Origin of the sequence: Arthrobacter sp. AB6, from assembly GCF_031844545.1 — a bacterium.
Lineage (GTDB): Bacteria > Actinomycetota > Actinomycetes > Actinomycetales > Micrococcaceae > Arthrobacter.
Window position 1 is genome coordinate 1 of record NZ_JAUZVL010000017.1, and the last position, 89797, is coordinate 89797.

Sequence of the window (89797 nt, forward strand, 5' to 3'; positions counted from 1 at the left end):
CATGGACGCCAACAGCAGCGACGGACTGGACCTGAACTCCAAGGAGGCCGGCAGCACGAACGCACCCAAGCTCATCCTCACGCTGACGAAGTAGGCGGGCGCCGGCCGACACGGCCGGCGCCGTCCACATCAGCAATATCACCGATCGACACCACTAGACAGGGGACACCATGTACAAGCAGACCAAGACCAACACCAAGGCTCTGCAGTTCGACATCCATGGCCGCGTCACGCTCCGCGTCGATGCAGAGGCGCCGGCAGCGCCGCAGCTCAGGAGCATGTTGGCGTGTTTCGCAACCGAAACCGAACGGCCGGCCGACATCACTGTGGACAACAAACTGGAGCCGATGACGGATGCGGGCCTGCTCGAGCACGAGCTCGCGTACACGGAAAACAGCGTCCGCTTCCAAGCCGAGCGGCTCCAGGTAGTGCGGGACGGAGACCAGTGGCGCATCCACGGGCCGGGCGAGCTGTTGACCTCCGTGGTCCCTGTTCTGGATGCCGCCATGGTGGCTCGAGGTGCGGGCATGATCCACGCGGCAACGATGGCGTACCGGGGGCACGCGATCGCGCTTCCGGCCGCCGGAGGGACCGGTAAGACGAGCACCGCCGCCAAGTTGATGAGGCGCGAGGGTTGGTCGTTCATGGGCGATGACTGGGCTTTCCTCGCCGAGGACGCCACGCTGCTCGGCTACGCGAAGCCGATGTTCATTAAGCCGCACCACCGGAACATCTACCCGCACCTGTTTGAAGGGGTCCGGAAGCCCCTCGTCCCGCCTCAGCTCTCGAAGAGTGTCGGCCGCCTCACCACGGTGGTGCATCCGTACGTCATCCGTTACCCGCGCCTCGCGGACTTCTCCCGGCGTTGGTCGCCGGAGCACCGCATGGTTGATGCCGGGACCGCGTTTCCCGGCCGGGAAGTGACGACAACGGCTCCGCTTGCGGCGGCCATCTACATCGAGCGCTATGAGGGCTCCCGATCCCGGATTATCGAGCGGACAACCGAGTGGATGGTCGACCGCATGCTCGGCAACTTCCACATCGAGATGGCAAGCTTCTCGCAGCATGTCGTGACAGGCCTGGCCGCTACATCCGTCGTCCCCTGGCGCGAGCACTTCGCGGCAAAAGGCCTAGTCCTGAACAAGGCGCTCGACGGACGGCCCTGCCACCTGCTGCAGGTGCCCTCCGCGTACACGGCGGACGAGGCGTCTGACGACATCGTCCGGTATCTCGAAGAGCTGCTGCCGTCGGTCCTGGACGAGCAGATCTGAGGGGGTGGGCACAGTGGGTCCTAGCCCTTCAGAGGTCACCGCGGTCGTTCCGGCCCGCAACGCGGAGCACATGCTCCCACGCTGCCTGGAGGCCCTGCGTCAGTCCGGTGTAGCGGAGATCATTGTGGTGGACGGATGCTCCACCGACCGTACGGTCGACCTCGCTCTCGCGGCAGGTGCCAGGGTCCTGAGTGATGAAGGCCGCGGCTTGCCATGGGCGCGAACGCTCGGTGTGCAGAGCAGCAGGACCCCTTGGGTCCTGCTCGTCGACTCTGACGTCGTGTTCGGGCCACACGGAGTCGCCGACCTGCTCATTGAGCTGGTCGAGGGCGATTACGACGCCCTCCAAGCCGGTTTGGAAAGTGTCGCTGGACCGGGCTACTGGGGGCAGGCGCTGGCACATCACCATCGCACCGGCCGCAGCCGCAACTGGTTCGGGCTCGTCGCGACGATGGTCGACCGAGACCTGATGCTGGGTGTGGGTTTCGACGACTCGTTCAAGTCCGGCGAGGACATCGAGCTGCGTTGGCGGATGCGGGAGTCAGGGCTGCGGACGGCGGTGTCACAGCGGGTAGTCGTCGAACATCGTTTCGCCGCAGACGACTTCAACTTCGCGCTCGACCAGTTCCTGATGGACGGAACGGGACTGGGACGGATGATCCGCAAACACGGCTGGCGGGGTGCGAGGTTGGCGCTGTTGCCCGCCGCCGCGGCCGTCCGGGGCAGCGCCTTGAGCCTCGCCTCGGGCCAGCCCCGGTGGCTGCGCTACTACCTCGCCTTCTGCTGGTACAACTATGCGGGCCTGGCGAAAGGTCTGGCGTCATGACCGCTGAGCTAGGGACCGCGGTCACGGACCCCTCAGCTGTCCGGCACTCCGCCCTGCGCAGTTCGCTCGGCCTCATTGTGGGCAAGGCCGCCCAGATTGGCTGGGGTTTTGCCTTCTGGGTCGTGGCCGCGCGCGCGACGTCAGACCGCGAGGTCGGGCTCACCATGGCCGCTGTCGCGGCAGTGATGATCTGCACGCAGCTCGCGGTTCTGGGTGCCGGGTCCGCCGTAATCGTTGCGGTGGGACGGGGAGAGCCGCCTGCGCGGGTGCTGGATGCGGCGTTCGCCATAGTGGGGGTAGCCGGTACCGTGCTCGCCCTCGGCTACCTCGTGCTGCAGGCGGCTGCGGCGCCGGAGACGGCGTCGGCATCGGTTCTCTTCTGGTTTACGTTCCTTGCGGCTGCCGTCACCGGCACCCTGGTGATCGTGCTGGACCAGGCGCTGGTGGCGTTGGGACGCGGGGCCAGCGCGACCTTGAGGTATGCGTTGGGCGGCGGAGTTTCCCTCGGCGCTGCAGCGCTCGTTTCCTGGCAGGCGCATGGCGCCTCCGCCGACGTGGTAATGGCCTGCTGGACCCTCGGGAATACAGTGGCGTGCGTCGTCGGTGTGATCCAGCTGCGAAAACTGATTGGCTATCGGCCGCGACCATCCTTGCGTTCGACGCGCGGCCGTCCACTGCTGGCGGTGGGTATTCCGTACCAGCTCCTCACCCTCACCGAGCGCGCCCCCGGGCTGGTGCTGCCTCTCCTGCTCGCCCACACGGTGGCGCCGGAGATCGCTGCCTACTGGTATCCCGCATGGATGATGGCCTGGGCCGCCTACTCCGCTCCGATGCTGATGGGCATCGTCCAGTTTTCCGAAGGTGTCCGCGACCCTCACCGCCTGGCGTCTACAACCTGGGCGAGTCTCCGTTGGTCGCTCGCCGTAGGAGGTCTGGCGGCAGTCGTCCTCGTCCTCCTCGCTCACCCGCTGCTTAGTCTGCTGGGGGAGCGATACGCCGACGCATCCGCTGACGCTCTGCGGTGGTTGGCGGCCGGACTGGTCCCGTACGCGGTGCTGCAGGCCTACAACGCCGTGTGCCGGGCTCTCGGCCGGTATACAGAGCCGATCGTGGTCGGCGTGACGCTCGGGGTTGCCCTCTGCGCGTCAGCGCTGTTGGTCGCCGAAGCGGGCCCCGGCGCCATGGCCCTTGCGTGGCTGGTGGTGCTCTCCATTGGGGCTGTCGCTGCCGGCCTCCGGTTAATCGCCGTTCTCCGGCGCGTCACGAAGGAGTCACGATGACCACCGCGATTGATGCGCCCAGCCGCATCCAAGGACGCTGGAAGGCCCGTGACGCGTGGTGCGCACTGGCGGGGGCGGTGGCGCTGGCGCTAGCCATATGGGCCGCTTCCGTGGTCGCCGTTCCCGTGAACAGCGACTTGGGGCTCGTTGCCGTGCTCCCCTACCCGTTCTGGGCGGGGGTTCTGATTCTGAACGTCGCCTTCGTTGTGGCGCTACGAGGGGATGTCTCAGGTCCGGCGGGCCGGGCGGTCATGATGTGGCTGCTGCTGGTGTTGGTGCTCGTGCTCTTCGGGACGGCAGCCTTCGTCACCGACGTACCACGTGGTGAGGTCGCGTTCCGTCATCTCGGCATTGCCGACGCCCTCTCGCGCAGCCAAGGGATCGACCCGGACATTGACGCTTACTTTAACTGGCCGGGTTTCTTCGCCCTTCTGGCGACAGTACTAAAGGCAACCGGCCTCGACCCGGTAGCCCTTGCCCTGTGGGCGCCGGTGGTTAACGTGGGCCTGTGGCTCGCTGCCCTGGGCGTGCTGATGCGGTACCTTACGCAGGATCCGCGACGGCGCTGGCTCGTGCTCTGGCTCTTCTGCTTCGGCAACTGGCAGGACCAGGACTACTTGTCTCCCCAAGCCTTCGGCTTCTTCCTGTACCTCGTCGTGATCGCACTTGTCGTCGGCCCGCTGGCCGCGTGGCCCCCCAAGTTCCGCGGCTTCCGAGATACCGACCTGGCCACCTGGTGGCAAGGGAGGTCCCCGGCTGAGCCCCGGCCAGGGTACCGGGTGAGCGCCCTCGCGGTGACTCTCGTGCTCGTCGCGGTCATTTGTGCGAGCCATCAGCTGACGCCCTTCCTGTTGCTGATCGCCCTAACCGCCCTCACCTTGAGCGGGCATGTCTGGCCCGGCCGGCTGCCCCTGATCACCGCGGTCGTGCTGGCACTCTGGCTCGCATATCCCGCCAGTACATACCTCTCCGGAAACCCACCCCTGGCGGAAGGAGGCGTGCTGGCCGCGATCAATGCCAACGTCGTCGACCGCGTGAGCGGGACCCCCGGGCACGTGCTCGTGGTGCAGGCCCGGGTGGTTCTCACCCTCCTGCTGTGGGGTCTCGCGGTGGCGGGCGCGGTGCGCGACCGGCGCAGGGGACGGCTCGATATCCGGGTGGTCCTCCTTGCCGTCACCCCCCTGCTGCTCTTCCCCGTGCAGTTGTACGGCGGGGAAATGCTCATCCGGGTCTCGCTTTTCGCTCTGCCCTTCATCGCTTTGCAGGCATGCTCGATCCTGCTTCCCACAGAAGGCGGCACACAGCCCTCCCTCCGTGCCGCGGGGGGCCTCGCGCTGACGTTTTGCTTGTTGGGCCTGCTGACGGTGACAGGCCGGTTCGGGAACGCCCAGTTTGACGTCTTCACCGACAGCGAGATCGCTGCCGTCGCCGCCGTACAGCGTCTCGCGCCGCCTGGCTCGACGATCATCTCGGCAGCCCCCCCGACGCCGTGGCGCAGCGAGGCCTACCTTGATCACCCGTATCGGACCATCGACTACATGTGCCGGTCCGACTTGTCTTCGGCGGCCTGCGGCCCAGTCGTTTACGAGCATGCCCGGCAGAACCCTGCCGGTGCCGTCGTGCTGCTCACCCGCTCGTCGGAAGCGAGTCTTGTGCTCCGGGGCGCCACCAGCGCCAGCGGCTTCGCCGAGCTGGAGGGGTGGCTGCGCGAGCAGGCCGGCGTGGAGCTCGTGTTCAGCAATGTCGATGCACGCGCCTACCGGGTGACGCCATGAACCGCCCCATCAGCCGGCCAACCTTGGTCCTCGCTCTCTCGGCCGTCGCCTTGTCACTGGTTGCGCTCGTCGGGCTGCCGACACCGCTGCAGGTGGTTGCTGCGATAGCCGTCCTCATCCTGCTACCAGGGCAGGCACTGGTCCGACTCACGTCGGTTACCGACCTTGCCCTCCGCGGGCTGCTCGTTCTGGCTCTCGGCCTCGCCACGCTAACGGCGGTGTCCACCGCGATGTTCTACCTCGCTGTGTGGTCGTGGCAGGCGTGTGTCGTCTCGATGGGCGTCATCACCATTGGCGCGTGCATGGCACGCGCACGTCAGGAGGTCGTGTCATGATCGATCTGGGGGGACTGCTCGCGATTGCCGCCCTACTCATCACCATTGCCCTGCTCGTTACCCTTGTCGCGCTCGAGATCCGACGTGCGGGACCAGACGCCGAACGGCCCACGAGGCTCCTCGGCCTGACCATGAGCCGTAAGGTGGTCGGTGTCATGTGGGCGATGTACCTCATCCTTTTCCTTCCACGCGTGGTGGGACTGCTCACGTGAACACCGGGTCGCGGTGGTGGCTCCTCAGCGACCTCCACCTGGGCTTATCGGACGACGACCCCCGCCGCCCAAGCGCAGTGCTGCCCGGATTCCTGCGCCGCGAGGTCCTTGCGGTAACCGGTACGCAGCGGCATGTCGCCTTCGTGGGTGACACGTTCGAGCTGGTCGGCTTAGCCGAAGACGAGAGCCTTGCCCGGCTGGAGTCAATCCTCGCCCGGCACGTTGACACGTTCCGGGCGCTGGAAGCGTGTGCGGCCCGCGGCGTGCAGCTGCACTTCGTATGCGGCAACCACGACGTCGAGCTGGCCCGGCCGTCGGTCGCCGCCCGCCTGTCAGCGCTGCTGTCACCCGGCGAACCCACACGGGTGCGGGTGCACCCGTGGTTCTTGCACGTGCCCCGCGTGCTCGTGGCCGAGCACGGACACCAGCACCACGCGCTGCACCGGATTCCTGAGGTGCTCCGCTCGGCGGTCAACGGGACCGACGAGTTGAACCTGCCACCGCTCGCCGCCTGGAACGCCCACCCGTCGAACTCGCGCCTGAGCCGGGCCGGGGCCGTTGCCCGGTCCTGCCTGGCGTCCGAGCTGGCGGAACGTCGCATCCGGGAGCCCGCGTATGACGAGATGTTGCAGTCCGAGTCATTTCGCCTTGCGCTGGACGAGGCGGCCGTTCGGGACCTGGCACGCCTGTCCCGGTTCCGGACGGTGTCGGCGCTCCCCCGCGCCGCCACTCGCATGGTGCTCGCGGCAGCCGGGCGCAGGACCGCGGGCGAGGAGCCTCCCGCAGCAGCGGGTCGGTTCGCACGCACCCTCGAAGAGTATGGTTCCGGGGTGTCCTGGTACGTATCAGGCCACACGCACCGCGCCCTCGAATCGGAGCTGGAGGCGTGCCCAACCCGGTACCTCAACACCGGCACATGGTGTTCGGACGTCCGCGGTCGCGGACCTGACCGGCTGGATCGCCGGGCGTTCCCCTACGCCGTGATAGACGTCGCCCGCGACGGCGCCACGAGCGGCGGCTTGCGGTACTGGCGTCCGGACGGCGGCTTAGCCGTACCGGTGCCAGAGTAGTGACGGGGCGGGGTTCACGCCCCACGTGGCGAGGTCCCGGCTCACTTACCCTGGCGTTGACTCAGCCCTTGCTTCGTGACCCGCTGTCAGTCTGCATTCCGCCGGCAACAGCACGGAATTCCCACGTATAAGAGCCGTCAGCCTTGAGGCTCATCCTTAGGTGACCCCAGGTGTCGCTAAACTTCTGCTGCACATAAGAGGGGTTGCTGTTAAACCGCCGGAGGCCGATTCCACCCGTGGACACCTGGAATTGTTGCATCCCGTCCGCAACGCATTGGTCCACGTTGTTCACTGGGCAGGTCCGCTCATAATTGTGCTGGCTGCCTGAAAGCAGTATCCGGACACGGTTCGCCCAGAACACATCAATCCACGGCTTGGCCTCAGTGAAGCGGGAGTGGCTGGACGTGTCAGAGGTGAAGTATGGGTCATGGTAAACGACGGCCAGATGCCTGCCGGCCGCTTTAGCTGCCTTTAGATCAGCATCCATTTCCGACGTCATCGCCCGCGCACGCGCAGCGTCGTACCGCCAGGTGGCCGTAGGGGCTACAAGGAAGTGCCAGTTGCCCTTATCGAATGAGTACCATTCGAGGGCGTCCACGAACCGGCCAAGGTGGGTGTTGGTTGCGCTTTTCGTGGTGGAAACGCACTCACCGTTCATATATTTGTCCAGCTCATCGTTCCTGCCGGGCTGAACGTCGTGGTTCGGTCCTGCCGTCCAGTACGTTTTGGACTTGGCCGGTCCCCACAGCTGGTCATAGGATCCGAGCGCGGAGCACACCGACTTGTCGTACTGGAAGTCACCCGTGGCGATGAAGTTGTCCAGGCTGCCGTCGTTCAGACTGGCTATGATGGACGCGGCATTCTTGCCACTGGGCGATGCCGTGGACGTGTTCCTGTCCGGGTTCATGTCCCCGGCTGCGGCGAACTCGAAAGAGTCGGTGGACGCGTGCTGGGTGGTTTCTGCGGCTGCGTAAACGCGCACCCAGTCCACCCTCATCTCGCCCCCACCGTCGGGAGAGCTGTCCGGGAACCAGTCAAGCTGCAAAGTCTGGTGCATCGGTCCGGGAGGCATGTGGGCAGGGTCTGTGTCACGGAACCACTCCACACCGTCGATGTACCCGACGATCCCCGACGGGGACCAATCCAGCGCGTAGTTATGGAACTGCGAGACGTCGACTGTCTTGAAAGCCGAGATCAGTTTGTTGTCACAGGAGTAGTGGTGGAAGAACTTGATGACATTCCAGTCACCCATCGTCTCCGCGTAATTGACCTCGCCGTCACAGGGCCAGTTCCGACTGTCCGGCCACAGGAGCGACACCATGTGGTACTCGTTGTCGCCAGACCCGGCTGCCCGGATCTCCCACCGGCCGTACTTCTGGTTTGCAAACTTCGCGCTCAATCCAGCGGTCGTGCCGTCGGGTGTGCCGGTTATGATCATCTTGGAACCGTCTACCGTGACCTGCTGCGGGCTCCGGATACCATTCCCCGAGTGCCCGGCACTGTCATACACGCGCCACTTCGAGGCGTCCGGCGCGCCGGTATAGTTGAACTCGTCGCCAGCGATCGGCGTACCCCAGTTCAGATCTGTCGCGGCGGAGCCCGTCGCGGGCGTGGTTGGGCTCGACGCGGCTGATGCTGGCGCCGTCGCGGTCGCCGTTGCTGGCTGTGGTGGTGAAGGGGCCGAGCAGCCGCCCAGGAAGATTGCCGCCACCCCAAGGGCGACCAATTGTTTACCCATACGTCAGATGATAAGGGCTTCCCCGGCGTGGGCGCCTCCAGTGGTTCCGACCCATTGTCATTGGCCAAAACGGGCCGGAAGTCACGCGTGACCAGGATTCCGCCGACCAGCCAAGCCTGCGGGTGGCAGGGTTTTCCACATCGTCGTACCAGCGCTTTCCAGGCCGTTGCCAGCCGCCTAGCCTTGAGGCAAGGATAAATCGCCTATCCGGCCCATATGCACTAGGATAGTGAAGTCTGTGCTGCGCCCTGCCTCCCTTCCGGCGGCAGGGCATCGCATGGAATCGCAAATGAACCTCCTGTTACGGAAATGCCGTAACCGCTTAGCCCAAAGGAGGTGGGTTCACATATGCGTCCTTACGAATTGATGGTAATCATCGACCCCGAGGTCGAAGAGCGTACCGTTGAGCCGTCGCTTCAGAAGTTCCTGAACGTCATCACCAACGATGGTGGAACCATCGAGAAGGTTGACATTTGGGGCCGTCGCCGCCTGGCTTACGAAATCAAGAAGAAGTCTGAAGGTATCTACGCCGTGGTGAACTTCACCGCCAAGCCGGAAACCGCGAAGGAACTTGACCGCCAGCTGTCTCTTAACGAGACCATCATGCGCACCAAGATCACCCGCCCCGAAGAGCAGAAGGTTGTTGCTGAGTAATTTTCAGCACTGATTTTCATTCTTCACCCGCAGGAACGCACTCTTCACCCAGGATCGAACAAGGAGGCAGTAGATGGCAGGCGAAACCACCATTACGGTCATCGGTAATCTCACCAATGACCCGGAATTGCGGTTCACACCGTCCGGTTCGGCAGTAGCGAACTTCACCATCGCTTCCACCCCGCGTACCTTTGATCGCCAGTCCAACGAGTGGAAGGACGGGGAAACCCTGTTCCTCCGCGCCGCTGTCTGGCGTGAAGCAGCCGAGAACGTCGCGGAGTCCCTCACCAAGGGCATGCGCGTGATTGTTACCGGCCGCCTGAAGAGCCGTTCCTACGAAACCAAAGAAGGCGAAAAGCGCACCGTTATCGAGCTTGAGGTCGATGAAATCGGCCCCAGCCTGCGCTATGCCAACGCCAAGGTCAACCGCACCCAGCGCTCCGGCGCGGGTGGCCAGGGCGGCTTCGGGGGCGGCAACAGCGGCGGCGGCTTCGGAGGCGGCAACTCTGGCGGAAACCAGGGCGGCAACTCCGGTGGAAGCTGGGGCGGCGGCAACCAGCAGGCTGCGCAGGACGATCCCTGGGCCACGCCCGGCGTGTCCAGTGCAGGTGGCTGGGGCAACGGCCCCGATTCCGAACCTCCCTTCTAAACAACCCCATTAAGGCCCGACGCCGGGACCGCCACAGTGCCAACGAGCACCAGGGCGTCTGCCGCCGTCGGACCACCACCATCCCGTGGATCAACATCCACGGGCTCCCTAGAATAGGAGCTCCACGATGGCTAAGGCTGAACTCCGTAAGCCCAAACCAAAGTCCAACCCCTTGAAGGCCGCTGACATCACTGTCATCGACTACAAGGACGTAGCATTGCTGCGCAAGTTCATCTCCGACCGCGGAAAGATCCGCGCCCGTCGCGTCACTGGCGTTACGGTGCAGGAACAGCGCAAGATCGCCCAGGCAATCAAGAACGCCCGCGAAGTTGCTCTGCTGCCTTACTCCGGCGCTGGCCGCGGCTAAGGAAGGGATTAACTAACATGGCAAAGCTCATTCTGACCCACGAAGTAACCGGTCTCGGTGCTGCTGGCGACGTTGTCGAGGTCAAGGACGGTTACGCCCGTAACTACCTGCTGCCCCGCAACTTCGCCCTGACCTGGTCGAAGGGCGGCGAAAAGCAGGTTGAGTCCATCAAGGCTGCCCGCGCTGCCCGCGAGCACGCTTCCCTGGAAGACGCTCAGAAGCAGGCTGCTGCACTGCAGTCCAAGCCGGTCAAGCTCGTCGTCAAGGCCGGCGAAACCGGACGCCTGTTCGGCACCGTCAAGCAGGGCGACGTCGCTGACGCTGTTGAGGCCGCTGGCCTTGGCCGCATCGACAAGCGCAAGGTTGAACTGCCGGTCCACATCAAGTCGGTTGGTTCGTACCAGGCCAACGTCCGTCTGCACGAGGACGTTGCCGCTGTCATCGAACTCGATGTAGTGGCAGGCAAGTAGCCTTTACGGCTCAACAGTTCCGACTGTACAGAGACCCCCGTCGCCGGATCCCGGCAGCGGGGGTCTTTTGCTTTGGACCGTGGACGGGCCAGCCGGGTCAGACGCCCCAGTGAGCCAGGACTGCTTCGCAGAAGTCGTCGTTCGTACCCGTAGAACCGAAGATCAGCTCGTCGCTGATCACGTTGCCCGACGCCTGGTCGATGGTGAGGAGCCTGCGGACCTGGCCGTCGCCCTTGGCGAGGATCTTGCCGTCACTTCCAATCAGCCGATTCTCTCCGGTCAGCAGGACGGTGATGCTGAGCGTCCCGTCCCAGTTGTCGACAATCTTGAGGTCTTTGGCGAGCGTGTTCGGCTGGATGTCGGTCACGGTCATCCCGTTGTACGTGAATGTCTGGACGATCCTGAGCTTCTCGTGAACCCACAGCAGGCTATCCCCGCCGCGGGTCATGGTTGAGCCCGAACCGGTCCGGTCATAGGTGAATGCGACCTGCAGCCCCGAACCGCAGAAGTCGCCGTTTACTCCGCTGCTCGAAAAATCGAGGCTGTAGCGTTCCACGACCTCCGCGTTGGCGGGGGCAGCTCCGGTGACGGCGAGGCCGCCGAGGAGGAGCGCGGTGACGAATGGGCTGAGTTTACTGAGCATGGTGGTGACTTTCGATCGGGCAGACCCTGCGCAAACATACGGAAGGTGTCGCATCGGGATGCTTGGCGGACCGCCAGGCGCAGGCTGCGACGACGACCCAGCCTGCCGTGATTCTACGCCCCGGTCCCGCGTCGCGATACGGCCCCGCGAGGCCTTGAATGCACCCCAGCCGACCCCTGGCATTGTGCTCGAGGCTGGCTGGACAAGGGAATAACCTGGCACGTTCCCCGGTTTTCCCTTTTGGACGCAAACATGCAAATGCATGTAACTTGTACACGAGCTACCGAGCAACAGGAGACCGCCATGGAAACCCGCCGTATTACTGTCCTTTCCGCCGGCTTGGGCGTGCCGTCGTCGAGCCGTCTGCTTGCCGATCAGCTCGCCGCCTCGGCCGAGCGGCAGTTGGGTGCGGCCGGCTACAACGCGGCCGTTGACGTCGTCGAACTCCGCGATCTCGCGGTGGACATCGCCAACAACTTCGTCACCGGCTACGCTCCTCCGCGCCTCGCAGAGGTCATCGCAGGGGTGGAAGCCGCCGACGGGATCATCGCCGTGACGCCTGTGTTCAGCGCGTCCTACAGCGGCCTGTTCAAATCCTTCATCGACGTCCTCGACCCAAAGTCCTTGGACGGCAAGGCCGTCCTGCTCGGCGCCACCGGCGGCACCGACCGCCACCAGATGGTCCTGGACTACGCGCTCCGCCCGCTCTTCAGCTACCTGCGCACCAGGATCGCGGCCACAGGTGTCTTTGCCGGCCCTCTGGACTGGGGCACCGCGGACGACGACGGGTCATCCCTTGCCGCCCGCATCGACCGCGCCGCCGGGGAGTTCACCCGCCTGCTTGAGGGGCGGCAGCCGGGCCGGAAGCATGCTGCCATGGAGTCATTGCCATTCGAGCAGCTGCTGGCGGGCATCTCCGGGAACGCCTGAAGTTCCTCGCCGCGAGCGAAGCCAACTTCCAGTGGGCCCCTCCATGGGTGCAGCCGGGCTTAGTCGTCCAGCAGTTCGATGAACTCCCGGGCCTGCTTCATGGAAATATCGGAGTGCCGCGTCAGGGCCGTGGCAGCCGCCTCCGTATCCCCGTTGCGGGCCAGGGTGCGGATCCTGCCGTAGATCTCGTCGTTGAGCATATTGCTGCTGACCTCGCGGGTTACGTCGCCTTTGCTCGCGATGGCCCGGTAGCGATAGGGGAACCGCTGCGGCTCGTCGTCCTCGTCGTCCTCAGTGGACTGCGGCACTGCTTCGCGGCCCCGGTAGGGCTGGGGGTGGGCGGCCAGCGCACCGACGGCATCGCGTGACGCGCGCAGCCCGTCGCCCGTGACCTCGTAGTAGAGCTTGATGGCTGCCATGGCCTGGCCCTGGGCAATAAGGGCGTATAGCCGCCGGTGTTCGTCCTCGGAAAGTTTTGCGGCCGCCTGGCGGGCGAGGTCGGCGGAACTGACGGCCGGCGCCCCGGATGCCGCGCCGGCGGAAGCCCTTCGCCTGCTGATGGCGCGTGCAGCCAGGCAGACTCCGGCAGCCACGGCCAGGAGGATAAGGACAGGGATCACGAGCGATTCCATTTTCATAGCCGTTCTGTGTACTTCCTGGTGGCAGCCAGATCTGAGTGCATCGCCTGGGCGTTCTGGCTTGGCCGCGTAATGGCCTCAAGGCGGACCCGCGCAGCGGTGGCCGCCTGGACCTGCGCCGCATAGTGCCGGGCTGAGCGTTCGGCGAGGTCACGCTGGTACTTCTCGGCGTCCGAAACGCCCGAATCGCGTGGGCTAAGGGCCGTGGCAAGCCCCCAAATAAGCGCCGCCAAGACGATCGCCGGCAGCAGAACCAGCAGTAGTTCGCCCATATATAGAGCTTATGCCAGTTCCTGTTTATCCACAGCAATATTCACTGTTGTGCATATGTGTTGGCCTGCCGAAGACCAGACGTCCGCACGGGCATATGACGAACGACACGGCCCGTGAACGAACTGGGTCACCGCCCGGTGCCCGGAGACAAACTGTGCCCCGGCGGTGAGACGGGCTGTGGATGAAATTCCCGGAAAGAAATATTTACTCCACATGCCGATGCTAACGTTTCCGCAGGTCAGGGCCCGATTGAACGGCAAAGTTTTTTGCTGTCCACAACCTTTCCCACAGGCTGTGCACAAGCTATGCCCCTTAGTGCACAGGTTGTCCACAGGGCCCGCGCGCCGTTGGCTTTGCAGCAGGAGCGGAGGGGGCTAGCGTAGCGGGGTACCTGTTCTTCAGGGTCCCGCCGGTTCCAACAGCAGCCTGCGGAATCGCCGGATCCGGAAGAAACCGCCCGCTGTGGAAAACCTGTGGATAGTGGGGATAACCCGTGCCTTGCCGTCTGCGGAGGGCATGGCCCGCTTCGTTGTCACACCCCGCGGGTAGACCTGAACGGGTAGCGGTGCGCGGTCTTCGTGCAACGCCACATCAGGATGGATCACCGCCGGGCCCCAGGGTCCCGGCTCATATGGAGGACGGCAAATTTGTCAATCGCGCATCTTGACCCGGTCGAAGCAACCCGCGGATCAGACGCGAGCCGAAAGCCGCCGCAGGACATCCCTGCCGAGCAGTCCGTTTTGGGCGGCATGATGCTGTCCAAGGACGCCATTGCCGACGTCGTGGAGATTCTCCGGGGACAGGACTTTTACCGCCCCGCCCACGAAACCATCTACGAAGCCATCATCGACCTCTACGGCCGCGGCGAACCGGCGGACGCCGTTACCGTCTCGGACGAACTCACCAAGCGTGCCGAGATCAACCGGATCGGCGGCCCCGCCTACCTGCATGAGCTGATCCAGACCGTCCCCACGGCAGCCAACGCCGGCTACTACGCCGAGATCGTTGCCGAGCGTGCCGTCCTCCGGCGCCTGGTAAACGCCGGGACCAAGATCGTCCAGCTGGGCTACGGTTCGGACGGCGAGGTGGAGGACCTGGTCAACCAGGCCCAGGCGGAGGTCTACGCCGTGGCCGAACGGCGCACTGCGGAGGATTATGTGGTCCTCAAGGACGTCATGGAGTCCACCGTGGACGAGATCGAGGCGTCCGGGCACCGCGGCGAGGGGATGACCGGCGTCCCTACGGGATTTTACGAGCTGGATGAGCTCACCCACGGACTGCACCCGGGCCAGATGATCGTCATCGCCGCCCGCCCGGCTGTGGGTAAATCAACCTTCGCCCTGGACTTTGCCCGCTCCGCCGCCATCAAGAACAACCTCTCCACGGTGATGTTCTCCCTCGAAATGGGCCGGAACGAAATCGCCATGCGCCTCCTCTCCGCAGAGGCAACCATCGGACTGCAGGACCTCCGGAAGGGGACCATCAAGGACGAGCAGTGGTCCAAGATCGCCACCACCATGGGCCGGATGAACGACGCCCCGCTGTTCATTGACGACAGCCCCAACATGTCGCTGATGGAGATCCGGGCCAAATGCCGGCGCCTGAAGCAGCAGCACGATCTCAAGCTGGTCATACTGGACTACCTTCAGCTCATGAGCTCCGGCAAGAAGGTGGAGTCCCGCCAGCAGGAAGTATCCGAGTTTTCGCGAGCCCTGAAGCTCCTGGCCAAGGAACTGCAGGTGCCGGTCATCGCACTGTCCCAGCTGAACCGTGGCTCTGAGCAGCGCCAGGACAAGCGGCCCATGGTTTCGGACCTCCGTGAATCAGGATCCATCGAGCAGGACGCGGACATGGTGATCCTGCTCCACCGCGAGGATGTCTATGACAAGGAATCGCCGCGCGCCGGCGAAGCCGACATCCTGGTTGCGAAGCACCGTAACGGTCCCACAAAGGACATCGTGGTGGCCTTCCAGGGCCATTACTCCCGGTTCGCCAACATGGCGGCCGACGCCGGCGGCGGGGGCTTCTAAAAGCCACGCGCAGGCGGCCGGTGGCTTAGCCCTGCGCCAGCAAGTGGTTCGGCAGGCGGTTGCCCGGGGCGGTGCCCCGGATCTCGAGCAGCTCCCGCGCGTGGGCATGCAGCCGCTTGTCCTCCTCGGTGACCGGCACCCAGGAAGGGACAGGCACAGAGTTGCCTTCGGCGTCGCGCGCCACCATCACCGTCAGGCAATAGGTGGTGAGGTTCATGTCGCGGCTCTTGGGATCGCCGGAGCGGACGTGGACTGCGATATGCATGCCCTTCGTCCCCGTGTACACCAAGCGGGCTTCCACCTCCACGACGTGGCCTATCAGCAGCGGCCGGTAGAACCGGACCCCGCCGGAGAACACGGCCACTGTATCCATGCCGCAGTACCGGGAGGCGCAGACGTAGGCTGCCTCGTCGATCCACTTCATGACAATCCCGCCGTGCACTTTTCCGCCCCAGTTCACGTCTGTGGGCGCAGCCATGAAGCGGAGCGTCACGCGTTCGGCCGTGCCCGCATCCGTATATTCCTGGCGGTTCATGGCTTCGACAATCTGTTCCCGCACCTTGATCCGTGCCAGGGCGTGGTCCCGCTGCTGGATCTCCGCCGCGGTGACTGGTTCGTACTGCTGGACCGGGATGGGTTTCCCGTCTTCGCCAACGGCCACGAAGATCACCATGCACTGGCTCCGCATGGTTGCCGGGCCGCCCTTCGGATCTCCGGAGGAGACCACGGTGCGGATGTGCATCGAGGACCGGCCGGTGTAGACGATGGTGGCCTCTACCTCCACCATGTCGCCGCTGTTGACGGGGTCGGCGAAATGGATGTTTCCCACATAGGCAGTCACGCAGTAGGACTTCGCCCACCCCACTGCGGCGGCATAGGCGGCTTTGTCCACCCACTCAAGGACGGTTCCGGCGTCCACCGAGCCGCTGTGTCCCACGTCCATGGGGGCGGCGAGGAAGCGGAGGGTCACGGAGTTGGAGGCAGGCGCACCGGTCATGGTGCGATCATACTGACGCCAGCGGGTTACCCAGCAGTCGGGTCCGCGGGATTAAAAGGCTCGACGGCGGGTGCCCGCCGGAGTGGGCACCCGCCGTCGAGCGGTTCCCGGCTGTGGCCGGAGGTGCGGCTTAGGCCAGGACGGACAACTTGGAATTGCTGCGGCCAAAGAGGGTCCGGTCCACCGAAAGCCGTCCGGCGCCGGTGAGGGCCAGGGCGAAGGCTGCGGCCGCGAGGAGCAGCACCAGCTCGTACCCGCCGTTGGCGGCAAAAACTCCGGCGGCGGCGTGGACCAGGACCAGGGCCCCAGCATGTCCAGGACCAGGAGGGCTGCAACCACGCGGGTGAGGATGCCCAGGACCAGGGCGAGGCCGCCGGCGAACTCCAGGACGGCGATTGCGGGGGCTGCGATTTCCGCTGCCGGAACACCCATCTTGGCGAACGACGCCTGGGTGCCGGCGATGGTCCATTCGTTGAACTTCTGCCAGCCGTGGGCGGCGAAGAGGAAGCCCAGGATGACGCGGAGGGCAGTGATGGCGGTGGTGGTAAGTCGTGACTGGTTCATGCCGTCCAGTCTTCCGGCCAGATGGTTGAAGTGTCAACTAAAATTGTCACAATGTGTTCCTTGTCATGCGCACAGGCCTGATTGCGGCCGGCGGATAGGCTGGCATTGTGCCCCGCTTACCTGCCTCCACCACTGCCGCGCCATCCAGGGGGCAGCACCGGGAGATCCTCCGGCTTGCCGTTCCCGCCTTTGGTGCGCTTGTGGCCGAGCCGCTGTTCCTGCTTGCAGACTCGGCCATTGTGGGCCACTTGGGGGTGGCGCAGCTGGCGGGCGTCGGACTCGCCTCGGCGGTGCTCCACACCGCCGTCGGCCTGATGGTCTTCCTGGCCTACTCCACTACCCCTGCCGTGGCCCGCGCCATCGGCGACGGCCAGCCGGGCAAGGCCCTGGCGGCCGGGCGCGACGGCGTCTGGCTGGCACTGCTGCTGGGCCTGGTCCTGGCCGCGGCCGGGTTCCTGGCAGCGGACCCGCTGGTCGGCCTGCTCGGGGCGGAAGGTGAAGTGCGGGGATTCGCCGTCGATTACCTCCGCTGGTCCATGCCCGGGTTGGTGGCCATGCTCCTGATTTTCGCCGGCACAGGCCTCCTCCGTGGCCTTCAGGACACCCGGACCCCGCTGGTGGTTGCCACGGCGGGCTTTGGCCTCAACATCGTCCTGAACCTGTGGCTGGTCTACGGACTGGGCTGGTCGGTGACCGGCTCCGCGGTGGGAACCAGCGTGGCCCAGTGGGCGATGGCTGGCGTATACCTGTTCATCATCAGGGGGAACGCGGTGAGCAGCGGAATCGGCCTGCTGCCAAGCTGGCGGGGGATCCGCAGTATGACACGGGTTGGATCCTGGCTGATGCTTCGCACGCTCAGTCTTCGGATCGCGATCCTGGCCACGGTGCTGGTGGTCACGGCGCAAGGGGCGGTCAACCTGGCAGCCCACCAGCTGGCAATGACCATTTTTTCCTTCCTGGCCTTCGCCCTCGATGCCCTGGCGATCGCCGCACAGGCCCTGATCGGCAGGGAGCTGGGCGCATCAAACGCCGCGAAGGCGCGCCGCCTGACCCGCACGATGATCCGCTGGGGCCTGGGCTTTGGCGTGGTGACCGGTGTGCTCCTGGCACTGGCGGCTCCCTGGGCCGGTGCCCTTTTCACCTCCGATCCCGGGGTGCAGTCGGTTTTGGCCATTGCCCTCTGGGTCCTCGCTGCCGGCCAGCCCATCGCCGGCTATGTCTTTGTGCTGGATGGAGTGCTGATAGGCGCCGGGGACGCAAAGTACCTTGCCTTGGCCGGGGTGCTGAACCTCGCCGTATACGTGCCGCTGTTGACGGCCGTGGCGCTGCCGGGCATATCGGGTGCAGCAGGCCTGGGCTGGCTGTGGGCCGCCTTCGCCCTCGGCTATATGGCTGCGCGCGCCCTGACCCTCGGCCTGCGTGCCCGGTCCGACCGGTGGATGGTGCTCGGTTCGGGGTAGGAGCGGCGGGAACGGGCCCCAAATTCTGCCCACCCATGGCCGCCACTAAACTGGAGCGGTGACGCAACCAAGGACACCCGCAGGCACCACCCCCGGAACCGCCCCCCGGCCAGGCCTCTGGCAGCCGGTCCTGCTCCGCGCCGCTGCAGCGCTGGTGTTCGGCGCAGTCACTATCTTTTGGGCAACGCCCTCCGTGGAAGTCATGGGCTGGGCCGGGGGACTGTATCTTTTGGCCACCGGCGTGCTCCTCCTCCGGGGTATCCCGGCAACAGGCTTCCAGCGGAATGCTGCTCCGGGCAAGATGCTCTCGGCGGCAGGCGCAGTGCTGGCCGGCGGGGGGATTTCCCTGGTTTTGCTGCACGGAGACCTCTTGTTTGGCGTTGTGGCCGCAGCGGGCCTTGGTGTGGCGGGAGCGTTTGAGCTGCTCTGCGGGTTGACGTTGCGCGGCCGCCACGTGCTCTCCCGGGACTGGATCACCTCCGGAGCCATCGGCCTTGGCACGGCAGCCGTGCTGCCGTTCTTCATCGGCCTGGGTGCCCATGCGCTGCTGGGGGTGGTTGGCGGCGGAGCAATTATTTCCGGCGTGCTGTGGGTACTTTCAGGCCTGACGCTTCGGCACGATGCCGGCCACGCCGCCGGAAAGCCGTAAACTAGGAAAGCGCGGTTCTACTCCTTGTAGAAAATTGGCCGGGCAAACCACCGCAATACTTAAACCAGGCCGGCCGGCGTGCCGCCTGCAGGGAGGAACCACCGTGGCAGACCAGCATCCAGGAAAACCGCGCAGGCTGCGGACCTCGGTGAAGGGGCCCCTCATGTTCTCCGCGTTTTGGGCCGTGATCGCCTTCCTTGCCGTGGTCATCTTTGCCTCGGGCGGAAGTGCACGGACTCCGCGCTTCGACCTGGCCTTCACCGCTGCCGGCATCGCCTTCATTGTCACCCTGGTGGTCGCCGCAATGCTCGCCATGAGCTACAAGGAAAACGCCGAGCACCTGGGTAAGGGGTCCGGCGTGAACCTCAGCTCGGCCCGGAAACCCTCCCACGGCTTCGGCGCCCCGGGCCCACAGGAACCGCCCGCCTCCGCCGACCGCCCCGATCAGCCGGACACCCCGGGCGGCCACTAGCTGGAGGCCGCCTGCCGGGCGCGGTAGGCGGCGACATGCGCGCGGTTGGCGCAATTGCCGGTGTCGCAGTACCTCTTTGACCGGTTCCGGCTGAGATCCAGCACGGCGGCGTCGCAGTCCTCTGCTTCGCAGGTCCGCATCCGGTCCGTCTCCTTGCCGCGGATGACGTCCGCCAGTGCCATCGCGGCCTCCGTGCTCATCCTGTCCACCAGCGGGGCTTCCGGTGTGGTGGCGTGCAGGTGCCAGTCCCAGTCGTCGTGCTTGACCAATTGGGGCAGTGCGCGCGCCTCGCGCAGGAGCCGGTTCACCGTGCGGACAGCCGCGTCTTCATCCGCCGTCCACAACTCCGCGAGCTGCCGGCGCAACTCCCGGACGCTTTCCAGCTCCTGCTCATCCCTGGTGCGCGATCCGGTGAAACCCTCGGCCGCCAGGAAGCGGTCCAGGTCCGCCTGGGTAGCAAGGCCTTCGGCCCCATTCGCCGCTGAATTGACCAGGTTCACCACCGTCCTCAGGGCCACCTCGGTGTCAGGGGCAAAAACCATCTTGACTCCTTACAGCGCCGTCCCGTACTGTCATGACCATAACCCCACTTTACTCCTGACAGGAGGTGCTCAATGTCCGCTGCGAGCAACCGCGCGCCCGGCCGCGTGTCCGCAGGCAAGCTGAACTTCCTCGCCTCCGGCCTGGGCATAGCCCTGTTCTCCTCAGCCGTCTTCGGCCTCTCCGGGTCCTTTGCCAAGGCGCTCCTCGAGACAGGATGGTCCCCGGGAGCTGCCGTCACTGCCCGGCTCACGGGCGCAGCCCTGATTCTCGCAGTGCCCGCGTTTTCCGCCCTTAGGGGACGCTGGCACCAGCTGCGGGACAACTGGGGGACCATCCTCCTCTTCGGGCTCATCGGCGTCGCGGCCTGCCAGCTCTTCTACTTCAACGCAGTGGCCAGGCTCTCCGTGGGCGTGGCACTCCTGCTTGAATACCTGGCGCCGGTCATCATCGTGCTGTGGCTGTGGGCCGCCAGCCGGAGGCGGCCGCGTGTCCTGACGTTTGGCGGTACCCTGCTTTCCCTTGCCGGCCTGGTCCTCGTCCTGGACCTCACCGGTGCCGTGAAAATCGACTTCATTGGTGTTCTCTGGGGTATTGCGGCCGCCGTCTGCCTTGCCATGTACTTCTTCATCACGGCCAAGGAGAACGACTCCCTGCCGCCCATCGTCCTGGCCTCCGGCGGGCTGCTCGTGGGTGCAGCCGCTATGTGGCTCTCCGCCGCCACAGGCCTGCTGCCGATGGCCTTCAGCACTGCCCACACCAGGCTCGGCCCCTGGATCACCCCATGGTGGGTCTCGCTGGCAGGTCTCGTGGTCCTGGCGACGGTCCTCGCGTACGTGTCCGGGATCATGGCCGCGCGGGCGCTCGGATCGAAGGTTGCCTCCTTTGTGTCGCTGACCGAGGTCCTCTTCGCCGTCATCTGGGCATGGCTGCTGTTGGGCGAGCTTCCGGGCGCCATCCAGCTCGTCGGCGGAGCACTGATCGTCGGCGGCGTCATCCTGGTTCGGCTCGACGAACTCCGGGGCCCTGCGTCGGCGGCAGCGGGCGGTAAGGATACGCCCAAGGCGGCGTCCCCGCTGGAACACGCGAACGACGTCGAGCCCGTCCCTTAAAAGCAGGGGGCCCGGACTGGTGTCCGGGCCCCCTGTGCATTAGCTTTCGCAGCCGCGCTGCTAGTTGGAAGCCTGTTCCTGCTGGTCGGCGTTCCGCTTGGCGCGGGTGCTGGCTTCCTTCAGTGCTTCGGCCACCTTGGTCAGCTGGGTGGTGTGGGTTCCGGACCACTCTTCGCGGAACTTGTCCGCGTCCGGTCCCTTCCAGTTGGTGCTGTTCAGCAAGCTGGTGAGATTGGACTTCTGCGTCTCGATCTGTGACGCGCCCTCCTGAAGCTTGCTGCCCAGCTGACGAAGCTGCTGAACGTCTGCACCCCACATGGCCATTGGTTTCTCCTTGTTAGATCGTGGATCCGAACCAGGTCGGCATCCCCCGCGGCCCCCCGGCTCATCCGGAAGATCCATTGCCTAAAACCTACCCCGGCCCGCAAAACAGTGTCGATGGGCACCCCTGCCCATGCCGGACTCCCCCTGGACGGCAGCCCTTGCAAGCCTGCGCAGGGGGTCGATTGGAGGCGCTCCGGAGCCTAGCATGGCTGTATGTGCCGGAATATCCGAACCCTTCACAACTTCGAGCCGCACGCCACGTCCGAGGAGGTCCATGCTGCCGCACTGCAGTATGTGCGGAAGATCAGCGGCAGCACCAAGCCCTCCAGGGCCAACCAGGAAGCCTTCGAGGAGGCGGTCCACGAGATCGCCCACATCACGCAGCATCTCCTTGACTCGCTGGTGTCGCAGGCGCCTCCGAAGGACCGGGAAACCGAGGCGGCCAAAGCCAGGGCCCGCGCCGCAGTCCGGTACGGCGCGGCCTGAACTCCCGGCCTACTTGCCTGGCGACGGTTTTCCGAAGCTCCGCAGCCGCAGCGAGTTGGCCACCACCAGCACAGAACTGGCAGCCATCGCGGCACCGGCGATCATCGGGTTGAGCAGGCCGAGTGCGGCCACGGGGATGCCGACGGCGTTATAGAAGAACGCCCAGAACAGGTTGGTCTTGATGGTGGCCAGGGTCTTCCGGGACAGCTCGATCGCCTGTGCCACCTGGGCAAGGTCGTTGCCCATCACGGTCAGGTCGGCCGCCTCGATGGCCACGTCAGTGCCGGAGCCCATGGCAATTCCGAGGTCCGCCTGGGCCAGGGCGGCTGCATCATTGACGCCGTCGCCGGCCATGGCCACCGTGGCACCGCCGGCCTGCAGCCTGCGCACCGCCTCGACTTTCCCCTCCGGCAGTACCCCGGCGAAAACGTCTTCCTTGCCAATGCCGACGGCGGCGGCCACCTGGGCGGCGACGGCCGCATTGTCGCCCGTGAGCAGGATGGGGCGCAGGCCCAGCACCTTCAAGCGCGCGACGGCGGCCGCGGAGCCTTCCTTGACGGTGTCGCGCAGGCTGATGATGCCGGCGGGAGCGCCGTCCACAACAACCCAAATGGCGGTGGCACCCGTGGCTTCCGCCGCCGACAACGCGGCCTGCTGCTCCTGCGCAAAGGTGACGCCGTCCTGCTGCAGCCAGCCCGCGCGGCCGGCAGCAACCAGCCTGCCCTCGACGGTTCCCGAAACGCCCCCTCCGGGCGCGGACCGGAAGCCCTGCACGGCAGGCAGGGCACCGCCGTCGTCCGCTGCGTAAATGCCCTTGGTGCCCCCGCGGGCGGCGGCCGCGATAGCCCTGGCCACCGGATGCTCGGATGCCCCCTCCACGGCGCCGGCCAGCCGCAGCACATCACCCGCCTCGAACCCCTCGAAGGCCAGCACGCCGTCCACGGCAAGGACGCCAGTGGTTACGGTCCCCGTCTTGTCCAGCAGGATGGTGTCCACGGTCCTGGTGTCCTCCAGGACCTGCGGCCCCTTGATGAGGATGCCCAGTTGGGCGCCGCGCCCGGTCCCGGTCAGCAGCCCAACGGGGGTGGCAAGGCCCAGGGCGCACGGGCAGGCGATCACCAGGACGGCGACGGCGGCGGTAAAGGCCGAGCGCAGGTCGCCACTGCTGAGGTCAGGTCCGGTGAAGAGGAGCCACAGCGCGAACGTCAGCGCGGCGATCCCCAGGACCACGGGAACGAACACGGCGCTGATGCGGTCCGCAAGGCGGGCTATGGGCGCTTTGCCCGTCTGTGCCTGGGATACGAGGCGCGCCATGTGGGCGAGGGTTGTTTCCGAGCCAACACGGGTGGCGCGCACCAGCAGGCGGCCGGACGTGTTGATGGTGGCGCCCGTGACGCGGCTGCCGGGACCTACTTCCACGGGTACCGATTCTCCGGTCACCAGGGAAGCGTCCACGGCCGAATTCCCGTCTGTCACCACGCCGTCGGTGGCAATTTTTTCGCCGGGCCGGACCACCAGGACGTCATCCACCTGAAGCCGGTCGGCCGGGATCCGTTCCTCCTTGCCGTCCCGCAGGACGGTGGCGTCCTTTGCGCCCAGGTTCAGCAGGGCCTGCAGGGCATCGCCGGCTTTCTGCTTGGCATTGGCTTCCAGGTAGCGGCCCAGGAGCAGGAACGTGGTGACGACGGCGGCCACCTCGAAGTAGAGGCCGCCGGCTTCCATGCCTTCCATCCCCGGGTGTTCCGTCATCCGCGGATCTGCCAGCAGCTGCCAGGCGGAGAACAGGTAGGCGGCCGCCACGCCGATGGACACCAGGGTGTCCATGGTGGAAGCCAGGTGGCGCGCATTGATGGCCGCCGCGCGGTGGAACGGCCAGGCCGCCCACGTCACCACCGGCAGTGCCAGGAGCGCGGCCACCCACCCCCAGTGAGGGAACTGGGCCGCCGGGACCATGGACATAACGAAGACCGGGACGGTCAGGACTGCTGCCAGGATCAGCCGGGGGCGGAGCTGCGCGGCGCCGCCGTGGGCCGCGTGGTCGCCGACGGCGGCCCCGCCTGCGGGCAGCACATCGGTTTCTCCGCCGGCAGGGAAAGGCGCTTCCGCTGCCGAAGCCCTGCGAAGCGTGGCCTTGTAACCGGCCGCATTGACGGTGTCTACCAGCTGCTGGTCGGTGACCCCGGCCGGAACGGTCACATGGGCTGATTCGAGGGGGAGGTTCACCGTGGCCTGCACGCCGTCGAGCTTGCCGAGTTTCTTCTCCACCCGGTTGACGCAGGAGGCACAGGTCATGCCCTCAATATCGAGCTCCACCACCCGGGTGCCGGGCTGGTGGAGAAGGTCCTGGCTGCTCATGCGGCTCCCCGTGTCAGTTGTGGTCTCTAGGCTTCGTTGGCGACGACCAGGTAGCCGGCCTCCGCCACTGCCTCGCCGATCTCCGAAGGCGAGAGTTCCTTGCTGGAGGTGATGGTCACCGTGGAAATACCCCCGGCATTCAGTTCGACGTCCACTTCTTCGACGCCCGCCAGGGCTTCCAGTTCTTCGCTGACTGCGGAGACGCAGTGGCCGCAGGTCATTCCGGACACGTTGACGACGGTAGTGGGGGAGGTGGTGCTCATGGCTTGCTCCTTAAGGGGTGGCCGGCGGTGGCCGGCACGTGATCGGGTAATTGGCGGGTCAGCGAAGCAGCCGGCCGATGGCGTCTGCCGCTTCCTTGACCTTGGCGTCGATTGCTTCCGCGCGTGCTGCCGGGTCCGGTTCGGAGGCGGCCCCCACCACGCAGTGGCCGATGTGTTCCTCCATCAGGCCTAGGCTCACCGCGTGCAGGGCCTTGGTAACGGCGGAAACCTGGGTGAGGATGTCGATGCAGTACTTGTCCTCATCCACCATGCGCGCAATGCCGCGGACCTGGCCCTCAATGCGCTTGAGCCTGCGAAGGTATGCGTCCTTATTGCCGGTGTAGCCGTGCGTCGGCGGGTGAGCCGTCCCGGGCCCGGGCGAAACCGCTTCTTCGATGCTGTCCATGGGATCAGGCTATACCCCTCAGGGGTATCGAAACAAGTACCCCCAGGGGGTATCGCCGGAACGGCGTCCACGGCAAAGAGGCACAAAAAAGCTCCGGAGTGCGTTATTGGGGGATACGCACTCCGGAGCAGCTTTTGGGCATGTCCGGCGGCAATCTTGATTGGGACCGGCCTGCTTGATTCAGCTTACTGGCTGGTAGCGCGGACCGCCAGCGCCCCGAATAACTACTTTCGCTTTATTATCCAAGCTTCACCAAGGCCTGATCGGAGCCGGACGACGCCGTTTTTACGGACGGTCTTCGTGGGCGGGCATCCGGTACGGAACCACCAGGACGGGCCTGCTTTGATGGTGGCTGAGCCACGCGCCCACGGATCCATTCAGGGCTTCTGCGAGGCGGTGCGAGAACCCCCGCTCCGAGGTGCCCACGATAATCATCGGCGCATTGATTTCCGCGGCAAGCTGCGAGAGGGCACGTGCGGGATCTCCCGCCAGAGTCCGGAGCGTCCACTTCAGGTTGTCCGCCCCTGCCGGCGCTTTTGCCACCGCAGCTTCTATGACTGCTGTGAGTTCCGAGGTCAGGGACCGGATCTCCTGGTCATCCGCATCCGGATGGAGGGACAGCCGGTGGGCGGAGCGCGCCGGGTCCCACTCCACGAGATAACTGGCCTCGTCCACGTAGGCGCAGACCAGCGGGACGCCCAGCTGCGCGGCGAGGGCTGCAGCGGTCTGGAGGACTTCGGGATGCTGCTTGGGCATGACACCCACCAAGAGGGGGGCCGTGCCGTTAAATCGATCAGACGTCATAGCTCATTGTCCGCCAAGCGAAAGGCCGCTGCACAGGGAGGCGGACGTCCCGCCGCTAAGAAACAGCAGGTGAGGCCGTGATAACGACGTTTTTCCCCCAGGGATCTTCCGTGTAGCAGCTGATGAGGACCAGGCGGTTGGGCACGATCTCCCAGATGGGGCTGTCCTTCAGGCTGGACTTCACGTAAGTGGTGATGTTGTCCACCTGGTACGTGATGGTTCCTGCAGCGGTGTCGACCTCGAACCGGTCGCCCACTGCGGCGGCTGAACTCAAATGGTTGAAAGGTGCTTCCGCGCCGTCCCAGCTATGGCCGATCACGTAGGTGGTGTTGGACGAGCCTTTGCCCGGGGTTCCGAAGGGAGTCAACCAGTAGCCGTCTTTCGTGGTGGGCGGCACGATGGTCTGGGTCGACTCGGCGTCGCTGTCCGGTTCAAGGGGGTGCACGGGAACGTCGAAGCCCGCGGACGGGTACCGGATGCGGCGGGGCTGTGATGCTTCGGGCAGTAGGGGTTCCGGAACAGAATTGGCAGGAGGGTCCGCAGGTGCCACGGTTACTTGTGCGGCAGCGCTTGCGGCGGCTGGCGCCGGCTCGGGGGCCGGAATTCCAGTAGTAGCGGATTCGACGGCACTTCCGCCGACGCCTGAGGCGGGGTGCGACTGGCTGAACAGGGGTGTGCCAAAGGTAATGGACAGGAAAGCCAGGACACCGCACAGGAGAATGGCCAGGTCTCCCCGGTCCCAGCGCCACCGCCGGGGTTTTGCCTCAGCGACGTGCCGGCTGTGGACCTTTTCCATGGTGCTCCCCGATGCTCGAGACGGAACCGGAAGGAAGGCGTCCCGCCGGGCACTGGCGGAACGCCTTCCTTGTCAGGTGGCCGCAATTGCGGCTTTGCCGGCGTCAGCCGTCCAAGGGCAGCGTGCGGGACCTGCGACGGACCGCGACGGCCGCTCCTGCAGCCATCAGGGCACCCAAGCCAGCCAGCCAGGACGGAGCGCTTTCAGCGCCGCCGACGGCTGTCTGGGCGTTGTACCCCTGGTTGGTTCCCCGGCTGACGGCTGCCGGTGCAGCCGGCGCGGCGGCAGCTGCCTGCCGCTGGACGGCAGCCTGCGGTGCTGCGGCCGCGGGCGCCGCCGCTGGCGCCGCCGCTGGCGGAACGACGGCGGGCTGGTTGACCGCCGGCTGTTCGACGACGACGGGCTGTTCGACGACGGGCTGGTTGACGACCGGCTGTTCGACCACGATGGGTGGCACCACGACGATCGGCGGCACCTCCACAGGCGGCGTGACCACTACGGGCGCAACGCAGTCGTTAGCGTGAATGGCGATTCCTGCCGTGTCCCAGTTCCGTTCGCCCATGTTGTCGTTTGGCGGAACGATGTCCTCCAGATGGAGGTCGTGCCCGTCCAAGGCGCTGACGCTGATGGTGACTGCCTTGTAGAAGCCGCCGCCCTCAGCGTGGCAGATGGTGATTTTGTCGGCGGCGGCGGTGGCTGGAGCGGCGACGGTGAACGCCGCCAGCCCCAGCACCCCCAGCGTGGCCATGGTGCGTTTCATGATGATTCTCCCCAGTTCTTTGCCGGAAACGGACCATGCTGAGGAGGAACAGTGCTTGCGCCGAATGCCCCAGCAACACGGTCAGCTTGCTTGAGTTTTCAGGCTAGGCGGCTGCCCCCGGGCCAGTCCTGAGTAGGGGGTACTCGTCTTTTCCCGTCCTTGGTGGTTCTGGTTACTTGCGGGTACCCGCATCACGGGGGACTGCCGGCGCTGGCTACCTGCCTTCCGGGCGGTGTGTCTTGTCGGCGGATGCGGCCGGGCCTAACGTTGAAGCAGACGAAAGGTGCGTGGAGTCATGGAAATCTTCATGTGGTGGCTGGACCTGGACCTGGCAAGCAAGGAATGGCTGCGGGAGAACCTGCGCGCCGAGGAGTTGCCCCTTCCGGTGCTCCAGGGGATTGCGGAAGCCGGCGGCCCGCATCCGGACAATCCCGCAGGAGTACTCACCGCCGCTGACTGGGACTTCATCGAAACCCAGTCGGAGTTCGTGGACTAGCAGCCCGGCAGGCAGGCCCGGCAGCAAGAAAACCGTTGCGGGCTGCGTTTGCCGGTGGTTGCATGGTGGGCATGGCAACCGCAGAGAATTTTGTCCTGGCGATCGGGACCAAGAAGGGCCTGTGGCTTGCCACGAGCCAGGACAGGCACCGGTGGTCCTTCACCGGCCCGCATTTCCTGATGAGTGAGATCCCCAGCATCGGGATAGATACGAGGGAAGGCCGGACCCGGATCATGGTGGGCGTCCGCAGCGAACACTGGGGGCCCACCGTGGCCCACTCGGATGACCTCGGAGCCAGCTGGTCAGAGCCGGAGCAGGGCGCCGTCGCGTTTCCGGAGGACACCGGCGCAGCGCTGGAGCGCATCTGGCAGATTTACCCGGACGCAGCGTCCCGTCCCGGCGTCGTTTGGGCGGGTGCGGAACCCATTTCCGTGTGGAAGTCAACGGATGGCGGCGAACATTTCGAACTGAACCGGGGACTCTGGGACCATCCCCACCGCAGCGAGTGGGGTGCCGGGTATGGGGGAGCCGCCGCGCACTCCATCGTGGTCCATCCGTCGGGTGAGACGGTCCATGTGGCCATGAGTACCGGAGGCGTTTACAGGTCGCTCGACGGCGGCACCTCCTGGGAGCCGCGCAACCGCGGCATTTCCGCCTACTTCATGCCCGACCCCAACCCGGAATTCGGCCAGTGCGTGCACAAGATCGCCGCGGATGCCGTCGTCGACGGCCGCCTGTACGCCCAGAACCACCACGGCGTCTACCGCACGGATGACAACGCGGAGAACTGGAACTCCATTGCGGAGGGGCTGCCCGCCGATTTCGGCTTCGTGATGCTGACCCATCCCCGCCGCGAGGGCACTGCATGGGTGGTTCCCCTGAAGGCCGATGGCGAACGCATCCCGCCGGACGGCGAACTGGCAGTCCACCGCACGGATGACGCCGGCGGCACCTGGAAGAGACTCAGTAATGGCCTGCCCACGCAGGAGTACAACAGCGTGCTGCGTGATGCTGCGTCCGTGGACACCGCGGAGCCGGCAGGGATCTACTTCGGGACCCGCGGCGGAAGCGTCTACGCAAGCGCTGACGAGGGTGAGGTGTTCCAGGAGGTGGTGTCCCACCTTCCGGATGTGCTGTGTGTCCGGGCAGCCGTGATTGCCGGTGGCTGACACTACCGCGCGGCACATCGCTGTAGTGCTCCCCAGTGTGCTGCAGCCGCTGGCCGGCGGGCAGTCGGTCCTGACTGCGCCCGCCGACGGGCCGGTAACGGTGGGAAAGCTGCTGGATGCGGTGACGTCGGACTTCGCAGTGCTCGCCCGGCGACTCCGCGATGAAACGGGCGCGCTGCGGCGTTTCGTCAATGTCTACGTGGGCGGAGAAGACGTACGGCGGCTGCAGGGCCTGGACACAGAGGTGGTTCCGGGCCAGGAGGTGCTGGTCATCCAGTCCGTGGCCGGAGGCTGAGGGGCGGGCAGGGAACGTCCGCTGCGGCGGGCAGCCCTTACTGGCTACACCCGCGGCAACGGCTTCCGGATGGGGTCAGGCCACCCGCCAAACGCTGCATTCGTCCGTATTGATGGCTTTGCGCAGGCCGGTGAGCCGGTCCATGATCCAGACGACGCCGATGCCCGGCGCCGTTTCCTGGACACGGCCGCGGCGGATCACCACGTCGTCGTAGGAGGGCCCGACAGAAAGGCGGGCTTCGATCTCGTCGCCGCGGTGGAGCTGGTCCAGGGCGCGGACTCTGGTCACATGTGGTGTCGCTTTCTGCTTCATGGCGTGGCCTCCTGGCTGGGGCTGGTGCCGGCTCTTGCCTGCAGAATCAAGTGTGCCCAAGCAATGTTGCGCCCGCGTTTCCCCTCGGTTAGGCGCGGGTTAGCTTTTCGCGCCGGAGCTGTTTCCCCTAGGGCAGCTCCAGGCCGGTGCGGTAGGCCGCCAGGAACGTGGAGATCCGCCGCACGGCCTCCCGGATGTCCAGGACGGACGGAAGGATCACAAACCGGAAGTGGTCCGGCGCCGGCCAGTTGAACGCGGAACCGTGGGAGACGAGGATCTTCTGGTCCCGCAGCAGGTCCAGGACAAACTGCTCGTCGCTGCTGATGGGGTAGAGCTCCGGATCCAGCCGGGGGAACAGGTACATGGCTCCAGCCGCGGGCACGCATGTCACGCCGGGAATGTCCGTCAGGAGTTGGTAGGCAAGGTCCCGCTGTTCGCGGAGCCTGCCGCCGGGCCGCACCAGCGCCTCGATGCTTTGGTAGCCGCCAAGGCAGGTCTGGATGGCGTGCTGGGCGGGGACGTTGGCGCACAGGCGCAGGGAGGCGAGCAGTTCCAGTCCTTCCCGATAGGCGGCGGTTGCGGCGAGCGGGCCGGTGACTGCCACCCAGCCGGCCCGGTAGCCCGGCATCCGGTAGGCCTTGGACAGGCCGCTGAACGTCAGGCAGCAGACGTCCTCCGCCACGGCGGCAGTGTGGATGTGCTGCGCATCCTCATACAGCACCTTCTCGTAGATCTCGTCGGAGAACAGGACCAGGTGGTGCTTGCGTGCCAGTTCCGCGAACTGCGCCAGGATGTGGCGCGGGTAGACGGCGCCGGTGGGGTTGTTGGGGTTGATGATCACAATCCCCTTGGTGCGGCTGGTGATCTTGGCTTCCACGTCGGCCATGTCCGGCCACCAGCTCTCCGCCTCGTCGCAGAGGTAGTGCACCGGCTTGCCTCCGGTCAGGGTGATGGCGGCCGTCCAGAGAGGGTAGTCCGGTGCCGGCACCAGGATCTCGTCGCCGTTTTCCATGAACGCCTGCAGGCACATCGAAATGAGCTCGCTGACGCCGTTGCCGATGAAGACGTCCTCCACGCCAATGTGCATCAGGCCGCGGGTCTGGTAGTACTGCGAGATCGCCGTGCGTGCCGTGAAGATGCCCTTCGAGTCGCTGTAGCCCTGGGCCCCGCGAAGGTGGTGGATCATGTCCACCACCACGGACTCCGGCGCCTCCAGCCCGAACGGTGCGGTGTCCCCCAGGTTCATCTTGAGGATCCGGTGCCCCTCCGCCTCCATGGCTTTGGCCGCCTGCAGGATGGGTCCGCGGAGTTCGTACCGCACGTTCCGGAGCTTGCTGGAGTGTTGCATGGGGCGCATGGTTGATTTTTTCACAGACGGACGACGCCGGCGCACGGCTAGGGTGCCGGCCGATCGCCCTTGCGGTGCAGGCGGAACCAGCGGTAACCGTAGCGTCCCAGCTCAACCGTGAACCTGCCGTCGGGATCCAGCGCTGTGTTGTCGCCGTCGAACAGGTCCAGCAGGACAGCGTCCCTGAACGCATTCCGCGGCCCGTCCTCCGCGGCCACCGTGCCCCGGACTTTTACGGGATCTTCCCCGAAATTGTGCAGCAGCACCAGCGTGCCGCCGTCCGAGCTGAGGGTGTGGGCGAAGACGGCCGGTTCCGGCTGGTCGATGACGGCGAACTTGCCCCAGCCCAGCTCCGCCGATTCGCGGTAGCGGCGGATCAGCGTGACCATGAAGTTGAACAACGAACCGGGGTCCCGCTTGGCTTTGGCGGCATTCAGGTTCTCGGGGCCGTACTCACCCCGGACGACGGGCGCCACCAGCTGGGACACGTTGGCGGTGGAGAACCCGCCGTTCTTTTCGTCATTCCACTGCATCGGGGTGCGCACGGCGGCGCGGCTCTTCTGCCGCAGGTCCTCACCCATCCCGATCTCCTCGCCGTAGAACAGCACGGGCGTGCCGGGCAGTGAGAACATCAGCGAGTACACCATCCTCAGGCGTTCCTGGTCGCCGCCGAGCATCGGGGGGAGCCGCCGGCGCAGCCCGCGCCCGTAGATCTGCATGTTCTTCTCGGGCCCGAACGCCGCGAAAACTTCTTCGCGCTCGCTGTCCGTGAGCTTGTCCAGGGTGAGTTCGTCATGGTTGCGGACGAACATGGCCCACTGGTTGTCGGGATGGAGCGGTGGCCGGCTCTTCAGGGTCTCGGCCAGGGGACGGGCGTCCCGGCGGGCCAGCGACAGGTAGATGTGCTGCATGGACATGAAGTCGAACTGCATGTTCAGCTCATTGCCTTCGGGGCCGCCGAAGTACTCCACCTGTTCCTTGTAGGGCAGGTTCACCTCGCCCAGCAGGACCGCGCTCCCGTTCCGGCGGCTGACGAAGCTCCGCAATGCTGCCAGGTATTCATGCGGATCCAGGTTGGCGGCCTCGTCCTTGGGCTGGCCCCGGGTTTCCAGGAAGAAAGGCACGGCATCCAGGCGGAACCCGTCCAGGCCCAGCTCCAGCCACAAGCCCATGGCCTTGGCGATTTCGTTCCGCACGGACCCGTTGGTCACGTTCAGGTCCGGCTGGTGTTTGGCGAACATATGCAGGTACCACTCGCCGGTGGCGTCGTCCTTGGTCCAGAGTGAGTTCTCTTCACCCGGGAACACCACCTCGGAGGAGGTATCCGGGGGCGTGTCGCTCCGCCACACGTAGTAGTCCCGGTACCGGTTGTCCGTGGATTGCCGGGCCTCGACAAACCAGGGGTGCTGGTCCGAGGTGTGGTTCACCACGAAGTCGGCGATGACCCGCATGCCGCGGTCCTTGGCGGCCCGGACGAACTCCACCAGGTCTCCCAGGGTGCCCAGCCGGGGGTCCACGGTGAAGAAATCCGTGACGTCGTAGCCGTCGTCCCGGTCCGGCGAGGGGTAGAACGGCATCAGCCAGATGCAGGTCACTCCCAGGGCGGCCAGGTAGTCCACGCGCTGGGTGAGGCCGGCGAAATCACCGGTGCCGTCGCCGTCGTCATCAAAGAATGTCTCAACGTCCAGGCAGTACACTACTGCGTTCTTCCACCAGAGATCCGAGGTTTCGGCGATCCTCATGCCGGAGCCTCGGCCTTCGCCTGGAGCCGCGAGCCACGCAGCTGCGGGAGGACCTCTGCTGCGAACGCATCAATGAACGGTGCCTGCTCCTGCCCCACGAAGTGCAGGTAGAGCTCGTCGAAGCCCAGCTCGGAGTAGCCGGCCAGCCACTCGGCGTGCTGGTCCAGGCTCGCCGAAACGTTGACGGCCTTGCGGACCTGTTCCTCGCCCACCTGTCCGCTGACGCCGTCGAAATGCCCGGCCGTGGGGAGGTCCCACGGGACCGGCGGGGCAAAGGTGTTGGTCCGCCACTGGTCCAGGGCGATCGCTGCCGCATCCCCTTCACGGTGCGCCCAGGACAGGTGCACCTGCAGTACAGCCTTGCCGCGGCCCCCGTTGTCCCGGTAGGCGGCCAGCATCTCTTGGAGCTTGCCTGCCGGTTGGTTGACCGTGACCAGGCCGTCCGCCCAGGCGGCGGCGCGGCGGGCAGTGTCCACACTGATGGCAGGAGCGATCATGGGTGGCGGGGTGTCCGGAACGTCCCAGATCCGCGCCTGTTCCACGGTGACCAGGCCGTGGTGCGTAACGTCCTCGCCCCGGTGGAGCCGCCGGATCACCTCAACGCATTCCTCCAGCCGGCGCTGCCGCGTTTCCTTGGGCGGCCACGCGTCGCCGGTAATGTGCTCATTCATGTTCTCCCCGCTGCCCGGGGCCATCCAGAACCGGCCAGGGAACATGCCGGCAAGGGTGGCGGAGGCGTGGGCGATGATGGCCGGGTGGTACCGCTGGCCAGGCGCCGTCACCACTCCAAACCGGAGGCCGGTGGTGGCCAGCGCGGCCCCCAGCCAGGACCAGGCAAACCCGGAATGCCCCTGCCGGGCGGACCACGGCTCGATATGGTCCGAGCACATCGCGGCATCGAATCCTGCCCGTTCCGCGTGCTGGACGTCCTTGAGGAGTTGCCCGGGACTGATCTGTTCGTGGGAGGCGTGGAAGCCGACAGTAACCATCGTTAACCTCTACCGTCCGGGGAGGTGTTGTGTCGAGGGGTTGTGGGTCTTCCTGCGTCAGGGTATGGCGACTGTCCGGCTGCCCACGACTTGTCGGATAAGTTGGTAACTTGTAGTACTGTCCTGCCTCGGACTCGCGCGCAGGTGGCGGAAACGGAAGGAAGTACCCCTGTGGGCGGTGTGCTGATCGGCCTGGCGGTGATCGGCGTCGTCATTGCGGTGGGATACATCGCCGCACGGTGCGGCCTGGGCGGTGAGCCCACGGTCTCCGCCCTCACCCGCACCGCCTTCTTCATCACCAATCCCGTCCTGCTGTTTACCGTGGTGTTGGAATCGGACCTCACGGTGGTGTTTTCGGCCTACGTGCCGCTGGCGCTGATCACGGCAGCCGCGACCGCACTGCTGTACGTTCTCGCCAGCCGGCTGTGGTTCCGGCGGCCCCTGGCGGAAACCGCCGTGGGGGCAATGGCCAGTTCCTACGTCAACGCGAACAACATCGGAATCCCCGTCACGCTGTATGCCCTGGGCGACGCCACCCCCGTGGCACCGGTGCTGCTGGTCCAGCTGCTTCTGTTCGCCCCGCTGGTCCTCACCCTGCTGGACCTTTCCGCGGCCGGCCGGGTCTCGCCGCGCCTGCTGCTCACCCAGCCCTTCCGGAACCCCATGATCATTGCATCCCTGCTGGGGGTGGTCCTCGCGGCGTTCCACGTGGAACTTCCCGAACCCGTAATGGCACCGCTGGCACTCCTGGGCGGAGCCGCCGTTCCCGTGGTGCTGCTGGCCTTCGGCATGTCCCTGCACGGGACCAGGATGCTCCAAGGCGGCGGCCACACCGCGGAAATCCTTACTGCCACCGCGCTGAAGTCCGCGGTGATGCCCATGGTTGCCTTCGTCGTCGGCCGCTTTCTCTTCAACCTGGACCAGCACATGCTCCTGGGCGTGGTGCTGATGGCGGCGCTGCCCTCTGCCCAAAACGTGTTCCTGTTCGCCGGAAAGTACGGGCGCGGCGTTGCGGTGGCCCGGGAAACCGTCCTGCTGTCGACGGCGGCGGCGGCCCCTGCGCTGATCCTCATTGTGTGGCTGCTCGCCGGCTGAGCGCCGGTCTTCCGGAAGCGGCTGCCGCCCGGCAAGATGGGGCACATGGAACTTCCCGTGATGCCGCCCGTCCCGCCGATGCTCGCCAAGGCCGTCAGCGGCATCCCGGAGGGGGAGCTCAGTTATGAACCCAAGTGGGACGGGTTCCGGTCCATCATCTTCCGCGACGGCGATGAGCTGGAGATCGGCAGCCGCAACGAAAAGCCCATGACCCGCTACTTCCCGGAACTTGTCGAGGCGCTGAAGGAGAACCTGCCGCCACGCTGCGTGGTGGACGGCGAGATCATCCTGATCGGTTCCTCCGGCGACCGGCTGGATTTCGACACCCTCCAGCAGCGCATCCACCCCGCCGCCAGCCGGGTCAAGCTGCTTGCGGCGCAGACGCCGGCCTCCTTCGTGGCCTTCGACCTGCTGGCCCTGGGTGACGACGACTATACGGGCCGGCCATTCACGGAACGGCGGGCTGCGCTTGAGAAGGCGCTCGCCGCCAGCAAGGCCCCGGTCCACCTCACCGCCGCCACCACGGACAAGGACACGGCGGAGCAGTGGTTCCGGCAGTTTGAGGGTGCCGGGCTGGACGGCGTGGTGGCCAAGCGCCTGGACGGCAGGTATGAGCCGGACAAGCGGGTGATGTTCAAGACCAAGCACGAGCGCACCGCCGACTGCGTGGTGGCCGGTTACCGGCTGCACAAGAGCGGGCCGGACGCCATCGGATCCCTGCTGCTGGGCTTGTACAAGGACGACGGCGGCCTGGCCAGTGTGGGGGTGATCGGCGCCTTCCCCATGAAGCGGCGGCAGGAATTGTTTGAACAGCTCCAGCCACTGGTCACCGATTTTGACCACCACCCGTGGGCGTGGGCGAGGCAGGAGGAGGGCGAACGGACCCCGCGGAACGCCGAAGGCAGCCGGTGGAGCGCCGGCAAGGACCTGTCTTTCGTGCCGCTGCGCCCGGAACTGGTGGTGGAGGTCCGCTACGACCACATGGAGGGCGACAGGTTCCGCCACACGGCCCAGTTCAACCGCTGGCGGCCGGACCGGGACCCGGAATCCTGCACCTACGCGCAGCTGGAGGAGCCGGTCAGCTTTGACTTGGCGTCGGTGCTGGAGACCGGACGGCCGTAGTTGCTGCCGGGTTGCTGCCGGAACAGCGCATTTTTAACCAGTAAAGGCCCGCCATTCCGGGGAATGGCGGGCCGTCCGGTCCTAAAACCGGGCTGGTGCGTTACTTCAGGCCAAGCTGCTTGGTGGGGGTCCTGAAGGATTCCTTGGCCGTGAGGGCGGAGATGGCAGCGATGGAGCAGATGACTGCGGTGAAGATGCTGATCTGGACCCACCCGCCGGGCTTGATGCCGCCCATGGCCGCGACGATGGCCGGGGCGAAGCCTGCCATCAGGAAACCCAGCTGGGTGCCGATGGCCAGGCCGGAGAAGCGCACCCTGGTGCTGAACATCTCGGCGTAGAAGGACGGCCAGACGGCGTTGGAGGCTGCGTAGCCGCAGGAGAAGAAGCCGATTGCTGCCAGGAACATGAGCGGCACGCTGCCGGATTCCAGGCTGAGCAGGAACACGGGCGTCAGCGCCGCGCTGGCCACGGCGCCGTAAATGAACACCGGCTTGCGGCCGATCTTGTCAGCGAGCATGCCGAAGAGCGGCTGGGTGCCCAGTGCCACCAGGTTGGCGCCGACCACGAGCCACAGCGTGGTGGTGCCGTCCACGCCGGCAACCGTCTTGGCGTAGCTGATGGCGAGGGTGCCGAACACCGTGGAGACGGCAGCGATGAAAGCGCAGCAGATGACGCGGAGGACGTCGCGCCAGTGGCCCTTGAGGAGGTCAGCGACGGGGAGCTTGGAGATCTGCGCGGACTTCTGGGCTTCCTCGAAGGCCGGCGGCTCGTGCAGGGTGCGGCGGATGAAGAAGGCAACCACCACGACGACGGCGCTCAGCCAGAAGGGGACGCGCCAGCCGATGCCGTACTTGATCTCGTCCGGAAGTGCGAGCACCGGGATGAAGACGAGGGCGGCGAGGATCTGGCCGCCCTGGGTACCGGTGAGGGTCCAGGAGGTGAAGAAGGAGCGGCGGTTGTCCGGGGCGTGCTCCAGCGTCATGGAGGAGGCGCCGGCCTGCTCGCCGGCAGCCGAAAGGCCCTGGCAAAGCCGGGCCAGGACCAGCAGGGCGGGAGCCCACCAGCCAACCGTGTTGAAGTCCGGGAGGCAGCCGATCAGGAAGGTTGAGGCACCCATCAGCAGGAGGGTGAACATCAGGACCTTCCGGCGGCCCACCCTGTCACCGAAGTGGCCCAGGATGACGGCGCCAACCGGCCGCGCCACATAGGCGAAACCGAAGGTGGCGAAGGACATGATGGCCGCGTTCGCGTCAGCATTGGGGAAGAAGACCGTGGGGAAGATCAGCGCTGCGGCGGAACCGAAGATGAAGAAGTCGTAGTATTCGACGGCGCTGCCCAGGAAGCTGGCGAGGGCTGCCTTCTTCGGCGTCCCGGCCGGGGCAGCGGTGCCTGGCTCAGTGGACGGAAGTAACTGGCTCATGGAGTTCCTTAGATGTGACGACTTTGTCGCGGATGGATCAGGGCTCGCAGCCGGCACGGCCTGGGGTAGGGGCTTGGCTGGCACGGCTGGAAAGTTGGGAAAACCCGAACAGTAGCCACATGGTGGGAGCTACTTGTGCGATACAGCAATGATGGCTGTGAGTGGAGTCACTTGTCAAGAAAATAATCACCATCTAGAAATAGCTCTCACTATGTGGCAACATCGAGGTATGAGTGTGAATCAAACCACAGCGGACGATGACGTAGCTGCCGAGATCAAAGCGGACGCCAAGGCGGCCAAACCGGACCGTACCGACATGGTGGGCAAGGCCCTCGGCCTCCTGGTCCTCCTGGGCGATGAGCCGCGCGGTGCGAGTGCCGCGGAAATCTCCCGCCGTGCGGACCTGCCCTTCAGCACCACCTACCGCCTGCTGGGCTCGCTGACGCGGGACGGTTTCGTTGATTATGAACCGGACGGGCGCCGGTACCACCTGGGCCTGCGGATCTTCCAATTGGGCCAGCGGGTCTCCAACCACCACGGCTTCGCAGGAACGGCCATGCCGGTTTTGCGCCGGGTGACCGAGCAGACGGGTGAGGCAACCATCCTGAGCGTCCGGGACGGCCACCACCACCTGACGGTGAACAAGGTGGACGGCCCGCAGATGTTCCGGGTGACCAGCGACCCCGGACACCTGGGCTCCCTCTCCACCACCGCCGTCGGAAAGGCACTGGTGGCCTTCGCCGAGGATTCCGAGCGGGAAAAGCTGTTGGCGGAGCTTCCGCTGGAGCGGCTAACGGAAAAGTCCATCACCGACCGCGACGCCTTCCGCGCCGAAATCGGGAAGGTCCGGGCCGAGGGGTATGCGGTGATGGATGAGGAGAATGAGGCCGGGATGCGCGCCGTCGCGGTCCCTTTGCTCAATTCCCAGGGTCACGCGTTCGCCTCGCTGGCTACGGCCGTTCCTGTTTTCCGCCTGAGCCTTGAAGGCTTGGTGGCGCACGTTCCGCTGCTGCAGGAGGCCGCGGCGGAACTGGCTGCACGTCTTCCGCAGCGGTGAGCGTGCCCAATCGCCCGAATTACGCAAATTCAGGACCTTTTGTTCGTATCTAGAACAAAAGTGCGAGAAGTGAACATTTGTTATATCGTTATTCCAGTCACCTGCTGGCAGCGCACGCCCAACGGCAACGCCGGCCGCCCGGTGCCGTATCAAAGGAGCTGCACGGATGAGTAATCGAACTGAGTCCTACCTCGTGGGACTGGTCGGCGACGGCGTGATGCCGTCACTCACCCCGCCCATGCATGAACGCGAGGGTGATGTGCTGGGACTGCGCTACCTTTACCGGCCCATCGACCTCCTGGAACTGGGCCTTTCCGGGGAATCCGTGGGAGAGCTCCTCAAGAGTGCCCGGAACCTCGGCTTCAATGGCCTGAACATCACCCACCCGTGCAAGCAGCTGGTCCTCCGGCACCTGGATGAAATTTCTCCGGATGCCCGACGGCTGGGGGCCGTCAACACCGTGGTGATCGAGGACGGCCGGTTCGTTGGCCACAACACCGACTTTTCCGGCTTTGCCGCCGCGCTGGCTTCAGGCCTCCCCGCCGCAAAGCTGGACCGCGTAGTCCAGTTGGGCGCCGGCGGGGCAGGTTCCGCCGTCGCCTACGCCCTCCTCACCGCCGGGGTCCGCCACCTGGACCTCGTGGACATGGACGCCGCGCGCGGCGCCGCCCGTGCGGCCGAGCTGGCCGGCTTTTTCCCGGACAGTACCGTGATTGCACGGACGACGACGGAGCTGCCGCAGCTGATGCCCCTGGCCGACGGCCTGGTGCACTGCACCCCCGTGGGCATGGCCGCCCACCCCGGCGTTCCACTGGACCTGGACCTTTTGGAGTCCCGGCACTGGGTGGCGGACATTGTCTACCGCCCCATCGACACCGAACTCGTCCGGGGCGCCCGCGCCAAAGGCTGCGAGGTCCTGGACGGCGGCCGGATGGCCGTGGGCCAGGCCGCCGACGCGTTCCGCATCTTCACCGGCCTGGAGCCGGACCCGGACCGTATGCGCTCGCACTTCCTGGAGCTCGTGGCCGCCGAGGAGGTGGCCGCCTGATGCGCACCGGAATCGCCACGGTCTGCCTCTCCGGCACACTGAAGGAAAAAATGCAGGCTTGCGCCATCGCGGGCTTCGACGGCATCGAGATTTTCGAACAGGACCTGGTCACCTCGCCGCTGAGCCCCGAGGACGTCCGCAGGATGGCCGCCGACCTCGGCCTCGGGCTGGACCTCTACCAGCCGTTCCGGGATTTCGACGGCGTCACGCCGGACCTGCTGAAGGCCAACCTTCGGCGGGCTGAAGCGAAGTTCACGCTGATGTCCCGGCTGGGCATGGACACCATCCTGGTCTGCTCGAACGTGGCCACGGCCACCATCGACGACGACGAACTCCGCGCCTCCCAGCTCTCCGAACTCGCGGAGCTGGCAGGGGACCACGGCATCAGGGTCGCCTACGAGGCCCTGGCCTGGGGCAAGCACGTCAACGACTACGAGCACGCCTACCGCCTGGCGGAGATGGTGGACCACCCCAACTTCGGTACCTGCCTGGACTCCTTCCACATCCTCTCGCGCGACTGGGACACCGCCCCGATCGAGACGATCAACGCGGAGAAGATCTTCTTCGTCCAGGTGGCCGACGCCCCCAAGCTCTCCATGGACGTCCTGTCCTGGAGCCGCCACTACCGCGTGTTCCCCGGCGAGGGCCAGTTCGAGCTCGCCAAGTTCATGGGCCACGTGGTCCGCGCCGGCTACACGGGGCCCGTGTCACTGGAAGTCTTCAACGACGTCTTCCGCCAGTCCGACGTCGAACGCACCGCCGTGGACGCCATGCGCTCACTGATCTGGCTGGAGGAGCAGAGCGCCAAGTGGCTCGCAAGCACCGCGCCGGAAGCCGAAGGGGGCACTGTTGCCGCGTCCCGCCGTCGTTATCCCATGGAACTCGCCACCCTGCCCAAGGTGAACGAGCCCGCCGGCTTCAACTTCGCCGAGGTCAAGGCCGACGACACCGCGCAGCTCGAGAAGCTCCTCAGCCAGCTCGGCTTCGGGTTCGAGGGCCGGCACCGCACCAAGGACGTCCAGCTGTGGACCATGGGCCAGGCCCGCGTGATCATCAACGAGCAGGCGGCGTCGCACGCGGAACCTGCCATCGCTGCGCTGGGGTTCGACGTCGATTCCCCCGTGATTGCCTCGGCCCGCGCGCAGCAGTTGAAGGCGCCCGTGGTGGCCCGGAAGGTCCAGGCGGACGAGGAGGTGTTCCAGGGCATCTGCGCACCGGACTCCACGGAAATCTTCCTGTGCCAAGGTAGTCCCGACGGTACGGCGGCCTGGACGCGTGAGTTTGGCGAGGGGCTGGAACACCCGCGGCAGCCGCAGAACGCGGTCATTGACCACGTGAACCTGGCCCAGCCGTGGCAGCACTTCGACGAAGCTGTCCTCTTCTACACCAGCGCCCTGGCCCTGGAGCCGCAGCCGTTCGCCGAGGTGCCCAGCCCCAGCGGGCTGGTCCGCTCGCAGGTCATGCAGACGTCCGACGGCGCCGTGCGGCTGGTGCTCAATCTCGCCCCGGCGCAACAGGCCTCCGGGCACAAGACCTACCAGGAGCACATCGCCTTCGCGGTGGAGGACCTCGTGTCCGCGGCCCGGGCAGCCCGCGGCCGGGGACTGGAGTTCCTGCAGATCCCGGCCAACTACTACGAGGACCTGGATGCCCGGTTCGACCTCGACCCCGCGTTCCTTGCCACACTGCAGGAACTGAACCTCCTGTATGACTGCGACGCCGACGGCGAATTCCTCCATTTCTACACCGCCACCATTGGCAGCGTGTTCTTCGAAATGGTGGAACGCCGCGGCAACTACGACGGTTACGGGGCGCCCAACGCCCCCGTCCGCCACGCCGTGCAGTACGACTCGCTGCACCGCATCTGACCAGCACCACGTAACCGACCGATCCAAACGAAAACCAGAAAGGAGCCAGCCGTGCCGGAAGAAGCCGCCACCCTGCGTGAAACGGACGAGTCTGTCCCGCCCGCCGAGCCAAAGGCCGCGCATGTGCCGCTGGACCGCTCCATTGAAACCCAGGCTGACCTCAGCGCGGAGATCAACGGCCTGGCCGATGCCTACGCCCGTGCACTGAAGGACGGCGCCCCGGCGGAAACCCAGCCCCGGCTGGACTACCCGCCTTACCGCTCCAGCATCCTGCGGCACCCCACCAAGAGCCTGCACCACGCGGACCCGGAGACCATCGAGCTGTACTCCCCGGCGTTCGGGCACCAGGACGTGCACGCGCTGGAGTCGGACCTGACCATCCAGCACAACGGCGAACCCCAGGGCGAGCGGATCATTGTGGCCGGCCGGGTCCTGGACGGCGACGGCCGCCCGGTGGCCGGGCAGCTGGTGGAGATCTGGCAGGCCAACGCGTCCGGCCGCTACATCCACAAGCGCGACCAGCACCCGGCCCCGATCGACCCCAACTTCACGGGCATTGGCCGCTGCATCACCGGCCCGGACGGCTCCTACCGGTTCACCACCATCAAGCCCGGAGCCTACCCGTGGAAGAACCACCTGAACGCCTGGCGCCCGGCGCACATCCACTTCTCCCTGTTCGGCACCGAGTTCACCCAGCGCATCATCACCCAGATGTACTTCCCGGGGGACCAGCTCTTCCCGCTGGACCCGATCTACCAGACCATCGTGGACCAGGACGCCCGCGACCGGCTCGTGGCCAGCTACGACCACAGCCTCACCGAACCCGAGTGGGCCCTGGGCTACAACTGGGACATCGTCCTCACCGGGCCCAAGCGGACCTGGACCGAAAACGAGGCGTTCGGTACGGCAGGCGACAGCAACGAAGAGGCAGGGGAATAGGAACATGAGCAACCAGAGCACCCAGCTTGTGCCCACCCCCGGCCAGACCGTTGGCCCGTTTTACGGCTATGCGCTGCCCTTCGAGAAGGACAACGAGCTCGTGGCCCCGGGTTCACCGGGCTCCATCCGCCTGCAGGGCACGGTGTATGACGGCGCAGGACACACCATCCCCGACGCCATCCTGGAAATCTGGCAGCCGGACGCCCAGGGCAACGTGGTCCAGCGCACGGGCTCCCTGGTCCGCGACGGCTACACCTTCACCGGATGGGGCCGCGGCGCCGTGGGGAACTCCGGCGTCTTCACCTTCACCACGGTGAACCCCGGGCCCACCAGGCCCGGTGCTGCGGCCTTCATATCGGTTGCCATCTTCGCCCGGGGCCTGACCAACCGGCTGTTCACCCGCATCTACCTGCCGGAAGACACCGAGGCTCTCGCCAACGATCCGCTCCTGAGCTCCCTGGAGCCGGAGCGCCGCAAGACACTCATCGCCCGCCGCGACGCCGACGGCGGCCTGACCTTTGACATCCGCCTGCAGGGTGAGGGCGAGACCGTCTTCCTGGACTTCCAGTGAACGACGCCGGCCTGCTCAGCCCCGTCTCGGCGTCGCCCCTCGTGGCGGCGCTCACGGGTGACGACGCCGTGCTGGCGGCGATCCTCGCCGTCGAGTCCGGCTGGGCCGCGGTGCTGGAAAGGGCGGGCCTGGCACCTGCCGGCTCCGCCGCCGTCGTCGCATCCGCTGCCGAGGCCGGCCGCTATGACCCCGCCGACATCGCACGCCGTGCCCAGGGCGGCGGCAACCCGGTGATCCCGCTGCTGGCGGACCTCCGCCGGCACGTGGCAGCGCTGGACACCTCGCAGGTGGGGGCGGGGAAAGCGGTGCACACGTCGCTGACCAGCCAGGACGTCCTGGATAGCGCGCTGATGCTGCTGGCCCGCAACACCGTGGAGGCGCTGCTGGGTGACCTGAAACGCACCACGGCGGCGCTCGCGGCCCTGGCGGAACAGCACGCGGACACGCTGTGCGTGGGCAGGAGCCTGACGCAGCATTCCCTCCCCTTCACGTTCGGCCTGCGGGCTGCGCAGTGGTTCCAGGGCTTGGCCGCGGCGGGCCGGCAGCTGGAGGACCAAGAGTTTCCGGTCCAGTTCGGCGGCGCGGCGGGCACCCTCGCGGCTGCCACTGTACTGACCCGCGGTTCAGCTGCCACCCCCTTCGGGCTCGCCGATGCCCTGGCCTCCCAGCTGGGCCTTGCCGCGGCCCCCGCGCCGTGGCACACCAACCGGCTGGCCGTGACGTCGCTGGGACATGCGCTCGCCTCGGTACTGGATGCCTTCGGCAAAATCGCCGCGGACGTCCTGTTCCTGAGCCGGCCCGAGGTCGGCGAGCTGGCTGAGCCGCGGGCCGCCGGGCGCGGGGTTTCATCCGCCATGCCGCAGAAGCAGAACCCCGTGTTGTCCGTGCTGGTCCGCAGCGCCGCGCTGCAGGCCCCGGCCCTGGCCGCCCAGCTGCACCTGGCCGCCGCCAACTTCAACGACGAACGCCCGGACGCCGCGTGGCACGCCGAGTGGCCCGCGCTTCGGCAGCTCCTGGCGCTGGCCCTCGGGGCTGCCGGGCATGTCCGCGAACTGGCGGAGGGCCTTCAGGTCTTCCCGGACGCCATGCGCCGGAATCTGGATCTCGCCGGTCCGCTGCTTTTAGCTGAAGGCGTGGGTGCAGCTGTCGCCCCGCTGCTTCCGGACAAGGGCGGGATGAGCGGAAAGCAGCAGCTCCAGGCCGTGGTGGACCAGACACTCCAGGCCCCGCCCGCGGAGCAGGCCGCCACGTACCGCAAGCTGCTCCGCGAGGCGGTCCCTGCCGGGGTCCTGAGCGACCTCCGGCTGGAGGAACTCCTCAACCCCGCCGGCTACCTCGGCGAGGCCCCGGAAATTTCCCGGCGGATCCTGGCCGCGTATCCGGACTTCGCCGCCAATCCACCTGCAGACACCGAACAGAATGGAGCTTCCCGTGGCTAAGCCAGCACTGAAGGCAGCACTGCTGTCGCCTCAACGCCCCCTCGGCGAGCACCCGCTGCTGGTGGTGGGGCCGTCCCTGGGCACCTCCACCATCCTGTGGAACCGCGCTGCGTCCCTGCTCGGCCACGACTACGACGTGGTGGCCTGGGACCTGCCCGGCCACGGCGTCTCACCTGCGGCCTCCGAATCGTTCGACGTCGGCGCACTGGCTGACGCCGTGGTGGACCTCGCCGATTCCATCGCCCCCGGCGCGTCTTTTCACTACGCCGGCGTCTCCCTGGGCGGCGCCACCGGCCTCCAGCTGGGCATCAAGCACGGGGAACGCCTCAAGAGCCTGTCAGTGCAGTGCAGCGGCGCGAAGCTGGGCACGCCGGAGGGGTGGCTTGAGCGCGCCGAAACCGTCCGCAGCCAGGGCACGCCGGTGATGATCCAGGGCTCGGCCGAGCGCTGGTTCGCGCCGGGCTTTATGGAGCGCGAGCCTGAACTCAGCAGCCGGCTCCTGCACGCCCTGCGCGACGCCGACCGCTTCAGCTATGCATTCTGCTGCGAGGCGCTCGCGGCTTTTGACGTGCGTGACGAACTGGGCAGCATCCGGGTGCCAACCCAGGTCATAGCCGGCGCGCTGGACGGGGTGGCCCCGCCGTCGTTCGCGGAGGAAGTGGCCGCAGGCATCACAGCCGGCGGCGGCACCGCAACCGCCGTCACGCTCGAGGGCGTGGCGCACCTGGCCCCCGCCGAGGCGCCTGCCCACGTGGCAGACCTGATGCGCAGCCTCATCACCTGGGCCGAATCGAAGGGAACAGACTCATGAGCACGAATGACCCGAGCCACGGCGTGGTCCAGCCCGATGCCACCAGCCAGGACATTTACGACGGCGGCATGATTGTCCGCCGCGAAGTCCTGGGCGACGCGCACGTGGACCGGGCCAACGCCAACAAGGACGAGTTCACCGAGGACTTCCAGGACATGATCACGCGGATCGCGTGGGGCGGCATCTGGACCCGGCCCGGCCTTTCCCGCCAGATGCGCTCCGCCGTCACTATCACCGCGATGGTGGCGCACGGGCACTGGGAAGAGCTGGCCATGCACATCCGTGCCGCGGTCCGGAACGGCCTGAGCCGGGACGAGATCAAGGAAATCCTGCTGCAGACGGCCATCTACTGCGGCGTCCCCTCGGCGAACACGGCCTTTAAGACAGCCCAAGAGGTCTTCCATGCAATGGACAACACTGCACTGGACAACACCCACACCGACGAACCCCAGCCCAACTAGGTAGCGCTAAGTGTCGTTTTGACCCCCGAAAAACGACACTTAGCGCTACCTAGTTGGGAAACCCAGACGCAAACCAGAGGAACGAGTTATGAACCAGGCTTTTGTGTACGACGCCGTGCGCACCCCGTTCGGCAAATTCGGGTCCGGCCTTGCCGCCGTCCGCCCGGATGACCTCGCCGCGCACGTCATTAAGGAATCCGTGAAGCGGGCCCCCGACCTCGATCCTGGGCGGATTGACGAGGTGGTGTTCGGCAACGCGAACGGCGCGGGTGAGGAAAACCGGAATATCGCCCGGATGGGCACCCTGCTCGCCGGCCTTCCGGTATCGATCCCGGGCACCACGGTGAACCGGCTCTGCGGGTCCTCGCTGGATGCTGCGATCATCGCCTCCCGCCAGGTCAACGCCGGCGACGCCGACCTGGTGCTGGTGGGCGGGGCGGAGTCGATGTCCCGGGCGCCGTGGGTGCTGCCCAAGACGGCGAAGCCTTACCCGGCCGGTGACATGACCCTGGCCTCCACCACCCTGGGCTGGCGGCTGGTGAACAAGGCCATGCCGAAGGAGTGGACCATATCCCTGGGCGAGGCCACTGAGCGGCTGCGCGAGAAGTACGGGGTGACCCGGGAGGCGCAGGACGAGTTCGCCGCTGCCTCGCATAACCTTTCCGCCGCTGCGTGGGACGAGGGGTTCTATGACAACCTGGTGGCGCCGGTGCCGGGCACGGACCTGGTGCGTGATGAGGGCATCCGCCCCGGTTCCTCGGCGGAGAAGCTGGCCGGTTTGAAGACGGTGTTCCGGACCGAGGACGGCACGGTCACTGCGGGGAATGCTTCGCCGTTGTCCGACGGCGCCTCCGCGGCCTGGGTGGGGAGCGAGGCTGCCGCCGGGCTGCTGGGGCTGGACCCTTTGGCCCGGATCGCCGGCCGCGGCGCGCACGCGAACGATCCCCAGTACTTCGGGTACGCCCCGGTGGAGGCGGCGAACAAGGCCCTCGCGAAGGCGGGGATCGGCTGGGACCAGGTGGGCGCCGTCGAACTTAACGAAGCGTTCGCCGCGCAGTCGCTGGCGTGCATCAACGCCTGGGGGATCGACCACGAAATTGTGAACCGGCACGGCGGCGCGATCGCGATGGGCCACCCGCTGGGTGCGTCCGGAACCCGCATCCTGGGCACCCTCGCCCGGAGCCTGCAGGCCTCCGGTGAACGGTGGGGCGTGGCAGCGATCTGCATCGGTGTGGGCCAGGGCCTGGCCGTGGTCCTCGAAAACGTGACCGCCGCCGGAACCAACACTGGAAAGGACCAGTAATGCTGAACTTCGTAGATTCTGTCCGGGAGGCCGTGTCCGGTGTTAAGGACGGTTCCACCGTGATGATTGGCGGGTTCGGCAATGCCGGGCAGCCGTTCGAACTCATTGACGCGCTGCTGGACTGCGGCGCCACGGACCTGACCGTGGTGAACAACAACGCGGGCCAGGGCGATCAGGGCCTGGCGCTGCTGATCAAGGAGGGCCGGGTGCGGAAGATGATCTGTTCCTTCCCGCGGCAGTCCGATTCCTGGCACTTTGACGCCAAGTACAAGGCCGGCGAGATCGAACTCGAACTCGTGCCGCAGGGCAACCTGGCCGAGCGGATCCGGGCCGCCGGGGCCGGGATCGGTGGGTTCTTCACGCCCACCGGTTACGGGACCATGCTGGCCGAGGGCAAGGAAACCCGCATCATCGACGGCCGCGGCCAGGTCTTCGAAACACCTATCCACGCCGACGTCGCCCTGATCAAGGCACTGAAGGCCGACGGCAAGGGCAACCTTGTGTACCGCAAGACGGCCCGGAACTTCGGCCCGATCATGGCCGCCGCGGCCAGGCAGACCATCGTCCAGGTTTCCGAGATCGTCCCCGTCGGGGGACTGGACCCGGAAAACGTGGTGACCCCAGGCATTTACGTCAACACTGTGGTCCGCGTGCCCGCGGCCAGTACCGCTTCCCCTGCAGGAAAGGTCGCTTGAGATGAGCACCGCAACAACCCTCCAGACCTCCGTCACACCCCTGGGCCGGGACGACCTCGCCCGCCTGGTGGCCAGGGACATCGCCCCGGGATCGTTCGTGAACCTGGGCATCGGCCAGCCCACCCTGGTGTCCAACTACCTCACCCAGGAACAGAACATCACGCTCCACACGGAGAACGGGATGCTCGGCATGGGGCCGGAAGCCAAGGGCGACGAGATCGACGAGGACCTCATCAACGCCGGCAAGATCCCGGTCACCGAACTCCCGGGCGCCTCGTACTTCCACCACGCGGACTCGTTCGCGATCATGCGCGGCGGGCACCTGGACATCTGCGTCCTGGGCGCTTTCCAGGTGTCCGCCTCCGGTGACCTGGCGAACTGGCACACCGGGGCACCCGGGGCGATCCCCGCCGTCGGCGGTGCCATGGACCTCGCCACCGGCGCCAAAGACGTGTTCGTCATGATGACCCTGCTCACCCGCGAAGGTGCCTCCAAGATCGTGGAGTCCTGCACCTACCCGCTCACCGGCGTCGGCTGCGTCACCCGCGTCTACACAGACAAGGCCGTCTTCCTCACCGGCCCCGACGGGGTCACCGTCCGGGAAACCTTCGGCTGCACCCTCGAAGAGCTCCAGGAACTCGTACCGGTCCCGCTCGAGGCGGCAGCCGCGCCATAGCAGGCGGCCCTAGGATTGGTAATCATGACCGACGCCGTCAGTACAGAAAACCAGCCCGCCCCGCAGGCCAGTGACCAATATGTCCAGTCCCTGGCCCGCGGGCTCGCGGTGATCCGCGCGTTTGATACAGAGCATCCGGTCATGACCCTCACCGCGGTTGCTGCCCGCACCGGCCTCACCCGAGCCACTGCGCGGCGGTTCCTGCACACCCTGGTGGAGCTGGGCTATGTCAGGACCGACGGCAAGACCTTCGCGCTCACGGCCAAGGTGCTCCAGCTCGGGTACGCATACCTGTCCGGGCTGTCGCTGCCGCAGCTGGCCCAGCCGCACCTTGAGGAACTGTCGCTGAAGCTGGGGGAGTCCACCTCCGCCGCTGTGCTTGACGGCACCGACATCGCGTACGTCGCCCGCGTGACCACCCGCCGCATCATGACCATAGGCATTACCGTGGGCACCCGTTTCCCCGCCTATGCCACCTCCATGGGGAGGGTGCTGCTGGCCGGGCTGCCTCCTGCTGACCTCAAGGCGTACCTTGCTGCCGCCGACATCAAGCCGCTGACCCCACGCGCATTGGGGAGCGTCAAGGAACTTCTGGCAGTCCTGGACACCGTCCGAGCCCAAGGCTGGTGCTTGCTGGACCAGGAACTCGAACTTGGCCTGATGTCCGTGGCCGCCCCCGTGTACGACGGGCCAAAGGTGGTGGCGGCAGTGAACGTGTCCCTGCAGGCCCAGTCCGTGGCTGCCAAGCCGGACCCTGACGCCTACCTTTCATCGGTTGCCCAGGAAATCGTCGCCACCGCAAAGCTGATCTCGGCCGACCTCACGGCCCGGGGCTGACCAGCCCCATCCGTGTCCTCAAACTGGAAGGGGCCGACGGCGGGTGCTTCCCGCCGTCGGCCCCTTGCTGTCCGCTGTGGTCCGGCCAGCTTCAGTTGACCGCGTTGCCGAGCTGGCGAAGGGGGGTCTTGCTGGTTTCGCGCGCCCAGAGGGCGCCGGCGACGGCCAGTACGGATGAGCCTGCGACGATCCATGCGGCCGGTCCCCAGTTGGCTTTGTCTGCTCCCACCAGGGCCGTGCCCAGGAGCGGGGTGAAGCCGGCGCAGAGGATGCCGATCTGCAGGCCGATGGCCATGCCGGAGTATCGGACCTTCACGTTGAACAGCTCGGAGAACCACGCAGGGTAGATCGCGTTGGACATGGCGTAGGTGCCGGCGGTGATCAGCGTGCTGGTCAGGAAGATCATGGGGATGTTTCCAGTGGAGATCACCGAGAAGTACACGAAGATCATGGCTCCGGAGCCGAGCACGCCGGTGATGAACACCGGACGCCGGCCGAACCGGTCCGAGAAATGGGCCATGAGCGGCTGCGTGCCGATAGCCAGGACGTTTCCGAGGATGCTGACCCAGAGCATGGTTGAAGCCGGAACTCCCACGGTGACAGCGTAGGCAAGGCCGAAGGACTGCATGAAGGTGTTCGTGACGGTTTCGAAGGACATCAGGGCCACCTGGAAGAACTGGGCCGGATGGGTCTTGAACATCTTCGCGAAGGGGAGCTTCACCAGTTCGCCGTGGTCGTGCTTTTCTTCGAAGACTTCCGGCTCCTCCAACGACCGCCGCACCAGGTAGGCAACGATCAGCACCAGGATGGATCCCCAGAAGGGGATTCGCCAGCCCCACGCCAGCCGGTCGGCCTCGCTCATGGCGGCCACGGGAAGGAAGGCCAGTGACGCCAGGACGATACCGGCGGAGATGCCGCTCATAGCGAAGCTGGCGAAGAATCCGCGACGGCCTTCGGGAGCTTCCTCGGTGGAAAGGGCAGATGCGCCGGCGGTTTCCGCTCCTGCGGAGAGGCCCTGCATCAGCCGGAGCAGTACCAGGAGGGCAGGCGCCCAGTAGCCGGCGCTATTGAAGTCCGGCAGGATCCCAATGAGGAACGTGGCAGCGCCCATGAGGACGAGGGTCAGGACCAGTGTGTTCTTGCGGCCGATTTTGTCGCCCAGGTGGCCGAACACGACAGCACCGAAGGGCCGGGCGACGTAGGCGACGCCGAAGGTGGCGAAGGAGGCGATCAACGCGACGGTGGGATCGCCTGCGGGAAAGAAGATCTTGGAGAAGATCAGCGACGCTGCGGTCGCGTAGATAAAGAAGTCGTAGTACTCAAGTGCGCCTCCGAGGAAGGCGGCCAAGGCGGCTTTCTTGGCGCGCTTGAGCTGGCGTTCCGCCTGGGCAGCCGTCGCGGCCTCTGTCCCCGCTGCGATGTTCGTCATTTTCAGTTCCTTCCACGCTGAAGGCGGTGGGTTGATGTACGTATAGCGAACAAGTGTGCGAAATGCGTTTAGAACGAGCATACTAGGTGGTGAGGCGTATCACAACGCCGTTTCCCCAGGGCACTCAGCGAGAGCGGTCCGTCCTTTCCGAAAGGCAGAATATGGCAGACCCTGCAGCAGCTTCCCGCCTGTTCCTGATCGGCTCCGCGGCCTCCAAGGCGATGTCCCCTGCACTCTGGAATCCTGTGCTGGACCAGCTCGGCAGCCCCTGGACCTATGACGCTTGGGACGTGGGGCAGGATGCGGACATGGCTGCCGTCCGCGCCCGGCTCCTCATGCCGGACGTGGTCGCGGCCAACGTGACCATGCCCCACAAGCAGTGGGCGGCCCGCGCGGCCGACACGGCAACAGAAGCGGTCCGGCTGGGTGGAGCCTGCAACCTGCTGGTCAGGCAGGGCAGCACGCTGTCCGGTCATAACACGGACATTATCGCCGCGGGCGCGCTGCTCGGCGATGGATACCAGCGCCATGCCCTGATGATGGGGGCGGGCGGTGCGGCCAGGGCGGCCCTGATCGCCCTCAAGGGGCAGGTGGGCCGGGTCACTATTGCGGACAGGGACGCCCGTGCCGCCGCAGACCTGCTGGACCTTGCCCGGGGCCTCGGTATCGCCGCCGAGAGTGTGGCCTGGCAGGAAGCACAGGACCTGGCTGCCGGGGCCACTTTGGTTGTCAATGCAACTCCCATCGGAAAGAGCCCCGCCGACGAAGCGGTCTGGGGTAACGGGCCGCTGGCCCGGGACGCCCTGGTTTACGACTTTGTGTACGCGAGCCATGCCACCGCCAGCATTGTCCGGGCTGAAGAGCTCGGGGCTTCGTGCATCGACGGCTGGGACCATCTTCGTGAGCAGGCCGTCGCCATGGTGTCCATCCTGGGGCTGCAGGCACAGGCCCCAGACCTGTTGCAGGAAGAGCTCAAGCTCCTGAAGGCAAGTCACTGACATGTGAATGCGATCGCCGGACTGTCCCCTGGGGCCGGTCACTATATGATCGAAAAGGCGCTGGCACCCGGCGCGCCCATGTGGGCCAGCCCAGAGCGTCCGGAGAGGAACACCACTGTTTATGGAGGAGCAGGCGGCCTACTTTGTAAAGTCGGTTGAGAAGGCTTTCGACGTACTGCTGGCCTTCACCCCGGAGGCCCCACGGTTGACGGTTTCCCAGGTAGCGGCCCGGACGGATATGACCCGTGCGTCTGCACGACGTTTCCTCCTGACGCTTGCCGACCTCGGTTACATCCGTGCGGAAGGCCCCCATTTCGAGTTGACCGCCCGCTCCCTGAACATCGGCAGGTCTTTCCTGGCGGGACTCGACCTGCCCAGGATCGCAGAACCCCACCTCAAAGCCCTGGCCGCGAATCTCAACGAAACAACAGCCCTGTGCATCCTTGAGGGTGCTGACGTGGTCTACGTCGTATGTGTCCCGTCCCCTCGGCTGCTCAGCGTCTCGATCACCGTGGGCACGAGGTTTCCGGCGTGGGCAACGTCCATGGGCCGCGTGCTCCTTGGGGGGTTGCCGGAACCCGAACTGGACTCCTACCTGCAGCAGGTCCAGTTGCAGCGTTTTACCGGGCGGACGGTGGGAAGCCCTGAGGAGCTCCGCGCCGAAGTGGAATCGGCCCGGAAAAAGGGCTGGTCGATGGTGTCGGAAGAACTCGAGGAGGGCCTGCGCGGCGTCGCCGTGCCGGTGTGGCGGGGAAAGGACCTCGTCGCGGCCGCGAACGTATCGCTGCAGACCCACAGGGCTTCCGCCGAAGTCCTCGAAGAGACCGTAATCCCCCAGCTGCAGGAAACGGCAAAGTCGATCGCCATCGATTTCGGCGGGCACCGGGCTTAAGGTAACTGTTTGCCACCCAAGCACGCCGCCCCACTCCCGCGGCAGCGGTGCGGGCCATAGACTCTAGCCAACTACGTGCAGCAGAGCCGCTCCGCGACGTTCCCGCCGGTCAGCCGGTCGGGCGCCACCGTGAGGCCCTGCCGCGAGCTACTGCAGCGAGGGGAGTCGGCGGGTGAAAATAGGCATACCGCGGGAACGCCGGGAGGGTGAACGGCGTGTGGCAGCCACACCGGAAACGGTGAAGCAACTGGCGGCGCTCGGCGTCGAGGTACTCCTGGAGGAAGATGCCGGTGCGGCGGCAGGGTATCCCGACCTGGCATACACCCAGGCCGGCGTGCGCCTCGTCCGTGAACTCGACCTGGCTCAACTGGACGTCCTGGCCCACGTCCGGCCCCTGGACCCGGAAACCGCCCGCTCCCTGAAAAGGGGAGCCGTCACGGTAGGCCTCGCATCACCGTCGTCCGAACTCCCAACGGTTGAAGCGCTCGCCGACGCCGGGGTGACCGCCTTTGCCCTGGAACTGGTGCCCCGCATCTCCCGGGCCCAATCCATGGACGCCCTCAGCTCCCAGGCGCTGGTGGCCGGCTACCGGTGCGTCCTGGAAGCGGCCATCCGGCTGCCCAGGTTTTTTCCGCTGTACATGACCGCCGCAGGGACCGTTCCGCCCGCCCGTGTCCTGGTGCTCGGCGCGGGCGTGGCCGGCCTCCAGGCCATCGGCACCGCAAAACGCCTGGGTGCGCGCGTCTTCGCCAACGACATCCGCCCGGCCTCCGCGGACGAGGTGGCATCCATGGGCGGCACCTTCGTCCGGCTGGACGTTGAAGCGGCCGAGGCTGCGGGCGGCTACGCGCGCCAGCTCAGTTCCGACGCCGGCACCCGGCAGCGCCAGCTGCTCGCTCCGCACGTGGCCCAGGCGGACGTGCTGATTACGACGGCGGCCGTCCCCGGCAGGCGCGCACCCCTCCTGGTCACCACCGAGATGGTACAGGGCATGCGGGCCGGTTCCGTCGTCGTCGACCTCGCCGCAGAGTCCGGCGGCAACGTGGAAGCCGTGGTTCCCGGCCAGGACGTCCCGGTGCCTACGGCGGACGGTTCCGGCTTCGTCACGCTGGTGGGACTGAAGGATGCCCCCTCGGCCATGGCCTCGGACGCTTCCCGCCTCTACGCCAAGAACGTTGCCAACCTGCTTGCGCTCATGGTCCGGGACGGCGCCATGGTCCCCGACTTCGGGGACGAGGTGCTGGCGGGCGCCTGCCTGACGCATGACGGCGAAGTGCGGCACCGGCCGACGGCGGAACTGCTGGCGGAGCGGGCCGGCAGCCGGCGGGAAGGGGTGCTCTGATGGACGGGATCAGCCTGCTGACCATCACGGTGCTGGCGGTGTTCGTGGGCTTCGAGGTGGTTTCGAAGGTCTCCAGCACCCTGCACACGCCCCTGATGTCCGGCGCCAACGCCATCCACGGGATCATCCTGGTGGGCGCCATCATTGTGGCCGGCCAGGCAGCGGACCCGTGGGTGCTCGCAGTGGCCCTCCTCGCCGTCGTCCTTGCCACCGCCAACCTCGTCGGCGGCTTCGTGGTGACCGACCGGATGCTGCACATGTTCCATGCAAAGAAACAGGCCAGCACGAAAGAGGCAATGGGGAAGGCGGACGGCAGATGAGCTTCCTCGATCCCGTATGGACCTCGCTCCTGTACCTCATTGCCGCCGTCTTCTTTATCCTGGCGCTGCGCGGGCTCAGTTCCCCGCGGACGGCCCGCCGGGGCAATCTGGTTGGCGCGCTGGGAGCGCTGATCGCCGTCGTCACCGTGTTCCTGTCCGCACGGCTGGAAAACATTCCCTGGATCCTGGCGGCCATAGCCGTGGGGTCGGCGGTTGCGGCCCCTGTGGCGCGGCGGGTCAAAATGACCCAGATGCCACAGCTCGTGGCGCTGTTCAACGGCGTGGGCGGCGGGGCTGCGGCGCTGGTGGCGCTCCTTGAACTCAGCCATGCCGGCGACCCCTGGATGCGGCTGGCGATTGTCTTCACGCTCCTGGTGGGCGCTGTGTCCTTCGCAGGCTCGGGGGTCACGTTCGCGAAGCTGCAGGAACTCATGACAACGCGGCCGGTGGTGTTCCCCGGGCTGCCTGTGGTGATGGCCGCGGTGCTGCTTGCCGCCGTTGCGGCCGCCGCCGCCGTCGTTTTCACCGGTTCCCTGCCGCTCGCGTCGCTGCTGCTGGTCCTGGGCCTGGCCGCCGGCATCCTGCTGGTGCTGCCCGTGGGCGGGGCCGACGTCCCGATCGTCATCTCGCTGCTCAACGCGTTCACCGGCCTGGCCGTCGCCGCCTCCGGCGTGGTGCTGGGGAACGTGCTCCTGGTGGTTGCCGGCACGCTGGTGGGCGCCTCCGGTACCATCCTTACCCGGGCCATGGCGGCTGCCATGGGCCGGAGCGTGGCCGGTATCCTGTTCGGCGCCTTCCGGGGAGGTTCGACGGCGGGATCCACCGCCGTGAGCGAGCGTCCCGTGCGGTCCTCCAGCGCGGAGGACGTGGCGGTGCTCCTGGGCTACGCGCAGCGTGTGATCATTGTTCCGGGCTATGGCCTGGCGGTTGCGCAGGGCCAGCACACGGCTGCCGAACTGGCGCTGGCCCTTGAGGGGCGGGGCATCGAGGTGGATTTCGCCATCCACCCCGTGGCGGGCCGGATGCCCGGTCATATGAACGTGCTCCTGGCCGAGGCGAACGTGCCGTACGAGTCGCTGAAGGAAATGGGCGAGATCAACCCGCAGTTCAAAACCGCGGATGTTGCCCTGGTGGTGGGGGCAAACGACGTGGTGAACCCTGCGGCCAAGACGTCACAGGGCTCGCCCATTTACGGCATGCCCATCCTGGAAGTGGCCGACGCCCGGCAGGTGATCTTCCTCAAGCGGTCCATGCGGCCGGGTTTCGCCGGGATCGAGAATGACCTGCTCTACGAGCCCCAGACGTCCCTGCTGTTCGGCGACGCAAAGGACTCACTGGCGCAGGTGCTCGGGGCAGTCAAGGCGCTGTAGCTTCCGGCCTGCCGCCTGCCTGCTTCGAACCCTTCGCGGGGCAGGCTAGTCTTCTTCCAGAAGTAGCCTTTCCATTCGCCACCGAAGGACGCCATGACTGCCAACAGCTCCACTTCACTCCAGCGCGCCGCAATCATCGTCAATCCAGCCAAGCCCGTGGACATCGACGTGCGCGGCCTGGTGGCCAAGCACTGTGTGGAAAACGGCTGGGGCGAGCCGCTTTGGTTCGAAACCACCAAGGAGGATCCCGGCGTCGGCCAGGCCAAGGAAGCACTCGCCCAGCGTGCGGACATAGTCATCGCGGCCGGCGGCGACGGGACCGTGCGGTGCGTTGCCGAGGTCCTCTCCGGTGGCGACGTCCCGATGGGCCTGCTCCCGCTCGGCACGGGAAACCTCCTGGCCCGCAACCTTGGCATGGACGTCACCGACTACGACGGCGCCATGGCCGGCGCCCTGATCGGAACCGAACGGAAGATCGACGTCGTCCGGGCCCGCCGCAGCGACCCGGACAAGGAGCAGCTGTTCCTGGTCATGGCCGGGGTGGGATACGACGCCACCATCATGGCCGACACCAACGAGGAGCTGAAGGACAAGGTGGGCTGGCTGGCCTACGTGGACGCCGGCATCCGCAACCTCCCGGGCAAACCGGTGAAGGCCACCATTGTGATTGACGGCAAGACTGCCGTGCACCGCGGCGTCCGTAGCGTCATGGTGGGCAACTGCGGCAAGGTCCAGGGCGGCCTGGAGATCTTTCCCGAGGCCAAGATGGACGACGGCCTGCTCGATGTGGCCGTGCTGGCCCCGCACCACGGAAAGCTGGGATGGCTGTCCGTGGTTGCGGGGATGATCGGCAAGGGCCGGGGCAAGGACACCGCGGTGGAGTACTACCAGGGCAAGACCGTGGAGATCACCCTGGAGCACAACGACGACTACCAGCTGGACGGCGACCACGAAGGGCAGGGCAAGCACGTCCTGATGACCATGGACCCGTCCGCCCTGATCATTCGGATGTAGCCCAACTAGGTAGCGCCAAGTGTCGTTTTGGGGCCCTATAACGACACTTAGCGCTACCTAGTTGGGGAGACCCGGGGCCGGACGGTGGGCCAGGATTTCGGCCAGCTCCGCCAGCCTGTGGGCGCGGGCCGATTCCGCCGGGGTGAACGGCTCCCCGGGCCGCGCAAAGGTGATGGGACCGTGCCAGGCCGTGGGAATTTTGATCCGCGTGCCGGCGTCGTGCCTTTCCAGGCGCGCCTCCGCCGGAGAAAGGATCCGTGCCCGCAACAGCTCCGCCACGGCAAGCGGCAGCTCATCCGGCGCGTCCGCGATCCGTGCCGCGAGGCTGAGCGCCTTCGTCTGCCCGTCCGCCATGGCCAGGGCTGTTGTGGGCCAGGCGCGGGACCGGGTGCCGCCGGCCTGCTGCAGCGCCTCGAGCAGCTGGTGTTCATCCACATCACCGGGCGTGGACAGCACAAACTCGTCCAGCACTCCGCCGGCCACCGGATGCACGTGGATGCTCAGGATGTTCGTGTCCAGGCGGGCCAGGGCCTTGGTCACCTTCTGCAGCGCTCCCGGCTCATCCCGCAGGACGGTGCGCGCCCGCCACAGCGCCGGCGCCACAGCCAGCCGCCGCCGGTGCCGCAGGGCCGGAGCATGCAGCCAGCTACGGAGCACCCGGGCCGCGGAGGGCTCCGCCACCCAGATGACAAGGACAGTGGCAGTGACAGTCAACACCATGACCTTGGCCAGGTAGGAAAGTTCGGTGCCCACCACCAGCGCGTGGACCAGGAGCTCAATGGGAAGCATCACCGCCACGTTGGCCAGGGTCAGCCGCGTCCGGGTCGGTTCCGGCATCAGGCCGCAGACCTCGCAACTCAGTTCAGCCTCGGGGGTGGTCCTTGCGCTGGGCTTCATGGTCCAAGGATGGCGCGGCGCTGTTTCGGGGGTATTGCCCGGCTGTTCCGATCTCGCGACGCGTGCCGGGCGTAGGATCCTGGAGGACGTCGTGGGTGCCTTCGTTCCGCTCTTCTCCCTGGTGCTGCTGGGCCGGCTGGACACGCGCCAGCGGAAGGCGCGCTCAGGGCGCAAGCAGCCGCCGGACTGCTGCGGCGATGGCTGCCCGTCCCGCCGGACCGTGAGCAGGTGGAGCATCAAGCCGTCGCCGTAGTCCGCCACGTCCCGGGCCCGGGCGGCCGGTGAGGGACAGCACCAGCCTGGCCAGCTGGTCGGCAAGCTCCGCAACGTTTCCCGGCGGGCCCGACGGAGCGAGGTCCTGGAGCAGCTGGCCGTGGAGCTGCTCCATGCGGTTCAGCACCGCCTCCACCAGGGCCGCGCGGGTCCGGTAGTAGTTGGACGTTGTGCCTTCGGCGAGCTGCGCCGCCGTCGTCAGCGGTCCTGCCGGATGATCACCGGACGGGAGCGGCCGGCTGCGTGGCGTCCTCCCCGGACCCGGTGGTCCCGGGAACGCCGGGGCCAGGCGCGGCGGACGCGGGCGGAAGGGCCGGCAGCCGTTTCTTCCGTGACCCGCCCCGGCTGGAGCGGCCGTACACCAGGTACATGGTCACCCCGGTGATGACCATCAGGAGCACGGTATACACAAAGGTGTTGGCGACGCCGGCCACGCCCTCCGCGCCGTCCGTGTTCGCCTTGATCACCAGGCCCAGCGGCTGGACCAAGGGGTGGGCCAGGAAGATGGCGGTGTCGTAGTCGTCGAGCAGGCTGTTGAAATTCAGTGCCGTGATGGCAGCGGCAGCCGGGAGCACCAGCGGCAGGAGGATCCGCCGGAAGACATACAGCGTCTTGGCGCCCATGATGGCCGCTGCTTCCTCCAGGGAGGAATTCACCGATGCGAAGGACGCTTTGAGCATCCGCAGCGTGAACGGGATTTTGACCGTGACAAAAGCGATCAGCAGGATCACGGTGGTGCCGGTGAGCACCGCCCCGCCCACCAGGGGATTGGGGTGGTCGTAGCTGATGATGAGGCCAAGGGCCAGCAGCGCGGACGGCAGGATCCAGGGGATGTGGAGCAGGTATTCGAAGACCGACGCCACCCAGTTTTTGTACTTCTGCAGCAGCCGGGCCACAAACAGCAGCCCGCCCACGGCAATGATGGCTGCCAGGGCGCTATAGACCACGCTGACGATGAACGGCCGCAGCCCCGACGGCTGGGTGAGGACCCGCTCGTAGTTCTCAAGCGTCAGGCTGCCGAGTGAAAGCTGGCCGGTCTGAATCGCAGCGCCGTCGGCGAACGAGTACAGGACAATCAGCACCACCGGCAGCGTGTAGACGGCGAACAGCAGGTAGGCAACAGCGTGGACAGCCGCGTTGGCCGCCGGGTTGGTGATGTCCTGCTTCTGCAGGGCCGAGGAAACCTTGGACACCGAGAAGTAGGTGCCGCCCTTCTCCAGCCGCGACATCACTGCGAGCATCAGGATCGTGGCCAGCCCAAGGATCACCGCCAGCAGCGCAGCCAGGTCCCTGGAAGTGGGGCTGTTAGTGAAGGTCAGGATCATTGGGGTGATGGTCTGGAAGTCGCGCCCGCCCAGCACCTGCGGAGCGCTCAGGGCGCCCAGCCCGGTGAGGAAGGACAGGATGGTGACTGCGAACAGGGTGGGCTTGAGCATGGGCAGCACGATCCGGCGCAGGATGGTCCAGGTTGAGGCCCCCAGGTTCCGGGCCGCTTCAATGGTCTGGTAGTCGATGCCCTTCAGCGCGTTGGCCACGAACAGCATGTGGTTGGTGGTGGTGGCGAATGTCATTACCACCAGGACTGCGAAGAAGCCAGAGAACCAGCCGGGGTCCATGCCGGGGAACACCTTCACCAGCAGCGAGGTGACGATTCCCTTGTCCCCGTAAATGAACTTGTACCCGGCGGCCAGGACAATGCCGCCGTAGATAAAGGTGGATGCATAGCCGAGGAACAGGATCCTGGAGCCGCGGATCCGGAAGTAGTGAGTCACCAGGACAATGAACACGCCCACCAGGTTCACCGTGACGGACAGGGCCACCGCCAGCAGGAAACTGTTGCCGAGCGCCTTCATGGCCCGCTGGGACGAGAAGAGCTTTTCCGCCGCCCTCCCGGAGAAGCTGCCGTCCGGGAAGAAAGTGGCTATCAGGACGTTGATGTTCGGCCACACCAGGAATGCCGCAATGAACCAGGTTAGGACCACGCCAACCACCAGCACGAAGGGGGAGCGGGCCATGCTGCGGACCGCGGTGCTGCTCATGGCAGGACTGCTGCCGGGTGCTGCTGCCGAAGGGCAGCCCCCGTCGCAGGGTGGTACTGCAGGACGTGCCCGGGCTGGAGGTAGACCGTGGTTTCCGTGCCCGGCTCAGGGTGGGCGCCGCCGTCCTCCTTCACCAGCAACCGGATGTCCGCTCCGTGGCTGCGCACCATATAGCGGCTGTGCAGGCCGTGGTAGGTGCGGGACACCACCGTGCCGGAAAGTCCGACGGCGCCGCCTCCTTCAGCCCCGCGGTCCAGGGACGCTTTTTCCACCCGAAGGTAGGACTTGGCGTCCGTGTTGAGCCCTGCCCCCGCAAGCCGGTTCAGTTCCGCCACGAACTCCGGGGTCAGCGCGGAGCTGTCGCCGATGAAGTTGCAGACAAACTCCGAGGCCGAGTGGTCGTAGATCTCCTGCGGCGTCCCCACCTGTTCCACCACGCCCTTGTTGAACACTGCCACCCGGTCGCTCATGGCCAGGGCCTCGTCCTGGTCGTGGGTGACGTACACCGTGGTGATGCCGAAGTCGCTCTGCAGGTCCTTGAGCTGCTGCCGTAGCTGGTGGCGCAGTTTGGCATCCAGGTTGGACAGCGGCTCGTCCAGCAGGAGGATTTTGGGCCGCAGCACGAGCGCCCGTGCCACGGCAACCCTCTGCTGCTGTCCGCCGGACAGCTCCGCCACATTCTTGGACAACTGCTCATCGCTGAGCTCCACCCGCCGAGCGATGTCCCGGACCAGGCGGTCACTGTCCGCCGGTTTCTCCTTCCTGACCCTGAGTCCGAAGGCGATGTTCTCCCACACGCTCATGCTGGGGAAGAGGGCATAGTTTTGGAACACCATGCCCACCTGCCTCTTGTCGCTGGGAAGGCGGGTAACGTCCTTGCCGTCAACGTGCACCCTGCCGGCGGAAGGCTGGATGAAGCCCGCCAACGTCCGCAGGGCAGTCGTTTTCCCGCAGCCGGACGGCCCCAGGAGGGTGAAAAACTCCCCCGGGCGCACGTGCAGGTCAAGGTCGGGGATGGCGGTGAAATCACCAAAGGAAACTTCGATGTTGTCCAAGCGGATCATGGCAAACCTGTCTGATGAAGCGAAGGTCGGGTTGACGGGGCCGGCTGCGGACCGGTTACGTCATGTACTCGAGCTCGATCTTCTCCACCCAGGCGCCCATGTTCTCCTGCACGAACTCCCAGTCGATGTCCTGCTGCTTGAGGTCCGCGAAGAAGTCCACCACCTCGGGGTTGGCCTGGGCTTCGGCTTCCTTGTTGACTGGCATGGAATTGAACTGCTTTGCGAACTCGCCCTGGACCTCGGAGCTGCCGAACCAGTCGATGAATTTCTTGGCCTGCTCCTCCTTCTTGGTGCCCTTCACCAGGGCGATCTGTTCCACGGCGAGCGGGACGCCCACGGACGGGATCACAGTCTCGACATTCACCTTGAAGGATTTCTCGCGCTCGGCGATGATCGAGGACGGCATCTGGCCCATGTCCACTTCGCCGGACGCGATGCGGGCAAAGAGATCGGTCTTTGCAACCGCCGGGCTGCCGTTCTGGAAGTACTGCTCCACCTGCTTCCAGCCCTCGTCGGAGATGCCAAGGTCGCCGGAATCGTCCCGGTAGCGGCTGAGGATTCCCGCGAAAACGAGCTGCGCGGTGGCGGTGCCCAGTCCGGTTACGCGCTCGTAACGGTCCTTGAACTCCTCCTTGGTCCACAGGTCGGTCCAGTCCTGCGGGGCCTTGTCCTTCGAGATCTTGTCCGAGTTGTAGCCAAGGAGGATTGCCTGCTTTACCAAGGGCCAGTAGGCCTCGCCGTCACCCAGTTCCTTGTCCACTTCGCCGGCCCAGGCCGGTTCGTAGGGCTCCAGGGCGCCTGCGGCCTTGATCTGCGAGAAGTACATGTTGTTCAACCCGAACGCGACGTCGGCAATGGGGTTGTTCTTCTCGGCAATCAGCTTGTTGGTGGCGTCTGCGCCGCCGGCACCGACGATCTCGATCTTGAAGCCTGCTTCAGCGGCCTTGGCAGTCAGCCAGTCCCCGCGGCCCTCGCCGTTGGAGTTCGTGTAGACAACCAGGGTTTCTCCCGCGCCGCCTGCCGGAGCTGGGGAGGACTCCCCTGATGCGGCGGGGGTGGCGGCCCCTCCGCCGCATCCGGCAAGAAGGGTGAGGGCGACGGCGGCGGCAGCCAAGGTCTTCAATTTACGCACGATCTGGACTCATTTCTGGACTGGAATCGGAGCATGTCCGGCAAGCCTAACGCCGGGCATGCGGAATTCACGGCTGTTATGGCTATCGATTCGATAAACAGCCCGGCTGTCCACTCTGGTCCAGGCAGGAGAACGGTCGGAGGCGTGCGTATGAACGGGCGGCAAAAGTTGCCCAAGGCGCCGCGGCAGGCGTCGGCAACGGCGGCCCGACGGCGGAACTCACGCGCCGCCGTCGTCAGCCCCTACTGTGCGTCTCCACTCAGCGTCTCCGTGAGGTGGTGCGTGGGGATCCTGTCCCGGTCGTAGGTGATCTCGGTATAGCCGTGCGGCTCCGGCTTGCCGGATGGGTTGAGGTTCACGAAGACGATTTCCTCGATGGTGAGGATGCTTTGGCGGGTGATCATGTTGCGGACCTCGGCGCGCATGGTCAGCGAGGTCCTGCCGAAGCGCGTGGCGGTCAGCCCCATCTCGATGAGATCGCCCTGCACAGCGGAGCTGACGAAGTTGATTTCAGAGATGTACTTGGTGACGGCGCGGCCGTTGCCGAGCTGGAGGATGGCGTAGATGGCCGCTTCCTCATCGATCCACTTCAGCAGGCTGCCGCCGAACAGCGTCCCGTTCGCGTTGAGGTCCTCGGGCCGGACCCACTTGCGGGTGCGGAAAGTGATGTCTGCTGTTTCCATAGGGCGAGGTTAGCTGAAGGCGGCGCAGGCGCATCCTGTGTGACGTACCCGCACGCCTGGCGGGGGCGGGCTGCCCCCCCCGGTCCCGCGAGCCTAGGCCATGGCGGTATGGGCCGCGCTGCGGGCGTTGATGCTCTTCGCGTAGCAGTAAGAGTGTGCAACCCCGATGTAGGGTCCGAAGTTCGGAACGGCTTCAAACCCCGAGTTTTCGTAGAAGTTCCGCCCGTCCGGCTGAGCCGATCCCGCTTCCGCCTTGATCCGCGTGATTCCCTGCCTGAAGGCTTCCGCCTCAAGGGCTGCCAGGATGGAACTCGCCACACCCGAACCCCGGGTGTACGGAACCACGTACAAACGTTTGATCTCCGCAGTTTCCGCGTCGAGCATCCGCAGGCCGCCGCAGCCCACGGGCTGTCCCGAGCCCTTGTCATACGCAACAAGGAAGACTGCGCAATCGGCGCCCGACGGCGGCGGCCCGGGTTCGTGGTCGGGGGTGCCAAAGCGGGCGTCCAGTTCGGCCTGCTGGGCGCGGCGCAGATCCGCGCCCACGGGGTTGGACCAGGGGACCTGCCTGATGTTAAGCCGCGGGTTGGTCTGCATTGTGCCTCGATTCTCCGAAGGGTTATGCAAACCCAGAGTAGGAGGCGGCCGTTACGCCGTTGTTTCTTCCCGGTTAGCTGCGGGATAACGTGCAGTTTATGCACATCGACAACTCACTTGGCTGCCTAGTTATCAGCTGGACTAGTATGATTCCATGCGCTCTATGGGTAATGAAGGCTCCGGGTATTGGTACGGGCCGGATGGTCAGTTGGACTACAGCGCGGCGGTATTGAAGTCGTTGCGGGACTATCGGACTGCTGAAACGGCGGTGCGCCGGTCCACCCGGGATTCCATGGGAATGGGTGAAACGGATATCCTCGCCCTGCGCTACCTGCTGCGGGTCCAGGCCTCCGGCAAGACGGTGGTTCCCAAGGACATCAGCCACTTCCTGGGCATCACGAGCGCATCCACCACCTCCCTCATTGACAGGCTTGTGGCGAGCGGGCATGTGCGCCGCGAGGCCCATCCCACGGACAGGCGGTCCGTAGTGGTGGTTCCCACCGTCGAATCGGACAAGGAGGTGCGCGTGACGCTCGGTGCCATGCACCGGCAGATGATGTCCGTGGCAGAACGACTGACCGCGGAGGAGGCCCGGGTGGTGGTTAAGTTCCTGGAGCGGATGACCGAGGCGCTGCAGCAGGCGCAACACGAAGAGAAGTAACTAGCCTAGCTAGCTAGATGAGCTAGCAATATGTATGCTTACGATTATTCCCGTAATCCTTACAGCCGGAGTCGTGAGCGTCTTGGTTACCTTTACTGAGCTTTTGCCGTTGGAATCCCTTGCGTGCAGCGCGTCCTTCAACGCTTCGCCTCCGCAGGACGGGGCGGTCAGCAGTCCCGCCGTCCACTGCGGCTCCGCCATGGAACTTGTCACCCCCGCCGTGGGGCCTGCGGCCGTCGGCTACACCTTCGAGCCTGAAAACGGCGGCCCCGTCCACCTGCCCCCCGTGTGGCGGTGCGGGTGCGGTTTCCAGCTGGATGCCTGGATCGAGTCCCCTTATGGCCACGGATCCGAGGACGGGGCAGTTATGCCGGTTCCGGCCCGTCCAGCGGCGCTCTCCGCATGACCGCCCCCGCGCACCTTCGATCAACCCCGGCCGTCAACGCCGCCGCACCTACAGTGGCGGGACGCTACCAGCTCCAGGAGCTTGTTGGCCGTGGCGCGCTCGCGCAGGTTTTCCGCGCGGCGGACCTGGAAGGCGGGGCCGACGTGGCAGTGAAGGTGGCGGTAGGCGCCTCGGCCAAACACTTTGAGCGGATCAGCAACGAAGCCGCCGTCTTGGCGGGCCTGCAGCACCCCTCGATCGTCAGGTTCATCGGCCAGGGCGTGCTGCCCGGGAACTCTGCACTCGCCGGCCGCCCTTTCCTTGTGGAAGAACTTGCACTGGGCCCCAGCCTCTCGGACGCTGCCCGCATCAGCCAGTACCATCCCGACGTGGTTGCCGGCTGGGCGCGGGGCCTCTTTGAGGCGCTGGCCCACCTCCACGGGCAGGGGATGGTGCACCGCGACATCAAGCCCGCCAACCTGATGCTGAGCGGCCTGCGGCGCAGCCCTGTCCGCATCATCGATTTCGGCATCGTGGCGCCTGCCGGCTCCGCTCCTGAACCAGGCGTCTCCTCCGGGACTGTGCACTACATGAGCCCTGAGCAGGCATCGGGAGGACCGGCGCGTGCCTCCTGGGATGTCTACGCCATGGGCCTGGTCCTGCTGGAGCTGCTCACCGGAACCAAGGCGTTTCCCGGCACTGCCATCGAGTCCCTCGTGGCCAGGACCCTTCGCAGTCCGGAGGTGCCGGACTCCCTGGGTTCCGGCTGGTGTTCCTTCCTCCGGTCCCTGACGGCCATGGACAGCGCGGGACGTCCGACGGCGGGGGAGGCGGCGGACATGGCCGCGCGGCTCGTTCCCGTACCCGCCGGCGAAGCAGTCAGCCCCTGCCGCGGGATGGCGGTTTTTCCCGCCCGGCGGATCCGCCAGCTGGCCTAGGCTACGTCCCGGCCAGTGGGGTCCTCCGCGGTTGCGTCGGCGAGGGCAAGTCCGCCCACCGGGCTTCCGTCCCAGTGGATGAGCTTCCACCCGCTGTCCGGATCGCCTTCCAGCGCCACGATTCCGGTATTGGCCAGCACGTGCCGGGCGGCGAATTCGTGGTCCGCGTCCTCCGCCCGGCGTCCCGCCCAGGTGCGGATCGCCGCACCGTGGCTGACCACTGCAGCGGCCTCATGCTGCTGGTCGAGTGCCCGGTCCACGACCCGGCGGATGGCAGCATCGAAGCGGTCAAAGAACGTGTGCCCGTCCGGACCTGCCGGCATCCGGCGGTCCAGGTCCCCGGCGGCCCAGGAGAAGACCGTCCCCATGTAGCGCTTGTAGGCTTCATGGTCCGTCAGTTTCTCGAGGGAGCCGGCTTCGATTTCGTGCAGGCCTTCCAGCACCTCGACATCCAGGCTGTGCAGCCGGCCCAGCGGCGCGGCCGTGATCTGGGTCCTGATCAGCGTGGACGCGTACAGGGCGCCGATGGGCTCGTTCGCCAGCGAGCGGGCCATGGCCTCGGCCTGCCGTTCGCCGAGTTCCGTGAGGCCGGGGCCAGGATGCGCCGTATCGAGTTGGCCAAGCACGTTACCGGGAGTCTGTCCGTGGCGGATGAGCAGCAGTTTCATGCTTTCAGTTTCGCACTCCCCTATCCCCTGAACGACGCCCGAAAGCCCGGATGACCCGCAAGAAAGGCGCCGGGCCTTGGGAGCCCGGCGCCGTCGTCGTACTTTTACTTGAGGTGGTCCACCAGCTGGTCGGCGATGCCGGTGTACTTTCCGGGGGTCAGGGCGAGCAGCCTGGCCTCGGCCTCCGGTGACAGGCCAAGGCTTTGCACGAATTCCTGCATGCGGGCCGCGTCCACCCGCTGGCCCCGGGTGAGGTCCTTGAGCCGCTCGTAGGGGTTCTCCATGCCTTCGACGCCGGCAATCGCCTCAGCACGCATCACCATCTGGATGGCTTCCCCCAGCACTTCCCAGTTGGTGTCCAGGTCGCCCGCCAGAACGTCTTCCGCAACGTCCAGGCGCTCCAGGCCCTTGGCCACGTTGGAGATGGCCAGCAGGGAGTGGCCGAACGCCACGCCGATGTTGCGCTGGCTGGAGGAGTCGGTGAGGTCCCGCTGCCAGCGGGAGGTGACCAGCGTGGCGCCCAGGGTGTCCAGGAGGCCATTGGAGATCTCCAGGTTGGCTTCCGCGTTCTCGAAGCGGATCGGGTTCACCTTGTGCGGCATCGTGGAAGAGCCCGTGGCGCCGGCCACCGGGATCTGCGCGAAGTAGCCGATGGAAATGTAGCTCCAAATGTCCGTGCAGACGTTGTGCAGGATCCGGTTGAAGCGGGCGACGTCGGCGTAGAGCTCGGCCTGCCAGTCGTGGCTTTCGATCTGGGTGGTCAGCGGGTTCCAGGTAAGGCCCAGGCCCTCGACGAAGGATTTGGAGACCTGCTGCCAGTCGGCGCCCGGGACGGAAGCGACGTGGGCGGCGTAGGTGCCGGTGGCACCGTTGATCTTGCCCAGGTATTCGGTCCGGGCAATGCGGTCCAGCTGGCGGTTCAGGCGGTGCGCGATGACGGCGAGTTCCTTGCCCAGGGTTGTGGGCGTGGCGGGCTGGCCGTGGGTGCGGGACAGCATGGGGACGGCGCGGTTGTCCTCGGCCATCGTGCTGATCTGTGCCACCAGGGCCTGTGCCGCGGGCAGCCACACGTCCTCCACAGCGCCCTTGATGCCCAGGGCGTAGGACAGGTTGTTGATGTCCTCGGAGGTGCAGCCGAAGTGGACCATGGCCGTCAGGTTTTCGATCCCGATGGCGGGCAGGCGCCGGCCGATGTAGTACTCCACGGCCTTGACGTCGTGGACCGTGACGGCCTCGATGTCAGCAAGCTCGGCCACGGAGGAGGCGTCGAATTCCGTGACGATCGCACGCAGCTGATCCTCCTGCTCCGGGGCGAGCGGGCCGGCGCCGGGAAGGACGTTGTTGCTGGTCAGGTGGATGAGCCATTCAACTTCCACCGCCACCCGGTCCCGGTTGAGGGCCGCCTCCGAAAGGTAGTCCACCAAGGGTGCGACAGCCGACTGGTAGCGGCCATCCAGCGGGCCGAGCGCAATTTTTTCCGGGGACGCGGCGAGTGCCAGGCGTCCTGAGGGCGTACGGGTGTCAGCTGTGGCGGCAGTTTCAGGCATGTGCTGATTCTTTCATGAAGTCCGGCACCCCCTTAAGCGGCCGCTGTCCGCGTTACTTGTCCACATAGCCGGCGACGGCTCTTCAGTCCGGAGCGGCCGCTCCGTAGCGTCCGGAGTGGAAAGGCAGTTCCCGGATAGGGCCGGGGAGTTTTCGGATGCAACAGGCAAAGGTGTGGTGGAAGGGCAATGGGCAGAGACTTGGCGGGCGCTGACCTGCAGGCCGGCATGATCCGTGTTTCCCAGGTGGACCAGTTGGCCGATCGCTTGGCGGTCTGCCTGGTCCGGGCAGAGGAAGTCCTGGCCGGATTCAGGGACATCCAGTTGCTGCAATGGGAGTCGCCGGCCGGCCGAGTATACCGGGATTCCGTGTCATTGCAGGCTGTCGCCCTTCGCCGTTCCCTTGAATCCTTGACTGAGGCAAAGGCAGCTGTGGCCAGGCACAGCCAGGAGACCTTGGCGGCGGCCTGCTCCTACAGCGGCAGGCCCTGATGGCCGAGGCCACGCCTTCGGGCAGCGGCGGGCCCATCCGGGTCTCCGGCCCAGCGGACCATGGCACCCTGGCGATCCGGGGAGGCGTGGGCGGTATCAGCTTCCAGCTCGAGGAGCTTACGGGCGGCGCCGAAAAACTGGATGACCTGGCAGGCAGGCTTGCCGGGATCGAGGTTGAGGTCCGCCGCGTCTGGGAGGACCTCGCTCCATTCCAGGATCTGCCCCGGTGGACGGGAACCATGGCCCTGAATGCGGTGGGTGGGGCTGGGCGGAGCGTCCAGGTGGTCCGGACCGAACTGCAGAGCATCAGCAGCCAGGTCCGGGCCTGCAATCACGACTACGAAATGGCGGAGCGGCTGGCAGGCGCTGCCCGCGGTCTTGGAGTTCCAAACGTCGAAGGAGAGCTGCAACGCCACGCGGACTTCTGGCGGACAGGGTTTCTCAGCCGAAGCGCCACCGAGAACGTCATCGGCAATGCCGCCTTTGTCTCCCCCTTCCTCAAGGCGCTGGCGGATGTCGTGATTCCAGCACTAAAGCCTCGCCCGTTGGCAGTCACCAGGGAGGAAAGTATTCCGATTGTCCTGGACCCTTCTCCGTCAGGCCTGCTGGAACGTGTCCGGGTAATTGATGAACGCGGAGCCGGCTATATCGAGGTCATCGAAGTTGATGGCGGCGGGCGTAGAGCCTATGTGGTGGTGATCCCGGGGACCCAGCTGCGTGACGCTGCGGGGGGCGCAAATCCCTTTGACCTGGACGGCATAGTCGAAGGCGTGGGAGACAGCTCGGAAAGTGTCAACAAGGCTGTTCGGGAAGCCCTTGAAGCAGCCGGCGCCAGGAAGGGTGACCCTATAGTGGGCGTCGGTTACAGCCAAGGGGGCATCCACGCGATGAACCTGGCAGCAAGCGGCGCCTTCCTGGAGGAATACGACCTCAGGTACGTCCTGACCGCGGGATCGCCCGTCGCCCACATTGCATCAAAGCCGGACGTCAGCAGCCTCCACCTTGAGCACCGGACGGACTGGGTCCCCGGGGCCGACGGCGCACCAAACCCGGACGCCAGAAACCGGGTCACGGTCACCATGACCAATGACTTGTACGTTCAGACGGGGGAGGATGTAGGCATAGGTCCGGGCCATCAGCTAAGCAGCTACCAAAACGGTGCCCGGCTCGTGGCACAAAGCCGCGACCCTTCGCTGGTGGAGTCCACCGCGGCGCTGGGCGCCATACTCGGGACGGGAGGCACCGCTACGGCCACGCGGTTTTCCCTGTCGAGGACAAGGGCCCCCGCACCTGCCGCGGCCTCCGCTGATTGGCACAAACCGGGACGTGGTTATGCAGGACGCTAGGCCCGGGCGAGGCCGGACAGCGAAGTGCCCGCTTACCGGCGGACGCCCACAAGCCGGCCGGCCACCAGCGAGATCAGGGTGATGATGATGGCCGCGAGCACTGCCGTCCAGAAAAACGAATCAATGGTGAAGTGGACCGGCGTGAAGCTGCTGATCCACGACGTCACATACAGCATCGCGGCGCTGATGACGATGGTGAAGAGGCCCAGCGTCAGGATGGTGATTGGGAGGGACAGGAAGCTCACTAAGGGGCGGATGAACGCATTGACTAATCCGAAGATCAGGCCGATGAACAGGTACGCCAGGATGGTTCCCGCCACGTCCGTTCCCTCTGCCACGCCGGTCTTGGCTACTGCGTCCGTTGTAGCAGATGTGGTGATATCCAGGCCGGGAAGAACCCAGCTGGCAATCCACAATGCCAATGCGTTGATGAGGACCCGGCCAATGAATGAACGCATGGTCCTATGCTGTCACAGCGCCAGCGTGGGCGCGGCACCCACAAACGAAAACGCCCGGTGGTGCGGATGTCCACACAACCGGGCTTTCGTGGTGGCCCATGCCGAGTGGTCCTTTTTAGCGCACCAGGCCGTTCGGCTTCCGTGCCACCGAAACGTCGGCGACGATTGGCAGATGGTCGGATGCGGCGCTGCTGATGACCTCTGCGGAACGGGGCCGGATATCACCGTGGCCGAGGATGTAGTCGATCCTACGGTCAGGATTCTCCACGGGCATCGTGTAGGCCTGGTCCTGGCCGAGCGCAGCAAAAACGTCCGTGAAGCGTGTCATGAGCTGCTGCATCTCGGTGGAGGCCGGAACGGCGTTCAGGTCACCCACGAGCAACGAGGGCCGGTCGGATTCGGAGGTGATACCCAGGATTTCCTTGACCTGCAGTTGGCGCTGCTCGCTGCGGCGGTGGTCCAGGTGCGTGTTGTAAAAACCGATGTGGTTGCCCTCCACATTGATGACTGTTTCCAGCAGGCCCCTTTGCTCTGTCGGCTTCTCTGCATACTGGATGTTGGTCAGCAGGTGGTTCTGCGAACTGAGAATGGGGTATTTGCTGAGGACAGCCGTACCGTACTGCCGCCGGTCAGTACGTCCCGGCTCCGGATCGAGGTCCAGGTTCGCTGCGTATGCATAGTGCATGTCGAGACGCTCCGCCAGCCACGCCGCCTGGTCCTGGTAATTGCTGCGCGCGGACCAGTGCCTGTCCACTTCCTGGAGGCCGACGATCTGCGCTCCAGTGGATTCGATCTCCCTGGCAATCCGATCCAGGTCGAGCACGTCATCGCCGCTGGCACCATGGTGGATGTTGTAGGACATGACCCGGAGATCGCTCAGCCCGGTCGTTTTCACCTCCTCCTCCTCGGCGGCAATGGCAGGTGCGCCGGCACTGAGTACGCCGGCGACGGCCAGGGCGGCCGCGGAGAGCGTTGCGGCAAGCTTTCGCTTCATTTGAGGTTGTCTTTCTGCTTGGTCCTCGTGGGATCCCGAGCCCATCAGTGGCGGGTGACGCAGTGGTTAAGGGACGGTGAACCCAGCAGTGCCCGCAGGTGGGTGCCGCGAAGTAGGCTGGTCTGCATGACGTCATCTGAGACAGTGACGGGCGGTGTCCAGCCCCGTCCGGTGGTGGCCCGGCTACCCCGCTACGCCGCCGGAAAGCCCCCCGCGGTCGTTGACGGGCTGGCCAGCTACAAGCTGTCCTCGAACGAGAATCCGCTGCCCCCGCTTCCCGCAGTCCTGGATGCCATTGCGCACCAGGCCGACTTCAACCGTTATCCGGACCCGCTCAGCAGCAGGCTCCGCGGCGAGCTGTCCGCGTTCCTGGGCGTCCCTTCGGACGACATCGTCACGGGTGCGGGCAGCCTTGGCGCCCTGAACCAGCTCCTGGCCACTTTCGTGGGACGGAACGACGACGGCACGCCGGATGAAGTGATCTACGCCTGGCGGTCCTTTGAGGCGTACCCCATCAGTGTGGGCCTCTCCGGCGCTGAAGGCGTGCGCATCCCCGTCACCGCCGACGGCCGGCACGACCTCCCCGCGATGGCCGCCGCCGTGACGCCCCGGACCAAAATGGTCCTCCTCTGCACACCCAATAATCCAACCGGCCCAGCCCTTCGCGCAGCGGAAACCGAGGAATTCATCCGGCTCGTCCCACCTCACGTGGTGGTAGTAATTGACGAGGCCTACCAGGAGTTCGTGCGGGACGACGAAGCGGTGGATGGAATCGACATGTACCGCAGGTACCCCAACGTGGTGGTGCTCCGGACCTTCTCCAAGGCGCACGGGCTGGCCGGGCTACGGGTAGGCTACAGCGTGTCCAGCCCCGCGCTGACGCAGCACCTCAGGGTGGCCGCAACCCCCTTCGCCGTGTCGCAGATCGCTGAAAAGGCCGCAATTGTTTCGCTGCAGAACTTCCCCCAGGTTGTAGAAAGGGTACAAAGCCTGGTTGATGAGCGGGAGCGGGTCACTGCAGGACTCCGAAGCTTGGGGTGGGCCGTTCCCGATGCCCAGGGGAACTTTGTCTGGCTGAAACTGGGCGCCCACAGCGCCGAGTTCGCCGAGGCGGCCGGGGCAAAGGCGCTGTCCGTCCGCGCATTCCCGGGCGAAGGTGTCAGGGTGAGCATCGGTGAGGCCGAGGCGAACTCCCGGTTCCTCCAGCTGTGTGCGAACTATACAAACGCGCCACAGGGTTCCTAGCGCTTAACAAGTAGCTCTGCGGCTACCTACTGAAGATAAAGTTAGGATCAGTACAGCAATATATATGCCTCAAATGGAATCTATTCCTTTTGAGGCATATATCCCAGCGACATTGCACTGCATCCGCATGCGGCAAGCGAGGAGACGGTATGGGCACACATCTGCCTTCCACCGAGTTCGACGAAACAGCGGTAGACGACCAGCGCGAGGCTGATGCCGAGGCCGTCATGGGCGAGCCCCCGGCGCAGATGGTCCAGCTACTGGGCCCGGACGGAAAGCTTGGTTTGGACCCCGTCTTCACCGAGTACGCGCAGAAGATCACCCCTGAAGTCCTGCGCGGCCTCTATGCGGACATGGCGGCAATCCGCCGGTTTGACGTCGAGGCAACGGCACTGCAGCGCCAGGGGCAGCTGGCCCTCTGGGTCCCGCTGACCGGCCAGGAAGCTGCGCAGATCGGCTCCGGCAGGGCCAGCCAGCCGCAGGACTACATCTTCCCCACCTACCGCGAACACGGCGTGGCCCTGACCCGCAACGTGGACCTGGCCGAGCTCCTCCGGCAGTTCCGCGGAGTGTCAAACGGCGGCTGGAACCCGAAAGACACCAACTTCCACCTCTACACACTGGTCCTCGCAGCCCAGACGCTCCACGCCGTGGGCTACGCCATGGGGATCCAGCGCGACCAGAAGCTGGCAGCAGCAACGGGAGCCACCGGTGCAGGGGAGGACGCTGCCGTGATCGCCTACTTCGGCGACGGCGCCAGCTCCGAGGGCGACGTCCACGAGTCCATGGTTTTCGCTTCCTCGTACAACGCCCCGGTGGTGTTCTTCTGCCAGAACAACCACTGGGCCATTTCGGTGCCCACCAACGTCCAGACCCGTGTCCCCCTGTCCAACCGCGCCAAGGGGTACGGCTTCCCGGGCATCCGCGTGGACGGCAACGACGTGATAGCCGTCCATGCCGTCACGGAATGGGCTTTGGAGCACGCGCGCCAAGGCAAAGGCCCGGTCCTGATCGAGGCCTTCACCTACCGGGTGGGCGCGCACACCACCGCCGATGACCCCACCAAGTACCGCCAGTCGTCGGAAGAAGACGCCTGGCGGGCCAAGGACCCCCTGGCGCGCGTGGAGAAATACCTCCGCTCGGAAGGCCTGGCCGACGACGCCTTCTTCGCGAAGGTAAAGGCCGACGGCGATGAGCTTGCCGCCTACGTCCGGCGCACCACCCACGACCTCGAGACACCTGACATCCGCTCTGCCTTCGCCAATACCTACGCCGAAGCCCACCCCCTGGTGGCGGAGGAGCTTGCATGGTTTGAGGACTACAGCGCGGGGTTCGCGGCCGGTGAGCCTGGCGAAGAAACGGCGCAGGCAGCAGCAAAGGCAGGCCTCTGATGACCACCATGACTATTGCCAAGGCCATCAACGAAGGCCTCCGCGCAACCCTCACGCAAAACCCCAAATCACTGCTGATGGGTGAAGACATCGGGCCCCTGGGCGGGGTCTACAGGGTGACCGACGGACTGATCGGCGAGTTCGGCCCGGACCGCGTGGTGGATACCCCACTGGCCGAATCCGGGATCATCGGCACCGCCATCGGCCTGGCCCTGAGCGGGTACAGCCCCGTCTGCGAGATCCAGTTCGACGGGTTCGTCTTCCCCGGTTTCAACCAGATCACCACCCAGCTGGCCAAGATGCACGCCCGCAGCAACGGCAACCTCACGGTCCCGGTGGTCATCCGCATCCCGTACGGCGGCGGAATCGGTTCGGTTGAGCACCACTCGGAGTCCCCGGAGGCACTGTTCGCGCACACTGCAGGCCTGCGCATCATCACGCCGTCCAATGCGCATGACGCGTACTGGATGGTCCAGCAGGCCGTGGAGTGCCAGGATCCCGTCATCATTTTCGAGCCCAAGCGCCGGTACTGGCTCAAGGGCGAGGTGGACGTGCAGGCGCCGGGCCGGGCGGGCGATCCCTTCAAGGCCCACGTCCTCCGCAGCGGCACGGACGCAACTGTGGTTGCGTACGGCCCGCTGGTCCCGGTTGCCCTTGCCGCCGCCAACGCAGCGGAGGAGGACGGCCACAGCGTGGAGGTAATCGACCTCCGGTCCATCTCGCCGCTGGACTTCGATACCGTCACGGCCTCGGTGCAGAAGACCGGACGGCTGATCGTGGCACATGAGGCACCCACGTTCGGCGGCATCGGCGGTGAGATCGCGGCCAGGATCAGCGAGCGTGCCTTCCATTCACTGGAGGCCCCTGTGATCCGCGTCGGCGGATTCCACATGCCCTATCCGGTTGCCAAGGTGGAGGAAGACTACCTTCCGGACATTGACCGCATCCTGGAGGCGCTGGACCGCGCCCTCTCCTACTGAGGCTTTCCAACCGAGGACACCATGACTCTCAACAAGTTCAACCTGCCCGACGTCGGCGAGGGACTCACCGAGGCCGAAATCGTCTCCTGGAAGGTCAAGCCGGGCGACGCCGTCGCCATCAACGACGTCCTCTGCGAAATCGAAACGGCCAAGTCCCTCGTGGAATTGCCCTCCCCTTTTGCGGGAACCGTCACTGAACTGCTGGTCCCTGAAGGCGTGACCATCGACGTCGGCACCGCCATCATCAGCGTCAGCGATGATGTTGCCGGGGACCCGACCCCCGCGGATACCCGCGCCCCGGAGATGCCCGTGCAGCCGCTGTACGGCAAGCTTCCTGCCGGGGACGGGGCAGCGTCCGACGCCGGCACGCAGGACAGTGCCCTGGCCGGCGGTCCACTGGTGGGTTCGGGGCCCAAGGCCGACGCCGTGAAGCGCAGGCCGCGGAAGGCGTCGCCGGCTGCCGCCTTTACGGCGAACGCCCCCGAGGTTGAGCCTGTGCAGCCGCATTCGACGGCGGAAATCCAGGATGCGGCGGCGCCCGGCACCAGCCAGGACGCCGCCGCCGACAACCGCCCCACCCTGGGAGGCACCATCACAGGCCTCGTCAACCGCGTGCTGGCGAAGCCTCCGGTCCGCAAGATCGCCCGGGACCTGGGCATTGACCTGGCGGACGTGGTGGCAACCGGATCACGCGGCGAGGTCACGCGGGAGGACCTGGTCAGCTACCAGGCCCAGCGGGACGCGGAACTGGACAAGGCGGACGGGTTCTGGGGGAAGGCCGGCAAGCCGCAGGACCAGAGGATCGAACGGATTCCCGTCAAGGGCGTCCGGAAAGCCACGGCGAAGGCCATGGTGGATTCCGCGTTTGCGGCGCCGCACGTCAGTATTTTCGTCGACGTTGATGCCAGCCGCACCATGGAATTCGTCAAGCGGCTCAAGGCGTCCCGGGATTTTGAGGGCATCAAAGTCTCGCCGCTGCTTATCCTTGCCAAGGCCGTGATCTGGGCGGCAGCGCGGAACCCCAGCGTCAATGCCACGTGGGTGGACAACGCGGACGGAGCCGGCGGCGCCGAGATCCAGGTAAAGCACTACATGAACCTGGGCATTGCGGCGGCCACACCCCGCGGGCTAATGGTGCCGAACATCAAGAACGCCCAGGACCTGTCCCTGAAGGAACTGGCGCTTGCGCTCAACAACCTGGCCGTCACCGCCAGGGCCGGCAAAACCCAGCCCGCCGAGATGCAGGGCGGCACGCTCACCATCACCAACATCGGTGCCCTCGGGATTGATACCGGCACTCCCATCATCAATCCGGGCGAGGTTGCCATCGTTGCCTTCGGAACCATCAAGCAGAAGCCCTGGGTCCTGGACGGGGAAGTGATCCCGCGCTGGATCACGACGCTTGGCGGATCATTCGACCACCGCGTGGTTGACGGCGATCTCTCCGCCCGCTTTATGGCCGACGTCGCCGCCATCCTGGAGGAACCGGCGCTCCTCCTGGACTAGGACAGCACTGTGGCCGCCAACAGCAGCCGCGCCATCCGGCTGAAAAACCGGGTCGCGAGATGGCTGACGGAGGTGTTCCAGCCACCCGTGGTGGTGGGCATCCAGTTGCTGATCAGCCCCATGACGCAGCCGGGGTTCCCCGGAACCATTGGCTACGGAGCGCTGGCCGCCCTGTTTGTCTGTGTGCTCCCGCTGTTCCTGCTGCTCCTGCTTGTACGGATGGGGAAGGTGACGGACCACCACGTCAGCGACCGCCGGCAGCGTGCGCCTGTGCTGCTGATGGCGCTGGCCTGCATCCTGGCCGGGCTCCTGGTGCTGGACGCCGCGGGGGCGCCGCAAAGCGTGGTGGCAATGGTCCTTGCCGTGGTGGCGGGGGTGGTGGTGCTGGCGGCCGTTAGCCCGTTCTGGAAGATCAGCGGGCACGCGGCGGCGATGTCCTCTTCAGCCGTGATCGCCGTGCTCATGCTTGGGCCGGCGTGGCTTCCGCTACTGCTCCTGGTGCCCGCCGTGGGCTGGTCCCGTGTGGTGCTGCGCGCGCATTCCCGTGCACAGGTAATAGCCGGCTCGCTCTTTGGCGGCGTGGTGATGGGCGGGATCTGGTGGGCCCTCAAGGGCTGGATGGTGCCTTAGCCAAGCAACCCGGCAGGAGGTGGGTTCGCTCCTTAGTAGGAGGTGTACGCGGCGAATATTTCGAAAGCGGCAGGGTCTGCCGTGGTACCAAGAACCACTGCTGCACCCGTCATGAGTAAAGCCATGGCCGCTGCCATGCCGGCCCAGGCCGTAAGGAGCTTCCAGTCCTCCCGCAATACGCTGCCCACGGTCTCGGGATGCCTCAGGCCGGGAGCGATGAGGTTCGGCGCGCTGTCCACGCTGCCGTCGTCCAGCAAGGCAACTACCCGGTCATTGCTGCGGTCAACCCGCATGGAGCAGATGTGGTTGCCGTGGCGGGCCAGGAGGATGTCGTGGCCTGCGAGATGGCGGCGCTGGAGGGTAATCATCGGGGCCCCTTGATGGTGGTGGTAGTGGGTGTCCGCACCGTTGGGGGCTTATCCAATTTTATCGTCGGGGCAGCGCCGGAAGGGCGCTTTCGGGCGTGAGAACGGACACCATGCAGGGGCGTGGCTCCCGCATGGTGTCCGCGGAGCCTTGCTAGTCGGCGTCGTACGTGTTGGCGATGTATACGTCGCAGGGGGCGTTGTGGGCAACGCTGTTGGCTACGCTGCCAAGCACGCGGCCAATACCGTGCATCCTGCGGTTTCCCACCACGATGATCCGGGCTTCCATCCGCAGGGCCTCCTTGATGAGGGCGTCGGCCGGCCTGCCGCGGGCGGCGGAGTACGTCACCTTGATGTCCCTGCCCAGCGATTCTGCGACTGTCCGTGCCACGTGCTCGGCGGCATCGGCGTCGGACACGATCCACCGGTCACTGCCGCTGCCGAACACCTCGGTCTTGTCGCTGTCGAAGGCGGACACCACATGGAGGGAGGCTCCGAGGGCCGCGGCGAGGTCCCGCGCCGCTTCGGCTGCCTTCTTTGCCGTCCCGCTGCCGTCCACCCCTACAACGATGATTCCGCTCATGTGTGCTCCTTTGCTTGGTTTCAATGGCGCTGGTCAGGCCAAGGCTACAGCGCGGCGATGGCTTCCCGCAGCACCGGCGCCAGGCGGCGCACGCCTTCGGCGATGGCTTCCGGGGGCACGGCGCTGAAGGCCAGGCGCAGCTTGTTGGACGGTTCGTCCGACGGCGTGAAGGCGGCCCCCGGGATGAACACCACTCCGGCGTCGATCGCCTTGTGCAGCAGGGGATAAGTGTCCACTCCCTCCGGGAGGGTCACCCACACGAAGAAGCCGCCCTCGGGGCTGGTCCAGGTGGTTCCAGCCGGCATGTCCCGGGCCAGGGCGGCGAGCATGGCGGTACAGCGTTCGGCGTACAGCTCGCGGTAGGTCTGGATCTGGCCCCTCCAGTCGTACTCGCGGAGGTACGCGGAGACCAGCATCTGGTTGAAGGCCGGCGGACACAGCGTCACGGCTTCGGCCGCCAGGTAGTACCGGCGCTGCAGGTGTTCGGGAACCAGGGCCCAGCCGATCCGCAGTCCGGGGGCGAAAATCTTGGAGAAAGAACCCATGTAGATGACGTCGTCCGGGTTTTCTGCGCGGAGCGGCTTCAGTGGCTCACCGCTGAAGCGGAGCAGGCCGTAGGGGTTGTCCTCGATCACCAGGATATTCGCGTTGCGGCATATGTCCACCACCTGCTGGCGCCGCTCCTTTGCGAGCGTTATCCCCGAGGGGTTGTTGAAGCTGGGGATGGTGTACAGGAACTTGATGTTTTTTCCGGCCGTTTGGAGCGCGGCAATACGCGCCTCCAGCAGTTCCGGCACCAGGCCGGACTGGTCCATCCCCACGGTTTCAACCTGCACCTGGTACGCCTCGAATGTGTTGAGTGCACCCACGTAGGTGGGATCCTCCACGAGAACCACGTCGCCCGGATTGCAGAAGACTTTGGTGGCCACATCCTGCGCGGACTGCGAACCGGCGGTGACCACCACGTTCTGCGGCAGGGCATCCAGGATGCCTTCGGCCGCCATCACCTCGCAGACCTGGGCGCGGAGCTCATCGGACCCTTGCCCGCTGCTGTACTGCAGTGCCGTTAGCCCGTCGTCCGCGATGATTTTGGCGGCTGTTGCGGCCAGCCGGTCCAGCGGCAGGGACTGCAGGTAGGGACTTCCGCCGGCCAGCGAGACAAGGCCCGGACGCATGGAGATGTCAAAGACATCCCTGACGGCTGACTGCCGGATATTAGCGGCCCGCTCTGAAAACAGTTCTTCATGGCGGTGGGCGGAGGTAGCCGCCCGCTCGATGGCATCAATGGCTTCGGCCGGCAGCGTCCCTGCTGCGGCGTCAAGTGTTTCGTGGCTCACACCATCAGGATAGCGCGAACTGTTGCCTAAAAAGCAACAATTGTATATCTATGAGTCACGCCGGGAGTCGCCCTAGGCGCAAAGCGCCCTAGTCGAGCTCCAAGGCATCCGCCAGGGTCCGTCCGTTCACGTAGATCTCTGCCCTGACGGCGCCGGCGGCCGCCACGGCAGTTTGCGTGAGCTGAGCTTCCATGCGGGGCACATCGCACGTTCCCCCGGGCCGAAGGACCCCGGCGAGATACACCGTGACAGTGGTGCCGTCGAAGCTGCCCGAAAGGAACTTCAGCCGCGACCCGGACAGGGCGTTGTAGGCCTCCGGTTCATGCTTGGACAGCACGTCGCCGGGTGGGTCCAGCAGCGCGCCCATGGCAGCAGGAAGCGCCTCTTCGGCAGGGCTGGTGCGGGCTATGCCCACCAGGCTGTCATTGCAGCCAAAACGCACTCCGTTCCTGCCGCCGTCGTCCAGGAGCACGTAGTAAACGGTGACCGTGCCGGCCCTGGATTCGCCCTTTGCGGGGCCGGCGGGGAGCGAAGCTTCCGCTGGCCGGTCCCCGGGGGTACTGCCGGTTGCCGCGGGGGATGCACTCGGCGCGCCCGGCCCGGCAGCGAGGCCGGATGCGGTTTCGTCCGTGGGTGCGGCGGGGGTGGGCGGTACTTCCAACGGCGCGGAATCCTGGGGCCGCGGTGCGGGGGTGAGGGACTGCGGGGCTGCTGCCGGCGCGCTCCTGTTGAGTGCCTGCGGGACGGAAGACGCCCGGGTCGACTCCTGGGGGGCCTGGAGTGCACAGGCGCCGAGCCACAACGGAAGCGTGAGGCTGGCCGCTGCTGCTGCCCGCAGCCGTGCCCTGCGTTCTCCTGCATTCCACCTTGCTGGCATGCCTCCACCGCACTCCTTGTCCGGTCCGGTGGATTAACGTTACGGCCGGGGTTTTGGGACGGGAATGCCGGGAAGGTACCGGTTGGGATAAGAGTTGGTCACGGCCTTGCGGCTGGCGGCACCGCAGTCAGGACGCCGGCTGGCCCGGCCATTCCCTGCCAGCCCATGGATCGTAGTCCGCGATGAGTTCCTCCTGAGCCGGGCGCTCCGCCTCCGGGACATGCTGCAGGTTCACCCGCACCCGGTACCAGAGCGAACTCGATCCGCGCATCCCGTCCACCATGACGTCTGCGGGATGGAGGGCCTGGACAAGGCCGGCATGCCGGGATTTCCACTCCTCAAGGGCAGCCTGCGCCTCGGGTTTGGTCCTGGTCCGGGCCACTTCGATGAGCGGCATCACGGACTGCCGGCGGCCGGAGCCGTCCCCGGCCCGTGGCGCCTTCTCGGCGGTTCCCAGCTCGGCAGCAAGAGCCAGGAGTGCATCCAGGTTCCCCACTGCGTCGTCGATCCCCGCGTGGGGGTCGCCCATAGCAGCGAAGCGCCCGGGCACTGTAAGGACCGTGAACTCTTCGGGCCGGGCGGAGCGGACTTCATTCCACGCCAGCGGCGTGGAGACCCGGGCATCGGGGAGGGGCCGGACCGAGTAGGCCGATGCCACCGTGCGGTCTTTGGCGTTCTGGTTGAAGTCCACAAACACGCTCTCCCCGCGCTCCTCCTTCCACCATCGCGCGGTGGCCAGGCCCGGGGCGCGGCTTTCCACCTCGCGGGCGAGGGTCTCGGCGGCGAGCCGCACGTCACGGTAGGACCACTGCGGCGCGATGCGCACCAGGATGTGGAGCCCGCGCGATCCGCTGGTCTTTGGCCACCCCGCCAGGCCCACGTCATCGAGCACCTCCCTCGCCACATAGGCGACGTCGACGATCTGAGACCAGTCCACGCCCGGCATCGGATCGAGGTCCACGCGGAGCTCATCGGGGTGCTCCAGGTCCTCCGCGCGCACAGGGTGGGGGTTGAGGTCCAAGCACCCGAGATTAACCACCCAGGCCAGGCCTGCGGCGTCACGGATGACCGCCTCTTCGGCCGATGTCCCGGATGCGTAGTGCAGTGTTGCCGTGTCAATGAAGTCCGGGTGGTTCTCCGGCACGCGCTTCTGGAAGAACGGCTCGGCGCCGATGCCCTTGGGGAAACGCTTGAGGACCATCGGCCGCCCGCCTGCACCGCGCAGTGCGCCCTCCGCGACGGAAAGGTAATACTGCACCAGGTCCAGCTTCGTCAGCCCCGGTTCCGGGAACACCATCTTGTCGGGGCTTGAGATGCGGACCTCTGTCCCGGCGATTGTGAGGGTTTCGGCCGGGGTCTTCGACGGGCTCATGCCGTCACGCTAGCAACGATCGGATGGTGCGGCCAGAGCGGGCGCGGCCGCCGGGTTAAACAGAAGTGCCCGGCGCAGACCTCTGCACCGGGCACCGCGGAAGGCATGCGGTTAAGCTGCGGGCCGGGCGGCCGCGAGGGCGTCGAACACACCCTTGATCTGCTCCACCACCTCTGCGTCGTCCTTCGGGTGGAGCTCAGCGAAGCGCACCATGGAGCCGGGCACGGCGAGCTTGACGTCCTCCAGGATCTGGGCGCCGGCGATGCCAGCAGCCTTGCGGGCCTCGTCCTGGGCCCAGACCCCGCCGTACTGGCCAAAGGCAGTTCCGACGACGGCGGTGGGCTTGCCGGCGAGGGCGCCGGCACCGAAGGGGCGGGACAGCCAGTCGATGGCGTTCTTCAGTGCGGCCGGCACCGTTCCGTTGTGCTCCGGAGTGACGAGCAGCAGCGTGTCCGCCCCATTGGCGGCGGCGCGGAGCGCGGCGGCTGCCTCGGGCACCTGGCCCTCCACATCGATGTCCTCGTTGTAGAACGGGATGTTGCCCAGGCTCTCGTGGATCACCACGTCCACCTGCTCCGGTGCGTTCAGCTGGATTGCCTCGGCCAGTTTCTGGTTGGTGGAGCCGGCGCGGAGGCTGCCGACGAGGGTAAGGACGGTGCTCTTGGTCATGGGAACTCCTGGATCGGGGCCGCGGGAGGGCCGTTGCCGTTTGAAAGCTGGGGCAGTTACTGCCTTCACCAGACTAAACGGACTGCGGTCCGCTTATTATTCCCGGGCCTTAGAATAGCTGGTGTGAGCTTCATCCCACTGCGGCCCGGGCTGACCCCGGAACCCTCCCCCGAACGCAGCGATGCTGCGCGGAACAGGGAGCGACTGCTGAAGGCTGCGCAGGAGCTTATTGAGGAATGCGGCGCCCAGGGCCTGACCATGGACCGGCTCGCTGAGCACGCCGGCGTGGGCAAAGGCACCGTCTTCCGCCGGTTCGGCAGCCGGGCCGGGCTGATGCTGACCCTCCTGAGTGAATCGGAGGCCGCCTTCCAGGCGCGTTTCCTTTTTGGGCCGCCGCCACTGGGGCCCGGCGCTCCCGGGCTGGAGCGGCTCATCGCGTTCGGTGCCGCAAGAATCGCCTACGTGATGGAGTTCGGCGAGCTCGTGCTCGCGGCGGAGAATGCAGCGCGGGGCCGCTTCGAAGCGCCTCCCGCGTCCCTCTGGCACCGCCATATCGAGGTGCTGCTCCAGGAAGAGGGATTCCAACCCGACCCCTGGCTGATGGCGGGATCCCTTAGCGCCACCCTTGACCCGGAGCGGCTGCTGACCTTGGTGAAAGTCCACGGCGTAGCCCCCGAACGGTTGGCGGCCTCATGGCGGGAGCTTGTCACACGGGTGGTCCGCGGCGCGTAGATTACGCCAGTTCCGGGCCGGCCGTCCAGTCACGCGAACTTCACAAACTTATTCATAACGATCTGATACGGGCGGGTAGCTTTCCGGGCGTCCGCCCGCATTTTCGCTCGGGGCCTGTGGTAGTTTCCTCTGGAATGTGACCCGCGACATAGTCCATCAGGACGTGGCCTGCCAAGGCTGCGGGAGGCCAGCTACCCGCTGGCGGAGGACCTGGTGAAGCGGCACAACCCCCGCTTAGCCGGGGATGACGGAAGGATCCAGCACGTGATTGTTGACAGGCCCAACACCCCGGCGCGCCAGTGGATACCGCTGTGCTCCTTCCCCCGGCCCGTGGCGGCGAAACGGAAATAACGCCCCATGTTCAGGTACCTCGCCAAGCGCGGCATCACGTACATCTTCATGATCTTCCTGACCACCTCGGCCGGATATTTCCTGGCGGTCAGCTCCCTGAAGCCCGCGCTGCTTGAACAGGAACGGATTCCCCGCCCAACCCCGGAGCAGGTGGCAAACTCCATGCGGCTGAAGGGCCTCGATCCCGATCTCAGCCCGTGGGAACGGTACGTCGAATGGCTCACCGCGATCGTGACCCGCTGGGACTGGGGCCGGAGCCCCAACGGCGCCTTCATCAACGCCGAGTTCGGGGACCGTGTCTGGATCTCCACGCGACTCTTCCTGGCCTCCATCATCCTCACCCTGGTGATCGGCGTGGCCCTGGGAGTCTACTCGGCCGCGCGCCAGTACAAGTTCCAGGACCGGGCCATCACGTCGTACAGCTACCTTGCCTACATCGTTCCCGCCCCGATTGCCTACTTCCTGGTGCAGCTGGGCGCCATCAATATCAACGAAACCGTGGGCGAGCGCATCTTCTTCGTCACCGGCATCTCCACCCCTGGCATAGAGCCTGGCTGGACCCAGTTCGTCGACATGCTGGCGCACTACGCGGTTCCCACGGTGGCCATCACGTTGGTGGGCTGGGGGTCCTACCAGATCGCCCAGCGCCAATACCTCCTGGACAACGTCAACGCGGACTTCGTCCGGACAGCCCGCGCCAAGGGGCTTACCCGCAACCAGGCGATCTCACGGCATGCACTGCGGGTCTCCTTCATTCCGGTGGCCCAAAGCATTGCCTTCACAATCCCGGCCATCTTTGCAGGCGGCTTCTTCGCTGAAAAGATCTTCGCGTGGCCAGGCGTGGGTTCGTGGAGCATCGACGCCATCTCGCTCCAGGACGTGAATGCCGCCACCGCCACCCTGGCGTACGGTTCGGTCATTTTCGCCCTCGGAGCCATACTGGCGGATTTCGCCACCACCCTTGTCGACCCGAGAGTGCGGGTGCAGTAGCCGTGACCAACCTCAATGCGGTTGATCCGGCCGCAGTCGCCCAGGACGCGCACTTGGAGAACGCCGACGTCGTCATTGGCAAGAACACCATCATCTTCCGCCGGTTCATGCGGAACAAGACGGCTGTGGCGGGCCTTGCCATCTTCCTTGCCCTGACCCTCTTTTCCTTCGTGGGCGGATACTTCACCCCCTGGGACAAGGAAACGATCGACCCCTTCAACATCGGCATGCCGCCGTCGGCCGAGCACTACCTGGGCACCTCACAGGCGGGCATCGACCTCTACGCGATGACCGTGGAGGGCACGCGGATTTCCATCCTGATCGGCCTGATTGTGGGGCTTGTTTCGGTGCTCGTCGCCGCCGTCTACGGGTGCACCATGGCCTACTTCGGCGGCAAGGTGGACAAGGTGATGCTCTTCATCCTGGAAGCGCTCATCATGATGCCGGCCCTCCTGGTAGTGGCGGTGGCCACCAGCGGCGGAGGTGAGGGGCTCAGGCGGGACCTGCCGTCGTGGCTGCTGCTCATCATCGTGCTGCTCGTCTTCAGCTGGATGGGCACGGCAAGGCTGATCCGGTCCATGTCCATGTCACTGATGCAGCGCGACTTCGTCAAGGCAGCCCAGTACATGGGCGTCCCGGCACGCAGGATCGTGTGGCGGCACCTGGTCCCCAACATCGGGTCGCTGCTGGTCCTGGACATCACCCGCGGCGTTACCGGTGCCATCCTCGCGGAAGTTGCCTTCTCCTTCATCGGCATCGGCATCAAAGTTCCGGATGTGAGCCTCGGCGTGCTGATCGGCGGCGCCACGTCCCAGGTGCAGACCTTCCCCTGGATGTTTTGGGTGCCGTTGACCGTCATGTTCCTCCTTACCGGGTCCCTGGCAATGATGAACGACGGCCTGCGGGATGCCTTCGACCCCAGCTCAAGTTCATCCGGCAGCGCCAGGAAACGCACCGCCCCGAAAACCCGCGTAAAGGGGAATGCCTCATGAGCAGCGAAACTGCCGCCGGGCCGGTTGGACAGCCCCAGTCAGCTGTAGAGCGGCTGCACGTCGCGGGCCTGCACGCACCCACGGACGCAATCCTGTCCGTCCGGGACCTGAACGTCCGCTTCAACACTGAAAACGGTGTAGTGCATGCCGTCCGGGGAGTGGACTTCGACCTGATGCCCGGAAGGACGCTGGGCATCGTGGGTGAGTCCGGCTCCGGCAAGTCGGTCACATCCCTTGCCATCATGGGCCTCCTCCCCACAACGGCGGAGGTCACCGGCTCCGTCCGGCTCAAGGGCAAGGAGCTGCTGGGCCTTAGCGACAAAGCCATGTGCGGGTACCGCGGCAATGAGCTGGCCATGGTCTTCCAGGATCCGCTGTCTTCCCTGACGCCGGTCTACACGGTGGGCACGCAGATAATCGAGGCGCTGACCATCCACAACCCCGCCATGAGCAAGCAGGCGAAGGAGGCGCGCGCCGTCGAACTTCTTGCCATGGTGGGCATCCCCAGCCCCAAGGAGCGGCTTAGGGCCTTCCCGCACGAGTTCTCCGGCGGCATGCGCCAGCGGGTGATGATCGCCATCGCCATCGCCAACAACCCTCGGGTGCTCATCGCGGATGAGCCGACGACGGCCCTGGACGTGACCATCCAGGCCCAGGTGCTGGAGGTCCTGCATACCGCGCAGGAGGAAACAGGTGCCGCCGTCGTGATGATCACGCACGACCTCGGCGTGGTGGCCGGCATGGCCGACGACATCATGGTGATGTATGCCGGCAAGCCGGTGGAGACGGGGGCAGTGGATGACCTCTACTACAACCCGCGGATGCCGTACACCATGGGCCTGCTCGGCGCCGTCCCACGCGTTGATGTCGCGGAAAAGGCGTCGCTGGTCCCCATTGAGGGCATGCCGCCCAACCTGGTCCACACACCCACCGGCTGCTCGTTCGCGCCCCGCTGCCCGCTCGCCGCGGACGCCTGCCTCGATGGCGAGCCGGCGCTCCTCCCGGTACCGGGCAGCGCGTACCACAGCGCTGCCTGCATCAAATCGGAGTCCCTTGGCGGTGACGTTGATGTCCGCGATGTCTTCGCCGCCCCGCCCGTGCCCGTCTCACGTTTCGACGCCATCCCGCGGGAGGAGCGCTCAACGGTCCTGCAGCTCAAGGATGTGCGCAAACACTTCCCACTGACCCGGGGCGCGTTGCTCAAGAGACGGATCGGCACCATCAAGGCAGTGGACGGTCTGAGCTTCGATATCCGCGAAGGGGAGTGCTTCTCCATCGTGGGGGAGTCCGGCTCGGGCAAGACCACCACGCTGCTGGAAATCATGGAATTCCACAAGGACCAGGACGGCGAGGTGGTGATTGGCGGCATCAGCAACAAGCAGGCCGCGGATGCCCGGACCAAGAGCGCCATGCGCCGTGAACTCCAGATGGTGTTCCAGGACCCCACCGGTGCACTGGATCCGCGCTTCACGGTCTACGAAGTGCTCGCCGAGCCGCTCCAGAACGCGGGTATGGACCGGCAGGCCATCAAGAAGCGCATCATGGAGCTCATGAAGCTGGTGGGCCTGCAGCCGGACCATGTTAACCGCTTTCCCAACCAGTTCTCCGGCGGCCAGCGCCAGCGGATCGGCATAGCCCGCGCCCTGGCCGTGAACCCGAAGCTCGTTGTCCTGGACGAGCCCGTCTCCGCCCTTGATGTCTCCGTCCAGGCCGGCGTCATCAACCTCCTCGACAAGCTCCGCGCTGAACTGGGCCTCAGCTACCTTCTGGTGGCCCACGACCTCTCCGTGGTCCGGCACATTTCCAGCCGGGTGGCCGTGATGTACCTGGGAAAGATCGTGGAGATCGGCGAGGTGGACCGTGTGTTCGACAATCCCCGCCACCCCTACACCCGAGCCCTGCTCTCGGCTATTCCGGTCCCGGACCCGCAGCTGGAACGCACGCGGGAACGCATCATCCTCCGGGGGGACCTGCCCTCGCCGCTGGACGCCCCCAAAGGCTGCAACTTCGCCACCCGCTGCCCCGTTTTCGCAGCGCTGCCGGTGGCGAAGCAGGAAAAGTGCCTGACTCTTGAACCACCTCTGGAGCCCGTACCGCCGTCGCCGGCGGCCCAGGCCCTGGCGGCGCACCCGCTGCCTGCACTGGACCAACGCTTCGCCTGCTTCTTTCCCGACGGGGAGCTGGACGAGGACATGCTGGTGGTCCATGACGCGGCGGACCACCACGCACCCTAGGTTTTTTACCGACCCATCACCAGCACCACCACTCGCAACAACGAAGGGAACACCATGAGGAATCTGAACAGGATCGGCGGAGCGGCGGCCATTGCCGCAGCTCTGGCGCTGACGGCCTGCGGCGGCGGTGGCGGGTCCACCGGGCCGGAAACGGCCAAGGGCCAGGAGGCAGGCAGCGACCTCTCCAAGCTCATCAGCATCAATGAGAAGCCGGCAGCCGATCTTGAACAGGGCGGCAAGGTCACGCTTCCGCTGGGCAACATCGGCCCGGATTTCAACGGATTCTCCAACAACGGCAACAGTGCGGACAACTCCGCGCTGCAGATTCCGATGAACCCGGTGGCCGTGAACAGCGGCGGCATCGGCGGCTGCTGGAAAGTCGACTTCGAGGGCAAGGCGACCCCCAACAAGGACTTCTGCGAGGACGTCAAGAACGAAGTCAAGGACGGCAAGCAAACCATCACCATCAAGGTGAACGAGAAGGCCACCTACAACGACGGCACCCCCATCGACATCAAGGCCTTCCAGAACACCTGGAACATCCTCAAGAGCCCGGATGCCGGCTACGACATCGTCTCCTCGGGATCGTACGAGTTTGTTGAGTCCGTCGAGGCCGGCAGCAGCGACAAGGAAATCATCGTCAAGACCAGCCAGCCGGTGTACCCGCTGGAGGACCTGTTCTTCGGCCTGATCCATCCCGCCGTGAACAGCCCCGAAATCTTCAACGAGGGCTTCAACGGCGAACTGCACCCGGAGTGGATGGCCGGCCCGTTCAAGCTGGACCAATACGACACCGCAGCCAAGACCGTCACCCTGGTTCCCAACGAGAAGTGGTGGGGCAACAAGCCGGTCCTGGAGAACGTGGTGTTCCGCCAGCTTGAGACCAGTGCCCAGATCGCTGCCTTCAAGAACGGCGAGATCGACGCCATGTCCGCCAACACCATCTCGCTCTACAAGCAGCTTGACGGCACCAAGGACTCCGAGGTCCGCCGCGGGCAGCGCCTGTTTGCCGGCGGCATGAACCTCAACGCCCAGCGCATCACCGATGTGGCTGTCCGCAAGGCGATCTTCGCCGCCGTCGACCGCGAAGCCCTCCGCAAGGTCCGCTTCAACGGCCTGAACTGGGAAGAGCCCAGCTCCGGCTCCATGATGCTGCTGCCTTTCTCCGAGTACTACCAGGACAACTACCCCGTGAAGGAAACCGGTCCGGATGCCGCCAAGAAGGTCCTGACCGACGCCGGCTACAAGGCGAACGCCAACGGCATCATGGAGAAGGACGGCAAGCCCGCCGCCTTCAAGATCAGCAACTTCGGTGACGACCCCACCACCCTCGCCTTCACCCAGACCCTGCAGAAGCAGCTCCAGGCCGGCGGCATGGATGTCGGCATCGACCAGCGCGCTTCTGCCGACTTCGGCAAGGTCCTGGGTGCCCGTGAGTTCGACATGAGCGTTTCCGGTTACACGGTTGGCGCGGACGCCACGTCCGCCGTCAAGCAGTACTACGACTCCAAGACCAACGAAAACCAGCTGGGCGACGCCGAGCTGGACAAGAAGATCGCGGACCTGGCGTCCATCGAGGACAACGCCAAGCGCAACAAGGCGGCCATGGACGTGGAGAAGGAGCACATGGCGAAGTACTACTCCATGGGCGTGGTCATGAACGGCCCGCAGATCTCCTTCGTCCGCACCGGCCTGGCCAACTACGGCCCGTCCCTGTTCCAGAGCCTTTCGCAGGTTCCGGACTGGACCACCCTCGGCTGGGAAAAGAAGTAGCGCTGCCCGCTCTATAGCGAAGGCCGGCACTCCCTGGGGATATGGGTGCCGGCCTTCGCCGTCTGCCCGGCCCCTCGTCGCTCTCTCACTTAACGTGGGTTTCCTTGGAACGCTCTCTCACTTAACGTGGGTTTCCTTGGAACGCTCTCTCACCTAACGCCCCCATTTCGGCGCCGCGCAACCAAGCCTGGCGGGAGTAGCGTAGGACCATGACCGGGGACCAAGCTTCACAGCGCACCATCCGTACCGCCGTCGTGGGGTTCGGGCTTTCCGGAAGCGTGTTCCACGCCCCCCTGATAGCGGCGGACCCCCGCTATTCGCTGGATCTCATCGCCACCTCCAACCCCGGCAGGGACGCCGCGGCCACCGCCCGGTATCCGGGGGTGCGGACAGTACCGGATGGCCAGGCGGTCCTTGCCCGCGCGGATGAGGTGGACCTCGTGGTCCTGGGAACACCGCCGGCTACCCACTATCCCTTGGCCAAGGCGGCCCTGGAGGCAGGCCTGGATGTAGTGGTGGACAAGCCGTTCGCCGTGACGAGTGGACAAGGCCAGGAGTTGACCACGCTGGCCGAGGAGCTGGGGCGGCTCCTGACGGTATTCCAGAACCGGCGGTGGGACGGCGACTTTCTGACGGTGCAAAAACTCCTGTCCGCTGACGCGCTGGGCAAGGTCACGCGGTTCGAGTCCCGCTTCGAGCGGTGGTCACCGGCCATCGCGAAGGCCTGGAAGGCGCGCGCCACCGCGGCGGAGGGCGGCGGTACGCTGTTCGATCTGGGCAGCCACCTGATCGACCAGGCGCTCCAGCTCTTTGGCCCGGCCTCCGTGGTCCACGCAGAGTTGAAGGCACGCAGGTCGGACGAGCGGGCGGACGACGACGTGTTCCTGGTACTTCGGCACGAATCCGGTGTTTTGAGCCACCTGACCATGAACATGATGTGCGCCCAGCAGGGACCGCGGTTCCGGGTGCTGGGTTCCGTTGGCGGATTCACGAAGAAAGGCGTGGACCCGCAGGAGCCGTACATCGCCGCGGGAGGCAGCCCGTTGGACGCCGAATACGGGGAGGAGGCGCCGGAATGGGCAGGACTGCTGGGCCGCGATGGCCACCTCGACGCCCTGCCCACCGAACGCGGCGCCTACCCCGAGTTCTACCGGATCCTCGCGGACAAAATCCTCGACGGCGGAGCGACGTCCCCCAAGCCCCTCCCGGTCAAGCCGGAAGAGGCCGTCGAGGCACTCAAACTAATAGAAGAAGCACGAAAGCTCGCGCATTAAGCATCGATTGCTCCGTAAGTGTCGTTCAGGGGGTTCAAAACGACGCGTACGGAGCAATCGATGGACTACTTAAGCCGAAACCAGTTCGTGCCAGTCGGCGACGAGCGGCAGGTTGTGG

At 66.0% G+C, this 89797-nt stretch carries 93 protein-coding genes and 1 pseudogene; 57 read left to right on the forward strand and 37 right to left on the reverse strand.

Annotated elements, in window-relative coordinates:
• Window positions 1-170: 170 nt before the first annotated feature.
• The 7 genes from Q9R30_RS13430 to Q9R30_RS13460 all read left to right on the forward strand — a co-directional run bounded on the left by Q9R30_RS13430 (window position 171) and on the right by Q9R30_RS13460 (window position 6769).
• A complete protein-coding gene (locus tag Q9R30_RS13430) occupies window positions 171-1271 on the forward strand; it encodes a hypothetical protein (RefSeq protein ID WP_104999514.1) in 1101 nt (366 codons plus the stop codon).
• A gap of 70 nt (window positions 1272-1341) precedes the next feature.
• The gene (locus tag Q9R30_RS13435; protein WP_234005467.1) at window positions 1342-2097 is read left to right on the forward strand and encodes a glycosyltransferase; all 756 of its coding nucleotides are present in this window, start codon (window positions 1342-1344) and stop codon (window positions 2095-2097) included.
• Entirely contained in the window at window positions 2094-3377 is a 1284-nt protein-coding gene (locus Q9R30_RS13440) for an MATE family efflux transporter (protein ID WP_104999512.1), read from the forward strand. Before Q9R30_RS13435 ends, Q9R30_RS13440 begins: the two co-directional genes overlap by 4 nt.
• Window positions 3374-5152 carry a glycosyltransferase gene (locus Q9R30_RS13445; RefSeq protein WP_311217851.1) on the forward strand — a complete coding sequence of 593 codons (1779 nt, stop codon included), beginning with the start codon at window positions 3374-3376 and terminating at the stop codon, window positions 5150-5152. Before Q9R30_RS13440 ends, Q9R30_RS13445 begins: the two co-directional genes overlap by 4 nt.
• Before the next feature lie 92 nt (window positions 5153-5244).
• Window positions 5245-5487 carry a hypothetical protein gene (locus Q9R30_RS13450; protein WP_311217852.1) on the forward strand — a complete coding sequence of 81 codons (243 nt, stop codon included), beginning with the start codon at window positions 5245-5247 and terminating at the stop codon, window positions 5485-5487.
• A complete protein-coding gene (locus tag Q9R30_RS13455) occupies window positions 5484-5699 on the forward strand; it encodes a hypothetical protein (RefSeq protein WP_311217853.1) in 216 nt (71 codons plus the stop codon). Before Q9R30_RS13450 ends, Q9R30_RS13455 begins: the two co-directional genes overlap by 4 nt.
• Entirely contained in the window at window positions 5696-6769 is a 1074-nt protein-coding gene (locus Q9R30_RS13460) for a hypothetical protein (protein WP_311217854.1), read from the forward strand. The genes Q9R30_RS13455 and Q9R30_RS13460 overlap by 4 nt, the downstream gene beginning before the upstream one ends.
• Window positions 6770-6830: 61 nt before the next feature.
• On the opposite strand, the gene Q9R30_RS13465 is transcribed toward Q9R30_RS13460, so the two are convergent.
• Window positions 6831-8507 carry a family 16 glycosylhydrolase gene (locus Q9R30_RS13465; RefSeq protein WP_311217855.1) on the reverse strand — a complete coding sequence of 559 codons (1677 nt, stop codon included), beginning with the start codon at window positions 8505-8507 and terminating at the stop codon, window positions 6831-6833.
• Between the two features lie 348 nt (window positions 8508-8855).
• On the opposite strand from Q9R30_RS13465, the gene rpsF reads away from it, so the two are divergent.
• The 4 genes from rpsF (at window position 8856) to rplI (ending at window position 10647) form a co-directional block, all read left to right on the forward strand.
• Window positions 8856-9161, forward strand: a complete 306-nt coding sequence (gene rpsF, locus Q9R30_RS13470; protein ID WP_013602900.1) for a 30S ribosomal protein S6 — start codon at window positions 8856-8858, stop codon at window positions 9159-9161.
• 73 nt (window positions 9162-9234) lie between these two features.
• Complete coding sequence (locus Q9R30_RS13475) at window positions 9235-9810, forward strand: single-stranded DNA-binding protein (RefSeq protein WP_104999507.1); 576 nt, start codon at window positions 9235-9237, stop codon at window positions 9808-9810.
• Window positions 9811-9937: 127 nt separating this feature from the next.
• The gene (gene rpsR / locus Q9R30_RS13480; RefSeq protein ID WP_003800144.1) at window positions 9938-10177 is read left to right on the forward strand and encodes a 30S ribosomal protein S18; all 240 of its coding nucleotides are present in this window, start codon (window positions 9938-9940) and stop codon (window positions 10175-10177) included.
• Window positions 10178-10194: 17 nt separating this feature from the next.
• A complete protein-coding gene (gene rplI, locus Q9R30_RS13485; protein ID WP_013602898.1) occupies window positions 10195-10647 on the forward strand; it encodes a 50S ribosomal protein L9 in 453 nt (150 codons plus the stop codon).
• A 97-nt stretch (window positions 10648-10744) separates the two neighbouring features.
• Here rplI and Q9R30_RS13490 read toward each other — a convergent pair whose 3' ends face one another.
• On the reverse strand, window positions 10745-11290 hold the full coding sequence (locus Q9R30_RS13490) for a hypothetical protein (RefSeq protein ID WP_311217856.1): 546 nt from the start codon (window positions 11288-11290) through the stop codon (window positions 10745-10747).
• Between the two features lie 303 nt (window positions 11291-11593).
• Between Q9R30_RS13490 and Q9R30_RS13495 the strand changes: the two genes are divergently transcribed.
• Window positions 11594-12220, forward strand: coding sequence for an FMN reductase (locus Q9R30_RS13495; RefSeq protein WP_104999505.1), 627 nt, complete (start codon window positions 11594-11596; stop codon window positions 12218-12220).
• 59 nt (window positions 12221-12279) lie between these two features.
• Here the strand turns inward: Q9R30_RS13495 and Q9R30_RS13500 are convergent, their stop codons facing one another.
• Together Q9R30_RS13500 and Q9R30_RS13505 are read right to left on the reverse strand one after the other, a co-directional pair.
• Window positions 12280-12852 carry a hypothetical protein gene (locus tag Q9R30_RS13500; protein WP_311217900.1) on the reverse strand — a complete coding sequence of 191 codons (573 nt, stop codon included), beginning with the start codon at window positions 12850-12852 and terminating at the stop codon, window positions 12280-12282.
• A 2-nt stretch (window positions 12853-12854) separates the two neighbouring features.
• On the reverse strand, window positions 12855-13130 hold the full coding sequence (locus Q9R30_RS13505) for a hypothetical protein (protein WP_311217857.1): 276 nt from the start codon (window positions 13128-13130) through the stop codon (window positions 12855-12857).
• A 648-nt stretch (window positions 13131-13778) separates the two neighbouring features.
• Between Q9R30_RS13505 and dnaB the strand changes: the two genes are divergently transcribed.
• Entirely contained in the window at window positions 13779-15161 is a 1383-nt protein-coding gene (gene dnaB, locus Q9R30_RS13510) for a replicative DNA helicase (RefSeq protein WP_104999502.1), read from the forward strand.
• Window positions 15162-15186: 25 nt separating this feature from the next.
• Here the strand turns inward: dnaB and Q9R30_RS13515 are convergent, their stop codons facing one another.
• Window positions 15187-16158 (reverse strand): hotdog domain-containing protein, encoded by a 972-nt coding sequence (locus Q9R30_RS13515; protein ID WP_311217858.1) that lies wholly within the window; start codon window positions 16156-16158, stop codon window positions 15187-15189.
• Window positions 16159-16288: 130 nt separating this feature from the next.
• Window positions 16289-16722: pseudogene (locus Q9R30_RS13520) on the reverse strand (DoxX family protein).
• Between the two features lie 107 nt (window positions 16723-16829).
• Between Q9R30_RS13520 and Q9R30_RS13525 the strand changes: the two are divergent.
• From Q9R30_RS13525 to Q9R30_RS13535, 3 genes are all read left to right on the forward strand, one after another.
• Complete coding sequence (locus tag Q9R30_RS13525; RefSeq protein WP_311217859.1) at window positions 16830-18182, forward strand: MATE family efflux transporter; 1353 nt, start codon at window positions 16830-16832, stop codon at window positions 18180-18182.
• Between the two features lie 58 nt (window positions 18183-18240).
• Entirely contained in the window at window positions 18241-18831 is a 591-nt protein-coding gene (locus tag Q9R30_RS13530) for a hypothetical protein (RefSeq protein WP_311217860.1), read from the forward strand.
• 103 nt (window positions 18832-18934) lie between these two features.
• Window positions 18935-19303 carry a hypothetical protein gene (locus Q9R30_RS13535; RefSeq protein ID WP_104999497.1) on the forward strand — a complete coding sequence of 123 codons (369 nt, stop codon included), beginning with the start codon at window positions 18935-18937 and terminating at the stop codon, window positions 19301-19303.
• On the opposite strand, the gene Q9R30_RS13540 is transcribed toward Q9R30_RS13535, so the two are convergent.
• Window positions 19300-19845, reverse strand: a complete 546-nt coding sequence (locus Q9R30_RS13540) for an ABATE domain-containing protein (protein ID WP_104999496.1) — start codon at window positions 19843-19845, stop codon at window positions 19300-19302. The genes Q9R30_RS13535 and Q9R30_RS13540 overlap by 4 nt on opposite strands.
• 72 nt (window positions 19846-19917) lie before the next feature.
• Between Q9R30_RS13540 and Q9R30_RS13545 the strand changes: the two genes are divergently transcribed.
• Window positions 19918-20955: a DMT family transporter gene (locus Q9R30_RS13545; RefSeq protein WP_104999495.1), complete on the forward strand. Its 1038-nt coding sequence runs from the start codon at window positions 19918-19920 to the stop codon at window positions 20953-20955.
• Window positions 20956-21015: 60 nt separating this feature from the next.
• Here the strand turns inward: Q9R30_RS13545 and Q9R30_RS13550 are convergent, their stop codons facing one another.
• A complete protein-coding gene (locus tag Q9R30_RS13550; RefSeq protein ID WP_104999494.1) occupies window positions 21016-21279 on the reverse strand; it encodes a WXG100 family type VII secretion target in 264 nt (87 codons plus the stop codon).
• A 213-nt stretch (window positions 21280-21492) separates the two neighbouring features.
• Here Q9R30_RS13550 and Q9R30_RS13555 point away from each other — a divergent pair, with 213 nt between their 5' ends.
• On the forward strand, window positions 21493-21765 hold the full coding sequence (locus Q9R30_RS13555; protein ID WP_104999493.1) for a DUF2277 domain-containing protein: 273 nt from the start codon (window positions 21493-21495) through the stop codon (window positions 21763-21765).
• Between the two features lie 9 nt (window positions 21766-21774).
• Here the strand turns inward: Q9R30_RS13555 and Q9R30_RS13560 are convergent, their stop codons facing one another.
• The 6 genes from Q9R30_RS13560 to Q9R30_RS13585 all read right to left on the reverse strand — a co-directional run bounded on the left by Q9R30_RS13560 (window position 21775) and on the right by Q9R30_RS13585 (window position 27149).
• Window positions 21775-24120, reverse strand: a complete 2346-nt coding sequence (locus Q9R30_RS13560) for a cation-translocating P-type ATPase (RefSeq protein ID WP_104999492.1) — start codon at window positions 24118-24120, stop codon at window positions 21775-21777.
• A gap of 26 nt (window positions 24121-24146) precedes the next feature.
• Entirely contained in the window at window positions 24147-24383 is a 237-nt protein-coding gene (locus tag Q9R30_RS13565; protein WP_104999491.1) for a heavy-metal-associated domain-containing protein, read from the reverse strand.
• Between the two features lie 58 nt (window positions 24384-24441).
• Complete coding sequence (locus Q9R30_RS13570) at window positions 24442-24789, reverse strand: metal-sensitive transcriptional regulator (protein WP_104999490.1); 348 nt, start codon at window positions 24787-24789, stop codon at window positions 24442-24444.
• A 285-nt stretch (window positions 24790-25074) separates the two neighbouring features.
• A complete protein-coding gene (locus Q9R30_RS13575) occupies window positions 25075-25593 on the reverse strand; it encodes a universal stress protein (RefSeq protein ID WP_311217861.1) in 519 nt (172 codons plus the stop codon).
• Between the two features lie 55 nt (window positions 25594-25648).
• Entirely contained in the window at window positions 25649-26389 is a 741-nt protein-coding gene (locus Q9R30_RS13580) for a class F sortase (RefSeq protein WP_104999488.1), read from the reverse strand.
• A gap of 103 nt (window positions 26390-26492) precedes the next feature.
• Complete coding sequence (locus Q9R30_RS13585) at window positions 26493-27149, reverse strand: hypothetical protein (protein ID WP_311217862.1); 657 nt, start codon at window positions 27147-27149, stop codon at window positions 26493-26495.
• A gap of 295 nt (window positions 27150-27444) precedes the next feature.
• Between Q9R30_RS13585 and Q9R30_RS13590 the strand changes: the two genes are divergently transcribed.
• From Q9R30_RS13590 to Q9R30_RS13600, 3 genes are all read left to right on the forward strand, one after another.
• Window positions 27445-27645, forward strand: coding sequence for a hypothetical protein (locus Q9R30_RS13590; protein ID WP_311217863.1), 201 nt, complete (start codon window positions 27445-27447; stop codon window positions 27643-27645).
• Between the two features lie 62 nt (window positions 27646-27707).
• Window positions 27708-28814 carry an exo-alpha-sialidase gene (locus Q9R30_RS13595; RefSeq protein WP_311217864.1) on the forward strand — a complete coding sequence of 369 codons (1107 nt, stop codon included), beginning with the start codon at window positions 27708-27710 and terminating at the stop codon, window positions 28812-28814.
• On the forward strand, window positions 28807-29109 hold the full coding sequence (locus Q9R30_RS13600; protein ID WP_311217865.1) for a MoaD/ThiS family protein: 303 nt from the start codon (window positions 28807-28809) through the stop codon (window positions 29107-29109). The genes Q9R30_RS13595 and Q9R30_RS13600 overlap by 8 nt, the downstream gene beginning before the upstream one ends.
• A 75-nt stretch (window positions 29110-29184) precedes the next feature.
• Here Q9R30_RS13600 and Q9R30_RS13605 read toward each other — a convergent pair whose 3' ends face one another.
• The 4 genes from Q9R30_RS13605 to Q9R30_RS13620 form a co-directional block, all read right to left on the reverse strand.
• Window positions 29185-29421 (reverse strand): hypothetical protein, encoded by a 237-nt coding sequence (locus Q9R30_RS13605; RefSeq protein WP_104999485.1) that lies wholly within the window; start codon window positions 29419-29421, stop codon window positions 29185-29187.
• 127 nt (window positions 29422-29548) lie between these two features.
• Window positions 29549-30778, reverse strand: coding sequence for a pyridoxal phosphate-dependent aminotransferase (locus Q9R30_RS13610; protein WP_311217866.1), 1230 nt, complete (start codon window positions 30776-30778; stop codon window positions 29549-29551).
• Between the two features lie 38 nt (window positions 30779-30816).
• Complete coding sequence (locus Q9R30_RS13615) at window positions 30817-32511, reverse strand: alpha-amylase family protein (protein ID WP_311217867.1); 1695 nt, start codon at window positions 32509-32511, stop codon at window positions 30817-30819.
• The gene (locus Q9R30_RS13620) at window positions 32508-33500 is read right to left on the reverse strand and encodes a TIGR03885 family FMN-dependent LLM class oxidoreductase (RefSeq protein WP_311217868.1); all 993 of its coding nucleotides are present in this window, start codon (window positions 33498-33500) and stop codon (window positions 32508-32510) included. Before Q9R30_RS13620 ends, Q9R30_RS13615 begins: the two co-directional genes overlap by 4 nt.
• 171 nt (window positions 33501-33671) lie before the next feature.
• Here Q9R30_RS13620 and Q9R30_RS13625 point away from each other — a divergent pair, with 171 nt between their 5' ends.
• Both Q9R30_RS13625 and Q9R30_RS13630 read left to right on the forward strand, forming a co-directional pair.
• Window positions 33672-34595, forward strand: coding sequence for an AEC family transporter (locus tag Q9R30_RS13625; RefSeq protein WP_311217869.1), 924 nt, complete (start codon window positions 33672-33674; stop codon window positions 34593-34595).
• 45 nt (window positions 34596-34640) lie between these two features.
• Window positions 34641-35717, forward strand: a complete 1077-nt coding sequence (locus Q9R30_RS13630) for an ATP-dependent DNA ligase (RefSeq protein WP_311217870.1) — start codon at window positions 34641-34643, stop codon at window positions 35715-35717.
• 100 nt (window positions 35718-35817) lie between these two features.
• Here the strand turns inward: Q9R30_RS13630 and Q9R30_RS13635 are convergent, their stop codons facing one another.
• Entirely contained in the window at window positions 35818-37137 is a 1320-nt protein-coding gene (locus Q9R30_RS13635; protein ID WP_311217871.1) for an MFS transporter, read from the reverse strand.
• Window positions 37138-37366: 229 nt separating this feature from the next.
• Between Q9R30_RS13635 and Q9R30_RS13640 the strand changes: the two genes are divergently transcribed.
• The 12 genes from Q9R30_RS13640 (at window position 37367) to Q9R30_RS13695 (ending at window position 48842) form a co-directional block, all read left to right on the forward strand.
• A complete protein-coding gene (locus Q9R30_RS13640; RefSeq protein ID WP_311217872.1) occupies window positions 37367-38194 on the forward strand; it encodes an IclR family transcriptional regulator in 828 nt (275 codons plus the stop codon).
• 166 nt (window positions 38195-38360) lie between these two features.
• Entirely contained in the window at window positions 38361-39242 is an 882-nt protein-coding gene (locus Q9R30_RS13645) for a shikimate dehydrogenase (RefSeq protein WP_311217873.1), read from the forward strand.
• Window positions 39242-41110: a TIM barrel protein gene (locus tag Q9R30_RS13650; protein ID WP_311217874.1), complete on the forward strand. Its 1869-nt coding sequence runs from the start codon at window positions 39242-39244 to the stop codon at window positions 41108-41110. The genes Q9R30_RS13645 and Q9R30_RS13650 overlap by 1 nt, the downstream gene beginning before the upstream one ends.
• Window positions 41111-41161: 51 nt before the next feature.
• Window positions 41162-42049, forward strand: a complete 888-nt coding sequence (gene pcaH, locus Q9R30_RS13655; RefSeq protein WP_311217875.1) for a protocatechuate 3,4-dioxygenase subunit beta — start codon at window positions 41162-41164, stop codon at window positions 42047-42049.
• Window positions 42050-42053: 4 nt separating this feature from the next.
• Window positions 42054-42620: a protocatechuate 3,4-dioxygenase subunit alpha gene (pcaG, locus tag Q9R30_RS13660; RefSeq protein WP_104999476.1), complete on the forward strand. Its 567-nt coding sequence runs from the start codon at window positions 42054-42056 to the stop codon at window positions 42618-42620.
• The gene (locus Q9R30_RS13665; protein ID WP_311217876.1) at window positions 42617-44059 is read left to right on the forward strand and encodes a lyase family protein; all 1443 of its coding nucleotides are present in this window, start codon (window positions 42617-42619) and stop codon (window positions 44057-44059) included. Before pcaG ends, Q9R30_RS13665 begins: the two co-directional genes overlap by 4 nt.
• Entirely contained in the window at window positions 44052-44870 is an 819-nt protein-coding gene (locus Q9R30_RS13670; RefSeq protein WP_104999474.1) for an alpha/beta fold hydrolase, read from the forward strand. The genes Q9R30_RS13665 and Q9R30_RS13670 overlap by 8 nt, the downstream gene beginning before the upstream one ends.
• Window positions 44867-45331 carry a 4-carboxymuconolactone decarboxylase gene (gene pcaC / locus Q9R30_RS13675; protein ID WP_104999473.1) on the forward strand — a complete coding sequence of 155 codons (465 nt, stop codon included), beginning with the start codon at window positions 44867-44869 and terminating at the stop codon, window positions 45329-45331. The genes Q9R30_RS13670 and pcaC overlap by 4 nt, the downstream gene beginning before the upstream one ends.
• 88 nt (window positions 45332-45419) lie before the next feature.
• Window positions 45420-46634 carry a thiolase family protein gene (locus Q9R30_RS13680; RefSeq protein ID WP_104999472.1) on the forward strand — a complete coding sequence of 405 codons (1215 nt, stop codon included), beginning with the start codon at window positions 45420-45422 and terminating at the stop codon, window positions 46632-46634.
• Window positions 46634-47329, forward strand: coding sequence for a 3-oxoacid CoA-transferase subunit A (locus Q9R30_RS13685; protein WP_311217877.1), 696 nt, complete (start codon window positions 46634-46636; stop codon window positions 47327-47329). The genes Q9R30_RS13680 and Q9R30_RS13685 overlap by 1 nt, the downstream gene beginning before the upstream one ends.
• 1 nt (window position 47330) lies before the next feature.
• Window positions 47331-48005 carry a 3-oxoacid CoA-transferase subunit B gene (locus tag Q9R30_RS13690; RefSeq protein ID WP_311217878.1) on the forward strand — a complete coding sequence of 225 codons (675 nt, stop codon included), beginning with the start codon at window positions 47331-47333 and terminating at the stop codon, window positions 48003-48005.
• Between the two features lie 24 nt (window positions 48006-48029).
• On the forward strand, window positions 48030-48842 hold the full coding sequence (locus Q9R30_RS13695) for an IclR family transcriptional regulator C-terminal domain-containing protein (protein WP_104999469.1): 813 nt from the start codon (window positions 48030-48032) through the stop codon (window positions 48840-48842).
• Between the two features lie 91 nt (window positions 48843-48933).
• Here Q9R30_RS13695 and Q9R30_RS13700 read toward each other — a convergent pair whose 3' ends face one another.
• On the reverse strand, window positions 48934-50271 hold the full coding sequence (locus Q9R30_RS13700) for an MFS transporter (RefSeq protein WP_104999468.1): 1338 nt from the start codon (window positions 50269-50271) through the stop codon (window positions 48934-48936).
• Window positions 50272-50432: 161 nt separating this feature from the next.
• Here Q9R30_RS13700 and Q9R30_RS13705 point away from each other — a divergent pair, with 161 nt between their 5' ends.
• The 6 genes from Q9R30_RS13705 to Q9R30_RS13730 all read left to right on the forward strand — a co-directional run bounded on the left by Q9R30_RS13705 (window position 50433) and on the right by Q9R30_RS13730 (window position 56207).
• A complete protein-coding gene (locus Q9R30_RS13705) occupies window positions 50433-51269 on the forward strand; it encodes a shikimate dehydrogenase (RefSeq protein ID WP_311217879.1) in 837 nt (278 codons plus the stop codon).
• A 121-nt stretch (window positions 51270-51390) separates the two neighbouring features.
• A complete protein-coding gene (locus tag Q9R30_RS13710) occupies window positions 51391-52161 on the forward strand; it encodes an IclR family transcriptional regulator C-terminal domain-containing protein (protein ID WP_104999466.1) in 771 nt (256 codons plus the stop codon).
• Between the two features lie 172 nt (window positions 52162-52333).
• Complete coding sequence (locus Q9R30_RS13715; RefSeq protein ID WP_311217880.1) at window positions 52334-53503, forward strand: Re/Si-specific NAD(P)(+) transhydrogenase subunit alpha; 1170 nt, start codon at window positions 52334-52336, stop codon at window positions 53501-53503.
• The gene (locus Q9R30_RS13720; protein WP_311217881.1) at window positions 53503-53823 is read left to right on the forward strand and encodes an NAD(P) transhydrogenase subunit alpha; all 321 of its coding nucleotides are present in this window, start codon (window positions 53503-53505) and stop codon (window positions 53821-53823) included. Before Q9R30_RS13715 ends, Q9R30_RS13720 begins: the two co-directional genes overlap by 1 nt.
• Window positions 53820-55193 carry an NAD(P)(+) transhydrogenase (Re/Si-specific) subunit beta gene (locus Q9R30_RS13725; protein ID WP_104999463.1) on the forward strand — a complete coding sequence of 458 codons (1374 nt, stop codon included), beginning with the start codon at window positions 53820-53822 and terminating at the stop codon, window positions 55191-55193. Before Q9R30_RS13720 ends, Q9R30_RS13725 begins: the two co-directional genes overlap by 4 nt.
• A gap of 93 nt (window positions 55194-55286) precedes the next feature.
• Window positions 55287-56207: a diacylglycerol kinase family protein gene (locus Q9R30_RS13730; protein ID WP_311217882.1), complete on the forward strand. Its 921-nt coding sequence runs from the start codon at window positions 55287-55289 to the stop codon at window positions 56205-56207.
• A 57-nt stretch (window positions 56208-56264) separates the two neighbouring features.
• Here the strand turns inward: Q9R30_RS13730 and Q9R30_RS13735 are convergent, their stop codons facing one another.
• From Q9R30_RS13735 to Q9R30_RS13765, 7 genes are all read right to left on the reverse strand, one after another.
• A complete protein-coding gene (locus Q9R30_RS13735) occupies window positions 56265-57104 on the reverse strand; it encodes an ACT domain-containing protein (RefSeq protein ID WP_104999461.1) in 840 nt (279 codons plus the stop codon).
• 163 nt (window positions 57105-57267) lie between these two features.
• Entirely contained in the window at window positions 57268-57492 is a 225-nt protein-coding gene (locus Q9R30_RS13740; RefSeq protein WP_311217883.1) for a hypothetical protein, read from the reverse strand.
• A gap of 103 nt (window positions 57493-57595) precedes the next feature.
• On the reverse strand, window positions 57596-59416 hold the full coding sequence (locus Q9R30_RS13745) for an iron ABC transporter permease (RefSeq protein ID WP_311217884.1): 1821 nt from the start codon (window positions 59414-59416) through the stop codon (window positions 57596-57598).
• On the reverse strand, window positions 59413-60480 hold the full coding sequence (locus Q9R30_RS13750; protein ID WP_311217885.1) for an ABC transporter ATP-binding protein: 1068 nt from the start codon (window positions 60478-60480) through the stop codon (window positions 59413-59415). The genes Q9R30_RS13745 and Q9R30_RS13750 overlap by 4 nt, the downstream gene beginning before the upstream one ends.
• 55 nt (window positions 60481-60535) lie before the next feature.
• Window positions 60536-61612 (reverse strand): extracellular solute-binding protein, encoded by a 1077-nt coding sequence (locus tag Q9R30_RS13755; protein ID WP_311217886.1) that lies wholly within the window; start codon window positions 61610-61612, stop codon window positions 60536-60538.
• Window positions 61613-61854: 242 nt separating this feature from the next.
• Window positions 61855-62295, reverse strand: coding sequence for an acyl-CoA thioesterase (locus tag Q9R30_RS13760; protein ID WP_104999457.1), 441 nt, complete (start codon window positions 62293-62295; stop codon window positions 61855-61857).
• Between the two features lie 93 nt (window positions 62296-62388).
• Window positions 62389-62892 (reverse strand): GNAT family N-acetyltransferase, encoded by a 504-nt coding sequence (locus Q9R30_RS13765; protein WP_104999456.1) that lies wholly within the window; start codon window positions 62890-62892, stop codon window positions 62389-62391.
• A 154-nt stretch (window positions 62893-63046) separates the two neighbouring features.
• Here Q9R30_RS13765 and Q9R30_RS13770 point away from each other — a divergent pair, with 154 nt between their 5' ends.
• The 3 genes from Q9R30_RS13770 (at window position 63047) to Q9R30_RS13780 (ending at window position 64876) form a co-directional block, all read left to right on the forward strand.
• Complete coding sequence (locus Q9R30_RS13770) at window positions 63047-63553, forward strand: MarR family transcriptional regulator (protein WP_311217887.1); 507 nt, start codon at window positions 63047-63049, stop codon at window positions 63551-63553.
• A 73-nt stretch (window positions 63554-63626) separates the two neighbouring features.
• Window positions 63627-63959, forward strand: coding sequence for a hypothetical protein (locus Q9R30_RS13775; protein ID WP_104999454.1), 333 nt, complete (start codon window positions 63627-63629; stop codon window positions 63957-63959).
• Window positions 63956-64876 carry a serine/threonine-protein kinase gene (locus tag Q9R30_RS13780; RefSeq protein ID WP_104999453.1) on the forward strand — a complete coding sequence of 307 codons (921 nt, stop codon included), beginning with the start codon at window positions 63956-63958 and terminating at the stop codon, window positions 64874-64876. The genes Q9R30_RS13775 and Q9R30_RS13780 overlap by 4 nt, the downstream gene beginning before the upstream one ends.
• On the opposite strand, the gene Q9R30_RS13785 is transcribed toward Q9R30_RS13780, so the two are convergent.
• Both Q9R30_RS13785 and purB read right to left on the reverse strand, forming a co-directional pair.
• Window positions 64873-65544 carry a histidine phosphatase family protein gene (locus Q9R30_RS13785; RefSeq protein ID WP_104999452.1) on the reverse strand — a complete coding sequence of 224 codons (672 nt, stop codon included), beginning with the start codon at window positions 65542-65544 and terminating at the stop codon, window positions 64873-64875. The two genes, Q9R30_RS13780 and Q9R30_RS13785, sit on opposite strands and share 4 nt — an antisense overlap.
• A gap of 104 nt (window positions 65545-65648) precedes the next feature.
• A complete protein-coding gene (purB, locus tag Q9R30_RS13790; protein ID WP_104999451.1) occupies window positions 65649-67091 on the reverse strand; it encodes an adenylosuccinate lyase in 1443 nt (480 codons plus the stop codon).
• 186 nt (window positions 67092-67277) lie between these two features.
• Between purB and Q9R30_RS13795 the strand changes: the two genes are divergently transcribed.
• Both Q9R30_RS13795 and Q9R30_RS13800 read left to right on the forward strand, forming a co-directional pair.
• Window positions 67278-67580 (forward strand): hypothetical protein, encoded by a 303-nt coding sequence (locus Q9R30_RS13795; protein WP_311217888.1) that lies wholly within the window; start codon window positions 67278-67280, stop codon window positions 67578-67580.
• On the forward strand, window positions 67580-68926 hold the full coding sequence (locus tag Q9R30_RS13800) for a hypothetical protein (protein WP_311217889.1): 1347 nt from the start codon (window positions 67580-67582) through the stop codon (window positions 68924-68926). The genes Q9R30_RS13795 and Q9R30_RS13800 overlap by 1 nt, the downstream gene beginning before the upstream one ends.
• Window positions 68927-68958: 32 nt before the next feature.
• On the opposite strand, the gene Q9R30_RS13805 is transcribed toward Q9R30_RS13800, so the two are convergent.
• Together Q9R30_RS13805 and Q9R30_RS13810 are read right to left on the reverse strand one after the other, a co-directional pair.
• Window positions 68959-69384, reverse strand: coding sequence for a phage holin family protein (locus tag Q9R30_RS13805; RefSeq protein ID WP_104999448.1), 426 nt, complete (start codon window positions 69382-69384; stop codon window positions 68959-68961).
• A 115-nt stretch (window positions 69385-69499) separates the two neighbouring features.
• Entirely contained in the window at window positions 69500-70378 is an 879-nt protein-coding gene (locus tag Q9R30_RS13810; protein ID WP_104999447.1) for an endonuclease/exonuclease/phosphatase family protein, read from the reverse strand.
• 126 nt (window positions 70379-70504) lie between these two features.
• On the opposite strand from Q9R30_RS13810, the gene Q9R30_RS13815 reads away from it, so the two are divergent.
• From Q9R30_RS13815 to Q9R30_RS13835, 5 genes are all read left to right on the forward strand, one after another.
• The gene (locus Q9R30_RS13815) at window positions 70505-71623 is read left to right on the forward strand and encodes a histidinol-phosphate transaminase (RefSeq protein WP_311217890.1); all 1119 of its coding nucleotides are present in this window, start codon (window positions 70505-70507) and stop codon (window positions 71621-71623) included.
• A 149-nt stretch (window positions 71624-71772) separates the two neighbouring features.
• Window positions 71773-73014: a pyruvate dehydrogenase (acetyl-transferring) E1 component subunit alpha gene (gene pdhA / locus Q9R30_RS13820; protein WP_311217891.1), complete on the forward strand. Its 1242-nt coding sequence runs from the start codon at window positions 71773-71775 to the stop codon at window positions 73012-73014.
• A complete protein-coding gene (locus Q9R30_RS13825) occupies window positions 73014-73994 on the forward strand; it encodes an alpha-ketoacid dehydrogenase subunit beta (protein WP_311217892.1) in 981 nt (326 codons plus the stop codon). The genes pdhA and Q9R30_RS13825 overlap by 1 nt, the downstream gene beginning before the upstream one ends.
• A gap of 21 nt (window positions 73995-74015) precedes the next feature.
• The gene (locus tag Q9R30_RS13830; protein ID WP_104999443.1) at window positions 74016-75500 is read left to right on the forward strand and encodes a dihydrolipoamide acetyltransferase family protein; all 1485 of its coding nucleotides are present in this window, start codon (window positions 74016-74018) and stop codon (window positions 75498-75500) included.
• A 9-nt stretch (window positions 75501-75509) separates the two neighbouring features.
• Window positions 75510-76130 carry a phosphatase PAP2 family protein gene (locus Q9R30_RS13835; protein ID WP_104999442.1) on the forward strand — a complete coding sequence of 207 codons (621 nt, stop codon included), beginning with the start codon at window positions 75510-75512 and terminating at the stop codon, window positions 76128-76130.
• A gap of 32 nt (window positions 76131-76162) precedes the next feature.
• On the opposite strand, the gene Q9R30_RS13840 is transcribed toward Q9R30_RS13835, so the two are convergent.
• From Q9R30_RS13840 to Q9R30_RS13865, 6 genes are all read right to left on the reverse strand, one after another.
• Window positions 76163-76498, reverse strand: a complete 336-nt coding sequence (locus Q9R30_RS13840; protein WP_104999441.1) for a hypothetical protein — start codon at window positions 76496-76498, stop codon at window positions 76163-76165.
• 151 nt (window positions 76499-76649) lie between these two features.
• Window positions 76650-77078, reverse strand: coding sequence for a universal stress protein (locus tag Q9R30_RS13845; RefSeq protein WP_104999440.1), 429 nt, complete (start codon window positions 77076-77078; stop codon window positions 76650-76652).
• Between the two features lie 44 nt (window positions 77079-77122).
• Window positions 77123-78415: a PLP-dependent aminotransferase family protein gene (locus tag Q9R30_RS13850; RefSeq protein WP_311217893.1), complete on the reverse strand. Its 1293-nt coding sequence runs from the start codon at window positions 78413-78415 to the stop codon at window positions 77123-77125.
• Between the two features lie 88 nt (window positions 78416-78503).
• On the reverse strand, window positions 78504-79292 hold the full coding sequence (locus tag Q9R30_RS13855) for a hypothetical protein (RefSeq protein ID WP_311217894.1): 789 nt from the start codon (window positions 79290-79292) through the stop codon (window positions 78504-78506).
• Window positions 79293-79419: 127 nt separating this feature from the next.
• Window positions 79420-80664, reverse strand: a complete 1245-nt coding sequence (ligD, locus tag Q9R30_RS13860) for a non-homologous end-joining DNA ligase (protein WP_311217895.1) — start codon at window positions 80662-80664, stop codon at window positions 79420-79422.
• 111 nt (window positions 80665-80775) lie between these two features.
• Window positions 80776-81333 carry an NAD(P)H-dependent oxidoreductase gene (locus Q9R30_RS13865; RefSeq protein WP_104999437.1) on the reverse strand — a complete coding sequence of 186 codons (558 nt, stop codon included), beginning with the start codon at window positions 81331-81333 and terminating at the stop codon, window positions 80776-80778.
• Window positions 81334-81456: 123 nt separating this feature from the next.
• On the opposite strand from Q9R30_RS13865, the gene Q9R30_RS13870 reads away from it, so the two are divergent.
• From Q9R30_RS13870 to Q9R30_RS13895, 6 genes are all read left to right on the forward strand, one after another.
• Window positions 81457-82065, forward strand: coding sequence for a helix-turn-helix domain-containing protein (locus Q9R30_RS13870; protein WP_311217896.1), 609 nt, complete (start codon window positions 81457-81459; stop codon window positions 82063-82065).
• 357 nt (window positions 82066-82422) lie between these two features.
• The gene (locus tag Q9R30_RS13875; protein ID WP_104999435.1) at window positions 82423-83406 is read left to right on the forward strand and encodes an ABC transporter permease; all 984 of its coding nucleotides are present in this window, start codon (window positions 82423-82425) and stop codon (window positions 83404-83406) included.
• A 2-nt stretch (window positions 83407-83408) separates the two neighbouring features.
• The gene (locus Q9R30_RS13880; protein ID WP_104999434.1) at window positions 83409-84398 is read left to right on the forward strand and encodes an ABC transporter permease; all 990 of its coding nucleotides are present in this window, start codon (window positions 83409-83411) and stop codon (window positions 84396-84398) included.
• Entirely contained in the window at window positions 84395-86632 is a 2238-nt protein-coding gene (locus tag Q9R30_RS13885) for an ABC transporter ATP-binding protein (protein ID WP_311217897.1), read from the forward strand. The genes Q9R30_RS13880 and Q9R30_RS13885 overlap by 4 nt, the downstream gene beginning before the upstream one ends.
• Window positions 86633-86686: 54 nt before the next feature.
• The gene (locus tag Q9R30_RS13890) at window positions 86687-88405 is read left to right on the forward strand and encodes an ABC transporter family substrate-binding protein (protein ID WP_311217898.1); all 1719 of its coding nucleotides are present in this window, start codon (window positions 86687-86689) and stop codon (window positions 88403-88405) included.
• Window positions 88406-88614: 209 nt separating this feature from the next.
• The gene (locus Q9R30_RS13895; protein ID WP_311217899.1) at window positions 88615-89679 is read left to right on the forward strand and encodes a Gfo/Idh/MocA family oxidoreductase; all 1065 of its coding nucleotides are present in this window, start codon (window positions 88615-88617) and stop codon (window positions 89677-89679) included.
• The last annotated feature ends 118 nt before the right edge of the window (window positions 89680-89797 follow it).

Coding starts and splice junctions, on each gene's coding strand:
- Q9R30_RS13585 (WP_311217862.1), bottom strand. CDS start 27,149: ATGAAACGCACCATGGCCACGCTGGGGGTGCTGGGGCTGGCGGCGTTC.
- Q9R30_RS13780 (WP_104999453.1), top strand. CDS start 63,956: ATGACCGCCCCCGCGCACCTTCGATCAACCCCGGCCGTCAACGCCGCC.
- Q9R30_RS13825 (WP_311217892.1), top strand. CDS start 73,014: ATGACCACCATGACTATTGCCAAGGCCATCAACGAAGGCCTCCGCGCA.
- Q9R30_RS13620 (WP_311217868.1), bottom strand. CDS start 33,500: ATGGTTACTGTCGGCTTCCACGCCTCCCACGAACAGATCAGTCCCGGG.
- Q9R30_RS13545 (WP_104999495.1), top strand. CDS start 19,918: ATGTCCGCTGCGAGCAACCGCGCGCCCGGCCGCGTGTCCGCAGGCAAG.
- Q9R30_RS13700 (WP_104999468.1), bottom strand. CDS start 50,271: ATGACGAACATCGCAGCGGGGACAGAGGCCGCGACGGCTGCCCAGGCG.
- Q9R30_RS13695 (WP_104999469.1), top strand. CDS start 48,030: ATGACCGACGCCGTCAGTACAGAAAACCAGCCCGCCCCGCAGGCCAGT.
- Q9R30_RS13745 (WP_311217884.1), bottom strand. CDS start 59,416: ATGAGCAGCACCGCGGTCCGCAGCATGGCCCGCTCCCCCTTCGTGCTG.
- Q9R30_RS13560 (WP_104999492.1), bottom strand. CDS start 24,120: ATGAGCAGCCAGGACCTTCTCCACCAGCCCGGCACCCGGGTGGTGGAG.
- rplI (WP_013602898.1), top strand. CDS start 10,195: ATGGCAAAGCTCATTCTGACCCACGAAGTAACCGGTCTCGGTGCTGCT.
- Q9R30_RS13575 (WP_311217861.1), bottom strand. CDS start 25,593: ATGACGTCTGATCGATTTAACGGCACGGCCCCCCTCTTGGTGGGTGTC.
- Q9R30_RS13770 (WP_311217887.1), top strand. CDS start 63,047: ATGCGCTCTATGGGTAATGAAGGCTCCGGGTATTGGTACGGGCCGGAT.
- Q9R30_RS13710 (WP_104999466.1), top strand. CDS start 51,391: ATGGAGGAGCAGGCGGCCTACTTTGTAAAGTCGGTTGAGAAGGCTTTC.
- Q9R30_RS13615 (WP_311217867.1), bottom strand. CDS start 32,511: ATGAGGATCGCCGAAACCTCGGATCTCTGGTGGAAGAACGCAGTAGTG.
- Q9R30_RS13635 (WP_311217871.1), bottom strand. CDS start 37,137: ATGAGCCAGTTACTTCCGTCCACTGAGCCAGGCACCGCTGCCCCGGCC.
- Q9R30_RS13875 (WP_104999435.1), top strand. CDS start 82,423: ATGTTCAGGTACCTCGCCAAGCGCGGCATCACGTACATCTTCATGATC.
- Q9R30_RS13730 (WP_311217882.1), top strand. CDS start 55,287: ATGACTGCCAACAGCTCCACTTCACTCCAGCGCGCCGCAATCATCGTC.
- Q9R30_RS13550 (WP_104999494.1), bottom strand. CDS start 21,279: ATGGCCATGTGGGGTGCAGACGTTCAGCAGCTTCGTCAGCTGGGCAGC.
- Q9R30_RS13805 (WP_104999448.1), bottom strand. CDS start 69,384: ATGCGTTCATTCATTGGCCGGGTCCTCATCAACGCATTGGCATTGTGG.
- Q9R30_RS13810 (WP_104999447.1), bottom strand. CDS start 70,378: ATGAAGCGAAAGCTTGCCGCAACGCTCTCCGCGGCCGCCCTGGCCGTC.
- Q9R30_RS13440 (WP_104999512.1), top strand. CDS start 2,094: ATGACCGCTGAGCTAGGGACCGCGGTCACGGACCCCTCAGCTGTCCGG.
- Q9R30_RS13765 (WP_104999456.1), bottom strand. CDS start 62,892: ATGCAGACCAACCCGCGGCTTAACATCAGGCAGGTCCCCTGGTCCAAC.
- pdhA (WP_311217891.1), top strand. CDS start 71,773: ATGGGCACACATCTGCCTTCCACCGAGTTCGACGAAACAGCGGTAGAC.
- Q9R30_RS13475 (WP_104999507.1), top strand. CDS start 9,235: ATGGCAGGCGAAACCACCATTACGGTCATCGGTAATCTCACCAATGAC.
- Q9R30_RS13565 (WP_104999491.1), bottom strand. CDS start 24,383: ATGAGCACCACCTCCCCCACTACCGTCGTCAACGTGTCCGGAATGACC.
- Q9R30_RS13800 (WP_311217889.1), top strand. CDS start 67,580: ATGGCCGAGGCCACGCCTTCGGGCAGCGGCGGGCCCATCCGGGTCTCC.
- Q9R30_RS13895 (WP_311217899.1), top strand. CDS start 88,615: ATGACCGGGGACCAAGCTTCACAGCGCACCATCCGTACCGCCGTCGTG.
- Q9R30_RS13455 (WP_311217853.1), top strand. CDS start 5,484: ATGATCGATCTGGGGGGACTGCTCGCGATTGCCGCCCTACTCATCACC.
- rpsF (WP_013602900.1), top strand. CDS start 8,856: ATGCGTCCTTACGAATTGATGGTAATCATCGACCCCGAGGTCGAAGAG.
- Q9R30_RS13760 (WP_104999457.1), bottom strand. CDS start 62,295: ATGGAAACAGCAGACATCACTTTCCGCACCCGCAAGTGGGTCCGGCCC.
- Q9R30_RS13740 (WP_311217883.1), bottom strand. CDS start 57,492: ATGGAGCAGCTCCACGGCCAGCTGCTCCAGGACCTCGCTCCGTCGGGC.
- Q9R30_RS13465 (WP_311217855.1), bottom strand. CDS start 8,507: ATGGGTAAACAATTGGTCGCCCTTGGGGTGGCGGCAATCTTCCTGGGC.
- Q9R30_RS13640 (WP_311217872.1), top strand. CDS start 37,367: ATGAGTGTGAATCAAACCACAGCGGACGATGACGTAGCTGCCGAGATC.
- Q9R30_RS13590 (WP_311217863.1), top strand. CDS start 27,445: ATGGAAATCTTCATGTGGTGGCTGGACCTGGACCTGGCAAGCAAGGAA.
- Q9R30_RS13570 (WP_104999490.1), bottom strand. CDS start 24,789: ATGGACAGCATCGAAGAAGCGGTTTCGCCCGGGCCCGGGACGGCTCAC.
- ligD (WP_311217895.1), bottom strand. CDS start 80,664: ATGAGCCCGTCGAAGACCCCGGCCGAAACCCTCACAATCGCCGGGACA.
- Q9R30_RS13855 (WP_311217894.1), bottom strand. CDS start 79,292: ATGCCAGCAAGGTGGAATGCAGGAGAACGCAGGGCACGGCTGCGGGCA.
- Q9R30_RS13445 (WP_311217851.1), top strand. CDS start 3,374: ATGACCACCGCGATTGATGCGCCCAGCCGCATCCAAGGACGCTGGAAG.
- Q9R30_RS13555 (WP_104999493.1), top strand. CDS start 21,493: ATGTGCCGGAATATCCGAACCCTTCACAACTTCGAGCCGCACGCCACG.
- Q9R30_RS13505 (WP_311217857.1), bottom strand. CDS start 13,130: ATGGGCGAACTACTGCTGGTTCTGCTGCCGGCGATCGTCTTGGCGGCG.
- Q9R30_RS13840 (WP_104999441.1), bottom strand. CDS start 76,498: ATGATTACCCTCCAGCGCCGCCATCTCGCAGGCCACGACATCCTCCTG.
- pcaG (WP_104999476.1), top strand. CDS start 42,054: ATGAGCAACCAGAGCACCCAGCTTGTGCCCACCCCCGGCCAGACCGTT.
- Q9R30_RS13595 (WP_311217864.1), top strand. CDS start 27,708: ATGGTGGGCATGGCAACCGCAGAGAATTTTGTCCTGGCGATCGGGACC.
- Q9R30_RS13650 (WP_311217874.1), top strand. CDS start 39,242: ATGCGCACCGGAATCGCCACGGTCTGCCTCTCCGGCACACTGAAGGAA.
- Q9R30_RS13685 (WP_311217877.1), top strand. CDS start 46,634: ATGCTGAACTTCGTAGATTCTGTCCGGGAGGCCGTGTCCGGTGTTAAG.
- Q9R30_RS13490 (WP_311217856.1), bottom strand. CDS start 11,290: ATGCTCAGTAAACTCAGCCCATTCGTCACCGCGCTCCTCCTCGGCGGC.
- rpsR (WP_003800144.1), top strand. CDS start 9,938: ATGGCTAAGGCTGAACTCCGTAAGCCCAAACCAAAGTCCAACCCCTTG.
- Q9R30_RS13785 (WP_104999452.1), bottom strand. CDS start 65,544: ATGAAACTGCTGCTCATCCGCCACGGACAGACTCCCGGTAACGTGCTT.
- Q9R30_RS13845 (WP_104999440.1), bottom strand. CDS start 77,078: ATGAGCGGAATCATCGTTGTAGGGGTGGACGGCAGCGGGACGGCAAAG.
- Q9R30_RS13865 (WP_104999437.1), bottom strand. CDS start 81,333: ATGACCAAGAGCACCGTCCTTACCCTCGTCGGCAGCCTCCGCGCCGGC.
- Q9R30_RS13830 (WP_104999443.1), top strand. CDS start 74,016: ATGACTCTCAACAAGTTCAACCTGCCCGACGTCGGCGAGGGACTCACC.
- Q9R30_RS13680 (WP_104999472.1), top strand. CDS start 45,420: ATGAACCAGGCTTTTGTGTACGACGCCGTGCGCACCCCGTTCGGCAAA.
- Q9R30_RS13540 (WP_104999496.1), bottom strand. CDS start 19,845: ATGGTTTTTGCCCCTGACACCGAGGTGGCCCTGAGGACGGTGGTGAAC.
- Q9R30_RS13515 (WP_311217858.1), bottom strand. CDS start 16,158: ATGACCGGTGCGCCTGCCTCCAACTCCGTGACCCTCCGCTTCCTCGCC.
- pcaC (WP_104999473.1), top strand. CDS start 44,867: ATGAGCACGAATGACCCGAGCCACGGCGTGGTCCAGCCCGATGCCACC.
- Q9R30_RS13725 (WP_104999463.1), top strand. CDS start 53,820: ATGAGCTTCCTCGATCCCGTATGGACCTCGCTCCTGTACCTCATTGCC.
- Q9R30_RS13750 (WP_311217885.1), bottom strand. CDS start 60,480: ATGATCCGCTTGGACAACATCGAAGTTTCCTTTGGTGATTTCACCGCC.
- Q9R30_RS13735 (WP_104999461.1), bottom strand. CDS start 57,104: ATGAAGCCCAGCGCAAGGACCACCCCCGAGGCTGAACTGAGTTGCGAG.
- Q9R30_RS13495 (WP_104999505.1), top strand. CDS start 11,594: ATGGAAACCCGCCGTATTACTGTCCTTTCCGCCGGCTTGGGCGTGCCG.
- Q9R30_RS13795 (WP_311217888.1), top strand. CDS start 67,278: ATGGGCAGAGACTTGGCGGGCGCTGACCTGCAGGCCGGCATGATCCGT.
- Q9R30_RS13815 (WP_311217890.1), top strand. CDS start 70,505: ATGACGTCATCTGAGACAGTGACGGGCGGTGTCCAGCCCCGTCCGGTG.
- Q9R30_RS13610 (WP_311217866.1), bottom strand. CDS start 30,778: ATGCGCCCCATGCAACACTCCAGCAAGCTCCGGAACGTGCGGTACGAA.
- Q9R30_RS13500 (WP_311217900.1), bottom strand. CDS start 12,852: ATGGAATCGCTCGTGATCCCTGTCCTTATCCTCCTGGCCGTGGCTGCC.
- Q9R30_RS13630 (WP_311217870.1), top strand. CDS start 34,641: ATGGAACTTCCCGTGATGCCGCCCGTCCCGCCGATGCTCGCCAAGGCC.
- Q9R30_RS13645 (WP_311217873.1), top strand. CDS start 38,361: ATGAGTAATCGAACTGAGTCCTACCTCGTGGGACTGGTCGGCGACGGC.
- Q9R30_RS13605 (WP_104999485.1), bottom strand. CDS start 29,421: ATGAAGCAGAAAGCGACACCACATGTGACCAGAGTCCGCGCCCTGGAC.
- Q9R30_RS13705 (WP_311217879.1), top strand. CDS start 50,433: ATGGCAGACCCTGCAGCAGCTTCCCGCCTGTTCCTGATCGGCTCCGCG.
- Q9R30_RS13720 (WP_311217881.1), top strand. CDS start 53,503: ATGGACGGGATCAGCCTGCTGACCATCACGGTGCTGGCGGTGTTCGTG.
- Q9R30_RS13885 (WP_311217897.1), top strand. CDS start 84,395: ATGAGCAGCGAAACTGCCGCCGGGCCGGTTGGACAGCCCCAGTCAGCT.
- Q9R30_RS13580 (WP_104999488.1), bottom strand. CDS start 26,389: ATGGAAAAGGTCCACAGCCGGCACGTCGCTGAGGCAAAACCCCGGCGG.
- Q9R30_RS13890 (WP_311217898.1), top strand. CDS start 86,687: ATGAGGAATCTGAACAGGATCGGCGGAGCGGCGGCCATTGCCGCAGCT.
- Q9R30_RS13690 (WP_311217878.1), top strand. CDS start 47,331: ATGAGCACCGCAACAACCCTCCAGACCTCCGTCACACCCCTGGGCCGG.
- Q9R30_RS13435 (WP_234005467.1), top strand. CDS start 1,342: ATGCTCCCACGCTGCCTGGAGGCCCTGCGTCAGTCCGGTGTAGCGGAG.
- purB (WP_104999451.1), bottom strand. CDS start 67,091: ATGCCTGAAACTGCCGCCACAGCTGACACCCGTACGCCCTCAGGACGC.
- Q9R30_RS13430 (WP_104999514.1), top strand. CDS start 171: ATGTACAAGCAGACCAAGACCAACACCAAGGCTCTGCAGTTCGACATC.